Raw genomic sequence first — 115,343 nt, 5'->3', positions numbered from 1 at the left:
GTTTTACCTTTTCTAAAGCTTGGAAATATTGTTTTAAAAAATCTTACAGCCGGATTTTTCACTGGAGATCTCAAAACTCAACACGCCAATTATTTTGCAGCCGATGTGATGCGCAGATTCAACTGGATTTTTGACAAAGACAGAAAGATGGTTTATGTAAAACCGAGTAAATATTTTAATGAACCTTATTATAAAATAAATTAACCCATTCCTGCCATCATCGACATATAATAATTGGCGCAGTGTAAAGATATAAGCAGAAGAATATTTTTTTCCGCAAATGTTTCTAAAATTTCCGAAGTATTTATTTGGTATTCATAATTCAAACTTCGCCACTGAACATGGGGTTTCATCATCAGAAGTTCTGTTCCTTTTACATCACTTAAAACAAAATATTCTTTGAAAAAGCCTTTGTGACTAAGCGTATATTTTTTCTCGATATCATTGAAATAGGTGTTCATTACGATATTTCCGTCCCAATTCATGGCAAATTTGAGAAGAACTATTTTCCCATCAAGAACTTCAACAGTTGTTCCCCAAAAACCTTTCGGCTCAACCTGATATTTTGAGTTTAAAATTTCAATTTCAGCATTGAATTTAAACCAGCTTTTATAATTCAATTGCCCGACTGGGTTTCCGTCTTTTGATACTTTAAAATTGGTATATTTTTCTGCGATAGCTTGATATTCCATTGTGTGTGTTTTTTAAAATTGTAACAAGTTCTAAATTTAATCTTTTTTAAAATACGTCATTTTATTTATTCCAATTTATGATTGTCCGCTTTTACTAATAATGCTGTTTTTAACGCAAAGTCCACAAAGGTTTTTTAAATATTAACTGCTTTTAAGGTTCGCAAAGGCGTTTGATTTCATCGAATCTTCGATTTCACTCAACAAAGGTTTATGGATAATTTTGATTATTATACATTACGGACAATCATTTTCTAATTTTATTAACCTTAAACTTTATCAGATAAATAATTTTTATCTCAAATCTAAATTTCATTAACTTTGATAAAAATAAATAAAATGAATTCTAACACTTTACATATCATTAATCAAAAATTAAAAGATGAACCGGAGGAAATCCTGAAGCAGGTTTTGGGATATTTAGACGGAATTCTTGAAAAAAAATCTCAAAAAGATTGGTATGAACATAATCTAAATTACCAGTTAACAGATGCGCAAAAACGTGAATTGGATGCAATGGAAAATTTGAGGGATGAAGATTTTATGCCTATTGAAGATTTTTTTGCTGAAATGAAAGCTAAGTATGGCGTATAAAATCATAACCAATCCTGAAGCTAATAGAGACATTGTCAATTCTTTCGAATATTACAAAAATGTTGCTGGAAAAAAAGTAGCAAACAGTTTCTTTAAAGACTTTAAATTTACTGTGAACAAACTTAAGAAATTTGTTTACTTTCAAAAAATCCATAATGATTTTCATCGTTTACCCCTGAAAATTTTTCCTTTCATCATTATTTATAAAATTGAAAAAGAAACTATCAAAATTTTCAGAGTTTTTCACACTTCTCAAAATCCTGAAAAATATCCATAAAAACTTACGAAGACTTACATTACTTTGTTCAATACAACAGTGTTTTTAATCAGGTAATTGCATAAAACTTGCTCCGATAATTTTCAATTCGTCATCAAATAGTTTCCAAACTCTAAAATATCTAAACCTTCCTTCTAATGGAGTTCCCATCACTTTTCCTTTCGCTGTCATTGTAACAATAGAAAGCGCAGTGTCATCCATTATTTTAATGTTATCAATTTCTATTGAAGCGTTTTCAATAATCATTGTTTTCGCTTTATGCGAGTTCAAATCCATTTCTTTCGTTATAATTTCTCCCGTCGGTGCTACTGCAAGCAAATCATCGTGCAATAATTGGTCAAGTATTTCCACATTGCTTACAAGTTGAGCCGAAAAAAGTTTGTTTTCTGCTTCAACAACGTTTTCTCTGGTGATTTTTGTTTTGTCCATATTCTGTTATGTTAGGTGGTTGTTGGTTTGTAATATTTTTTTTCTGAATTTGTGATATGACCAATATATTTACTATGTTAGGCAGGAAAACGAAATACAAAAGTTCAATTTAAAATACTGTTAAATTTTATACTTCAGCACTCCTGATACAAAAAAATTGTTTTTTAAGGTCTTAATTTGTTCAACTCTACTTTGTTGATTCTTTTTCTGAACCATAAAAATTGCATTGTCGTCAGGAATAAATAAATTATTGAAAAAATTGCAAGTGTTGTAAGAACGGTTAAATCTGTGGTGCAAATATCTATTAATAGTGTGATTACGACAAAAATAACACAAAATGCTGGTAATCCCAAAAATGTGAAGAGTGACAGATAGAAATTGATCCTAATTTTTTTTATCAAATTTAGAAGAACTGCAAAAGAAGAGATAAGCATAGCAACAAGGTACACCAATGAAAATCCTAAATTTAATATAAGTTCTAAAATCTGCATCCATTTTTCAAATGAACTTCCATCAATCAACTTTGTTTGAGAAATCACAATTCTATAAATAACAAATAATATGATGCTAATCAACAAATTGCTTCCCCAAAATCTAAATACAATTTTATTTATTTCCATTTTGATTGTAGTTTTTGTTTTTTGTCCATTGCAAAAAAATTAAAAGTAGGAATATTTTTTATTTCCGATGCATTCATTTTTCACAAAATCTTCCCACATTACCCTTCAAATCTCGAACTTCTTTCTCCATAGTAGTATTTTATGGTGTCGATAACCCCAAATAATGAATCGTTTTTGTTAAAATATATACTGTCGTTTCTTACATATACAGCGCGTTCTTTCCCAATAACAATCACGTCTGATATTGGATAATCTCCACAATGTTTCCAAAAAGTATTTTCTAAATTGTATTTGTTTTTACAGGATTGCAAATTCAAAATAGAAATGATTATTATAAGTTTTTTCATCTTTTTTTGTCAGCAATTTATGCAGAATGTTGATTTGGCATATTGTATAGCGTTCCGAGACATTGCAATGGTGGATTTTTAGCACAGAAATTCAATCGAATGCAAACTTTGGGTTTTAAAGTTTCGTCTCGCTATTTTTAAGCCTTTGTTTTACAATTGTACTTTTTAGTATTTTTCCATTTCTAATAACTTACCTTCTTTATCATAATACTTCCATTCACCCACGTGTTCCCCATTCACATAGTTTCCTATGCTTATCAACTGTTCATTTTCATAATAAGCCTTCCATTCACCTATTTTTACACCGTTTTCATAGTTTCCAATTTTTGCCAATATTCCATTTTCGTGATATTCTTTCAATTCCCCTGTCTGTTTACCTTCTTTAAAGTTTACTTTTCCTCTTAATTGTCCATTAGGCCAATAATAAGTCCAATAATCTTTTTGCTTTCCATCCTCAAATATTCCAATAATTGATAATTTTCCGTTTTTAAAATATTGTTTCCATTCTCCAATTTGTTTTCCGTTTTGATATTGACCAATCCGTTCCAATTTTCCGTTTGGGTGATAAGCTTTTGCCTCTCCTATTAGTTTTCCATTCTTGTCATATTGAGCGACTTCCTTAATTTGACCAGTTGTATAAAATGTTTTTTTTTCCGTCTGTGCGTACGAAGAAGATAGAAGACTCATTAAAAACAATAGAAAAAGCATGTGTTTTATGGATAATTTATTCATTTTTTGTGTTTCATTTTTATCTTTATTGTTTAGCGTATCGCACAACATTTCAAAGCTTTGCGATGTGGCGGAAATCTAAGTATAAATGTTCTGTTTTACACAATGTTTCAATTGAAGAATTGTCGTTAAGTTTAGCAGAAAACCATCATATTACCAAGCCGATGTTGGCAGAAGTTTTTTCAATTGCCTTTGGTAGGAACAGCATCTGAAGCATCAGATTTGGAACTATTTGCTAAATAATTTAATACTTGACGTTTAAAATTCTCTGTTATAAATATCTGTTGAATTGTATACTTAAAATGTTTATCAATCCCTTTAGAAAAAGTTGAGATAAATTTTTGTTTATTTTTCTTGTCAAAAGAATCAAAAATAAATGTCAATTTTGTTGAATTTTCGTCTGCTTTTTCAATTTTAATCTTCCATTTAAGTATTCCGTTTTTAGAAAAAGATTCGTTGATACTTGGTTTTATTGGATATTTAAGTGTTTCTGCATTGTATTCTCCTTTGAATAGCATTAATATATTAGTTTCAAAAGATTTCTGTTTGATTATTTTCTGATATTTATTCAAATCCGTTAGGATTATAGCGGATTCGTAATTTTTGTTTTCCGTAAGATAAAGTGTGGTAATATTATTATTTTGAGTTATAGAATCTATTTTCGTTTCATTCAACTTATATTCACTCAGATAATGATAGTTAAAATCATTAAAATATTGTAGAATTTTTTTTACAGGCAATTTTATTGTTTCTGTCTGATTGTTATTAATAATTTGCTGCCCGTACAAAAATGAACTTGAGAAAACCAATAAAAAAGCAATTGATAATTTAAAAATAAAATTTGAATTGTTTTTCATTTTTTCACTGTTTAGATAAAATTTCCGCCAAAAACCCAAATCAAAGCAATACTTTAAGCTCGTTTATGATTTTTCTAAAGTAACCAATTTTCAATCAATCAACAAATTATTTAATTGTTCATAAACAAAAAACCTAACAGGTTTTAAAAACCTGTTAGGTTTGACGAAAAGTTTCGTTCAAATTTTATTTAAAAATTACATCGTTTCCATTTTGAAACTCATGCTTTCGATAACTTTCAATATTGCTTCAACTGTATCCATCGATGTTAAACAAGGAACACCGTTTTCCACACTCATTCTTCTGATTTGGAAACCGTCTCTTTCAGACTGTTTTCCTTTCGTCATGGTGTTTACAACGTATTGTACTTTTCCTTTTTGAATCAAATCGATTAAGTTGACGCTTTCCTCTCCTATTTTGTAGCCAATTTTACAAGGAATACCTTGTTCTCCGAAGAATTTTGCAGTTCCTTCCGTTGCCCAGATTCTGAAACCAACTTCATGGAATCTTACAGCTAAATCTGCCGCTTCTTGCTTATGTTTATCAGCTACCGTGAATAAGATTGAACCATGCATCGGAACTTTTCTTCCAGCTGCAACCAATCCTTTATAAAGCGCTTTTTCTAAAGTCGTATCTTTCCCCATAACTTCTCCTGTAGACTTCATTTCTGGGCCTAAAGAGATATCAACTTTCGTTAATTTTGAGAAAGAGAATACAGGAACTTTTACGAAAACACCTTCTTTATTCGGAACTAGTCCGTTTTTGTAACCTAAATCAGTCAGTTTTTGACCTAAAATTGCTTTTGTAGCAAGATTTGCCATCGGAACTTCCGTAATTTTAGATAAGAAAGGAACCGTTCTAGATGAACGTGGATTCACTTCAATTACATATACATTTCCTTCAAAAAGAACGTATTGAATATTCATTAAACCAATTACTTTCAAACCTTTAGCTAACCTTTGAGTATAATCTACCAAAGTATCAACTTCGCTTTGTGAAATATTTTGTGGAGGATACACCGCGATCGAGTCTCCAGAATGAACTCCTGCTCTTTCGATGTGCTCCATAATTCCCGGAATAATTACCGTTTCACCGTCGCAGATTGCATCAACTTCAATTTCTTTTCCGACCATATATCTGTCAACTAAGACAGGGTGTTCAGGACTTGCATCTACCGCAAATTCCATATAATGAGCTAATTCTGATTCGGTATAAACAATTTCCATTGCTCTACCTCCCAAAACGTAACTTGGACGAACCAAAACCGGATAACCGATTTCGTTGGCAATTTTTATTGCTTCTTCTTTTGAAGTGGATGTTTTTCCTAAAGGTTGAGGAATTCCCATTTCCTGAAGAGCTTTTTCGAATTTATCTCTGTTTTCAGCTCTATCTAAATCTTCCAAAGAAGTTCCTAAAATCTGAACTCCGTGAGCTGCTAATTTATCAGCTAAGTTGATGGCTGTTTGTCCACCAAACTGTACCACAACACCTTTTGGTTTTTCTAATTCGATGATATTCATTACATCTTCTTCCGTTAAAGGCTCGAAGTATAATTTATCTGAAATTGAGAAGTCTGTAGAAACTGTTTCAGGATTGTTGTTGATGATAATCGCTTCATACCCCATTTCTTTGATCGCCCAAACCGAGTGAACTGTTGCGTAATCAAACTCAACACCTTGTCCGATTCTGATTGGTCCAGAACCTAAAACAATGATTTTTTCTTTGTCTGAAGCTACACTTTCGTTTTCCTCTTCGTAAGTTCCGTAGAAATATGGTGTTTCAGATTCAAATTCAGCGGCGCAAGTATCTACCATTTTGTAAACCGGCATTACTCCGTTTTCTTTTCTGAAATTGAAGATTTCACGTTCTTTTACATCCCAAAGAACTGCAATATTTATATCTGCGAAACCTAATTTTTTAGCTTCTAATAAAATGTCTTTATTGAATTTATTTTCAGCGATCACCTTTTCGAAATCAATTAATTTCTTGATTTTCCAGATGAAGAATTTATCAATTTTGCTCCATTCTACGATTTGTTCCCAGTCGTATCCTCTTCTTAAAGCATCCCCGATAATGAATAATCTTTCGTCATCACAAACTCTGATTCTTCTTTCGATTTCTTCTGCCGTTAAAGCTGCAGCTTGCTTAGTTTTTAAACCGATATGTTTGATTCCAGTTTCCAAAGAACGGATTGCTTTTTGTAAAGACTCCTCGAAATTTCTTCCGATTGCCATTACTTCACCTGTTGCTTTCATCTGCGTTGATAATCTTCTGTCCGCTGTTTCGAATTTATCGAATGGGAATCTTGGGAATTTAGTTACTACATAATCCAAAGCCGGTTCAAAACAAGCGTAAGACGTTCCGGTAACCGGATTCATAATTTCATCTAAAGTTAATCCTACAGCGATTTTTGCAGCAATTTTCGCAATCGGATAACCTGTTGCTTTTGATGCTAAAGCTGATGAACGCGAAACTCTCGGGTTAACCTCGATGATATAATAATCGAATGAATGTGGGTCTAAAGCCAACTGTACGTTACATCCACCTTCAATTCCTAAAGCTCTGATGATTTTTAATGAAGCATTTCTCAACAACTGATACTCTCTGTCAGAAAGCGTCTGAGAAGGTGCCACAACGATTGAATCTCCTGTGTGAACTCCAACCGGATCTATATTTTCCATGTTACAAACCACAATCGCGTTGTCGTTTGCATCACGCATTACTTCATATTCAATTTCTTTGAAACCTGCAATTGATCTCTCGATAAGACACTGTGTAACAGGACTATATTTTAATCCTAATTCTGCAATTTCTTTCAATTCAGCTTCAGTAGCAGCGATTCCACCACCTGTTCCTCCCATTGTGAAAGCAGGACGAACAATTACCGGATAACCAATTTCGTTAGCAAAATTAATTGCTCCTTCCACCGTATTTACGATATCAGATTCAGGAACCGGTTCGTTTAATTCTCTCATCAATTCACGGAACAAATCTCTGTCTTCCGCTCTGTTGATGGCTGAAAGCGTAGTTCCCAGAACTTCAACTTTACATTCTTCAAGAATTCCTGATTTTTCCAATTCTACCGCCATGTTCAAACCTGTTTGCCCACCAAGAGTTGGTAAAAGTGCATCCGGACGCTCTTTTCTGATGATGTGACTTACAAACTGAAGTGAAATCGGCTCGATATATACTTTATCCGCGATTTCAACATCCGTCATAATCGTTGCAGGATTTGAGTTAATCAAAATTACCTTGTAGCCTTCTTCTCTTAAAGACAGACAAGCCTGCGTTCCTGCGTAATCAAATTCTGCAGCCTGACCAATGATGATAGGTCCTGAACCGATTACTAAAATTGTTTTTATATCTGTACGTTTTGCCATTTTTTTGTTGTTAGATACTAGATGTCAGATTTCAGATTCTAGACTTCCAGTGTTGTGTTTTACTTTTTTAGATTAGATTTAAATGAGTAAATCATTCTTTGAATTTCGTTCAGATTTGATATTAAACTGTTAACTTTTTCTGCATTTAATAAATTTAATTCTCTTGTTAGAATTAATTGTGTCTGTAGCTCAAAAGAAGAAGCATTTGCAATTCCAAGAAAATGATAAAATTCTCTGTCATTATTTCTTCCTGCTCCTTCCGCAATATTTGACGGAATTGAAATTACCGACCTTTTAATCTGAGAAATCAAACCAAATTTTTCATCTTTCGGTAAATCTGCACAAATAATATAAACTTCTTTCGCAAGTTCTATTGATTTCTGCCAGAAAAGTAATTTCTCAAAATTATGCATGTAAAGTCTTTTATCTGATGTCTAATATCTGAAATCTAAATTACTTTTTGAAGTTTTCCATTAATTCAATGAAATCATCAAACAAGTAGTTTGCATCTTCAGGACCTGGACTTGCTTCCGGGTGATACTGAACTGAGAAACAAGGGTGAATTTTGTGTTTCAGACCTTCGTTTGTTCTGTCGTTCAATGCGATGTGCGTTTCAATTAAATCTGTTTCTTTAAGACTTTCCTGGTCTACTGCATAGCCGTGATTTTGAGAAGTAATTGCTACTTTGTTTTTCTCTAAATCCAAAACCGGGTGATTTCCTCCTCTGTGTCCGAATTTTAGCTTGAAAGTTTTTGCTCCGCAAGCCAAACCGATTAATTGGTGCCCTAAACAGATTCCGAAGATTGGGACTTTTCCTAATAATCCACGAATCATTTCTAAAGCTCCCTGATTATCTTCAGGATCTCCAGGACCGTTTGATAACATAATTCCGTCAGGATTCATCAACAAAATTTCTTCTGCTGTTGTATCATGTGAAACTACTGTGATGTCACAATTTCTTTGAGACAATTCTCTGATAATTCCTAATTTAGAACCAAAATCCACAAGTACTACTTTAAGTCCTCTTCCTGGGTTCGCATAAGGTGTTTTTGTAGAGACCTGCTCCACCTGATTGGTTGGGAAAGTCGTTTCTTTTAGCTCTGCAACTACTGTACTTTCGTCAGCATCAGCGTTTACAATTTTTCCTTTCACAACTCCGGAGTTACGAAGAATTCTTGTCAGTCTTCTTGTATCGATTCCTGAAATTCCTGAAAGTTTTTTCTTTTTAAATAATTCATCTAAAGTAATTTGAGTACGGAAATTTGACGGCAAATCACAAAGTTCTTTTACGATAAGCCCTTTGATAGCTGGCTCTATACTCTCATAATCATCTCTATTAATCCCATAGTTTCCGATAAGCGGATAGGTCATACAAACAATCTGACCGCAGTAAGACGGGTCAGAGATCAGTTCTTGGTACCCTGTCATTCCGGTATTGAAAACCACCTCTCCCGCAGTTTCCAATTCTGCTCCGAAACCTTCTCCATGAAACACTTCACCGGACTCCAGTATTAACTTTTTCTTCATTTTTAAATTAGATATTAGATTTTAGAAATTAGAAGTTAGACTTCCGCATTCTGTTATTTTACTTCTTATTTTTTCTTTAATTCTATTGGCTTATTTAAAAGTGTATCCTTGTCCTTCCAAAGCTTCTTTTAAAATTGCCATTCTCGCAAAAACACCGTTTTGCATTTGTTTGAAAATTCTTGAGCGTTCGCATTCTACCAAGTCTGTATCAATTTCTACTCCTCTATTGATTGGAGCTGGATGCATGATAATCGCTTCTTTTTTCATCGCTTTTTCTCTTTCTTTCGTCAAACCATATTTTCTGTGGTAATCAGACGCTGAGAAGCTCATTTTTGCATCATGTCTTTCGTGTTGAATCCTCAATAACATCAAAACATCAACTTCTTTAATTAATTCATCAACAGATAAATAAGTCCCATTAATTAAAGCTCCTTCATCAAACCATTGTTCTGGTCCTGAGAAATAAACTTTAGCGCCTAACCTTCTTAATGCTTCTGCATTTGAATTAGCAACTCGGCTGTGTTTTACATCTCCTACAATTCCTATTTTTAAGCCTTCAAATTTTCCAAATTCCTGATAGATTGTCATCAAGTCTAACATACATTGAGATGGATGATTTCCAGTTCCATCACCTCCGTTAATCACGGGAATTGTAATATTTTTTAATTCATCAAAATATCTGTCTTTCTTGTCTCTGATTACAACCAGATTTACACCAAGACTTTCAATCGTTTTTACCGTATCATAAAGACTTTCCCCTTTGTTTACCGAACTGTTTGCCGCATCAAAAGGAACCACCTGCAAACCTAATTTTCTTTCGGCAATATCAAAACTTGTTTTCGTTCTTGTACTGTCTTCAAAGAAAAGATTTGAGCAAAAAACTTCCCCTTCAATTTTGGCAGTTTTTCCATTAGCAAAAGCCAGTGCTTCTGTTACTATACTGTTGATTCTCTCGGTACTTAGTTCTGTAATCGTAAACATAATATCTTAATTTTTTACAAAAAAAAAGCGAAGAAAATATCTTCGCTTAAAATAAATAAATATCGTAAAGGGCGTCTACGCCCGGTAATTCTAATGATATAAATACTGTGTTATTCATTAGGTGCAAAGATATAACATTTTGGCGAACTGACAAAATCAAAATTCCTATAAAATTAAAAAATCTTAATCTCTCTTTATTTTCATTTTTAAATACTACTTTTGTTAAAACTCAACATCATTTTTATGGATTTAAAAGACAAAATGATTCTCAGCATCATTCAGGAAGACTCTACCTATTCTGTGAAAGAAATTTCAGAAAAGATTGGTCTTACCTTTACTCCGACTTATGAACGTATCAAACAGCTGGAAAAACAGGGAATCATCGAAAAATACGTAGGTCTTTTGAACCGTGAAAAACTGGGCTTAAATATTGTTGTTTATTGCAATGTTCGTTTGAAAGAACAATCTAAAAAAGTGCTTGAAACTTTTGAGAAAAACATTATGCAACACGATGAAGTTCAGGAAATCATCAGCCTTTCAGGCGAATATGATTATATGCTGAAAATTATCGCTAAAGACATCAATTCTTACAATAATTTTACGGTAAATGTAATTTCAAATATTCCTAATATCGGACAATATCATAGTTCTATCGTACTTCACGAAGTTAAAAAATCTACTAAGTTTAAGATTGATCTCGGTTAAAAAATATTTAATTATTTGAAAATGCTTCCGACTTCGCTCAACATGACATTTCTAATACTAAAAGTCATTTTCTAGCGGTTTTATGCTGAGCGGAGTCGAAGCATCTAAGAATAACTTTAGTTTAAAACTATCAACCCAACAATTTGTTTTTCAGTTTATTAAACTGATATTCTATCTTATCTAAACAAAGATTCCCAATACTTCCCTGATGGGTATGATTTAGATTTCCTATTTCAAAATCGAACTCATTGTTTTCGATCTCCTGCCCTACTTTTACATAGGCATCACGGAATGAACTTCCATTTTTTACTTCTTCATTAATTTTCTCTACACTGAAAAGATATTTATACTTTTCGTCTTCAAGAATTCCGTCTTTCACCTGAATATTCGGTAAGGTATAACCCAAAATCTCCAGACATTCTTTCAAAGAATCGATTGCCGGGAAAAGAATTTCCTTCGTCAGCTGCATATCTCGATGATAGCCTGATGGAAGATTAGTTGTTAACAAAATAAACTCATTCGGTAACGACTGAATTCTGTTGCAACGAGCACGAACCAGCTCAAAAATATCCGGATTTTTCTTGTGAGGCATAATGCTGCTTCCCGTTGTAAATTCTTTAGGAAAACTGATAAAATCAAAATTCTGACTTAAATACAGACAAACATCATAAGAAAATTTACCTAACGTTCCTGCCAAATTTGCCATTGCCATAGACAACATTTTCTCTGACTTTCCACGCGTCATTTGAGCATAAACCGAATTATAATTCATCGACTGGAAACCTAAATTATAAGTCGTACTCTCACGGTCAATCGGGAAAGACGAACCATATCCTGCAGCAGAACCCAGTGGATTTTTATTAATGATATTTTTAACCGAAAATAGCATTTCGATATCATCTAACAACGCTTCTGCATACGCTCCAAACCATAATCCAAACGATGAAGGCATCGCAATCTGTAAATGCGTATAACCTGGAAGCAAAATATTTTTATGCTGATCCGCCAGTTTGATTAATATTTGAAAGAATTCGTCTGTCAACGCTGTAATTTCACGAATTTCATCAACCAAATACAATTTAATATCTAATAAAACCTGATCATTTCTAGAACGCGCCGTATGAATTTTCTTTCCTGTATCTTCTAATTTTTCAATTAAGATAGATTCAACCTGCGAGTGAATGTCTTCCGCAGTTTTATCGATTTCAAAAGTTCCATTTTCGATATCTTCTAAAATCTCTCCCAAAACAGATAACATCTGCTTTGATTCTTCACTGGAAATAATTCCCACTTCTGCCAACATTTTACAATGCGCCATCGAACCTTGAACATCGTATTTCGCCAGACGTTCATCAAAGTCAAGATCTTTCCCGACTGTAAATTTGTTGACTAATATATTGGTGGCATTGTCATCTTTTTGCCATATTTTTTTCATAAAATTTCTTTTTTGTTGGAAGATGGAAGCTGGGTGCTGGAAGTTCACTACCAACCGCTTTATCTTCTTTTTTATTTTATTCGCTTTGTCATTCCGACGAAGGAGGAATCTATTTTAAAAATGCAGATTTTTCACTTCGCTTTCTGAATGACAAAACCTACTATTTTTCTTTTGTCTTGAAACAAAAGAAACAAAAATTCAAGACTGGAAACTTCCGCTAAAAAATATTTTTATTCTCTAAAAATCCCAAAACTCGTGCGAATTGAATATTGGTTCTTCAATTCTATATTTGTCTCGCACTCAAACAGTTGGATTTTCTTAACGTTCATAAAACTATTTTTCTTAACGCTCCATTTTCCTAAGTCGTTTTATAAAACTTTTTCAAGGATTTGAATATAAATATCAATCCCTTCTTTTATTTCATTTATATATATGTATTCATCCGCTGTGTGAGAACGCCTACTGTCACCAGGACCGATTTTTACCGATGTACAAGGAATGATTGCCTGATCGGATGAAGTTGGAGAGCCATATGTTGTCCTACCGATTTCCAAACCAGCCTGTACGAATGGATGTTCCATTTCGATTTTTGATGAATTTAACCTGAAAGACCTTACCGTTAAAGTCGATTTCATCTGCGATTGAATGATCTCAAACGCTTCTTTATTCGAATATTCATCCGTAACTCTCACATCCAAAGTAAAAGCGCACGATTCTGGAACGACATTATGCTGAACTCCGGCATGAATTCCTGAAAGTGTAACTTTAACTTCACCTAAATAATCTGAAACTTTTGGAAATTTGAAGTTTAAAATTTGCTGCAAATCTTCCATGCATTTTACAATCGAATTATCATCATTTGGATGAGCAGCGTGAGAAGGAGTGCCTTTCATTTCCCCGTCAATGACTAAAAGTCCTTTTTCCGCAATCGCCAGATTCATCTGCGTTGGCTCTCCTACAATGGCGAGTTCGACATTGGGTAACTGAGGAAATAAGGCTTCAATTCCGTCAAAACCTGAAATCTCCTCCTCTGCCGTCAAAGCAATAACTAAATTATATTTTAAATCTTCTTTATCAAAAAAATGTAAAAAAACCTGCGCCATCGAAACTAGAGAAGCTCCCGCATCGTTGCTTCCCAATCCGAATAACTTTCCATCTTTTTCAATCGGTAAAAAAGGGTCTAAAGTGTAAGCTTTATTCGGTTTTACGGTATCGTGATGCGTATTCAACAAAATTGATGGTTTGAAAACATCAAAATTTTTATTCACTGCCCAGATGTTATTTTTAAAACGTTTTGTCGGAATATTGTTCTTTTTAAAAAAGTTTTCAATTTCCACAGACGTATTAAATTCATCTTTGCTGAATGACGGAATTCCAATCAGTTTTTTCAACAAATCCACTGCATTATTCAGTAATTCTTCTTTATTATAAACAGATTTCAGTTCCTGCATGATGATTTTCTATATGGTTTTTTAGTGCGGTTTCCTTAATCAAGAATACCTTATTAACTTTATTTTTCACTGCTCCAAGAGCATTTTCTAACTTTGGAAGAATCCCTTTGTGTAATTTCCCTTCTTCTTTTAAAGTTGAAAATTCGTCTTCAGAAATATTTTTTATAACAGATTGAGAATTGTTCACATCTTCCAAAACACCTTCTTTATCAAAACAATACAATAATTCAACATCATATTTTATCGATAAAGCCTGCGCAATTACTGAAGCGATAGTATCTGCATTCGTATTGAACAGATTTCCTTTTTTATCGTGAGTAATTGCAGAAAATACCGGAACTAATTCCAGTTTAAGCAATTTTGAAATCAATTTTTTATTAATACTTTTCTCCGTAATATCACCCACAAATCCGAAATCTATTTCCGCATGTTCTCTTTTTTTAGCTTTAATTAAATTGGCATCAGCTCCCGAAAAACCCATTGCTTTGCATTTTTTATGCTGAAGTTTTGCTACAATATTTTTATTGATTCCTCCCGCATAAACCATCGCTACAATATCCAACGTTTCTTTATCCGTGATTCTTCGTCCGTTAATCATTTTTTGTTCAACGCCTAATTTATCAGCTAAAGTTGTTGCTAATTTTCCGCCACCATGAACCAGAATTTTCTTTTCTTGAATTTCAGAAAACTGCTCCAGAAATTCGTTCAATAATTCCTCATCATCAATTAAAGCACCGCCGATTTTTATAATGTATAATTTTTCTTTCATTACAAACCTTTTTTGAGAACCTATGAGGTTTAGTTGTTAAGAATTCAATTCATCCAAAATTTCACTGAAAACAGCTTGTGCGGAGAAAATTCGATTTTTTGCCTGTTGATAAATGATGGAATTTTCACCATCCATCACCTCATCACTCAATTCTACATTACGACGAACGGGAAGACAGTGCATTACTTTTGCCTGATTGGTATTGGCTAATTTTTCGTTCGTCAGCATCCAGTTTTCTTTCACTTCTGGCATTGCTGCATAATCATCAAAAGATGACCAGTTTTTCACATAAATAAAATCTGCATCTTTCAACGCTTCATCCTGATTATGAATTACTTTTACATCTTTTGTGAAATTTTTATCCAAATCATACCCTTCCGGATTCGCAATTACCAACTCAACATCCATTTCCTGCATCCATTCTGCAAAAGAATTTCCCACTGCATGAGCGATTGGTTTGATATGAGGAGCCCAAGTGAGCACTACTTTTGGTTTATGTTCTTTTTTCCAGTTTTCAGTAATCGTGATGCAATCTGCCAAACTTTGTAAAGGGTGACGAGTTGCGGATTCCAATGAAATAACCGGAACTTTTGCATGTTGCAAGAACTGGCTTAAAATACTTTCATTAACATCATCTTCCTTGCTTTTCATTCCTGCAAAACAACGAACCGCGATGATATCACAATATTGATTTAATACTTCAATGGCATCTTTGATATGCTCTACAGTATCGCCGTTCATTACGGCTCCATCCGCAAATTCTAAATTCCATGCTTCCTGAGCCGCGTTTAACGTTAATACATTTAACCCTAAATTTTGCGCTGCAATCTGACTGCTTAAACGTGTTCTCAAACTTGAATTTAAAAAGACAAGTCCGATGGTTTTTCCTTTTCCTTTCTGGGTTTCCGAAAGAGGATTTTCTTTAATTTGTAAAGCTTTTTGTATGATTTCCTGTAAGTTTTCAACATCACTTACAGAGGTGAATTTTTTCATTTTGAATTAATTTTAAAGATTTTTTATCTTACATATTATCTGAGTTTTTAACGCTAGGGTCGCGAAGCTTTTTTAATTAAACTTGAAAATATTTTTCGTTCGCAAGGGCGTTTCACTCAGCAATTGAAAGTTACATTTGTCATTCTGACGAAGGAAGAATCTATTAATATTATGAAAAGAGATTCTTCACTCCACTTTGCTTCGTTCTGAATGACAGACCGTGTAACTTTCACAGATTAAATACTCTCCAATACTTCTTGCAAAGCACTGATGAATAAATCAGTTTCTTCTTTTTTAATGTTAAGCGCCGGAAGAATCCTCAACACAGCCTTATCATTGGAGTTTCCTGTGAAAATATGATGATCGTACAACAGGCTATTCCTTACTTCTGAGCAATCCCTGTCTAGTTCAATCCCAATCATCAAACCTTTCCTTCGGATCGTTTTAATATGTGGAAGATCTTTAATTTCATCCTCAATATACTCACCCATTTTTTGCGCATTCGCAATAAGATTTTCATCTTTCATTACGTCCAGAACTGCAATCGCAGCCACACAAGCCAAATGATTTCCACCAAAAGTTGTTCCCAGCAAGCCGTTACTTGCCTGAAATTTCGGATGAATTAAAACGCCGCCAATCGGGAAACCGTTCCCCATTCCTTTTGCTGTTGTAATAATATCTGCTTCAATTCCAAATTCCTGATGCGCAAAGAAATATCCGCTTCTTCCATATCCTGATTGAACTTCATCTAAAATCAAAATCGCATCATATTTTCCGCACAGCTCTTTGATTTTAGTTAAAAATTCAACCGTTGGAACCATAATTCCTCCGACTCCCTGAATTCCTTCAATAATTACAGATGAAATTTCGCTTCCCTGATTTTCAAAAACGGTTTCAAGCTGTTCGATATTATTCCATTCAGATTTAATAAATCTTTCGTCGTAATTTACCGGAGCTACAATTTTTGGATTATCTGTTACAGAAACAGCTGCTGAAGTTCTTCCATGAAACGAACCTGAAAAATACAGCACTTTGCTTTTTCCATTGTGGAAAGAAGCCAATTTTAAAGCATTTTCGTTTGCTTCAGCTCCTGAATTACATAAAAACAGATTATAATCTTCTAAGCCTGAAAGTTTTCCTAATTTTTCAGCTAATTCAGTCTGCAATTCATTCTGAACCGAATTTGAATAGAAAGAAATTTTATCTAGCTGCTCTTTTAATTGAGTTTGATAATGCGGATGGTTGTGTCCGATAGAAATCACAGCATGACCTCCGTAAAAATCAAGATATTTTTCTCCTTTATCATCCCAAAGAAATGAACCTTGAGCTTTTACTGGATTTATGTTGAATAATGGATATACGTTGAATAAATTCATTTTGTAGTTGATTGTTGTTGGTTGATAGTTGTTGATTCTACAACTTCATCTTTTTTATATTTTTCTTTTGTCTTGAAACAAAAGAAACAAAAGTTCAAGACTGGAAACTTTCGCTAAAAAATATTTTTGTTCTCTAAAAATTCTAAAACTTGTGCGAAATCGATATTTATTCTTCGATTTGATATTTTTCTTGCGCTTCGAACAGTAGAATTTTCTTAACGTTCACAAAATTATTTTTCTTAACGCTTCATTTTCCTAAGTCGTTTTTGAATGGAGTTGTAAAATTCACATTGACTTTTAAAATGCAATCGGCTTTAAGTTTAATCCTGAATTTTCCTCCCAACCCATTGCAAGATTCATGTTTTGAACTGCCTGTCCGGAAGCTCCTTTTAACAAATTGTCAATCGCTGAGTGAATAACGGCAACATTTCCACTCTTTTCTATATGAATCACACAGCGATTGGTATTGACAACTTGTTTTAAATCAATTGCTTTCTCACTTACCTTTACAAAAGGCTCATTCGCATAAAAATCCCTAAACAATTGATTGATATCTGAAAGTTCTAAATCTGTTTTCACCGTGGAACTCGTAAAAATCCCTCTTGCAAAATCTCCTCTCCATGGAACAAAATTTAGACTGATCTCATTTTTATTAAAAGAAACTAATTGCTGTAAGATCTCATCCACATGCTGATGTGTCAAAGTTTTATAGGCTGAAATATTATCATTCCTCCAGGTAAAATGTGTCGTTACCTGTAAAGACTGACCTGCTCCTGTAGAACCTGTAATTCCCGTTGTGTACACTTCATTCAACAAACCTTTTTGAGCTAATGGAAGCAAAGCCAGTTGAATCGCCGTTGCAAAACATCCAGGATTTGCAATACTTTTTGCTCCTGAAAGTTGTTTTTTGTTGATCTCAGGCAGACCGTAGATAAAATCTCTGTTTGCGAAATTTCCATCTAAACGAAAATCATTTCCTAGATCGATTACTAACGTTGAATCTTTTACAGGATTTTGAGTCAGCCAATTCTGACTTTCTTTATGAGGAAGACATAAAAATAAAATATCTACTTCTTCAGGCTTATCCGTTAAAACCATTTCACAAACCGTCGCTAAATCCGGGTACAGATCTGAAATCTTTGTCCCCGAATTTGAACGACTATATAAAAAACTCAAAGTCACATTGGGATGAAAAGCCAACAGACGAACCAGTTCGCTTCCGGTGTAACCGTTGGCTCCGATGATTCCTGCTGTTTTTATTTCTTTTTGATTAATCATTTTTGATAATTTTATTGATAGGATTTTCATCCTATCCTTTGTTAAATCGTCCCTTTGGGACTCTTTTGTTGCAGCGAATTGCACGCAGCCCGACTTGAGCGGAAATCCTTTTATAAGGAGGAACGACGAATAAAAGATTGGGAGTGGAAGGCGGATAAAGCTGCCCAAATCTTATTTATTGATCTGATGATATATATTTAAGGAATTGCTTACAATTTTCGTGTACCCTTTCACATCTTCACCTGTCCAAGCTCTGTTTGCTTCGCCATAGCTTCCGAATTTATCAGACATTAAATCATGTTTAGATTCAATTCCATTTAAGATAAATCTATAGGGATAAAGGCTTACAAATACTTTTCCGCTAACTGTTTTTTGAGAATCATCTAAGAAAGACTCGATATTCCTCATCACAGGATCTAAGAAAAGTGCTTCGTGAAGCCAGTTTCCGTACCAATCAGACAATTGAGATTTCATCATCTGCTGATATTTTGAAAGCGTATGTTTTTCCAATAAATGATGCGCTTTGATAATCACAGACGCCGCCGCTGCTTCAAAACCCACTCTTCCTTTGATTCCGACAATCGTATCTCCAACGTGAATATCACGACCAATTCCGTAAGCCGAAGCTAATTCTTCAATCTTTTGAATAGCATAAACCGAATGTTCAAAATTTTCACCGTTTACCGCTACAACTTCACCATTTTTAAACTCGATTTCCAGTTCTGAAGGCTGAGTTTCTTTAATTTGAGAAGGAAAGGCTTCTTCAGGAAGGTAATTTCTTGAAGTCAAGGTTTCTTTTCCACCAACCGAGGTCCCCCAAAGTCCTTTATTTACAGAATATTGCGCCTTTTGGAATTCCATTTCATAACCGTGGCTTTTCAAAAACTCAATTTCTTCTTCACGGGATAAAGCCATATCACGAATCGGCGTAATGATTTCCACATTCGGGCACATTACCTGAAAAATTAAATCGAAACGAACCTGGTCATTTCCCGCACCTGTACTTCCGTGAGCAATCGCATCTGCACCGATTTCAATCGCATATTTTGCAATTTCCTGCGCCTGAATTGTACGTTCTGCACTTACAGATAATGGATATGTATTGTTTTTCAAGACATTCCCAAAAATCAAATACTTTACGCAAGAATTATAATAATCTTCCTGAGCATCTACGCACCTGTATTCTTTCACCCCAAGATTGAAGGCTTTTTTCTGCAGTTCTTTTTCTTCTTCTTTAGAAAAACCTCCGGTATTTACAGTCACTGCATACACTTCATACCCAAGTGTTTCACTCAGATATTTGGCACAGTAAGAGGTATCTAAACCTCCGCTAAACGCTAAGATTACTTTCTTGCTCATTTTGATATTGATTTTCGGGTTGATTATTTACAACCTCATTTACTTTATTATTATCGGGAACGAAAAGCATTGCTGTACAAAGACAGTTTTTACGTTCCTTTTTCATTAAAATTTCATAATTCACACAGTTCTTGCAACCATTCCAAAATTCCTCATCTTGTGTCAATTCAGAATAAATTACTGGTTTGTACCCTAAATCACTGTTGATTTTCATCACAGCAAGGCCGGTTGTCAAGCCAAATATTTTCGCATTGGGAAATTTCTCTCTTGACAAAGCAAACACTCTATCTTTGATCAAGGTTGCAATACCTCCATGCCTGAATTTTGGAGAAACAATTAATCCTGAGTTAGCCACAAACTGACCATGCGACCAAGTTTCAATATAACAGAAACCCACCCACTCTCCGTTTTCAGTGGCTACAACAGCATTGCCTTCTGAAATCTTTTTACTTAAATACTCTATAGAACGTTTTGCAATTCCCGTCCCTCTTCGCTGTGCAGAATCATACATTTCCTGCTGTATTTCACTCACATACATTAGATGCATGGACGAGGAAATTTCTATTTCCATTTATTTATCTGAATTTTTTGGTAAATTTAAAACATAATAACTTTAAAAACCAAATTAAAAAGATAATTTTATTGAATTAAATTAATATACAGGTAATTTTATCTTTACAGTAAATTAACATTTTGCTAAATTATTATATATTTGCTAAAAAAATATAGTTATGGAAAATAACTGTCCGAAATGTAAGAGTACAAATATTGTAAAAAGCGGAATTATCAATGAAAAACAAAGGTTTCATTGTAAGGATTGCAACTATTATTTTACGGTAAAAAAACTTGGTAAACAGATTAATGATTATTACGTAACAAAAGCTTTGCAACTATATCTTGAAGGATTAAGTTTCCGTGAAATAGAGCGAATTATAGGTGTTTCTCATGTAACAATAAGTTCATGGATCAAGAAATATAATATCACAAGACCCCCTCATTCTGGCTTTCATCCGGTTTATAAAATTTTAAAACAAAATGAGCTGATTGAATATATTGCCAAAGAAGAAAACATTAAAGATTCCGGTTTAATTATTACCCAATTTGCAGATAAATATATGTTGATCAAATGGGAGCGTTTTAAGAAATAATTTTCTGAATGATGAGTTATGAATTATAAGTTATGAGTTTTTTTTAAAAAATCAATTCAATGATTATCAATAGTTTAATTTAAAATAAAAAAGAACTTTCGAACTCATAATTCATCATTTATAATTCATAACTATATACACAGCATAAATATATATTAAATTTTTATAACTAAATTATTAATTACAATTTGGCTTTCACAAAATAACAGCCAAAAAATTAATAATTTATGAAGAAAATATTAAGTTTTATTGGATTAGCTTTAATTAGCAGTTCTGTATACGGTCAAGGTTCTCCTGATTATGGAAATGGTTTAAAAATAAATTTAAATCCTGAAGGAGATAAATATGTTAGATTTATTTTATGGGATCAGTTCTGGATCAGGAACACGGAAATGAATCCCGGAAGTATGGTTGGAGGTGAACCTACTGACAATACCTGGAATTTAGGAAACCGAAGAGCCCGTATTTTGGCTTACGCACAAGTAACCAAACGTTATATGATTTTATTGCATTTCGGAATGAATAATCAGACATTCATTAATGGTGGTGCAACCGGAACAACCGGAACGGGAGGTTACGGAAACGGCAAAAAAACACAACTTTTCTTTCATGATGCCTGGAATGAATATGCCGTAATTATGCCGGGTGAAGCAGGAAAATTCAGCTTAACTTTAGGAGGTGGACTTCATTATTACATGGGACTTTCCCGCATGACAATGGCTTCAACATTAAACTTTCTTACAGTAGATTCTCCTATTTTCAGTTGGCCTTTAATTGATAATTCCGACCAGTTTGCAAGACAAATGGGAGTTTTCGCAAAAGGTAAATATGGAAAGTTTGAATACCGAATGAGTTTAAACAAGCCATTCGCAACAGATTTAACTCCTCCAAATACTTTAATTCCAGGAAATGAAGTTGCAGTTGACAACAACGGAAACCCAAATTGGTCTAAAGCGGGTTATTTTGAATACCAATTTTTAGATACAGAATCTAATCTTCTTCCTTTCAAAGTAGGTTCTTATTTAGGTACAAAAAAAGTTTTCAACGTCGGTGCAGGTTTTTATCATCAAGCCGAAGGAACGAGAACTTCTGTCAATTCAAATATTGAAAAGCACGACATCACTCTACTTTCCGTAGATGCTTTTGCCGACATTCCTTTAGGTGAAGCAAAAAATAAAATGGCAGTTTCGGCTTATGCAGGATATTTCAACTATAATTTCGGACCCAATTACGTTAGGAATTTAGGCACCATGAATATTGCAGCGACCGACCCGAATTTTGTCGGACAAAGAGCTTTGGCTGGTCCTGGAAATCTTCAACCAATGATTGGAACAGGAAATGTAGTTTATGCTCAAGCAGGTTTATTATTACCTAATCAGGCAGAGAAGCCGAAAGTCAGAATTCAGCCTTTTGCAGCTTACACTTACAAAGATTTTGAAGCATTCGACAAACCATCTTCACAGTTTGATGTGGGAGCCAACTGGTTTTTAGACGGTCATCATGCGAAAATCACTACTCAATATTCTACAAGACCAGTGTACACAAGCCCGACCGAGAGCCCGAAATCTAAAGGAGAATTTATTGTACAACTTCAGATCTATTTATAAAAATTAATTTCCATTATAATAATTTAAACAAAAAAATCTAGTGATATGAGCGAACAACACCACGATGCTTACGAGAATATGACAGATAAGCAGAAAAACCGCACCATCTGGAGCGTCATCACTGCATCATCTCTCGGAACTTTGATAGAATGGTATGATTTCTATATTTTCGGAAGTTTAGCCGTCGTTTTAGCAACAAAATTTTTCCCTGCAGATAATCCTACCGCAGCATTTTTATCTACATTGGCAACTTTTGCAGCAGGATTTGTAGTAAGACCTTTCGGAGCGTTATTTTTCGGAAGATTAGGAGATATTATCGGAAGGAAATATACTTTTCTCGTTACTTTATTAATCATGGGATTCTCCACATTTCTGATCGGATGTATTCCGGGATATGAGACCATAGGATATTTGGCGCCTGTTTTAGTTTTAATCTTAAGACTTTTACAAGGTTTAGCTTTAGGAGGAGAATATGGCGGCGCAGCAACCTATGTTGCAGAATATTCACAGCCACACAGAAGAGGTTACTGGACTTCATGGATTCAAACCACCGCAACTGCAGGACTTTTCATTTCTTTAATTGTTATTTTAATTACAAAAAATACACTTTCTGCTGAAGATTTTGATTCTTGGGGATGGAGAGTTCCATTTTGGATCTCGATTTTAATGGTGGGAGTTTCTTATTTCATCAGAAAAAACATGAAGGAGTCTCCGCTTTTTGCAAAGGCTAAAAGCGAGGGGAAAACTTCTAAAAATCCTTTAAAAGAAAGTTTCGGTAATAAATTCAACTTCAAATTTGTTTTATTGGCATTATTCGGAGCTGCGATGGGACAAGGTGTAATTTGGTATACAGGACAATTTTACGCCATGAGTTTCCTCCAAAAAGTAATGAATATCAACTCAATGCAGGTAGACTATTTAATGGCAACAGCTTTATTGATGGGAACTCCTTTCTTCGTATTTTTTGGTTGGCTTTCAGATAAAATCGGTAGAAAAGCAATTATGATGACCGGAATGTTGGTTGCTATTTTAGCCTACAGACCCATTTACGATGCTATGTACAAAAGTGTAAACATTGAAGCGAAAACGATGGCGAGTGACGGCATTAAAGAAACCAGAGTTGCAGCAATTCATAAAGATATCGCAACAGACAGCTTAATTACTTTCCATAAAGAAACTACTTTCACAGACGGAACTTTAATCAAAAAAGACAGTATCGTTCATTGGTCTGCAACAGGTCCGGTAATGAAAGATGGAAAAGCTGAAGAGCCGAAAGTTTCCACAGCTATTACTTTGAACGACGACACAAGATGGTATTTGGTATTCTTGGTGTTTATTCAGGTGATTTTTGTAACGATGGTTTACGGCCCGATTGCAGCATTCTTAGTTGAAATGTTCCCTGTGAGGATCCGTTACACCTCGATGTCTTTACCGTATCACATTGGTAATGGGGTTTTTGGAGGATTACTTCCCGCGGTTGCCACTTATCTCGTAACTTCAGGAAAAGATGCAGGACATCCAACCTGGTATCTGGAAGGACTTTGGTATCCAATCGGGGTTGCCGCAGTCTGTTTAGTCATCGGATTGATTTATCTTAAAAATAAGAATAACAATATCCACGATTAATAGGGATAATCACTTAAAAATTTATTAATTTTAAATCTACTAAAATGAACGGATTAAAAAAAATATTAGGCATTGTCTGGATCTTAGCCGCCTTAATTGTTGCCTACTTCGGAATTACAGTAATGGGTGTTCCTAAAATCACTTCAGGAAAACAGGAAGACCTTGTATTCGGCATCATCATACTTTTTGTATTGGTACCGATTGTAACAGGCGGAATGGCAATCTTCGGATATTATTCTTTAACAGGAGAATATTCGGACGATAAAGTTTAAACTATAAACGATAGATGATAATTGATGAATGATTTTGTTCATCAATTATCTTTTATCATTAATTATTCAATATTCATGAAAAAGCGACACGAACAAAAACTGATTATTCTGAGCGTAGGTTTACTTATCGCTTTCAGCATTCCTGTTTCATTGCTTTTTAACAGTGAAAGAGAAATTTTCGGTTACCCGATGATTCTTGTTTACTTATTCGCAGTCTGGATGATCTCCATCATTATTTCTTTTGTAATCGTAAAAAAATATGATGAGTAGTTTCGCATTATTTATCGTTGTTTTGATTTATCTCGCACTTTTGTTCTTAGTTGCTCATTTAGCAGAAAAGAAGAAGAGCAAGCTTTGGATTAACAACCCATACATTTATGCATTGTCTCTTGCGGTGTATTGCACTGCATGGACGTATTATGGAAGTATCGGCGTAGCAGCGACAAGCGGTCTCAATTATTTACCAATTTACATCGGACCAATAATGGTCATTCCAGCTTGGATCTACATTAATACAAGAATTGTTCGTATTTCAAGAGTTAATAAAATAAGCAGTCTTGCGGATTTCATTTCTTTGCGATACGGAAACAGCAGAAGTTTCAGTGCAATTATTACTTTAGTTTGTCTTTTTGCAATCATTCCTTATATCGGATTGCAGATAAAAGCTATTTCAGAAACATTTCACTTAGTGACAGAAACCAGTGTTTCTAAAAATATTTTTACCGACAGTGGAACCTTTGTAGTTGTTTTGATCGCTGTATTTTCATCTTATTACGGAACGAAATATGTAGACGCTTCCGAAAAACGCTTAGGAATAATTTCGGCAATCGCATTAGAAAGCTTTCTTAAATTATTTTTCATTATTATTTTAGGATTATTTGTCATTTACTATGCTTTTGATGGGTTTTCAGATTTATATCAAAAGGCAAGTAAGTTTTCAGATTTTAAAGCAAAAAACACTTTTAACGGAATTGAAGGTGCTATGAACTGGATGGTTCTCTGCCTGATTTCGGGAACTGCAATCTGTATTTTACCAAGACAATTCCACACTGCAATTGTCGAAAACAGACAGGAAAAACACATCAAAACAGCGATTTGGTTTTTTCCGCTGTATCTTTTAATATTTACCATTTTTATCTTCCCGATCGCTTGGGGTGGAAGATTAATATTTCAAGGTCAAAACGTAAATCCGGAGTTCTACTCTATTCTCATTCCCCAACATTTTGATAATACTTTGATTACAGTTTTGGTATTTTTAGGAGGCTTGAGTTCGTGTATTTCAATGATCATTATTTCAGCAATTACATTATCGATCATGCTTTCTAACAATCTTATCATTCCTTACGGTTTATTAGGAAAATTTAAAGCTGAAAATGAAACTCAAAATACCAGAAACATTACCAACGTACGTAAATTTTCAATTTTTGGATTGATTATCGTAGCGTTTGCTTTTTATAAATATTTCATTTTAAAAACTTCATTAGATTCAGTTGGTTTAATTTCGTTTGTCATTATTGCGCAATTGGCTCCTGCATTTTTCGGAGCTATATTTTGGAGAAGAGGAAGCTACAAAGGCGCAATCATCGGGCTTTTTGCAGGATTAATTATTTGTTATTTCGGATTGATTGTTCCGCAATATTATTTTTCATACAATTCAGAAATTAAAGGAGCTTTACGTGACATGTATGATGTTTTCGACTTCTTCAGCATTCCGTATTTAGGAAGAATTCCTGAAATTTTCTTTTGGTCGATCTTAGTGAATACAGGATTATTCACCATTCTTTCTGTAAGCATGAAAGGAAATTACCGTGAGCGAAATTTTGCCGAATTATATGTTGATATTGATAAGTATATTCAAAATCATGAGAATGCATTTATCTGGAGAGGAACCGCTTATGTTTCTGATATCAAAAATATTCTGGAGCGTTTTTTAGGCAAAAAGAAAACCGAACAGGCAATGCGGATCTTCAATATTAAATACAATATCGATTCGCAAACCGAAACTGCAGATTCAAGATTTATAAAATTTTCCGAAAACCTTTTGGCTGGAAGAATCGGGACAGCTTCTGCGAAAATTTTAATTGAAGGCGTTACCAAAGAAGATAAAATTTCATTAAAAGAAGTTTTAAATATTCTGGAAGAATCTAAAGAAAACATCACTTTAAATAAAAAGCTTACAGAAAAATCTGAAGAACTGAAGCAACTTTCAAATGATCTGAGCGCAGCGAATGAAAATTTAATTGTAAAAGACCGCCAGAAAGATGATTTTCTCGATTCAGTTGCACACGAACTCAGAACTCCAATTACAGCGATTCGTTCTGCAGGAGAAATTTTAACAGACGATGACGATATTCCTTTAGATATTAAAAGAGAATTTTTAAACAATATCATCACAGAATCTGACCGTTTAAGTGAGATCATCAACGATATTCTTTATTTGGATAAACTTCAGCATGGAGAAATTGCTTTAAATATTCAGGAAAACAACATTATTGAAACTTACAAAAAAGCTTTAAACCCTATTCTACATTTGATTCAGCAGAAATTCATTCATGTAAGCGAAGTCGATCTACTTCATAATTATCTGTTTGAATATGATGAAGCGAGAATGATTCAATTATTCCAAAATATCTTAGGAAATGCATTGAAATTTACTGAAGAACAAGGTACAATTCAGACTAAATTTTCAGAAAAAGATAATTTTTTAATCATCAAAATATTCAATACCGGAAAAAACATTCCTGAAGAAGATCTGGAAGTGATTTTCGATAAATTTTACCAGTCTAAAAATCAAAACATTATAAAACCAACAGGAAGCGGTCTCGGTCTTGCCATTTCAAGAAGAATCGTAGAAGCCCACAATGGAACTATAAAAGCAGAAAACAGTGGATTAGGGGTGACTTTTACCGTTACCTTCACCCGAAAAAATATAAAAAGTAATGAAGTTGAACCTTAACGATGTGCAAAAATGAAAAAAATATTGATCGCAGATGACGAACATAAAATATTAATGTCTCTGGAATACAGTTTCCGGAAAATAGGATACGAAGTATACATTGCAAGAGACGGAGCTGAGGTTTTAGAATTCCTGAAAACCCTTGTTCCTGATGTTATTCTATTGGATATTATGATGCCGAATCTTGACGGATACAGCACTTTGGAGGAAATTAAAAAAAATGAAGCTTTAAACAATACAAAAGTGCTTTTCTTAAGCGCTAAAAATAATCCAAAAGATATAGAAAAAGGCTTGGGAATGGGAGCTGATGCGTATGTTACAAAACCTTATTCTATTAAAAAACTGATTCAGCAGATTGAGGAACTTTTAGGATAATTCAAACACAAATATTACAAATGGATTACACAAATAACACAAATCCTTTAGTGTAATTAGTGTTTAAAAAACAAACACAGAAAATATGAACACAGATAATTTATTTAAACAAAGCATAGAAAATAAAGAGCAATTCTGGAAAGAACAGGCTCAGGAAATTTCGTGGTTTGAATTTCCCAAAACGATTATTTCAAAAGATAAAAATGACTACACTCAATGGTTTGAAGATGGAAGACTCAATATGTCTTATTTGTGCATCGACAAACATATTGAAGACGGCTTTGGCGAAGAAATTGCGATTATTTATGATTCTCCGGTAACAGGGCAAAAGAAAAAATATACTTTTAATCAGGCAAAAGAAGAAGTTTCAAAATTAGCCGGTGGATTGGCTTCTTTAGGTTTAAAAAAAAGCGACACCGCTGTAATTTATATGCCGATGATTCCGCAGACGCTTTTTGCAATGTTGGCTTGTGCGAGAATCGGCGTGATTCACAATGTTGTTTTTGGCGGTTTTGCGCCACACGAATTGGTTGTGAGAATTGATGATTGCAAACCAAAAGCTTTAATTACTGCAACCGCAGGAATTGAAATTGCTAAAAGAATTCCTTATCTGCCTTTAGTAGAAAAAGCCATTGAATTGGCGAAGGATAAAGTAGATAACATCATTGTTTTCAATAGAAAGCTGACTGATAATAAGGACGAAATGTTCGAAGGTATTATTGATTACGAAGAACTGGTTTCAGCATCAGATCCTGCAGATTGTGTTTCTGTAGAATCCAATCATCCTTTGTATTTATTATATACTTCAGGAACCACTGGAAAACCAAAAGGGATCACCAGAGATACCGGAGGTTACGCTACCGCGTTGAAGTTTTCTATGAAATATATTTATGGAATTGAGCAAGGCGAAACTTTTTGGGCTGCATCCGATTTCGGTTGGGCAGTTGGTCACAGTTACACAGTTTACGCTCCTTTAATCAACAGAAATACAACGATTATTTTTGAAGGAAAACCAATTATGACTCCCGATGCAGGAACTTTTTGGAGAATTATTTCGGAACATAAAGTTTCGGCAATGTTTACGGCTCCAACTGCAATTAGAGCGATTAAAAAAGAAGACCCGAATGGCGAATTGGTTAAAAAATATGATTTAAGCCATTTCAAAAAACAGTTTTTGGCGGGTGAAAGGTGTGACGTTGCAACTTTAGATTGGTTTGCAGAACACATCCGAGTTCCCGCAATTGATCATTGGTGGCAAACAGAATCTGGTTCACCAATGTTGGGTTTAATGACTTTTAATGATAATTATAAAATTAAAAGAGCAGCTGCAGGAAAGCCGATTCCAGGATATGATATTAAAATTTTTGATGAAAATGGTTACGAATTAGACGAACACAAAGAAGGATATCTAGTCATCAAACTTCCACTTCCTCCGGGCGCTCTTTTAGGGGTTTGGAATGATTATGAACGTTTTGAAAAAAGTTATTTATCACAATATAAAGGTTATTATTTCTCAGGAGACGGCGCGATAAAAGATGAAGACGGCTATGTTTTCATTACTGGAAGAGTGGATGATGTGATCAATGTTGCAGGACACCGACTTTCAACTTCCGAAATGGAAGAAATTGTTTCGTCTCATCCAGATGTTGCTGAATGTGCAGTTGTAGGAATTGATGATGATCTGCGTGGGCAAGTTCCTTTTGCAACCGTCGTTTTGAAAAATGGTTCGGAAATTTCTGAAGAAAATGTAGAAAAAGAAATTATTCTGAAAGTTAGAGAAAAAATAGGCGCTGTTGCTTTTTTAAAAAGCGTGATGGTCGTAAAAAGACTTCCAAAAACAAGATCCGGAAAGACTTTAAGAAAACTCATCAGAACAATTATTGATGGAAAAGAATTTCAAATTCCGTCGACGATCGATGATGAAAACATCATTGATGAAATTCAAGAAAAATTCAAGACTTACAAAGACAAAAAATAATTTAAAATAAATAATTTCTAAAAAAAAGAAAGTATGAGAAATTACGTGATAGAAGATTTACCGCACTACTTTGAAGAGTACAAAAAATCAATCAAAAACCCGAAAAAATTCTGGGATAAAGTTGCCGATCAGAATTTTGTATGGTACCAAAGATGGAGCAAGGTGGTAAAATATGATATGAATGAAGCGAAAATCACTTGGTTTAAAGATGCTAAATTAAATATCACCAAAAACTGCCTCGACAGACATTTATCGGTAAGAGGAGAAAAAACTGCTATCATTTGGGAACCGAATGATCCGAAAGAAGAAGCACAACACATTTCTTACAACGATTTATATACAAGAGTTAACAAAACAGCCAATATCCTGCGTGAAATGGGTATTGAAAAAGGCGACAGAGTTTGCATTTATCTTCCTATGATTCCTGAATTGGCAGTTACTATGTTAGCTTGTGCTAAATTAGGAGCAGTTCATTCTGTAATTTTTGCGGGATTTTCAGCTTCGGCCGTGGTCTCAAGAGTAAATGACTGTGGCGCAAAAATGTTGATTACTTCAGACGGAAGTTACAGAGGAAGCAAAGTTTTAGATTTAAAATCGATTATTGATGAAGCTTTAGAAAAATGCCCGACTGTGGAAAAAACTTTGGTTGTAAAAAGAACCCACAACGAAGTAAAAATGAAGGAAGGCAGAGATTTCTGGATGGATGATCTGTACGAAAAAGCTTCCGCAGATTTCGTTACCGTAATTATGGATGCAGAAGATCCTTTGTTTATTTTATACACTTCAGGATCTACAGGAAAACCAAAAGGAATGCTTCACACTTCTGCAGGTTATATGGTATATTCAGCATATACTTTCAAAAATGTTTTCAATTATCAGGAAAATGATATTTATTGGTGTACTGCAGATATTGGCTGGATTACAGGGCACTCCTACATTCTTTACGGACCATTATTAAATGGTGCAACAACCGTAATTTTCGAAGGAGTTCCAACCTATCCTGAACCAGACAGATTTTGGGATGTCATTGAAAAACATAAAGTAACCCAATTTTACACTGCTCCAACCGCCATTCGTTCTTTAGCAAAAGAAAGCACAGAATGGGTAGACAAGCATGATTTAAGTTCATTACGAGTAATCGGATCTGTTGGTGAACCTATTAATGACGAAGCTTGGCATTGGTTTAATGATCATGTAGGAAGAAAAAAATGTCCGATTGTAGATACTTGGTGGCAAACAGAAACTGGTGGAATCATGATCTCTCCTATTCCATTTGTAACACCTACAAAACCGACTTACGCAACACTTCCATTACCGGGAATCCAGCCCGTTTTAATGGATGATAAACGCAACGAAATTACAGGAAACCAAGTTACAGGAAACCTTTGTATCCGTTTTCCATGGCCGGGAATTGCAAGAACAATTTGGGGTGATCACCAAAGATATAAGGAAACTTATTTTTCGGCATTTCCAGGAAAATATTTTACGGGAGATGGTGCTTTGAGAGATGAGGTTGGATATTACAGAATCACAGGTCGTGTAGATGATGTGGTGATTGTTTCTGGTCATAATTTAGGAACTGCACCTATTGAAGACAGCATCAATGAACATCCGGCTGTAGCAGAATCTGCAATCGTAGGTTTCCCTCACGATATCAAAGGAAGCGCTTTATACGGTTTTGTAATTTTAAAAGATTCCGGTTCCGACAGAAAGCAGGAAAATTTGGTTAAAGAAATTAATCAATTAATTTCCGATCAGATTGGTCCGATTGCAAAACTGGATAAGATTCAGTTTGTTTCAGGGCTTCCAAAAACACGTTCCGGAAAAATTATGCGTAGAATTTTAAGAAAAATTGCAGAAGGAGATTTCAGTAATTTTGGAGATACTTCTACTCTATTGAATCCTGAAATTGTGGAGGAGATTAAGAATGAAAGAATTTAAATTGAAAAATTTTCTATACTAAACGAAACTCTGTATTTATTACAGAGTTTTTTTGTGCTTAAAGTTTTATAAAAACAGTTTGTTCTAAAATAGACAAAATCTTAATTTTTATTAAATTTTTATAGATGAAATAAAATATTATAAATTTTATTAAATTTTTAATAAACATATTGAAAATATTTCTATCTTTAGATAACAAATACAAAACAATATTACTATGTCAAGCATCTTAGCAGGATTATTTGGACCGCACAGTGATTACAAAAAACTCGAGAAGGAAATTGAAGGTTTAGGATTCTTAGATTCCGAGTACATTGTGTACCTTAGTGACGATCATCATAACTCCCAATACTTGGCGAGTGTAGAAATAAAAAACAGAGATTTAACCGAAAAAGTGAGGCATATCTTTGATGAAAACCATGTACATAAAACCTATTTATTTGAAAATATGAGCATCGACCAGGCTTCTTACGTGAAGTTAAAAAGTTTGATTGAGGCACGGAGCAAAGCTGAAATTCACAGCAGTCCGGATGTAAGAATAAAAGTACAACACGACGGAATAAATTCTGAAGTGAAAGCTTAGCATTAAAAACTAAAAACTTATAACCGAATCCGCGGAATTTATTTCTGCGGATTTTTAGTTTTATAAATCGACCAATCATAATATTTTTCGTATTTTCGTTTAAACAAAGCCTTTTACACAGATGAGTTACGATTTGGAACAAGAAAATAAAGAAATCTCTGCGAGGTATAAAGACCTGATTTCTAATACATATAGAACTTTGGATGAAGAAAATAATAAACTCATCCGAAAGGCTTTTGATATTGCTCTTGATGCTCACAAAGATCAAAGAAGAAAATCTGGTGAACCCTACATTTATCATCCTATTGCTGTTGCTAAAATTGTTGCGACAGAAATCGGTTTAGGAGCTTCATCAATTGCCTGTGCGCTTTTACACGATGTTATAGAAGATTCTGAATACACTTACGAAGATCTGAAAAAGATTTTTGGAGAAAGAATCGCCGGTGTTGTCAACGGATTGACGAAGATTTCTATCATGAATCATCAGAATATTTCTGTACAGTCTGAAAACTACAGAAAATTGCTATTGACGCTTTCTGAAGATTTCCGTGTGATTCTTATTAAAATTGCAGACCGACTTCACAATATGCGAACGTTGCAAAGCATGGCGCCCGATAAACAGAAAAAAATTGCTTCTGAAACGGTTTACATTTATGCACCGATGGCTCACAGATTGGGATTGTACAACATCAAATCTGAGCTTGAAGATTTATCTTTAAAATATAATAATCCTGAAGTTTATAATGAAATCACCGAGAAACTGGAATTGGAAAAAGAAAGCCGAATTCGCTACATCGATGAGTTTACCAAAGAAGTTTCTGAAAGATTAAAAGATGAAGGTTTAAATGTAAGTATAAAAGGCCGTGCAAAAGCCATCTCTTCTATTTACAGAAAAATGCTTAAACAGGGCGTTTCTTTTGAAGAGGTTTTTGATAATTATGCAATCCGGATTATTTATAAATCTGATGCAAAGAATGAAAAGTTCCTTGCTTGGAAAATTTATTCTATCGTTACAGACGTTTATCACAGTAATCCATCGAGAATGCGTGACTGGATTACGCAACCCCGTTCTACAGGATATGAAAGTTTACATTTAACTGTTCTGGGTCCTGATCGAAAGTGGATTGAAGTACAGATCCGTTCTGAAAGAATGGATGATATTGCCGAAAAAGGAGTTGCCGCTCATTACAAATACAAAGAAGGTTACAAACAAAGTAACGATGACAGAAATTTTGAAAAATGGGTTACCGAAATACGTGATGTACTCGAGCAACAGCAGAATCTTACAACTTCTGAACTTTTAGATAATATTAAACTCAATTTATATTCTAAAGAAGTTTTTGTATTTACTCCAAAAGGTGAGATTAAAATTCTTCCGACCAATGCAACGGCTTTAGATTTTGCTTTTTCTGTGCACTCGGATTTAGGAATGAAATGTTTAGGAGCGAAAATCAACGGAAAATTGGTTCCTATTTCGTACGTTCTTCAAAACGGTGATCAGGTAGACATTCTTTCATCTCAAAATCAAAAACCAAAGTTTGACTGGCTTGATTTTGTAGTGACTTCAAAGGCAAAATCAAAAATTAAAAGTTATCTTAATTCTGAGAAAAACTCATTCGTAGAAGAAGGAAAAGAGATTTTACAAAGAAAACTTCGTCATGCAAAAATTAATTTTAATGATGAGGAAATCAATAAACTTCAGAAGTTTTTCAACCTTAAATCTTCTCAGGAACTGTTCTTAAAATTCCAAACTAACGAATTGGATGCAAGCAGTTTAAGGAAATATATTGAAAGTAAAAATGTTTTCAATAATCTACTTTCGAGATTTAAGAGAAATACCAATAAAAACCAGCATTACGAAGAGCCGAAAGAAATCAATCTCGATATGATTGTTTTTGGGAAAGATGAAGAAAAGCTCAATTACAGTTATGCAAAATGCTGTACGGTAATTCCTGGAGACAAAATCTTCGGTTTCATTACGATTTCAGACGGAATTAAAGTTCACAGCGACAATTGTCCGAATGCGATTAATCTTCGTGCACAATATGATTATCGTGTAATTCCTGCAAAATGGGTGAATGAAGAAAGCTTTAAAAACCGTATTAAAATTGAGATTGAGGGTCTAGACAGAATGGGAATGATCAACGACATCACCACCGTAATTAGTGGTGCAATGGGAATGGACATGAAAAGTATGTCGATTGAATCTAACAACGGAATTTTCACAGGAAATATCAACTTAGAAGTAAAACATAAAGGTCAGCTTGAAGAAACATTCAAAAAATTAAAGGCAATCGACGGAATTTCAAGAATCAGACGTATTTAAAAATAAAAAAAATGATGCTGACCCAGTATTTTAAAAAATTTTTTCAAAGCAATCAATCATCCGGAGTTTTACTCATCTTATGTGTGGTTTTTGCATTAATTATTGCAAACTCATCCTTAGGAACTGGTTTTCAGCAATTTTTAGATTTTCAATTAGGTTCTGAAGATTTACATTTAAAATATCCTATAAGTATTTGGATAAATGATGGTTTGATGGCAGTTTTCTTTCTTTTAGTGGGATTGGAAATTAAAAGAGAATTGGTAGAAGGCGAACTTTCATCTTTTAAAAATGCTTCGCTACCAATTTTCGCAGCAATCGGTGGAATGTTGGTTCCTGCGGTTATTTATACTGCATTTAATTTCGGAACGGATTACGGCAACGGATGGGGAATTCCGATGGCGACCGATATTGCCTTTTCGTTGGCCATTATTTCAATGTTGGGAAAAAAAGTTCCGGCTTCGCTAAAGATTTTTCTGGCAGCTTTGGCAATTGTAGATGATTTGGGTGCTATTTTGGTGATTGCGATTTTTTATACCGAACAAATTCACTGGATCTATCTTTTGCTTTCTTTCGGTATTGTTGCGGTTTTATTTCTTTTAAATTACCTGAAAGTTACAAAACTGATTTTCTATATCGTTCCGGGAATATTTTTATGGTATTTCCTGCATCATTCAGGAATTCACGCAACGATTGCAGGAGTTTTATTGGCTTTTACGATTCCAACTAATGTTTCTAAAACAAAAATATCACCTTTAGAAAAACTTGAACATTCGCTGCATTTCCCGGTAAGCTTTATTATCATGCCGATTTTCGCATTGACCAATACTAATATTGCCTTTAACAGCAGTATGGTCGATGGATTATTCAACAGTTTAGGATTGGGAATAATTGGCGGACTTGTTTTGGGTAAACTGATAGGAATTAATCTGTTCTCATTAATTGCCATAAAACTAAAAATCAGTTCACTTCCACAACGCTCTTCATGGAATCAGATGATCGGCGTCGGTCTTTTAGCGGGAATAGGCTTCACAATGTCAATATTCATCGCCCTGCTTTCTTTTAAACATGAAATATCTTTTCAGGATGAAGCTAAATTTGCCATTCTGATTGCTTCATTTATCGCTGCAGTTTCCGGATATTTGATTTTAAATTTCAGTGCAAAGAAAAAGAGAGTAAAAAAACACAGGAAGATCAGTTCTTCTTAACGGTCCAATTTCCTTTAAGGCTGCCCATTTCCCAAGTCCCCATCTTCGAATTAAGATTACCAATCAACATAAAACCTGATGGCGCTCTGTTGGTGGTATTGAAAGATGCATTGATAAAACCTGTAAGATAGCTTTCGCTAGAATTCAGGGTGTTTCTTGTTATTTCTATTGTGCCTTTTTCACTAACATTAATGATCAGGTTTCCATTCACATCTCCGGTATAAGTTCCTGTGTAAGTTCCTCGGTATGGTGAAACAGCATTCTGTTCTTGTTTATTTTCATAAATCTGATCGACAACATCTTCACACGATTGTAAAGTCAAAAGAGACATTATCATCAATACTGTTGAAATACATTTCATTCTAGCTTTCTTTTTTCTCATAAGGTCTTTTGTGTTCATCATCACTTTCCAGATTAGGTTCAGAATTTTGAGAATGATAATTTTTCGCCTCTCTTTTTATTTCGTCTGAAAGCAATTTTTCTATTCTTAATTTTCTCAATGCCATGTTCAGTTCGTTCCCGAAAAGCAAAAGATAAACATTTACATTCACCCAAACCATCAATAAAATCATACTTCCGATGGAACCGTAAAGTACGTTATAACGGGCAATATTCTTCACATATAAAGCAAAGAAATACGTGGTAACAACAAACAAAACAGTCGTAAGAATTGCTCCAGGAATCGCCTGTCTGAATCTGATAATCTTTACCGTTCCCAACCAATAAAACATCGCCAAAAGGATAAAATAAAAGAGCGGAAACGATACAAAACCAATGATTTTAGAAAGGTTTCTTACGAGCCAGGAAACGTCATAAGACGGTGTAAACAGTTTGAGTACAACTTCCACATAATAAACCCCGAAAAGCGCTAAAAATATGATACTTACGAAACCAATCGTAATAAAAAAAGAAAGAATAAATTCTTTTACATCAGTCAGTTTTTCTTCTGAGTTTTCATTGAATCCATTAATTAAAGAGAAAGTACCGTTTGTGGCAAAAACAAGAGCTACAAGAATCGTTAAATTACTGATTCCCTTCATGTTTGGGATAATATTATCTTCAATATAATTTCTTACATCTCCTTCGATATTAGACGGGAAAATATTATGCATTAAAACTTCAAAAATATAGAACTGAAGCTTATCATAATGTGGCATATACGGAATTACCGAAAGTAAGAAGAGTAAAAAAGGAAATAAACTTAAGGTAAAACTCCATGAAATACTGGCTGCTTTTCGTCCTATATTACCTTTAAAAATTCCTGAAATATAGATTTGAAACATCTGCCAAAGCGATATTCCGAGTACCGGAAGATGGATGTCGTCTAGAAATTCTTGAAATTTCACGATAAATTTAGGAATTTTTAAAGCCATAAAGTATATTTGCGCTTAGCAAATATAAGAAATGCGAATCAGTTTAGTTTGTATTGGGAAAACAGATGACAAAGAAATTACATCTTTAATCGGTTATTACCTTACCCGCCTTCCAAAACACTGGAATTTTGAGATTACAGAAATTCCGGATGTAAAAAATGCCAAAAATCTTTCTTCGGATCTTCTCAAAAAAGAAGAAGCCAAATTATTTTTAAATCAAATCGATAAAAATGATCTGGTCATTCTTCTTGATGAAAAAGGAAAACAATTTACCAGCCGCGAATTTTCAAACAAAATAGATTTCTGGATGAATTCTTCAGTGAAAAAAGTTCACATTCTGATCGGTGGAGCGTATGGTTTTTCGGATGAGATCTACAGCAGGGCCAACGAAAAAATGTCATTATCTAAAATGACATTTACGCATCAGATGATCCGGCTTTTTATTGTTGAGCAGCTTTACAGAGCCGATCAGATCTTACAAGGAAAACCATATCATAACGATTAACTATTTTGTAGTAACCGAAATAATTTCTTTGATCCCTTTTTCTCTGAACTTTTTCTTTACAGAATCATCTAAAAGTACTTTTACCCCTTTTACATCCTCCCCTTTAAGTTCTTTAAGAGCTTCAAGTGAGCTTTCATTTTTATTAATAAGAATAAGAGTAGTAGTTTTTAATTCAGGAGATGCTTCGTGTCTTTTAACCGTATTTCCTAATAGTGAATTGGTATTGATAGCAAGTTCATTTTTAGTTTCCTGAGCAAAAGCAGTATTCGAAATTGCTAAGGTCATTACAAAAGCTGTTGATAAAATAAGTCTAGAAAGTGTTTTCATAATTTAAATAATTCTTTACTAAGTGATATTTTACAAATATACACAAGGCTTTTAATAAAATTTAAATTTTATTATTATTTAACTATAATTTACAATTTCTAGGTATATCCGTTTTTATTAATGATCCATAACTGAACGCAAAGGCAAACAGAGAAATTGCAGATAAGCATTAAATTTTAGATCCAAAATAAAATTACAACATTTGTAAAACTATTTTTTTAAGGTGATCTGTCTTTTCGCCTCTCCTACTACAAATGCAACCGAATTGGCGATATTAAAGCTTCTTATCAATTTAGACATTGGAATGGTCAAATGATTTTCGAAACGGTCTAAAACATCTTTACTCAAACCTTTACTCTCTTTTCCGAAAACCAACCAATCTCCGTCCTGAAAATCAATTTCCAAATAAGATTTTTCAGCATGTGAACTCATCAGAAACACACGAGACAAGTCGGGAATATTTTTCATCCATTCATCAACATTTTCATATTCTGTAACATCGAGATGAACCCAATAATCTAAACCTGACCGTTTCAGGTTTTTATCATCAATCAAAAATCCAAAAGGATGTATTAAATGTAATCTGCTTTCGGTTCCTACACACAATCTTCCGATATTTCCGGTATTATTAGGGATTTCTGGTTCTACAAGAACAATATTTAACATGAATTTTTTAATTTAATTAGAGCTTAATTTTTTAACGCAAAGCTCGCAAAGATTTTATTTAATTATAAACGTTTTTAAGTTCGCAAAGGCGTTTGACTGCGTCGAATCTTCGATTTCACTCAGCTAAGAAACGAAAAGATATATTTCTTTAAAAAATAAGTCTATTTTTTCGTACATTTTCCTGCAAACTCTGTCAATAAAGCTTTTTCGTGACCCAATGCAGCCGCTTTATCTAGATTGGAGCAAGCTTCTTTATCTTTTGCAGATTCAAACAAAATGGTTGCTTTTGTGACATAAGACTGCGAAAATTTAGGATCAATAGAAATGGCTTTATTGATGTCTGCTAAAGCTTCTTTTGATTTTTTCATTTTCAGATAAACATCTGCTCTTCCATTGTAAAGCAAAGACTCAGGTTTCTCAGTGAGCATTAGGTTGTAATCTTTAAGAGCACCTTCAAGATCTCCGTTATTTTTTTTAAGATTGGCTAATGCTGTTCTTGCCAAAATATTGTCGGGAGCAAAAGTGAGAATTTGTTTTAGATCTGCCATCGCCAAATCTTTTTTACCTAAATTATTGTAAATCTTAGATCGAATTAAATAAATTTCAGCATTTTCAGGTTCAAGCATTACTCCTGTATTGGCGTATTCTAAAGCTTTGGTACGATTTCCTTTTTGATTATGTAAAGATGCCAAATTTTCATAAACAGCAATAGATTTAGGATTTGATTTTAAAGCAGATTCATAAGATTTAAAAGCCAAAGTTGTTTTGCCTAATCTTCTTTGTGAAGTTCCTAAATTAACGTAATAGTCTGACTGATATTTCTGAATATGTTCCGAAAGCACCAATTTTGAATATTGCTCTTCAGCACATTGGTAATCGGCTTTTTTAAAACATTCTTCAGCTATTTTTTTATCCTGAGCAGACAGAAAGTTAAGAGATGTAAGTACTACGCTAAGAACGAGTAAATGTTTTTTCATGGGTTTATAGTTTGTTTATTGATTACTTTTTTTGCGAGCATAGCAAAAAGCCCTCCCAATAAAGTTCCAACAAACGCCCCTACCAAAATATCTACCGGGAAATGTACTCCTAAATATATACGGCTGTACGCTACTACTGCAGCCCAGACAAATATAGCATAAGGAAACCATTTAAGTTTATCTTTCAATAAAAAACTTAAATAGCTTGCTAAAAAGAAAGTATTTGAAGCATGTGCAGAGTAAAAACCATATTGCCCGCCACATTTTACAATACGCATAACGTTTTGAAGTGAAGGGTCATGACAAGGTCTCAATCTTGCAACACCATATTTAAAAATCCCTGAAACCTGATCAGAAACAGTCACTCCAATTGCAATGAAAAGGAGAATATACAGCAGAGATTTTAATTTGAAATTTTTGTACAGAAGATAACAGAGAATCACATACAACGGAACCCAGATCCAGGTTGCAGAAATCATCATCCAAAACTGGTCAAAAGGAGTATCCCCTAAATTGTTAAGATAAAGGAATAGATTTTTATCTTCCTGAATAATTTCTTCCATATTTTAACGGCTTACCGGTCCTTCGTAAGTTTCATCATCTGCAGGTTTTACTTTTGGTAATTCGGTTGCAGAAGGCTGTTCCTTTAAAATATTTTCTTCGATGTTCTTCATCGGGTTAAAATCTTTTGCAGCATCTTTCACTTTTTCGATTTCACGCTTTATTTCAGAAACAGGATTATCTGTCTCTTTCATGATCTCAGTTTTGATGTCTTCTACTGCGCCACGCATTTTTCTCACTCCCGCTCCAAGGTCGCGAGCAATTTGGGGTAGTTTATCCGGACCAAATAAAACTACAATTGCAATGGCAATAAGTGCCATTTCTCCAATGCTTAATTCCATGGTGCTAAATTACAAAAGATTATATATATAAAATATGATATGTTTAATTTTAAATAAATTTTAAGATTTATTTTTCTGAAAAGCATAATAAGTAATCACAACGCTTACAGACATCAATATAAATGCTAAAAAGAAAGGTGCTCCGGAAAACTTAAATGGCGCTTCATCATGGGTGAAAAAGTAAAATAAATTGGTCATTACAGGTGGACCTATAATGGATGTTGCACTCATTAAACTGGTTAAAGCTCCCTGCAATTCTCCCTGTTCGTTTGAAGGAACCGATTTTGTAATCACAGACTGCAAAGCAGGGCCGCAAATTCCACCCAGACAATAAGGAATTAAAAAGACAAACATCATCCAACCTTCAGATGCGAATGAGAACAGCAGCAATCCTATTGCGTATAATATCAATCCGTAATAAATACTTTTTTGCTCGCCCAACTTTGGAGTTGTCCATCGGATTAAAACTCCTTGAACCAAACCTACCAAAAGACCGACGACACCTAAAGAAATACCGACCATTCTTTCTGTCCAGTCAAATTCATACATTGTAAAGAAACTCCAGTTACTTTGTACTGCATGACCAGCAATATAAATTAAAATTAAAGCAAAGATTAAACCTGAAATTTCAGGATGTTTCCCTAAAAACTTGAATGAACCTACAGGATTTGCACGTTTCCAGCTAAACTCGCGCCTTTTATCTTTATCTAAACTTTCAGGAAGGATGAAATAACCATAAAGGAAATTTAAAAGACATAAGCCTGCTGCAGCATAAAACGGAACTCTTGCTCCATAATGACCTAAAACACCTCCTAAAACTGGACCAATAATAAAACCTAAGCCAAATGCGGCACCAATTAAACCGAAGTTTTTAGCTCTGTCTTTATCTGTAGAAATATCGGCAATGTATGCACTTGCTGTAGTAACACTCGCTCCGGTAATTCCTGCAATGATTCTTCCTATAAACAGCCATAAAATAGTTGGAGCCAAAGCAAGCAAAATATAATCAATGGCAAAACCAAAAAGTGAAATCAAAATAATCGGTCTTCGCCCAAATTTGTCACTCAAATTTCCTACAACCGGAGAAAAAACAAACTGAACGAAAGCATAAGCAAAACCGAGCCAGCCTCCATATTTTGCAGCTTCACTGATGTCTGCATGAATCAGTTCTTTGATCAGTTGCGGAACTACAGGAATGATGATTCCCCATCCCGTTATATCTATCAGCAATGTGATAAATATAAAACTCATTGCTGCTTTCTTTTTTGAATTTTCCATTGTTGTTGCAAAAATAAGGAAATCGGGAAAAATATTCGTGTTAAATTAATGAATTGTTGTTGGTTGATAGTTGATGGTTTTTGGTTGATGGAATAACTGTTTTAGTTTTAATTAAAATCAAATTATGCATATCCGTTTTACATCATAATAAAAATTTTAACGCAAAGAGCGCAAAGATTTCTTTAAACAATTCGCTGTTTTTAAGCTCGCAAATGCGTTTGACTTCGTCTAATCTTCGATTTCACTTAGATAAGCACACAAAGATTTTTTTAATATGACAAAAAGCGGATAATCATTAATCAAATTTAAAAGTCATAAAAAAAGAGCCTTTCGTTTGAAAGGCTCTTTAATATATTTAATGTAGTTGATATTACTTTGTAGCAAGCAATTCTTTATCTGAAGAAGATTTACCGTGTACGTCTTCTTCTTTTCCTGTTTTAAGGAAATCGTAAGCAATTGCCGATGCAATGAAGATGGATGAATAAGCTCCAAATCCAATACCGATTAACAATGCAAACATAAATCCTCTCAAGTTGTCTCCACCAAAGATGAAGATCGCAAGAATTACAAGTAAAGTGGTAAATGTAGTGTTGAACGTTCTACCTAAAGTACTAGAAATTGCATCATCAAACAATCCTGATAAAGTAAGCGCTTTCTTCTCTCTCAGGTATTCTCTAATTCTATCGAAGATAATTACGGTATCGTTGATTGAGTAACCCAATACTGTAAGAATTGCCGCGATAAAATCTTGGTTAACCTCCATGTTGAAAGGCATTACCGAATGGAATAACGAGAACGCACCCAAGATAATGATCGCATCATGTAATAGTGCCGCAACAGCACCCAATGAAAACTGCCATTTTCTAAATCTCACCAAAATATAGATGAAAATACCCGCCAAAGCAGCAACAACTGCAAGAGTACCGTGTGTCTGAATATCATCAGCAACAGAAGGTCCTACTTTTTCAGAAGAGATAATACCTGCGTGATCTGTATCTGCAGATTTAAATTCTTCTAAAGTCATGTTTGCAGGAAGGTTTGGTTTTAAACCTTCAAATAGTTTTTGCTCAATAGTCTGGTCAGCTTTCAATGATTCGTCATTGATAAGGTAATCTGTAGAGATTTTAAGCTGATTGTTGTTTCCGAAAGTTTTAGCTTCTACAGAAGAGTTTTTACCATCCTGAGTCGTGAAAACTTTAACCAAACCATTTTCAATATCTTCTGCATTTACTTCTTTATCAAATCTTACAACGTAGTTTCTACCACCCGTAAAATCGATACCAAATTTAAATCCGTTAACGAAAATTGATCCTAAAGAGATTACCGTTAAAATTGCAGAAAGAATATATGAATATTTTCTTTTTCCAATAAAATCGATCCAAGTATTTCTGAATAAGTTTTTCGTTGGAGGAGTCCAAACTGAAAGACTTTTACCTTTATTTAATCTATGGAAGATCATTACTCTTGAAAGTAAGATTGAGGTAAACAATGTCATTACAGCACCAATCAATAACGTCAATGCGAATCCTTTGATAGGACCTGTTCCGAAGAAGAACAATACTACCGCCGTCAAAATCATCGTTAAGTGACCATCAATAATTGCATTCAATGCATGTTTGAAACCATCTTTGTACGCTTCAAGAATATTTTTACCTGCAAATAATTCTTCTTTCGTTCTTTCGTAAATAATTACGTTGGTATCTACCGCCATCGCCATTGAAAGTACAATACCCGCAATACCAGGAAGCGTTAATGTAAAGTCTCCGGAATCCATAATTCCGAAAATGTAGAATAAGTTGATGATCATTGCAATTACTGCATAAACTCCCGCTAAACCGTAGTAGAAAATGATATATGCAATAATGATTAAGAATGCGATAGAGAATGACATCACTCCTGCATCAATAGACTCCTGTCCTAAAGATGGACCTACTTGTGTAGCCTGTACTACTTTTGCACCTGCAGGTAATTTACCCGCTCCTAAAACGTCTACCAATTCTTTAGCTTCTTCCTGAGAGAAGTTACCAGAGATTTGAGTTCTACCGTTAGGAATTGCACCCTGTACATTTGGCGCAGTATATACCCTGTTATCTAAAGTTACAGCAACCGGTTTTCCTACGTTTTTCTCAGTAAGAGTTTTCCAATCTTTAGCACCTTTAGAATCCATTTGCATATCTACCACTACTCTACTCAATTCATCGTAACCGATGTTTGCAGTTTCTACAGCACCGTCTACCGGAGCTTTTTGGTTGATATTACCTCTTACAGCATATAGAACCAAGCTTTTTTCATCTGTAGATTCTGGCTTGTAACCCCACATAAACTGGGTATATTTAATATTTGCAGGACGTAAAGACTGCGCAATTTTACTGTTTAAGATCTTGTTTACTTTTGCAGTATCTGTCAGTTTCACACTTCCTACAGAGCTCATGCTTCCAGATTTCCCTCCTTGCATTAAGTTTAGGAAATTAGTATTTTTAGCAACTCCCATAGAGTCACCTTTTGCAGCAACTGTAGCACTTAAAGTCTGGAAATAAGGTGCAACCTCAGCAAACTGCTGTACTTCCCAAAACTGAAGTTTTGCAGAAGTCTGAAGCATTTTCTTTACCTTATCGATATCTTTCATACCCGGCATTTCTACAGAGATTCTTGCCGTTCCCGGAACTCTCTGTACGTTTGGCTGGATAGCTCCCAATTTATCAATTCTGGTTCTGATTACTTCAAAAGCTGTACCTACAGAAAGATCAATTCTTTTCTTAACGATGCTTTTTACCTGCTCATCAGTGGTGTTGAATTTAATCTCAGAAAGATTAGTGTTTCCGAAGATTTCAGGATCTGCAAGTTTAAGGTTTGCGCCTTTTGCTTTGTTTACGGCATCAAACTCAACAAAGAAATTGTCGATATAAGATTTTGTAGAGTTTTTCTGAGCTTCATCTGTTCTGTTAAGAGCCTCAATAAGAATAGGATTGGTAGAATAATTAGTTAAATCATTCACCAAATCTCTCTGATTGATTTCCAAAAGAACGTTGATCCCCCCTTTCAGGTCAAGACCTAGCTTCATTTCTTTGTCTTTTGCCTTAGCATAAGAAAGTTCTGTAAACCCAAGATTTAAAGTTTCATCCTTTAATCTCTGGATTTCTTTCTCGTTTCCGTTCGCAGCTTCGATTTGCGATTCAATTTTGCCGGCGTACCAGGTTGGTAATAGCTCATTTAAGCAAATTAACCCTAGTACAATAGCAACAATTGTAATAAGTCCTTTTCCTTGCATTTTGTTATAACTACGTTAAATTAAGTCGGCAAATATAATGATTTTATTGATATTTTATGAACTTTTGGCAACAGAAATGGTTTATTTTCAGATATATCGGCAATCTTATTTTAATGATATTTTATGGCTAATTTTATTAAATATTAAAAATAAGTATTGGTACGAAATTTTCATTTGAACTTTACAACACCTTAAATTTCAAAATATTATGAGAAGACTATTACTTTCAATAGCATTATTCTCTTCCTTAACAGTACAATCTCAAAGTTTTGTTCTGGAAGAATTTGCAACCGGGCTTACAAGTCCCGTAGAGATTACCAACGCAAACGACAGCCGTCTTTTCGTAGTACAACAGAATGGAATCATTAAGATCATACAACCCAACGGAACCGTGAATGTTACAGACTTTCTTAATATTAGCAATAAAATAAATTTCGGTGGAGAAAGAGGTCTTTTAGGCTTAGCTTTCCATCCACAATATCTTACTAACGGCTATTTTTTCGTGTATTATAACAACACAGCCGGAAATATTATCGTAGCAAGGTATTCTGTGAATACAACCAATCCGAATACTGCTGATCCTAATTCAGAAAAAATTATTTTAAATATTCCAAAACCTTTTGCCAATCATAATGGTGGAAGCATCCATTTTGCTCCTGACGGAAATTTGTGGGTTGTAACGGGCGACGGCGGAAGTAGTGGTGATCCCAATAATAATGCTCAAAACAAAAATTCATTATTAGGAAAGCTTTTAAGAATTGATATTAATTCTGCAGGAGCTTACAATATTCCTACCGGAAATCCTTTTATTGGTGTAGATGGCTCAGATGAAATTTGGTCTTACGGTTTAAGAAATGCGTGGAAATATTCTTTTGACTTAACCAGCGGAAACGTAATGATTGCTGATGTAGGACAAGGATTATTTGAAGAAATCAACAGAATGCCGATAACGCAGGCTGGAATTAATTATGGATGGAGATGTTATGAAGGAAATAATGATTACAATACAAGCGGTTGTGCAGCTTCTTCAACGATGACGTTTCCAGTAGCTGTTTATGATCATTCCGGAAACAAATGTTCCATTACCGGAGGCTATGTTTATCGTGGAACACAAAATCCTTCTTTACAGGGAAAATACTTTTTTGCAGATTACTGTTCTTCGCAAATCGGTACAATGGATCCTAACAATTCAATTTCTTGGACGACACCTTTTACCGGAAATAATTTTTCAACTTTCGGACAAGACAATCTTAAAGAACTTTATGTAGCTGCTGTAAATAATGGTAAAATTTACAAGATTAAAACAACAACTTTAGGAGTTCAGGATGCTACATTCAGTCAAGTCAGAGTTTATCCAAATCCTGCATCAGAAAGAATTTTTGTGGATGGATTAAAGGGTAATAACAATATTGCTGAAATTTTCAGTACCGAAGGAAGAAAAGTTTTAGACGAAACAAAATTCGATTCTGAAAATAGTATTAACATCTCGGGAATTCCTGCAGGAGTTTACTACATCAATATTAAATCGGGAGATTTTAAATCTTACAGTCAGAAAATAATTATTAAATAGATAAGTTGATTGTTAAAAAATCATCCTTCATTCATTTTTAGTTCCCATTTATTTTTTAAATTAGTTTCAATGAAAAAAGCATCGGTTAAAATTGTTTGAAAATAGGTTTTCCAACAATTTTAACCGATACTGTATCATTTTTTGTAATATTATTGAAAAATTTGAAAAGATGAAATTAAGAGAAAATGAAAAAATTATAGAAGAGATAGAGCATTCTAATAGAATTCCATTTAGATTGGAAGATATGTTAACCATTCCATTTTTTATTGGTTTTTCGTTTGTTGTTACATTTATATTATCCCAATCAATTGAATCAAGAAAAGATGTAATATATTATTTAATCTATCCAATGATGATTTTATTTGCAATTTTCATGACTCTTGGAAGAATATTTATAAGATGGTATAAAACAAAGACAAGTCGATTTTATATTTCAAATCAAAGAATAATTTTTACGGACAAAACAGGTAAGCTCATTGATAAATCATTCAAATTGGAAAACTTAGAGATTAGTTATAGAGAAGACTTATACGGGAGTGGATATATAATAATTGGAAAACCAGAACCCTTGATTCAAGGAAGAGGTATTAATTTTTTTGAAGACCAAGATGTAATGTATAACGTTTATAGAGTAAAAGAAATTTTCAATAAAATAAATTTTGCGAAAATATAAATTCTTTTTGTAAAATGGCAAATTGAAAATCTATTCTTGTCTGTTATTAACCTTATCAAACATAAATGCATAAAAAAGCGATTCAGAAATGAATCGCTTTTTGTTATATAGTCATTGAAAAAATTCTGGTTTCGGGTTTGTTTCTCAACATTCTGAGATCAAAAACCATCGCTACATTTCTTGTGAAAGCTCTTCCTTTTTCCGTTATTTTTATTTGATTGTGGTTAATTTCAACCAATTCATCACGTTCCATTTCCTGAAGCATATCAAAAGCATTCTCAAGCTCTGGAATGGCATCTTTATTTTCAAAAGTAGTTTCCAATTGGCACATTAAATTTAGAATATGTCTTCTGATCGAGAGATCTTCTTCATTCAGAACATGCCCTTTCACTACAGGAATTTCACCCTCTTCAACTATTTTTTGATATTCTTCAACTGTTTTTACATTTTGAGCAAAAGCATACCAAGAATCTGAGATAGAACTCATCCCCAAACCAATCATCAGTTGAGTTTTGCTTGAAGAATATCCCATAAAATTACGATGAATATCTCCTGAAATCATAGATTTATACAGTTCATCTTCTTCAAGAGAAAAATGATCCATCCCGACTTCTCTATATCCTAATTCTTCCAATAATTTTTTGCCATCTTCATATAATCTGCGTTTCTCTTCACCGCTTGGCAAATCGTTTTCATCAAAACCTCTTTGCCCCACTCCTTTTATCCATGGAACATGAGCGTAAGAATAATAAGCAAGACGATCCGGTTTTAGCTCTAAAGTTTTATGAATGGTAAGAGCCATACTTTCCCAATTAGAATGTGGTAAACCATACACTAAATCGTGAGAAATACTTGTATACCCAATTTCTCTAGCCCATTCTGTAACATTTTTTACATTTTCGAAAGGCTGAATTCTGTTAATGGCTTTTTGAACTTTCAAATCATAATCCTGCACCCCAAAACTGGCTCTTCTGAATCCTAAATCAAATAAAGTCTGAAGATGCTCTCTTGTTGTATTATTGGGGTGACCTTCAAAAGAAAATTCAGGATGTTTTGCAATTTCAACCGTATCAAAAATTCCCTGCAATAAGGTTTTTAGATTTTGTGGAGAAAAAAACGTGGGTGTTCCGCCTCCTAAATGCAATTCTTTTAACTTTGGCTTTTCATTAAATAATTGAAGATAAAGCATCCATTCTTTTAAAACACTTTCAAGATAAGGAACTTCTACACTGTGTTGCTTTGTAATACGTTTATGACAAGCGCAAAAAGTACACAATGCTTCACAGAAAGGAAGATGAATGTATATTGAAATTCCCTCTGCCGAATTGCTTTCATTGAAAGATTTTATCACACTTGATTTCCATTTTTCCGGAGAAAAAGTAGATTCGTCCCAATACGGAACAGTGGGATAAGATGTATAGCGCGGACCAGGAATATTATATTTATCGATTAACGAATTCATTTGATACTTTATATTTTTTCTAAACTGATGAAATTGTTGAATTTCATTCTGCAAAATTAACCAATACTTCTGAATTAGAGACCATGAATTATATTAGTCTTTCTTTTCGAAATTTATAATGAGTCTAAATACCTCTTCCGCAAAATTCTTTCCCAAATCGATATAACCCGCACTGTCATAATGCCATGGGTCGTTTCCATAATTGTATTTTTGGGTAGAACGAACAATTGCAGCGTTTTTATCATCGCGAACAAATTTCTCCTGAGCATACTGTACCAACTCTCCCATCGGCCAGACTTTTCCTTTTTCATTTTTCCCGGAATCTGAAATTTTTCCAATCACAACCGGTAGATCATCAGTGCGTAAAGCAGCCCGCATCTGATTCATCAAAGTTTTCAGATGAGCGTAATAATTATTGGCAATTTCTTCGTTGTAGCTTGCATCTCCTTCACCTTGCATCCAAAGAATTCCGGACATTTGTAATTCGTCTGTTTTTCCGTTTCCGTCAATATCTTTTTCGTTTAAAGCATTTTTTACGGTTTTCAGAAAATAGTCATATTGATTCAGTCCGTTTTTCCCGTGATAATCTGAATCCCAACAGCCGAAACTTCCTGTCGCAAGACTGTCTATGGAAGTACCTTCTCTCGCATATTTGATCAACGCAATTTTATCATTCGGAAAAAGTTCTTTCATTCTTTTTACGAAAGTCATTTCCAAACCAAATCGGTCTGAAAGTGTATTGGTTTTTCCATCAGTTTTAAAACCTGTTCCGTTTCCGGCTTTCAAAACATCCCATTTTCCTGTTCCGCCATTCTTTTCTCCGTCAGGAACAGAATTCCCCTGGAAAATATAAACATCTTTAATGGTTTTCAGATCATTTGAAAGGTCTTTATTATATCCGAAACCATTCATATTAGACTGACCCGCCAAAATAAAAACCCTTATTTTTTGAGTATAAAAAAATGCAGGAATTAATAAAAAAAGAAATATTTTAAAGTTTTTCATGTGAAAAATTTAATCAAAATTAAATGTTAGAAAAGTTTTAACTATGATTATATAAGAGAAATGTTCTATGATGAAATTTAAAAATTCAAATTATCTATTATCCAACCAATGAGGTTTGGGAACAGATTCTACAAAAAATTTCCATTCTTCTAAAATCAATAAAAAGTCAGCAATGGAAACAACAACCTCTCTTCCTCCTGTATTAAATATAACAACAGCTGGATTAGGCGGGAAATTTCTTACTTCGATAGATTCTGCATCATGATAACCCCAAATATTGTAATCTTTAAATTCAAAAGAATAATCTAATGAAATTATCTCATCTTTTATGTGATTAATAAGTTTTAATCCGTTTGGTTCTAAAAAGCTTGCAATTTCATGGTTTAAAGGATTTCCGTTAATATTTGAAACTCCAATAGATGGTCTTCTTGTAAAACCCCGCATTTCGGAAACCGAAAAAGTTAAATTATATTTTTTTGCAATATTCATTGTCTAAAATTTCAGTTTCATTAAGGAAATTTTATCTTTCCCGGCAAAAACTACAGTATTTCCATCTACCCATTTGCAAACGTAAAACCCTTTTTCATCGGAAATTTTTTTCCATGTTTTTCCAAAGTCTGAAGAATAACTGATGTGTTGATCGCCTACAGAGATTATTTCTTTACCTTTTGAATTAGGTTTTATTTGTACACAGGTTGTATATCCTGCGTTTTTTCCTGATGCCTGAATTTGCCAGGTTTTTCCGCCGTCATTTGTGGTTGCAATATTATTGACATTGGCTTCCTGTTTTGTGTAATCGCCACCAACAGCAATTCCAAAATTCTGATTGGCAAAATCAATAGAATACATTCCCTGAGCCGATTCTCCCTGAACGAAAGGTGTTTTATAGACGTTTGATTTTAAGGTAGTATAATCTATCTTAATAATTCTTGAGCTTTTCCCTCCAGTTGCGATCCAGATATTAGTTCCCTGCTGAGCAATATTGGTGTTACTTGCAGCAAAAGCTGCTTCACCTTCATTTAATTTTATGATATTAAAGCCTTCTCTTTTGGTGAGTGTATTGAAATCTAAAACAGAATTTAATTTTGGCATTATAAAAGATAATTTCAGATTCAAATCTTTTGCGGGATCGCTGAACGTAACTCCATGCTCATCATTTACAAAAATGAATGCATCATAAAATGCCGTTTTCAAGGTATCTGTATAAATATTTACAACCGAAAGATCTTTTTTATCTATTCTAAAAAAATGAGCCGGGCTTTCAATATTGATCGCATAAAAAGCGTCTTTGTTTTGTGCTAATGTTCTAAACTGTAATTTCTTTTCAGACAGCTTGATCTGTTTTTGAGTTTTATTATTTTTTAAATCAACAAAACCGAATTTAGAATCCGTTCCGCTGTACCAGACTTTATTATCGTACAATTCGATGGATCTGATGCTTATTTTATCATTTAAAATAGTTTCAAAACTTTCGATTTTTTGAGAAAACATCAATAAACCAATCGTAGAAAATAATAAAGTGAAAATCTTTTTCATAATAACAAAAATAAAAAATCCGCAGAAGATTAAACTGCGGATTGTAAAATATATATTTAAAATTTATTTTTCGATAAATTCATCATAACCACCCTTGTTCAGTACACTATTTCGTTTACCATACAGGAAGTAAATTAGAAGTCCTAAAGCCAACCAGCCAATTGCCATGTAAATTGCAGTTGCTTCAAGATTAATGATCAAGTAAATATTGATCAAAATTCCTAAAGATGCTACTACAGGAAGCATTGGTGTTTTGAAACCTCTTTTTAATTCCGGTTTTCTAACTCTTAATAACCACACTGCAAAACAAACCATTGTAAAAGCGAATAAAGTCCCAAAACTACACATATGTACCAAAGTACTGATTGGTGTAAGTGCCGCAACAGTAGCTACAATTAAGCCTAAAAGGATCGTATTTTTATAAGGAGTTTTTCTCACTGGGTGAATTTCTTTGAACATTCCCGGAAGAAGACCATCTTTTGCCATTCCTAAGAAAATCCTAGACTGTCCTAACATCATTACCAACAATACAGAAATCAATCCGATAGTAGCTGCAACAGTGATCAAAATTACAGCCCAATCCATTCCTGTCGCTTTTTCAAAAGCAATCGCAACCGGAGCAGTTAGAGCATCAGGAATAGATCCGAAATCTTTATAATTCATCATTCCAGTTAATACAAGTGACATCAAAATATATAATGCTGTACAAACCAATAATGAAGTAATAATTGCGAAAGGAATATCTTTTCTAGGGTTTTTAGCTTCCGCAGCTTGAGTAGAAACTGCATCAAAACCGATATAAGCAAAAAATACTGCGGCTGCACCGGCAATAATACCGTTGAAACCATAAGCTGGTCCCATTTTTCCATCAGACTGAAGAATCATTTTTTCGTCCGGAATAAATGGTGTAAGATTATCCATATTGATAAACAAAGCTCCAACAACGATTACAAAAACTACAACAGAAGTTTTTAAAATTACAATCATATTGTTTGCACCTGCAGCTTCTTTAGTACCTTTTACCAAAATCGCAGTAACAATCAAAACAATGATAAATGCAGGTAAATTGAATGCGAAATTTGGTTCTGCTAATTTATGAGCTATTGCATATTGCTTTGCCGTAGCGAAATCATTGGTGAGATAATAAGGCAATTCTACATTAATGATTTTCAAAAATTTATTAAAATATCCAGACCAGGAAACCGCCACCGTCATAGAACCCATTGCGTACTCCAATACCAATCCCCAACCGATAAGCCAGGCAAAAACTTCACCTACTGTTCCGTATGCATAAGCATAAGCAGAACCTTCAACAGGCAATAACGCTGCAAACTCTGCATAACAGAGTGCCGCAAATATACAGGCAATCCCTGCAACAACGAATGATAAAGCTAAAGCAGGACCCGCATGATAGTAAGCTCCGGTACCTGTAAGTACAAAAATTCCACCTCCGATAATCGCACCGATACCAATGGCTGTAAGGCTCCATTTCCCAAGAACCCTCTTAAGCTCACTCTTTTTCATATCGGCCTCATAGGCTCCTAATGGTTTTGTTTTCCAAATATTTGACATATTGTTTTCTTTGTTTTAAAGATTTACGAAAATATAAAAAATTTGGAGACCTTAACATTTATTGACAAACTTTCGTCAATTTATTTTAATTCCAGACTATACAAAACTGATTTTCACCTATTTTAATGTATTTTAAAATGCAATGTTTTTTGCTTATTTTTGAAGCCATGAATATCTATGATCTCTTCATAAAACCCTACGAAACATACACTAATCTGCAAATTTTTCTTGAAGGGTTTGCCACTGTTCTAGGAATTATGAGTGTATTTTTTTCGATTAAAAAGAACATTTGGGTTTATCCTACAGGAATTGTTTCTACCATCATCTATGTTTACCTTCTTTTTATCGCAGGTTTACTTGGAGATTGTATGATTAATGTTTATTATTCGGTAATGAGTGTCTATGGATGGATTTTGTGGAATAAAAATTCTGAAGACCAAATTCACGTAGAAGTTTCGTGGGCAAAAAAGAAAGAATGGATGATGGCAGCAATACTTTTCATCCTGAGTATTTTTTTAGTGATGATTATTTATTACTACAAACCTTACATAGATAATCATTTTTCTCTGGAAAATATAGAGTTTGGTTTATATCATCTCGATTGGGCAAATTGGCTGGATGTTTTTACAACTTCTGTATTTTTGGTCGGAATGTGGTTGATGGCGAAAAGACGCATTGAGAGTTGGTTTTTCTGGATTTTGGGTGATCTTATTTCTATCCCGATGTATATTTATAAAGGATACGGAATAACTTCGGTTCAATATTTGGTATTTACGATAATGGCAATCTTAGGATATGTCAGCTGGAAAAAAAGTTTTAAAGAAAAAAATACAGTACAATTATGAAAAATATATTAAAAATAACAGCGGGTCTTCTACTCGGTTTCAGTTTAACTTCATGTGCCGTTTACAGTGACAATTACGGTGCTTACGGAGATCCATATTATGATAACGGATATTATTACGCTCCTTCAGGATATTATGGTTCCGGTGGTTATTATGGTAACGACGGATATTATTATAGAAACGATATGAGATATTATTATGACAACGGAGTACCTTATTATTACGGAAATAACAGAAATAAAGTCTACATACAACGTAATTCAGGAGCTGTAGGAAACGTCACAGGAACTCAGAGACCTAATAATGGAGTTGGTAACGGAAATAATTCTTACCGATACAACAACAATCAGAGAACTTATAATAATAACAACAATAATAATCCGCCAAGAAATAATTCCAATAATGGAGTGAGAAATCAAGGTAACTCAGGTTTCCGTAATCAAAGCCAGGGAAACAGCGGCGTAAGAAATCAGCCGCAACCTTCACAAAACAGTAGCGGAAATTACAGAAACAATACGCAGACAACCCCTCAGAACAATAATAATTCTGATAACAATCCTCAAAGAAGCGGATCAAGAAGATAATCATTCTAAATAATGAAACGGACAGCAATCGCTGTTCGTTTTTTGTTTTAATTATATTAATTTTGCAGGTTGATTTTAGACAAAAAAACTATGAAATTTTATAAATATCAGGGAACAGGAAACGACTTTGTAATGATAGATAATCGTTCAGGAGAATGGGATAACCTTTCAATTACAAACATTCAAAAACTTTGCGACCGTCGCTTTGGAATTGGTGCAGACGGATTGATCAAGATAAACACGGCAGAAGGTGTAGATTTTGAGGTTGATTACTACAATTCTGATGGTTCCAAAAGCTTCTGTGGAAACGGAGCTCGTTGTTCGGTAGCTTTTGCTCACTTTCTTTCTATTTTTAAAAATAACAAAACAGTTTTCACTGCCATCGACGGACTTCACGAAGCCGAGATCGACGGAAATATTGTAAAACTAAAAATGAGTGATGTTACAGAAATTATCAACGACGGAGAAGATTCTGTTTTAGATACAGGTTCACCCCATTATATTAAATATGTAGAAGACATTGCCAATTTCAACGTTTTTGCAGAGGGAAACAGCATCAGAAATTCTGAAAATTATAAAGAAAAAGGCATCAATGTCAATTTTGTTGAAAATATTTCTGATGATGAAATTTTTGTAAGAACCTATGAACGAGGCGTTGAGGATGAAACTTACAGTTGCGGGACAGGAGTTACAGCTTCTGCTTTAACTTTTTTAAAAAAAGGTAATCTAACCTCCATAAAAGTTAAAACGTTGGGCGGTGACCTTAAAGTTTATGCTGAAAAAGATGGAGAAGCATTCCGTCAGATTTGGCTTGAAGGTCCTGCAAAACAAGTTTTCGAAGGAAAAGTAGATCTTCTTTAGAAAAAACATAAAAACTTTTAATCTATTTAATCATAATGAAAAAAGCTATTCTCATTATCGTACTCCTTATTCTTGCAGTAGCAGGATTTTTTGGTTTAAAATTCTACAGTAAATATTACGGAAACAACGTTTCCAAAGACGGATATGTTTTGATACCACATGGTGCGAAATTTAATCAGATCTTAGATTCTATCAGTCCGTATGTTGATAATAAAGAATCATTTGTTGAGGTTGCAAAAGATAAAAACATGGACGAATATTTCAAGCCAGGTCGTTATCATTTTGCAAAAGGAACCAGCAATACAAAATTGGTAAACATGATAAAAGCCGGAAACCAGACTGAAAATTCATTCAGAATTGGTGATTTCGGAGATATTTATCAGATGGTAGGAAAAGTGAGCAAAAAAACAGAGCTAGATTCATTAAAATTTGTCAGCGATCTTGATAAAATAGCTTCTGAAAAAGGATATAAAAATGCTGAAGATTTAAAAAAATATTTCTTCATCGATACGTATAATTTTTTCTGGACGGTTACTCCAAAAGAGTTTTTCAACAAATTTGAAAATCAGTACAACGAATTTTGGACTTCTGAAAGAAAAGCTAAAGAACAAGAATCTGGCTTAACAAGAGATCAAATTTATGCTTTGGCATCTATTGTTTATAAAGAATCAGGCGGAAAACCTGACGAAATGAAAACCATTGCCGGTTTATATTTAAATAGATATAAAAAAGGAATGAAACTACAATCTGATCCAACGGTAATTTATGCAATAAATAAACAGACCAACTTTAAAGAATCTATTAAAAGAGTTTTTTATAAACATCTTTCTACTCCATCGCCTTACAATACTTATGCTAATGCAGGAATTCCTCCGGGACCAATCTGTGTGGTAGATAAAAATTCTGTGGATGCGGTTTTAAGCCCTGAAAAACACGATTATATTTTCATGTGTGCAGATCCTGAAAGATTCGGATTTCACAAATTTACGGCAAGTGCAGAGCAACATGTCATCAATGCAAAAGCGTATCAGGATTGGCTGAACTCGAAAAATATTAAATAATAAACATATTTAACTTTATTTTAACAAATTAATAATTAACATTTAGCTCTCAAAGGCGACATATCTATTAAAAATAATAAACGAATCGTGAAATTGTATTTTTAAAGGCTTTAATAAATTAATAAAATTAAAACCTTTTTATTACAATTTTATCTAAAGAATACCTTATGAATCAGACGGAAATAATCAGTATTTTCACAAAAAAAACCTTAGGACTTACTTTTGTGTTATCTGCAGCAGCTTTTGCTTTTGCTCAGGATAAAGTAGGAGTTTCAGGAACTGTGGTTGATAAAAGTAACCAACCTGTTGCTTACGCTTCTGTAACTTTCAGCAATAAAGCAAGTAAACTGTTGAGTGACGCTACTCTTACAGACGAAAAAGGAAACTATAAACTAGACCTTACTCCGGGTAATTACGATATCACAGTAGAAGCAATCGATTACAAAAAAAGTGTAATCAACAAGCAAATTACAACAGCCGGAAGTATTGGTGCGCTTTCTATAGAACCTGAAGCAACAAGTACCAATCTAAAAACACAGGATATTCAGGGAGTTGTGATTACAGCAACGGCAAAGCCTTATAAAGTTGAGCTGGATAAAAGAACTTATGATCCTTCTCAGGATATTGTAAGTAAAGGTGGAAATCTTCAGGATGTTTTATCAAATGTACCATCGGTTTCTGTTGATACAGACGGAACGGTTTCTATGAGAGGTAGCTCAAACGTTCGTTTCTTAATTAACGGGAAACCTTCTGCCCTTCTTGGGATTGATGACGGAGCCAATGCATTGCAAAGTATTCCTGCCGATCAGATTGAGAGAATTGAAGTAATTACCAACCCTTCTTCAAAATTCGAAGCAAGCGGAACTGCGGGTATTTTAAATATTATTTTAAAGAAATCAAAAAAGACAGGTTTCAACGGTAGTGTTACCGGAACTTTGGGATATTTACCTCAAACCAATTTGAATACGAATTTAAGCTGGAGAAAAGGTAATCTTACCTGGTTTTTAAACGGTGGCGGTGGTTACCGTGAATCTAAAAACACGAATAGAACAGACAATTACTTTACTAATGTAACCAAAATAGGAAGTACTCTTCAAAGTAACCAGGAGAATATTAGTGAGAGTCAAAATAAAAACTACAATGCTTCTGCAGGAATTGTTTATGATTTTTCTGATAAAACTTCTTTTAACTTATCGGGAACTGTAAGAACATTTGATAGCGAAAATTCTGGTAACGTTACTTACAATAACCAACTTTTTAGCGCTCCCGATACTTTCAGAAATAGATTAACTAATAGTGTTAATAATAACCTTGCATTTCAAGGAGATATAGGATTGGATCATAAATTTGATGATAAGGGACAAAACATTGCTTTATCATTGAGTTTACAAAGCAACAGATCATATAACGATACCGATATTGATGAAACAAATAATGGCAACTTTGAGCTTCAAAACATTATTAATCAAACGACGAAGAACAAAACATTAATCGGTAAAGCAGATTATGAGCTACCAATTGGTGAAAATTCTAAAATCGAAGCAGGATACAGAATTGATATTAATCAAAATGATTATGATAATGATGTAAGAGAAAGTACTGTAAATGCCCCTATATTGAATTTCTTAGGAACATATACTTATGAAGCCAGGTATAAAGAAATGTTTAATGCGGGATATTTACAATTTAAAAGTAAAATCGGGAAATTGGGTTATCAGGTAGGAGTAAGAAATGAATACTCAAATATAGACATTGATTATGCAAACCTAAACCCTGCATATGAAGATATCAGAAGCAGAAAAAGTTACAACAATCTTTTCCCAAGTGTTTATTTGAGTTATGAATTAGCGAAAGACAGTCAGTTCTTATTAAATTACACAAGAAGAATAGATAGACCAAGATCTTTCTTTTTGATACCAAATCCTAACTATAATGACAACCAAAATATTTTTGATGGCAATATTGATTTGAATCCTTCTTATGTTGATTCATACGAATTTGGTTACAGCATCTCTAAAAAGAAATTTACAATCAATCCAACTATTTACTACAGACATCAGACAGATGATACAAAAATGTTGGTTTATAATGAGAAAGAAACATTTACAAATAGCCTTGGTCAGCCAGAAGACAGAATTGTTTTCCATACAAAACCTATCAACTTAGGATCTGATGACCGTTTTGGTTTAGATCTAAACTTTAACTGGGATGCGACAAGTTGGTTGAAATTTTTAGGTAATGTTGATTTATTCGGATATAAAACAAAAGGTAGTATACTTTATAATACTTTAGATAATGACGGAAACCCAATTGTGGCAACAGCAGATTTTAACGGTAGCGGTTTCTCTACAAGAGCTAGATTGACTTCTACATTTAAAATTGACAAAACATTCAGTTTCCAGTTACAAGGTTTCTACAGAGGTGGACAGAAAACTGCTTATCAGGATAGAAAAGACATGTATGCTTTGAATCTAGGAGCTTCTAAAACGATTTGGAACGGTAATGGAACATTGTCATTCAATGTACAAGATATTTTCAACACCAGAGCTATGAGATCTACAACTTATGGTGAAAACTTTACCAGAGAATCTTACATGCAATGGCAACCAAGACAGTTTGCGGTATCTTTAACTTACAGATTTAAGCAAGGTGAAAAGATTGAGCAGCCGAAGAGAAAGAAAGATGTAAATTCTAATGCTACAGGTGACGACCAACAAGGCGGACCAATGTAATATTATTTACAATTAGTTATAAAAAATCCCGAAAATTAATTTTTCGGGATTTTTATTTATTTAGATTTTGCCATTTCGGCTTCGTAGATTCTTTTCCTTAAATCGCTTGAAGAAAAGCGGTGATCTCTTTTATTATAAAAAATCTCAATGCCTTTTTCTTCACAATATTGTTTTCCGGTGAAATCACGATCCAGATAATCGTCTCCGATAATCCTTACATCAATTACAAAAGATTTTAAAATATCTTCTAAATCCTGCTCAGTATAGTAGGGAATAATTTCATCAACTGCATTCACAGCTTTCAGCTGAATATATCGCTCAACAATTGTTTGTGTAGGTTTGTTTTTTGTAGGCCGTTCGTGCGACGGATCAATCTGTAAACCAACAATCAGGTAATCACAAACTGTTTTAGCTTCTTCCAACATTTTGATATGACCTGCATGCAGAAGATCAAATGAGGAAAATGTAATGCCTATTCTTTCCGTTTTCATATTTTTTCGTGTCTTATTTTAGTTAAAATTAATTTTTTCTTGATTCTAAATATTTCTGCCATTCCCAAACAGTTTTCAAAGCTTCTTTCAAAGAAGTTTCAGATTTCCAGTTGAGTTCTTTTTCAGCTTTTTCAGCATTGGCATAAGCAATGGTGATATCACCTTCTCTCCTATCGCAAATTTGATAAGGTACAGCTACTTCATTTGCAGATTCGAAAGTTTCTACAACTTCTAAGACCGATGATCCTTTTCCTGTTCCCAGATTATAAATATCAATTACAGTTTCTTCAGAATTGTTATTCATTAAGCTTTTCAGTGCAGCAACGTGCGCTTTCGCCAAGTCTACCACATAAATGTAGTCACGAATTGCAGTTCCATCTTCCGTAGGATAATCATTTCCCCAAACACTTAGTTTCTCACGAATTCCCGCCGCTGTCTGCATCACATAAGGAACTAAATTATTGGGAACTCCAATTGGTAATTCACCTAATAAAGCTGAAGGATGTGCCCCAATAGGATTAAAATATCTCAGTAAACATATTTTACTATTGTAAGATTGAGCAAAATCTTTTAAGATCTCCTCTCCCATTTGCTTTGTCTTTCCGTAAACACTTTCCGGCATCTTCAGCGGGGTATTCTCGTCTATTGGCATTTCATCAGCTTGTCCGTAGACTGTGCAAGATGAACTGAAAATGAAATTTGATATTTGTCTAGCCTTAAATTCCTGAAGAATATTAATCAGCGAAAACAAATTATTTTCGTAATAGTCAATCGGTTTTTCCTGGCTTTCACCAACCGCTTTAAAAGCTGCAAAATTAATGCATCCTTCAATATCATGTGCCTCAAAAACCTGATGAAGAAGTTCTTTTCTTTTCAGATCAAAAGGATAAAATATAGGTCGTTTCCCTGTAATTTCCTCAATATTATGTAAAATAAATTTTTCCGAATTGGATAAATCATCAACGATGATTACTTCAAAGTTGTTATTAATGAGTTCTACAACAGTATGAGAACCAATATATCCAAGTCCGCCTGTGACTAGTATTGCCATTTTTTATTTATGTTTTTAATCGTTTTTTATACCAATTTCATCTATTTCAAGTTCGTTAATATTTTTTCTAAACTTAAAGTAATTAGTAATAAATAAAATACCTAAAATAATCCCATACACCAAAGGTACTGTATAAAAATCTGTAGAATTTTCACCGAAATCTTTAACAATGAATATTGAATAAAAGAGAAAAAAAGATATAATCAGAAGTATTAAAAACAACACTGCTGAAAAAGTTATAATTGAATTTTTATTTTTTATTATAAACATTATAAGAGAAGAGAATGACAAAATACATATCATAATAATAGCAACAAATGAAAATACATCTATCGAATTATCAAAATTATCCGTTTCAATTCTATTAATTAAACCTATCGAAAAAGAAATGAATAAAATAATGTTTAATGAAAGGATTATCCAATAAACAAATTTATATTTAAAAACTCTCTTTTTCATTTATCCCATAAACTCCAAAACAGCATCCGTAATATACTTCAACTGCTCTTCATCCAATTCTGTGTGCATCGGAAGAGAAATTACCTGATCCAAAAGCTTATCTGTGTTTACAAAATCAGCATCATTGCTTTCCTGATAATACGCTTTTTGTTTTCTTAAAGCAACAGGATAATAAATCATCGCCGGAATTTCTTTTTCAGTAAGAAACTTTTGTAATTCATTACGTTTTCCGTTTAAAATTCTCAAAGTATATTGATGAAAAACGTGAGTTGAATTTTCAGACCTTTTCGGAGTAAGAATATTTTCATTTCCTGCAAAAGCGTCATCGTAATAATCAGCAGCTTTTCTTCTTGCATCGTTGTAAGAATCAAGATTCGGAAGTTTTTTTCTTAAAATTGCAGCCTGAATACTGTCTAGTCTTGAGTTAACTCCTACTTCATCATGGTAATATCTTTCGTACATTCCATGGTTTACAATTCCTCTTAAACGGTGAGCAAGCTCATCATTATTCGTAAAAATTGCTCCACCATCGCCGTAACAACCTAAATTTTTAGATGGAAAAAAAGAAGTTGTTCCAACGGTAGACATTGTTCCTGCATGTCTCACTTCTCCACTAGAAAAAGTATATTGAGAACCGATTGCCTGTGCGTTGTCTTCAATCACAAATAAATTATGTTCTTCAGCAATTTTTAAAATCTCCTCCATATTGGCACATTGTCCGAAAATATGAACCGGAATAATTGCCTTTGTTTTAGGAGTAATTGCTTTTTTAATCGCTTCTGTAGAGATGGTAAAAGTATCGTAATCTACATCTACCAATACAGATTTTAGTTTTAATAAATGAATAACTTCAACGGTAGCTGCAAAAGTAAAATCAGCAGTAATCACTTCGTCTCCTTCCTGTAAATCTAAGCCCATCAAAGCAATCTGCAAAGCATCAGTTCCGTTGGCACAAGGAATTACATGTTTTACATCCAGATAAGTTTCCATTTCGTTTTGGAAAGATTTTACTTCCGGTCCGTTAATAAAAGCAGCAGAATCCATTACATTTAAAACCGCATTGTCTACATCATTTTTTATTTTGTAATACTGACTCTGCAAGTCAACCATCTGTATCTTTTTCATATAAATTTTATTTTTTAAGTTTTGTAAAATTGCTTTTAGGTTTTAGATTTTAGATTTTATTTTTCCTAATAAAGTAATTTCTTAAACGAATATTTTCGTAAAAATAAGGATTTTAAAGTGCTATCAAAAATTTTATTGATTTTGTTTTATCTTTATAAAAAATTATTAGATGAAAAAACTTTTACTGTTTTGTTTTTTAGCGGGTTACTCTACATCTTTTGCGCAAACTGAACTTGTTTTTGTTTATTTTACCGGTAAACCCAACAAAGCTGCATTTTATGCCAATCCACTTTCTGAGCTGAGTCAAAAATCGCTCAACAGGCGTACTGCATTGGGAATTGCATTAAATGATCAGGACGCTCCCATCGAGCAATCTTATATTCAAAATCTACAAAATTTAGGATTTACGATCACCGATTATTCAAAATGGCTGAATGGTGTTGCCGTAAATGCCAATCAGGCGCAGGTCAATTTAATTAAAACACAACCTTTTGTACAATCAGTAGAAAGTTTTGCTAAAAATTCTTCTTTAGTTTTAAAAACTCAAAATACCAATAAATGGTCAGATTTTGAATCAACTCAGAAAAACCAGACCATATTCGATTATGGTTCAGGATCTGAACAGATTGATCAAATCAATTTAAGACCACTCCATCTTGCCGGATTTACCGGAACCGGAGTAACCATTGCCGTTATTGATACCGGATTTCCGACCGTAAATACAGGTTCTGCATTTTCCAGATTATGGACCAATAACAAAATAAAAGGCGGTTACGATTTTGTATCAAAAGGCACAGACATCTATAATCCTTCGCTCAATAACCACGGAACAGTAGTTTTAGGAGCAATTGGAGGTTACATTGCCGATGCTTTTGTGGGTTCTGCTCCTGATGCTGATTTTTATCTTTACCGCAGTGAAAATTCAGCAGTTGAAGTTCCCGAAGAAGAATTATATTGGATTGAAGCCGCGGAAGAAGCCGACAGGAAAGGGGTAGATATTATCACAACTTCTTTAGGATACAATAATTTTGATGACCCAAAATACAGCTATACTTACAATGACATGAACGGTACAAAATCTTTCATTGGAAGAGCCAGTGAAATTGCTGTAAATAAAGGAATTTTTGTTTTAATTGCAGCCGGAAATTCTGGTGAAGTTTCTTGGCATTATATTACAACTCCGGCAGACAATGTTAAAGTTTTCAGTATTGGTTCTGTCGATTCTGCAGGAAATGCTTCTGGATTTTCATCTTACGGTCCCAATTCTTTAGGAATGATAAAACCAGATGCAAGTACAAGAGGAACTTCATCTGCGACAGTAGACAATAATACGATCATCTCAGTTTCGGGAACATCCATTGCAACGCCCATTGCAGCAGGCGGAGTTGCTTGCTTAATTCAGGCTTTTCCGGGAATGAACAGAGATTTGATGAGAACAAACTTAAGACAGAATGCTTCATTATTTCCTGCACACAACGATCAAATGGGATATGGAATTCTGAATTTTGGAAGTTTTTATAATTCTACATTAAATACTTCAGAACTCGTAAAAAAGAATACGATAGCAATCTTCCCAAACCCCGTAAAAAACATCCTGAATATTGCGACCGAAGCACAAATTATTTCAACCGAAGTTTACGATAATCTGGGAAGAATGATTTTAAAATCTGCTCAAAAATCTATCAAAGTAGAAGATTTCGCAAAAGGAACTTATTATTTAAAAATCCAAACCAAGGATAAAGTCTATTATGAAAAGTTTTTGAAACAATAACCTGATTATTGTTTCAAAAATTCTAAAATATCCTGATTAAGCTGATCTGCATTTTCAAAAGGAATCATGTGAGTAGCATCTTTATAGATTTTCAGTTCAGAGTTAGGTATTTGTTTAGCCAAAAACTCGGTATGACTTTGTTTGATGACATCTTTTTCACCGGCAATCACCAACACTTTATTCTGAATTTTATTTAATTGTTTTTCACTGATATTCGGTTCTTTCAGCATCAGTTTCAACAGTCTTCTTTCATTCAGTTTTTCAGGGTTATTTTGCAGCTGTAACACTTTATATTTAATATTAAAATTATTGAGTAATTCCTGATCAACACCATCCGGAAAAGCATTTGCGCCAATTGTAATCAATAGATTTAAATTCTTTGGATATTTTAAAGCAAATTCCAATCCTGTATTTCCGCCGTCACTCCACCCTGCAATATTGATTTTTTGCAATCCCAAATGATCAGCCAAAGCTTTTACATCATCTGCAAAAATCTTATAATCAAGATCATTTTTAGTTTTATCAATGCTTTTTCCCTGCGCTCTTGTATCCATTACAATCACTTTATATTGTTTTGAAAGTACAGGAATCTGCTGATAAAAATCTTTTATGCTTCCTGAATTTCCGTGAAGTAAAAAAAGAGGTTCACCTTCACCATACACTTCATAATAAAGATTTGCGTTTTTAAGATTCAGCATCTTTCCAACTTCCTGATTTTTTCCGTACACACTTTCTTCAGAAGCGATCTGATAAGTACTTACATCCGGAAAAAAAGAAGCAATACTTTCCTCACTCAACTCTTCGTGCTTATTTTGATCTTTTGCATTTTTATCCACTTTTACATCAATATTTATAGCCGGAGCGGCAATGGTCATTTTCTTCCATTCGTCATAAAATTTTCTTATATATCCTGTTCTGAAAAGTGCAGCACTGATATTTACCCTACCTTCAAACTCTCTCAAAAACTGAATTCCTACAAAAAATTTTCCCTGAACCCAAATATTTTTGTCATTCACATCCAAAGTAAAAGTTCCGTCAACAATTTTATCTTTTGTTAATTCAACCGTGATTTCTTCATCCAGAATACTTTCATTTGGCAAACCATTCTTTTCATTATAAATCGTATACCGCATAATTACAGGTCGATCTGCTGTAATACTTGCAATATTAAGATTAATGTTTTTGATTTTAGATTTTTTACTAGCTTTAAATTCCAATGCAGTTTCTCCTAAAAAATCTTCTTTTTTGAATGCCGGATTTACCGAATACATCACACTTTTAGTTTTCGTATTCACTCCCCAATTTTTATCGACTAATTTTTTAGTTTTTAAAACAACTTCCTGAATATTTTTCACTTTCTCTTTCAGATAGATCTTCTGTTGATCTTGCTTCACAAAATTGGCAACAGTTTCAGTAAATGGTTCATATCCCGCAACTTCGACTTTAATTTTATTGGACGTGTTTGCTTTAGAAAGGTCGATTGTAAAATTCCCGTTTTCATCAGTAATGACACCAATATTTTCTTTATCTATACCAATTTTGGCATAAGAAACCGGTTGATTTTCATTTTTAGAAATTACAGTTCCAGAAATGGTTTGTGAATAATAAAAACCCGCGGTAAAAAGAAGTAACGTAAAGTTGAGCTTTTTCATGATAATAATTTTGAAGCAAAAATCTCAAATCCACCTGTCAATCACTCATAAAATCCTATTAAATTTGAGCTTTGTTTAGTTAAAAATAATATAAATAATCACGTTAAAGTGAACAGAATTCTTAATTTATTTAAAAGGCTTTCTCTGAATCCACTCTACTTTTGGATTTAATGATGTGAAAATCTTTTCCATAAAAGAGTTGATTGCTTTGTTGTTATGTTTAATTAAACCAAAAATCTCTACGGGTTCGGCACCAATTGTAGATTTTATTTCGAGCGCAGTCCTGCCGAAAACAATACGTTTAAACTGATTTGAAATTCCAAATTCGGTCATATCAAAAAGCATATTCAGATAAATCTGTTTTTCTTTCTGAATCTCTTTATCATAGCCTAAAAAATAGGTATCAATATCGTTGTTATTAAGAATTAAAGTATAAAAGCCAATCAGTTTTTCATTAAAAAAATATCCGAAGACTTTGAAATTCTCCTTCAAATTTTGTTTCATGCTTTCAAAATGATTTTCTGTGAGAAAAAAGGTATTAAAAGGAGCGTTTTCTGCAACATTTTGATACAGAATATTCATTTCATTCTGATACTTTTTGATCAACTGAATATCCAATTCCAATTTTTGAATTCCATCTATCTTTTTCTTTGCAGATTTCAGTCTTGCACGGTATTTTTTAGATAAATCATTGCTGTAATCTTCAAAACAATTCCATTCCGGTTTTATATTTAAAATCATATTGGGTTGAACTGAAAACCTATAAAATGATTTAAATTTTTTCTCTTCAAAGTTTTTCAAAAACGATTTCTGATAGTCTTTATAAATCATCAAAGATGTTTTTCCTAATATTGCTTGAATATTTTGTGAAGCTTCATTCAACAAAAGAATCGCTTTTTCAGTTGGAATTTTTGAAGTGTCGAAATAAAAACCGTTTTGCCCGGTCAACATATTATTCCCTAAAATCATCACATCTTTACTCAACTGTCTGGTCAGAAAATTTCTTATACTACACAAAACTTCGCCTTTCTGAAAACTTTTATGTTCAATAAAATTTAAATATTGAAATAATGCGCCACCAATTAAATTTTCATCCGAAAAAAAACCGACAAAACAATATTTCATATTCATCGGTTTTGATTCTTCCAAAACACGAAAATATTCTTCAGACAACATAATATTTTGCTGTCCGATGACGATATTCCAATTAATTGGAAGCTCAGTAGTTGAATTAAAGATTTTAAAAGTATAAGACATAAAAAAAGCCACAAATGCAGCCTTAAAATTTATATTTAAAATTATTTTTGAGTCACCCAGTTAAATCCGTCCATTGCGTACCATCCACAAATAATTCCGCCCATTAAAGTAATAGTGATCGTCCAGAATCCGGTGTTGATGAAAACATATTTCCAAGATTTTCTTTCAAACATTGCATTGATGGCAAGTAAAGGAAAAACAAAGAAAATTCCCGTCATAAAAGAATGCAAAGCGCCGTGACCAAATGAGCGATATGCTTTACCGTAATCATTCATAAAAGCAGCGTAAGAAGGTTTTGCCAAAGTTTCGTCACCACCAATCATTCCCAAAGCTCCAAACTGATGAATCGTTACAAACTGAAGAAACATTCCGATTAAAAAAGATAAAATAATCGACAAAATAAAGACGACGCCCATATTTGCGCCTTTCATTTTCTCTTCAGTTAATCCACATTCTCTCATCCATACTTTCCCGAAAAGTTTAGGATTATACCAAATAAATTCCATCACCAAAGGAATCAATGAGGCAAGAAGTATTGCCAGAAAGTTAATTTGTATCATAGTTTTTAGATATAGTTTAGTTTCTCAAATCTACATTAAAAATGATTACAAAAAACATAGCATAGAAAAATGTATGGATTATTGAAAAAGAATTTGAATAAGTTTAAAGCTTTCAGAAATTCTTTCAGGATTGGTCATATAATAATAAAGAGCGTAAGGAATACCCGGTAAAATCTCTAGAATTATTGCAAATAAAGGCAACAGCAGATAAAGAAATATCGGAAATTTTCTTTTCATCGAAAACTTTTTTATCATTGCATTCCAAATGATTTTTATTCTGTCTTTATCATTCCATAAAATTAGAAAACATAAAACAAAGTAATATGTAAAACGCCTTGTAAAAGCCTGTCCCATTCCTTCATCCATAAAACTGATATCCATTAAAACAATATTGGCAGCAATGGGAATGAAGAAGATAACTCCTAAAATCGCGGTAGATTCAAACAGCAGTAAAATTCCTGCGATGATCTGAAGTATTCCTACAGTTGTTTTTAAAGGTTCGTGATCAAATAAAAACCACATTACTTTAAACATAGGCAAATCTTTCAACGGAACCAGCAAATCACTGGAAGAAACTCCAAACTGACCATCTACAAGTTTACTATAACCATAATTGATAAAAGTAAAAGCAAGTAAAAATCTTGCTGCTAAAATGAAATAATCCCAATATCTTTTTTTAGGAATCGAACGTAATTTTGCAATCATATTTTTAAGGTTTAATTTTCGTATTTTTGCGCCTCAATCGAAATTTCAAATAAAACTTTCACTCTATAATGAATTACGTTTCAGTCGAAAATCTTACCAAATCATATGGCATCAAAACTTTGTTTAAAAATGTCTCATTTCACGTTAATGAAGGTGACAAAATTGCCATAGTTGCCAAAAACGGCAGCGGAAAATCTACCCTTTTGAAAATTTTGATGGGAAAAGAGATTGCAGACAGCGGTTCTGTAGTTATTAATAAAGATATTCAGGTTGTTTTGTTTGATCAGGAAATCGATTTTGAGTCTGATCTTACCATTGACGAGTTTATGATGACTTTAGATTCTGCGCCTATTTTAGCTTTAAAAAAATACCATCATGCTTTAGTTTCAGGTAATCCGGATGAGATGGAAACTGCACTTGCAGAAATGGAAATTCACAAAGCATGGGATTTGGAAAATGAAATGAGCCAGATTCTTTCTCAGTTGAAAATTACAGATTTAACAGCGAAAATGGGAATGCTTTCAGGTGGACAGATTAAACGTGTTGCTTTGGCAAAACTTTTAACAGAAACCAGAGCAGAACACCGTCACACTCTTTTGATTATGGATGAGCCAACCAACCACCTTGATGTGGAAATGGTAGAATGGCTTGAAAATTATTTAAATAAAGCAAAAATCACTTTAATTCTTGTTACTCACGACCGTTATTTCCTTGATGCGGTTTGTGGGATTATCTGGGAAATGGAAGATCAGAATATGTACTTCCATAATGGTTCTTACGCAACTTATCTTGAAAACAAAATGATTCGTGAGGATAATATGAATTCTACGATTGATAAAGCGCAAAACCTTTACAGAAAGGAATTGGAATGGATGCGAAGACAACCTAAAGCAAGAACTACCAAATCAAAATCTAGACAAGATGATTTTTACGAAACTGAAAAAGTAGCAAAAACAGATACCCGTAAAGAAAAATTGGAGCTTGATTTTGAAATGAAAAGATTGGGTAACAAAATCCTTGAACTTAAAGATATTTCTAAAAGTTATGGTGATAAATTGTTGCTGAAAGATTTCAGTTATTCTTTCCAAAGAGGAGAAAAAGTAGGGATTGTAGGAAAAAACGGTGCCGGAAAATCTACTTTACTTAACATTATTCAAGGTTTTGAATCAAAAGATTCGGGAGAAATTGAAACAGGAGAAACCATTAAGTTCGGATATTTTTCTCAAAAAGGACTTCAGTATAAAGAAGAGGAAAGAGTGATCGATTTCATTAAAGAAATTTCTGAAAATTTCCCTTTGGCTAACGGAAGAACGATTACAGCATCTCAGTTTTTAAGATTATTCTTATTTGATGATCAAACGCAATATTCACCAATCTCTAAACTTTCGGGAGGTGAAAAAAGAAGACTGCATTTGATGTATATTTTATATCAAAACCCAAACTTTTTGATTTTTGATGAGCCAACGAACGATCTTGACCTTCCTACTTTGACGGTTTTGGAAAATTTCCTTTTAAATTTCCAGGGAAGTTTGATTATCGTTTCTCACGACAGATATTTTATGGATAGAATTGTTGATCATATTTTAGCATTTGAAGGTGAAGGAAAAATCAAAGATTTCATCGGAAACTTTTCAGAATATAGAGAAAATAAAAAACTGGAAGACGAAAGCCAGAAAAATGAAGATAAAAAAGCAAAAACGGTAGCTGAAAAGGTGGTTGAAAAACCAGTTGTTGCAGATGTTCCGAAAGCTCAAACTCCAAAAAAAAAGCTTTCTTTCAAAGAACAACGTGAGCTGGAAACCATTGAAAAAGAGATTCCGGAATTTGAAGGTAAAAGAGCCGCAATTCTGGAACAACTGAATAATGAAACTGATTACGAGAAAATATCTAAACTTTCTGCAGAACTGGAAAGCCTTGCCGAAAAGCTGGAAAACCATGAGATGAGATGGCTTGAGCTTCAGGACTAAATAAAACAAAAAAAATAGCTGTTCAGTAATTGAACAGCTATTTTTTTATGATATCTAAAATTACTTTTTTCTGATCAGTGTAAAAATACTGTAAAAAAGAAATGCGGTTCCTACAATAAGAAACCCATATTTTAGATATATATTATCCTGAACTAAAGTCATTGCAATCCCTACAAACAGCAAACCGATGACAGTAAAACTTGAACTTCTTTTTTGCATAATTTACTTTATAAATAGGTGTGTTATTGGCTATATTTGTTACAAAAATCTATTATAATTCAACAACTTTTCCTTTTTTAGAACTTTCAAGAGCGGCTTCAATAATTTTCATATTTTGTACGACTTCGTTTCCTAGAGACGGTAAAGCATATCCAAAAACAATGTGTTCGTAGATTTGCTGATAATAATTCATATAATTTCCGAATTCACTTGAAGTTAAAACTCTTTCAGTTTCTGAATTTCCATTAAAATAAGTAAGAATTCCATCGGCTTCTTTCAAAGGTTGCATCCATTCTTTTCCATAAGTTGGAACCGCTCCTGCAACTAATTCATTTTCCTGATTATCGGTACGCTCTTGCAAAAAACTTCCTTTATCACCATGAATTTTATAGGCATAATGTTCTTCCTTGGTAAAAACAGAAGATTTTAATCTCACCCGCAAATCATTTTTATAATACAAAAGAATTTCAAAATAATCGTTGGCAAAACTCTCCCCTTTCATTGAAAAAACATCAGCAAAAAGTTTTTCAGGAAAGCCAAAAAGCTGGACCGCCTGATCAACTAAATGCGAACCTAAATCGTGCATTGATCCTGAACCGTTTTGTTCAGGGTTTTCTTTATGTTCTTTTCCGCTTGGCTCGGTTCTGAATCTGTCGAAACGAATTTCAGTTTCTCTTACATTTCCTAATTTTCCTTCTGCCAAAACTTTTTGTACCTGAAGATAATCTCGGTCGAATCTTCTGTTTTGATAAACACTTAAAAAAAGATTTTTATTTTCAGCCAAATTAACCAGTTCTTCTGCTTCTGAAACAGTAACTGTAAAAGGTTTTTCTACAATTACATTTTTTCCAGCTTCCAGAGCCATTTTTACATATTCAAAATGAGTCTGAACCGGAGTATTCACAACAACTACTTCAATATCTGCATTTTTCAGCATCTCTTCTACCGAACGGTAAATTTCTGCATCGGGATATTTTTCTTTAGAATCTTCCTTTGATCTTTCAACTACGGCAGACATAAAAAAACCGGGATGTTCTTTTAAAAATGGAGCGTGAAAAACTTTACCGCTCATTCCGAATGCACAAAGACCTACTTTTACCAATTGCATAGATATATTTTTTAACAAAGATATTTAAATTTAGAAACATCAGAATTGGAAAAATAACTCACGAAAATAGCATGATAAAAATCAGAAAATAATTTTTAATTATTCTAAACAACAATGTTACATTTGCGCATTATTTAAAACCTCTCTAAATAATCTAAATGAAAAAACAAATTATCTCTTTAGGCTTACTGATTATTTCTGTTACAGTTAGTGCTCAACTAAAAAATGCAGAAGCTGATACGATTAGAATCGGAACCATCGAAGATGTGAATATCCGTAAGACAGGAAACCCTAACAAGGCAACCCCGATGTCTACAAAATCGAATCTTACCGTAATGGAAACTCCACAACCCATTGCAATTGTTACTCATGATATTATTGAGCAACAACAGGCAAAACAACTTAGTGATGTGTTGCAAAATGTAAACGGAATGTACATTACCTCTTCAAGAGGAAATTCTCAGGATAGTTTCGGAGGACGTGGTTTCGCATTAGGTAATGACAATATTTTTAAAAACGGATCAAGAGTTAATAGTGGTGTTTTCCCGGAAGTAAGCGGATTGGAGAGAGTTGAGGTTTTAAAAGGAGCCAATGCAATGCTTTATGGAAATACAGCTGCAGGAGGTGTTATCAATATGATCACTAAAAAACCTAGGTTTGATTTTGGAGGAAGCGTTGGTTTGAACGCAGGTAGCTGGAATTCTTATAAACCAACAGTTGATATTTATGGTCCTTTAACAAAAAATATTGCATTCAGAGTAAACGGAGCTTATGAATATGCTGAAAGTTTCAGGGATGTGGTACAATCGGAGAAATACTACTTCAACCCTTCATTCTTATTTAATCTGAGCCCTAAATCTCAATTAATCGTTGAAGCAGATTATCTTAAAAATGATTTCACTCCGGATTTTGGAATTGGAGGTATTACAGCTAATGACGGTAGTTACTCTTTAAATACAAACACAGATAGAAGTACATTTTTTGGTACCAAATGGCAATATCAAAATGTAGAACAGGTTTCCACAAACGTTACTTTCAATCATCAAATAAATGATAAATGGTCGTTAAATGCTACTACATCTTACCAAAACTATACAAGAGATTACTTCTCAACAGAAAGAGTAGCTTGGACGTATGCAAAAACAAGTCCTACTAGACTTTCTTGGACGGTTCCTTACAACAAAACAAATGGTGAACAAAATTACGGTTCTGCACAAGTAAACTTAAATGGTGAATTTAATACAGGAAGTATTGGTCACAAAGTATTAATTGGTGCTGATGCAGATTATGGACAAACAGATGCTTATACTTATACTTTAACCAATTCTCCGTCTAAAGTTGTTTATCTAGATGACCCTTCAACTTGGGACAACACAAATCTTGCAATGCCAGATTCTAAACTTAATATTAATAATAGAACAAGAACAAGAAGAGTTGGAGCTTATGCACAAGATTTTATTAGTTTAACAAAAGAATTTAAAGTAATTGCTGGTTTACGTTGGTCTTATATCGAAAATATGGCGACAATCAATACCAATTTCAATACCGGCATCAAAACCTTAACCCCTAATTCATCATCATCAGATCAAGCTTTATCACCAAAACTTGGTTTAGTGTATATGCCAAATGATAATTTATCTGTTTTTGCAACATATACCAATTCATTCTCTACAAATACTGGAAAAGATATTAACCAAAACGCTCTAAACCCAACTACAATAGACCAATATGAAGTTGGGATGAAGAAAAACCTTTTTGGAAATGCATTATCTTTCAATGTTTCATTATACCAAATATTATATAATAAATATTATGGAACTGCGCAGTTCGATATTAATGGAGCTGCCAATAGTGATACTACTATTAAAGAATATATTGGTAAAATGAGCAGTAGAGGTTTTGAAGTAGATATTACAGGAAATCCTACAAAATATTTATCAATTATCGGAGGTTTCTCTTACAATCATGCAGTTTATAAAGATACTCCAGATTTGCCTTCTTCGTACGTGGAAGATCAGAGATTGGTAAGAACTCCTGCTACTACAGCAAATTTATCTGTTTTTTATAAATTTGGAGAAAAACTTCAAGGTCTAAAAGTAGGCGCAGGTGTTTACTATGTAGGTAGTAGATTTGCTGGCTGGAACGATACAAAAGCTACATTAGTATCAAGAAATAATGTAACAAGAATGTTTGAAGTAGATCCTTTTACAACCGCATCATTCAGCGTGGGGTATGATTGGAAAAAATTCTCAATACAAGGAAAACTTAATAATATTTTTGATACTAAAAGTTTCAACGTTCACGAAAATTATTCTGTAAATCCTATTACACCAAGAAACTTTTATTTTACGCTTACTTATAAGCTTTAAATAATTGATCAATCATTATATAAAGTGGAAGTTGCAATATTGTAACTTCCATTTTTTATTTTAAAATCTAAAAGAAAGTCTTACTAATATTTTTTTATTACTTCATTAGTAAAAGCGTTATGAATCACTTTTGTTTTCTTATTTATGTTAAAATATTTCGCAAATTCAATTACAATATTCTTAATTTATAACAACAAAAAAAAGTTAATTTTTAGTTAACAAAACTCTTGAAAATATTTAAATCCTTTTCACAATAAGCATTTTGGCACATTAATTGAATTTTAACTTTTAACAAAATAATAAACATTAATATTAAAATTATAAATATGAAAAAGTTAATTTTTACAGGAATATTAGCTATCGCAGGTTTAGCTACTACCGCAAATGCACAAATTCAAAAAGGTAACTGGATGGTAGGAAGTAGTTTACTTTCAAGTAACTTCGGACTAAACACTGGTGGAGGTTATAGCATTGCATTACAACCTAAAGGAGCATACTTTGTAGAAGACAATGTTGCTGTCGGTGGTTACGTAAATTTAGGGATTTCTAAAGTAACAAACGGAAGCCCTACAAGATTTGATTATGGAGTTGGAGCTTTAGGGCGTTATTTCCTTTCACCAGGAGAAAAAGGAGTTGACAATTTATTGAATCACGGTAGATGGTTTTTTGAAGGTAACGTAGGTATTGGTGGATCTTCTGTTGAAAGTGGTAACTCTACAACTGGTCTAGATTTCGGAGTTGGTCCTGGTTACTCATATTTCATTACTCCAAATATTGGACTTGAAGGATTAGTAAAATATCAAGGACAAGCAGGATTTGGTAATGAAGGATTAAACTCAAACATTACATTTAATGTTGGTTTCAGTATTTATTTACCAACTTCAAAAGCTAAAAGCATTGCTAACGACGTAAGATAATAAAACACAGTTTTATCATAATAAACGAAAGCGGCTTGGGAGAAATTCCAAGCCGCTTTCTTCAAATTAAAACTAAACTATATATAATAAATAAAAAATCTAAGCCTATTTATTGGGTTGCGGCGTGTATCGTAAATAAGGTTTTATTTCGGTAACACCTTTAGGAAAAATATTTCGAGCATCTTCTGTAGAAATAGACGGTGGAATAATTACATCGTCACCATCATTCCAGTTGACAGGCGTTGCAATTTTATGAGAATCTACGAGCTGAAGAGAATCTAAAACTCTGTTGATTTCATTAAAATTTCTTCCTGTAGAAGCAGGATACGTAATAATCAATCTCACTTTCTTGTCAGGATCAATAATTAATAATGAACGAACTGTTGCAGTTGCAGAAGCATTCGGATGAATAAAATCATATTGTTCCGAAACTTTTCTGTCTTTATCTGCAATAATCGGAAACCTCACTTCTGTATTTTGAGTTTCATTAATATCATCAATCCATTTTTTGTGATCTTCTACTCCATCTACACTTAATGCAATCACCTTTGTATTTTTTTTCTCAAAATCTGACTGCAGTTTCGAAGTAAAACCTAATTCTGTCGTACAAACCGGAGTAAAATCAGCAGGGTGAGAAAATAAAATCCCCCAAGAATTTCCTAAGTATTCGTAAAAATCAATATTTCCTAATGATGAATCTGCCTGAAAGTTGGGTGCGGTATCTCCTAGTTTGATTGACATAATATTTTGTTTTATTAGTCTACAAATTTAATAGACTTTTTATAACTGGCAAAATTTTTGCTTAAAAAATATTTTAAAATTTAAAAGATTATTATGGATTATGGCTTAAGCTACGTAGATACAGTATATAAAGTTTTAGAGAATTGGTATATCGCATTTGCCAAGCTCACGCCGAAGCTTGTAGTGGGTATTTTAGTTTTTTTGTTTTTTCTTTTCACCAGTAAATATCTTAGTAAGCTTGCCGTAAAAATCATGCACAAGGTTTTTCCAAATAGTAAAAAGGAAGGATCTGTAGTGACAATTATCGGAATTTTCAGATTTATTATCATGATGATGGGGTCATTTATTGCTCTTGAAATCATGGGATTCAGTGGCTTTTTATGGAAGTTTATCGGTAGTTTAGGTGTTGCCGGTGTAATTGCCGGTGTTGCTCTGAAAGATTTGGTTTCAAGTATTTTCTCAGGAATGCTGATCGGGATTGATAAAGCTTTCAAAGTGGGAGATTATATCACGATAGGAAATCATTCGGGAACTGTACAGGAAATAGGTTTTTTAACGACAAAAATGATTACCGATGACGGAAAAAAAGCATACATTCCGAATCAGGTCATTTTTAATGCGCCGTTTTATAACATTACAGCATCACCGCAGAGAAGAATTATTTTAGATTTTGAAATTCCTGCCGATGAAGATGTCAGCAAAGCACAGCAAGGGATTTTGGATGTTATCAAAAATTTAGAAAACATCGATAAGCTTGAAACCGCTGAAGTGAATTTTACAAGCTTAAAGCAGGGAATTTTCAATCTTCAGGCTAAATTCTGGATTGCAGTTGGTTCTAATATGCTTCACATCAAAAGTGAGGCTTTAGAAAAAATAAAAAAACGTCTCGATGCAGACAATATCCCTTTGGTTACGCCGACAAGCATCAATTTGATTAATCAGGCCAGTGAACAGGCAAATCCTAATGACAAATTAGGCTTATAAAAAAAGAGACTGTCTTTATGGCAGTCTCTTTTAATTTATTTCTAAAAATTCTTTACGCTGAATTTCTACTTGCATTAATATTTCCAAATAAAGAACGTGTTACCAATTTTTCGTAAGCTTCTTTATTACCTTCACCTTTCTGAATTTTCATTAAAGCATATTGCTGAATGCTCAACAAAGGAAGTACAATTCTTTCTCTTATTTTCACCGACTTTCTTGATAACGGATCTTCTTGCTGAAGTTGTTTAAACCCTGTCAATTCAAGCATAATATCTTTTGAAAGGTTGTATTCAGAAAATAAAACATTCCAGAATTCACCAAATTTCGGATTGTTTTTAATGTAATACGTTAACGGGAAATAAGATTTGTTCATACTCATCATCGAGTTTAAAACTAAAGTTTTAAAGAAATCTGAACCTTTATACAAATCGATTACTTCCTCAAACCTACCCTGCTCTTTCATTTGCTGCATCGCAAAACCAAACCCGAAAAATCCGGGAACATTCTGCTTCAGTTGAGACCAAGATCCCACAAAAGGAATTGCTCTTAAATCTTCAAATTTAAGTTCGCTATCGCCACCACGTTTTGAAGGACGGCTTCCAATATTGGTTTTCCCGTAATATTCCAACGTACTCATTTCCTGCAAATACGGAACGAACATAGGATGTGCCTTTAAATCTGAATATTTTTGATAACTGATATCCGCCAATTCGATAATTAAAGCTCTTTCTTTTTCGGTTAAATCTTTTTTTGAATTTTTGAAAACGTCATTCTCAACTCCGGCTGTTAAAAGCTGTTCAAAGTTATATTTTGCCTGTTCTTTATTCCCGAAAATACTTGTAATCGTTTGTCCTTGAATGGTTAATTCAATTTTATTATTGGCAATTGTTTTTCCTTGTGATGCATAAAAATCGTGGGTTTTTCCGCCACCTCTTGCAGGAGGTCCGCCTCTTCCGTCGAAGAAAATTACTTTAATTCCGTTTTCTTCTGAAAGTTTGGTGAGAACTTCTTTTGCTTTATAAATTTCCCAGTTTGCCTTAAGATAACCACCATCTTTTGTACCATCTGAAAAGCCAAGCATAATCGTTTGTTGATTTCCTCTTCTTTTCAAATGTTTCTGATAAACCGGATTTTGGTACAATTCATTCATCACATTTTCAGCATTGGCAAGACCTTCCATTGTTTCGAAAAGCGGAACAATATCCATATCAATTTCTTCATCTTTATAACCTGAGATTTTGAAAAATGCATACACATTCATCACATCTTTCACAGCATCGGAATTTGAAATAATATATCGGTTCATTCCACGAAGCCCGTTTAACTCTTGAATTTCTTTGATTTGAGCAACATTTACGAGTGTATCTGAAACAATTTCATCAAAAGATTCCGTCTCAATTTTTTCTGAAACTTCAATCAGTTTATTGAATTTTTCAACATAATCAGCGTCTGAATTTTCAAAGAGTTTTGTATAAACATCATCAATTACTTTCTGGTGAATTCTGCTATCCTGACGAATGTCTAAAGTTGCAAAGTGAGTTCCGAAAATTTTCACACGATCTCTGAAATTCTGAAGCAAATCTAAAAACAGAGAATTGTGCTCGTTGATTAAGATTTTTTCTACATCGTTCAGTCTTTTTAAAATATCTTCTGTAGTAATTTTTTCATTTCTAAAAATCGCAGTGTATAGTTCATTACTTAGCTGCGTTAAAATTTCAGATACCCCTCTAAAGCTCAACCTTCTTCTTACATCCTTCAGATTCCCGTAATAAGATTTCAGAATTGCGGTACGAAGCTCTTCCGAAACTCTTTTCGTAACAGGTGCCGTCACAAAAGGATTTCCATCGCGGTCACCTCCCGGCCAAAAACCAAGCTGAATGATATCTTCATGCAGGTTAAAATGTCCGTTATCAAAAGTTTTTCTGATTTTCGTAAATAATTCTCCAATCGTATCATAATACACATATCGCAAATAATGAATGATACTCAACGCTTCATCAATCGGAGTTGGCTTTTCTTTATTCACAAAAGGTGTTTTTCCTAGTTGCTGCAAAAGTGTATCAATATTGGTAATAGAATCATCCGTAATTGCCTTTCTTAAATCATGAATGATACGTTGAACCGAACTCGGATAAAACTGAGTCGGGTGCGCTGTAAAAACAACTTTAACCGTGAAATCTTTCAGTTTTTCACGTACTTTTTCTAATTTATGATCGTGAAAAGATCTTTCATAAAGATTGGTAACCGTTCCGTTGTCGCTTTCAGAATGCAATCCGGGAAATGCGGCATCCTCAATACTATCAAACAAAACCACCTGTCTTTCAATATATTGTATAATTTTAAAAAGCAGTTCCAGTTTTTGCTCTTCAGTTTCTAAATCGGTATGATTTTTAAAGAATTCTTCAACGATTTCTACAGGAGTTTTCCCTTCATCATAACCATTTTTACTTTCTTCACAAAGAAACGGAAGCAACATCCCGATATTGGTCATTTTATCATAAGGCAGGCTCATAAATAATGAATTGTAGATTTGGAACTTATTTTCCACAATCTGCCTGAATTTTTCTGCGCGCTGGTCGTGTATCATATAACAAATGTAGGAGATTTTAAATTTATTTGCGAGTAAATCGGTTTAAAATAATATGAAATTTCATGAATATTTTTATTTGACTCTTTCAAAATTATGTTTAAAATGTATCTTCGCTAAAAACTTAAAAAAACATGATTAAACAAAAATATGGAACGTTGTTATTCTCCTTTCTAACAGTAATTTCTGCAGTACTCTCTGTTTATTTTTTTGAAAAAGAATTTTTATTTAGTCTTTCTTTTGCTATAGGTTCTATAATATGTGCTTTGTGCGCTTACACAGAATATTTGTATCAAAAGGAAAAAGATTTTCAAATTGAAAAATCTGATTTTTCTACAGAAATGGTTATTAATTATTCAAACCTATCGTTAGCTATTACTTTTTTAGGCTATCTGATTTTTATTATTGTTGGAATATATTTTATAAGTCTTGCAGGAACTGATTATCAAAATTATAAAGGATTTGAATATGTAATGATTGCGATTGCGTCTTATTTTATTGTCGTTTATCTTTTTAAAATATTTAAATTATTGAAAAAAGTTTCACAGAAAGATATTTTAATAATTAATAATCAAGGTATTATCTTAAATTCTGAAAAAATGCTTTGGAGTAATATTAAAAACGAAAGATTAATCAAAAAACAAGAGCATAGAGAACATTCAAAATATGAAGTAGATGTACAATATCTTACTTTAAATTATAAAAATAAGAAAGTTGAATTTCAGATTGATGATCTTGACCAGCAAGATTATAAAATTGAAAAATGTTTAAAATTTTTCAGATCTAAATTTCAGAAATCAGATTTTAGAAACCCGGAAAATCAAGAAATAAAAACCGACATTTCCATTTTTGAAAACATTTTAAAATTCAACGATTTATTTTCTTTATCTGAAAAAGAACTTCAGAAAAACCTTGAAGACATAAGGTTTCAAGCCAAAAAACATCCCAGTGAGTTAAAAGCATATTGCGAAAGCTTCACAAAATTTGAAGAAACAAACCTTGATTCTATTTATTACGCTCTTTCTGAAGATACCGATATGTGGAAAGAATTTCTTGCCAATGAATTTATCAGACTTTTTGAAATTGCTAAAAAAAGTAATGATTCGAAAACAATTTTTAAGATTCTTGATGAAATTCTTTATGATTCTGAACCATCATCTGCTTCGCGAAAAGTAATAGATTATCTCTACCAAGAATTGAGTGATAATGATGATAAAATTAGGCTAAAAGCACTTACCTTCATAGATTCTTGGCTTGATGAAGAAGATTTTTCTAAAGGAAATATTATTATTCAAAAAATGCAAAAAATGACCAAAGACAATAATTGGAAAATCAGATGGTGTGCTAATGATATTCTTTCATCTTACAATATTTTTACTGATGATGAAATTGCAATTCCTTTTCAGGATAAATTGAATGCAAAGTTGAACAATCAATATGAAATAGATTAATAAAATAAACATGAAATTCGGAATTATTTTTTACGCCATACTTGGTATTTTAGCTTTTACAATAGGAGTTTATCTTCTTCAGTATAATTTTATTATTTCTATTATATTTTTTATTGGTGCATTTATCAATGGTGTTTTTATTCATAAAGAATACAATATTCATAAGCATGATAAAATTGGATATGATGAAGATACCATTTCAGATGAAATAGTTATTAAATATTCACGTTCTGGCAGAATTATAGCAATTTCTACGTACAGTATTTTTGTGATGGTCGGAACTCTTTTTCTTTTATCAATTATCATTAAACCAAATTTCGCTTCAATATTTATATTGATTTTATTAATAGGATTTACAGGTTATTTCATCGTAAAAATAATTTTAGAAATTAAGAAAATATCTAAAGTAATGATTTCTATAAACAGAAAAGGAATTCAGATAAAAGACCAACCAATATATGTTTGGGATGAAATTCAGCTTGAAAAAATTACATCAAAACATTTAGTTAGCCGAGAGTCTAAACATGATTACAAGCCTGAAATTAATTATCTATATTTCTTCCATAATAATGAGAAAATTGAAATTAAGATTGATGATTTTGACATTAGCAATTATCAATTTGCACAGGTTTTAAAAATATTCAGATCTCGTCACAATAATTCCATATTATAAATAATTTTGAATACTTCAGTTTAATGATTAATTTTACTTTCGCATCAATTACCAAATCAAATGAAAAATATATTCCTATTCCTTTTAATGGCTTTTGTTTTCACAGCTTGTGGTGAAGAGTGCTATAATGCTCCACAACCTATTGTCTTTGAATTCGTAAATTCTGATGATGAAAATTTGATTACTAACGGAACACTTAGTAATTATTCGATTCAGGATGAAAATCATGTTAGTTTACAACTCACTAAAACTGATGATAATAAAGTCATTTTAGAAAATGTGGGTGCTTATAATGGAACAAAAAATTATACTTTTTATTCTAATGTAAAAGTTTTTGATTTTTCAATACAATCTTCAGAATTTAAGGGAGGTTGCGATGGTTACCAAATCAATAAACTAACATTTACCGGAATCGCCATTGACGTAACTGACGAAAAGGGATACTATAAAATTACTTTGGAGTAATTTTCAACATACATTTATAAAAAAAACACAACTAAAAGATAAAAAAAAGAATTATAAAAATTTATAAACAAGCAATTTACACCACATTTTTTTTCAATTTAAAGTGAATTCAAATTAAATTTTCTCATATTTTTTTGTAATTTCGTGAAGTTCAAATCTAAAATTTCTTCTTGCAATCAAGAAATGTGTTACTATTGAGTTTTTTCACTCTTTATAGTTTCTTTTAAAAAGATCATTACATCTCTTCTAGAATTGATATAGAAAGTACAGATTTGTATTAATCCCCAAATTATGAAAGCAAATAAATTATCTGAACTGAGTATAGAAGAATTAGAATCAAAGAAAAAAACGATTTTAAGTGCTACAATAGGATTGGGAATTGTAATGATTATTGCGTGTTGTACTCTTTTTTATTTTGCGATAACATCCAAAAATTTTGCTTTAATTGCTGTTGCAATCGGCAGCTCATTGACATTAATGCCTTGTTTTATTAGTATTGGTCAGATCAATGCTGAAATAAAATCAAGAAAATCTAAATATTTGTAATTTCTAAATGTAATTGATCCATCAACAATAGATTCAAACCGTCGACTCAAGCAGAAAAAGTAATTTCAACGATATTATTGTTGCCTTTCAATTTTTTTTATTCTCGCTGATTCAGCAAATTTAGCAGATAAAAATTTACTGAATTGATCTGCTCAATTAGCACAATCTGCGAGTATAGTTTTTTTTGCCTAATTGTAAACAGATTCTAATAGTTTACATAAAACATTATCATACAAATTTTAAAACTTTCTTAACTCAGATTTCGTGTTTCTATTCTTACATTTGATGTAAATAATTTACAACAATGCTTAATTTCGAGTTTAAAAATCCCACAAAAATACTTTTCGGAAAAGGTGAAATCGCAAAAATTTCAAATGAAATCCCTAAAGATGCCAAAATCTTAATGATTTACGGTGGCGGAAGCATCAAGAAAAACGGTGTTTACGATCAGGTAAAAGAAGCTTTAAAAGATCATGATTTACATGAATTTGGGGGTGTTCCTGCCAATCCTGAATATGAAGTTCTGGTAAATGCTTTAAATTTCATCAAAGAAAACAAAATCAATTATCTTCTTGCTGTTGGTGGCGGATCGGTGATTGACGGCGTTAAATTCCTTTCTGCAGCTGCCAATTACGAAGGTGAGCCTTGGGAAATTCTTAAAAAACCGGTTCGTACTTTTGAAGGTGAAGGAATGCCTTTCGGAACTATTCTTACGTTGCCTGCTACAGGATCTGAAATGAATTCAGGATATGTAATTTCAAGAAGAGAAACCAATGAAAAATTGTCTTCAGGCGGACCAGGATTGTTTCCGCAATTTTCAGTTTTAGATCCGGAAGTAATCAGATCGATTCCTAAAAATCAGATTGCAAACGGAATTGCAGATGCTTATACACACGTTTTAGAACAATATATGACGGCTCCCTCTTCTGCTGATCTTCAGGAAAGAATTGCCGAAAGTATTTTGATAAGTCTTCAGAATGCCGCTCCAAAAGTGATGTCTGATGAGTTTGATTATGATGCTGCAGGAAATTTTATGTGGTGTTGTACGATGGCTCTAAACGGTTTAATCCAAAAAGGAGTGATTACCGATTGGGCAGTTCATGCAATGGGACACGAATTAACCGCGTATTATGGAATTGATCATGCAAGAACTTTGGCTGTAGTTGCACCTTCGCATTACCGTTATAATTTTGATGCTAAAAAAGGAAAACTGGCACAATACGCAGAGCGAGTTTGGGGAATTACTGAAGGAAGTACCGAAGAAAAAGCTGAACAAGCGATTGTAAAACTGGAAGAGTTTTTCCACAGTCTTCAAATTCAGACTAAATTATCAGATTACACGCAAGATTTTGCCGGAACTGCAGAAAGAGTTGAAAAAGCTTTTACTGAAAGAAATTGGTTAGGTTTGGGTGAAAATAAGAATCTTACTCCTCAAGATGCTTTCAAAATCGTTGAGATGAGTTATTAAAATTAGGGAATAGATATTAGGGTTTAGGATTTAGTAGAAAATAAGCTGATATATTTTTCAGGCAAATGAGAAATTATGATATTTCAAAAATTTTTCTAAAACCTAAATCCTAAAACCTGCTACCTGGATTATATTTTCTACAAACATTTGTTTAAAAAACCTTAATTTCATTATATATATTACAAATTTATTTATATTTTAGCATATTCTTAAATTTGTGAAAATGAAAAAACACTTACTCTTATTTGCCTTTTCTGCATTAGCATTAACATCTTGTGAAGATGATGACGTTCAGGGTTATGAAATGGACATGCTGAAAGGCGAATGGAAAACTGTAAAAACTGAAGTAATATCAGGAAAAGACAATACCACTGTATTAAATACATTCACTCCTACAGGTTGTGACACTAAAAGTATCACAGAGTTCAGAACTGATTATTACGCTTCTTATACTGGTTTTTCAGGAGTTGGTGCAAACTGTACCAGTCAAAAAACAGAAGGAACTTACACTTACGATAACGAATCTAAAGAGTTGGTTACAAAATACATCAATGATAACGAAAGAAAATATAAAGTTGTTATTTTAAGCAATACTGAGCTTAGAATGATGCAGATGTTTGATAATATTGACGTAAATGGCGATATGGTGATAGACGTTACATATATTACTTACAAAAGATAAAAACAATAATACAAGATATCGGCTCCCGTTTTTACGGGAGTTTTTTTTATATTTACTTTCGTTAAAAATTTAGAAACAATGAAGAAGATTTTTTCAGTAGTATTGCTACTGACTTTCGCCCTGATTTTCTCTCAGGAAAAACAACCAATGTTCTGGCAGGACATTCAGAATTTCAAAAAATTAGATCAGGAAAACGCACCTCCAAAAAATTCTATTCTTTTAGTAGGGAGCTCATCATTCACAAAATGGCAGGATGTTTCAGATTATTTTCCAGGTAAAACTATTATCAACAGGGGTTTCGGAGGATCAAGATTGACCGATTTAAACTATTTTTCTGAAGATTTATTGAGCCCTTATCAACCTAAACAGATTATTATTTATTGCGGAGAAAATGATTTTGCAGATAATGCACAATTAAAAGCCGATGTTGTAGTTGACCGATACAAAACGTTTTACAAAAAAATACGTGAGAAATTCCCAAATATTCAGGTTGATTATATTTCAATAAAATATTCGCCGAGTCGCGAAAATCTGTGGCCTCAAATGAAAGTAGCCAACAAAAAAATTGCGAAGTTTATGAAAAAAGAAAAAAATGCTGATTTCATAGACATTACAAAAGTGATGAATGATGCTAACGGAAACATCAGAAAAGATCTTTTTATAGAAGACATGCTTCATATTACGCCAGAAGGTTACAGACTTTGGACCAATGTGATGAATCCTTATATGAAATAAGATTATATATTAAATACATTCGATTATTCGAAAAATAAGAGCGATTTCAGTTGAAGTCGCTTTTTTTTCAATTATTTCATTGTCAGTGTTTTAAAAAAACATAGTTTTGTAATAATAAAAACACAAACATCGATGAAAAACAACATTTTATTGGCATTTGCCACACTGCTTCTATTTTCCTCCTGTGGAAATGATGACAACGAAAATAATCAAAATGTTATAAAACCCATTGTGGGAACTTGGAAAATGAGTAAAACAATGATGATCTCAGGTTCTAATAATGCCATTCTACAGTCAACTCCTGTTAGAGGTTGCGAAGCTCTAAACACTTTCGAATTCGGGCAAAATCAAAGCTTCAGCATAAAATATTACACTAAAAATAATATTGAATGTATTGCTGACGGATTCGATACCGGAACGTATCAATATAGCGAAAATTCAAAAATGCTGACTTTTACCTACTCAGATTCTGTGGTAGAATCTGCAGTTGTTCATTCGCTCAGTACTACTGAAATAATGACGGTTGATCATATTGAAGATTACAATGATGATGGCGTAAATGATACCTCAGTGATTGTATTTAAAAAGCAACAATAAAATTTATTTGGTTTAAAAATCAAATTCTACAGAAAACAATATCAACATTAAATAAAAAATGCGCCTCGCTTGAGACGCATTTTTTTTATTTTTTTCTCTTAGACTTAGAAATTGCTTTCTGTTGTGCTCTGTTTGCTCCAAATTTCTTGGGCGTTTTTCTTTTGGACGGTCCACCCCAGTTTTCTTTTTTATTCTTATCTTTTTTCTCATGGAAGGCTCCTCCACCGTCAAAAAGTTTTGCATGAGCCGGATTTTTCATCACAATCTGATCTTCTTCAGATGCAATTTTCTTAGGATTGATTTTCACCTCTTCAGGGAAGTCGATGTATGCCAATTCTTTATCCATCAACAACTCGATATCTAAAGCCCAATCATCTTCTTTTTTCGTTACGAAAGTAACCGCCTTACCATCTTTATCTGCTCTACCCGTTCTACCAATTCTGTGAATATATTGTTCAGGAACTTCTGGAGTTTCAAAATTCACAACATGGGTAATATCTGAAATATCAAGACCTCTCGCCATAACGTCAGTTGTAATCAAACCTCTGATTTCTTCATTTTCAAAGCGCTTCATCGCTTTTAGTCTGTAGTTCTGAGATTTATTGGAGTGAATTACATCAAAATCTTCCGGGAAAAGCTCATTAATTTGGGTGAAAAGTAAATCTGCATGCTTTTTATTGTTCGCAAAGATCAATACTTTAGACATATCTTCATTGCTTTTCAACAAATGTTCTAATAAATTGATCTTCGTATTGAAGTTTTCAACTTTATAAGCAGTCTGCTCGATTTTTTCAAGCGGAGTTCCAGATTTTGCTAAAGAAATCTCGATCGGACCTGCAAAATATTCATCCAACATATCATCAACGGCTTCAGTCATGGTTGCTGAGAAAAGAATATTCTGTCTTTTCTCACGCATCATTTCAAAGATATGGGTTAACTGTGGTCTGAAACCTAAATTCAACATTTCATCAAATTCATCAATGATCAATTTTTGAACTTCTTTTAATGAAATGGCGTTATCAATCGCTAAATCCATGATTCTACCGGGAGTTCCTACCAAGATATCACAACCATCGTTGAACAATAGCTTCTGTGTATTGATATTTTTCCCACCATAAATCCCGATTACTCTTGCAGTAAGATTCTCTGTCAGTTTTTCTACGATTTCTGTTACCTGAACAACCAATTCTCTTGTAGGAACCAAAACAACCACGGTAGGATTTCCGTTTTTATTATATTTCCATGTTTTTAAAACCGGTAATAAATAAGCTAACGTTTTTCCTGTTCCCGTTTGTGCAATTCCCATCACATCTCTTCCCGAAAGAATCGGACCGATACTTTTTTCCTGAATTGGAGTGGGCTCAAATAAATTTAAATCTGCTAAAACATCAAGAACTTTAACCGGAAGGTCAAAGTCTGCAAAAGTGAGTTTTTCCATTTTGCAAAGATAGGTAATTAATTTGGTTGTAAATCTATGCTGAAAGAAGTGAGATTAATGTTCTGTTTTTAGATTAGTGATTACATTTACAAAATATCTAAATCCGCATAAATCTCAGCAAATAAATTAATTCATTTTAACGCTTTTACTAATAATTTTGATGTCATCATCCTTCCAGACACTTATTGTAATGATTACATATCCTTTCTTTTTCGGATCTTTTTTAATCGGAAACTTCTCATCTTCCCACTGCGAACAATGTGTAGAAATTGGAGACACCAAAGGTTCCCAACCATTTTTCTTATAGGTATAAACATAAAATGGGTGCCAACAACTTGTACACCAATCAGGATAAAAACCGATATCGTCTTTTCCGTCGTTATTTAAATCTTTTAGATTGTATAAAGTTCCATTTCTCGATGGAGCAATTATAAATGGTTTGATTTTTTTATCACTAAAATAAATAATTGTCTCACACTTTCCGTCACAGTCGTCATTACAATCATTTATCTTTGTGTAAGCATATTCTTTTGTTCCATTTCCGTCAAAATCGCCTAAAACTCCTTCTTTTTCTTGAGCAGAAAGCGATAAACTACAAAATGTAAAAACGTATAAGATAAATGTTTTCATTTAGTTTAAATGTATTTGTTTATATCAAGTTTTTATTTCCTAAAAATATCAACTTTATTTTCTCGTAATTCTAAGCAAAAGTATGATAACAAGTAAAACTGAAAAACAAAATCCTAAAACTGCCACCAAAGACATCTCTCCAATTCTCGGTCCCGATTCTGAAACAAAAACAATGGCTGTTGCAATAATATTTGCACCTAAAATCATCGCTAAAATAAGATTGATAATGCTAGATTTTATTAACTGATTCGTTTTGTCAATATTTTTAATCTCACTCGAAATTGTAAAACTGTTATCATCTAATTTTTGTAATACAGATCGCAGTTCTTTAGGAATCTCATCTACATTATCGGTGAAAGTCATCACCTTTTCCATTCCTGTTTTCAGAAGTTTTTTGGGACTGATTTTCTTGGTGAATATTTTTTTTGTGTACGGATGAAGGCTTTTTACAATATCCAGATCAGGATTAATCGTTCTTCCCACACCTTCTATCAAACCGATTCCTTTAAATAAAAGATAAAAATAATCGGGCATGTACAACCTGTTATCTTTCAAAACATCTTTCATTTTATTGATAATAATATGCGGATCAATATCTTTTAAAGAAGTACTATGAACGAAATTCAATACTTCTTCAACATCGTTTTCAAATCTTCTTTCATCAGGAATTTCATAACTCACCGCCATTTTTTTCAGGTGACGAACAATTTTATGAGAATTTTTAGCAACAAAAGCTACAATTAAACTTTCCAAGATCTCTTTATCATTCGGCTGAATTTTCCCGACTGCACCAAAATCGATGAAAACAACTTTTCCATCTTTTTTCACCAGAATATTTCCTGCATGTGGATCAGCATGGAAAAATCCGTAATCTAAGATCTGCGAAACAAAAAGCCTTAAACCAACTTCAGAAACAACAACCGGATCGATATTATGTTTTAGCAATTCATCTTTATCGGTCACCTTTATTCCGTCGATAAATTCCATACACAATACATTGTTGTTGGAAAATTCATCGTAGACTTTAGGAACGTAAGTTTCTTTATTACCTTTAAAATTTAGAGCGAACTGTTGGATATTATTTCTTTCATTCACCAAAGAAACTTCTTCAAGCAAAGATTTTTCAAAAGTGGAAATTGCCTGTTTTAAATTGAGTTTAGAACCGATTTCAGAGTAGGTAGAAATTAGTTTTACCAGATCTTTTATCAATAATAAATCATCTTCAATAACCGATAAAACGTCCGGTTTTTTGATTTTCAAGATGACGTCTTCACCAGAAATTAAAGTCGCTTTGTAAACCTGAGCAATAGAAGCGGTTGCCAAAGGTTTTGCAATAATTTCCGCGAAATGTTCTTTGGGAATAATATTAAATTCATTTTCAAGAATTTCTTCTACATTCATTTCCACCACTTCTACCCTGTCCTGAAGCTTTTGAAGCTCCTGAATCAATTCCGGCGGAAGCAAATCTTCACGGTTGCTAAAAGTTTGCCCAAGCTTTACAAAAGTGGGACCCAACTCTTCCAAAGCGAGACGAATTCTTTCGTAAACTGTTCCTTTAGAAATGACTTCATCAGATTGCGCAAAATTCTCTTCCGGTTTTTTGCCCATTCTTGCAATCATATCTTTGAACCCGTATTTGCTTAAAACGGAAATCAGTTTTGCCGATCTTTTGAGTTTTCGTTGTTGCTTATCAAACATATTGTAGTGAGAATAAATTGAATTGCAAGTTACGTTCAAAAATTATTCCTTTTGAAAATAACTTTAATATTAAAACTTCAAATTTAAGTTTTGCAAATATTAAATCACCTTAAAAACGGTCAACAACAAAATCAAAGTCTGCCATCCTAAAATTAAATAGAAAAACAGTCGGCTTGGCTCTGAAATATCTTTAAGCTTATCGATAATTTTACCTTTTAAAATCTCGGTAAAGCTTACATTTTCATCTTTAAAATCTATTTCGTCAAGTTCAACTTTTTTGAAACCATAAATGATGATTTTCTTGAACCATTTATTTTCTTTCGAATCTCTTATTTCCTGTAAAATTTTTAACTGAAGTTTGGCTTTATCTGTTCCTTTTTGAAATAATTGAGGCTGATTGGCTTTTACTTTATTTAAAATCCTGTCGATCATCGGGAAAAGTATTTGTTCGCCTTTATCAGCAATCAATCTGTTGATCGTTCGAGCTATCACATATTTATTTCCTAATGTGAAAAGTAAAAATGGAGCTCCAAAAGCAGTTAGAATAGTTAATCCAAAAGAAATTGGTCTTGCTGCAAACAATACTAAAATGGCAGCTTGTCCATTGGTATGAACCGGGCCACCTCCATTATTAAAAGTTTGAGCAATAATTAAAATGATTGTAATGATGCATGAAATAGCAATAGAAATTTGCCCGATAAGATTGATTTTGAGGAAGCTAAATGTCGCACGGCTTATAAGTTTGGTAACATATTTAAATTCATCATTAATACTGTTTTTAGATTTTAATTTATCTATCATCTGTGAAAATTTTGGAAATGTAAATTACAGAAATTTTGGCAATTATTGTTTACCTAAATTTCTGCAATTCAATATTTTCATTTATTCAGATTCAAAAAAAATCTTAATTTAAAGAAAAGAGTTTCAAATTATATGAATTAATCCTCTCTAACAGACGAATTTATTTCACCTAAATATTAAGTTGTAGAATTAATTAACATTCAAATTAAGAATTTAAAAAATGCTATTCTTCAAAAACATATTCATTATAATGTCCTAAAAATTTCACATTAGAACCTAATGAAATAATTTCATCGATTGCATTTTGAGACAGAACATTGTGCCATTCACTTGCTACATTGATGAAGAAAAAATAATTTCCCAAACCTGTTTTCAGTGTTCTGCTTTCGATTTTAGAGAGATTCATTTTTCGCCAAGCAAAAACAGAAAGCACCTGATGAAGACCTCCTGCATGATCTTCGGGAAGCGTAATGATTAAAGACGTTTTTTCTGAAGTTCTGGGTAAAGGAATATCTAAAGCAGATTTTGTTTTTGAGATCACAATAAACTTGGTATGATTTTGTTCAAAATCCTGAATATTTTCATGAATTATTTTTAAGCCATACAATTTTGCAGAATATCGGTTGGCAACTGCTGCCCATTTTTCCTGAGGGTTTTCAGAAACCAGCTTTGCTGAAGCCGCTGTAGAACTGAAATCCTGCGACGGAATATCTTTAAAATTTTCGTATCTGAAATGAAAAGTCTGCGCCAAAGCTTGAGGATGAGAAATCACTTTTTCAAAAGTTTCGTTATTGGGATGGATCATCAAATGATGTGCAATTGGCATTACCAATTCGGTTTCAATAAAAACCTCAAAATCATAGAGATAATCGAGGGTCATCGAAACTGTTCCTTCAATAGAGTTTTCTAATGGAACAACAGCTTTATCTACTTCATTATTTTTCACCGCATTAAAGCAATCTAAAATACTCGACTGAGGAACTAATTCTTCATTCGGGAAAATCTGAGACGCTGCTAATTGCGTGAAACTGGCTTGTGGACCGAGGTATGCTATTTTCATAGGACAAATGTAGAAAATATTGGGCAAGTCATTTTAATTCTCATCAATTTTCTTCCTATATTTGCTCATCATTCGATAATTTCATGAACAGAAAAAGCTGTCTTCCGCCTCCTGCACCTTAATAAATATTTATTTTGAAGCACATTTGTTACCAAATATTTCTTTGTGCCTTCATCACATTCAATTTATTTATTAACAGGCAAAGACCTTTTTCATGAAAAAATCATATCTAATACTGCATACTGCAGTTCTTTTAGCTGGATTCACAGGTGTATTCGGCAAACTCATCTCTCTTAGCGAAATTCCATTGGTTTGGTACCGGGTTTTATTTTCAGCTATATTTTTATTTTTAAGTTTAAAAATTTTCAAAATTAAAAAACTAAAGTCTTCGAAAGAAGCTTTTAACATTGGAAAAATCGGGCTTATCATTACCATACACTGGATATTCTTTTATGCGAGTATAAAATATTCCAACATTTCAATCGGCGTTGTATGTTATTGTCTGACCAGTTTTTTCACTGCGATATTCGAACCATTACTTAACAAAACGAAGTATAAATTTATTCAGCTTTTTCTTAGTGCGCTTACTTTATTTGGAATCAGTCTGATCTTTCATTTTGATGCATCGTATCAAATCGGAATTATTCTAGGTATAATTTCCTCAGCTTTTGCCGCATTGTACACTATTTATAATGAAAGATTGGTTCAGAAATATGACAGCCAAGTCATCAATTATTATCAGATGTTGGCCGGAGCTTTAGGATTGACCGTTTTATTGCCTTTTTACTATTACTTCTTTCCAAATGAGCAATTTATTCCTAATTTAAAAGACACTTTTTATCTGATATTACTGGCCTTACTTTGCACGGTAGGTTTGTATGTCCTTTTTGCTGAATCGCTTAAAAAGCTTTCCGCTTTTACAGTAAATTTAAGTTTCAATTTAGAACCTATTTATGCAATTATTATTGCTTTTCTATTTTTTGATGAAGGAAGAGAAGTGAATACTTCATTTTATTTCGGATTGACTTTTGTGATAATATCTGTGATATTACAATCTATTATTTCAAGGAAGAAAAAGAAATAATTTAATAATATTTAAATTAAGAAATCCTGTCTTCTGAGACAGGATTTCTTTGTATACAATTAAATTCCGTAGAATTAACAGTCTTTATTCAACTTTCAACTCTATCGGATTATTTGTTCTTTTCACAGCATTTTCAAGTTCTTTTTCTACATTTTTTGTACTTTTATCAAGTTGAATTACATTTCCATCTTTCATTACAATTCCAACTGAATTTTGCTGAACAAACATTTCGCCAATATTTGAATTTATATTTTTAGCTCGATCGTCAAATAATTGATTAAGTTGTTTTTGAGTGATTTCTTTCTCATTTTTATAATCATTACTTAATTTTAAATTTTTTATATTTTTAATTTCAGTAAGTTCAAATGAATGATTTTTATCTGTGTCTTCAATTTTCACAATTAAACCAGGAAGATTATTAAATTTATACGGACCATCTTGAATGGCGATTTCAGGACTAAACCATGCAATCCATTTTCTACCGTACAAATCTGTTGTTGCTTTCTGACACTTTAAATTATTGATGGTTTTCGTTTCTTTTAAAATCTTCCAATTAATTGGTTTTATTTCAGTTAATTTAAATTTCACTCCACTATCTTTGATGTGATAGGCAACAGAATTTTTAGAATAGTTTTTTGTGATGGTGTAAATTAAATTAGGATTGTAGTAGGGTAAATTTGCTTTTATAGATTTATTACTTGCCATTTCTTGTCTTAAAGAATCAGAAACATTTTTAAACGAACTGTAAAAAACCGAATTTTTCATATCGGAATCCAAATTCATATAATCTGTAAGCACAGAATCTTTTTTTGAAACATCCGGAACGAATTTGTATTCGTAAACAAATCTTTTCTGGGAATAATTTTTAATAAAAACAAGAAAAACTAATAGAACAATAATTTTATTTTTCATAGAATCGTGATAAAATATATCTTAGAAATATACGAAAAAATCCCGCCAAAAGGCAGGATTTATATTTAAAATTCAAGTCAAAACTATTCCCACTCGATGGTTGCAGGTGGTTTGCTTGAAATATCGTAAGCTACTCTGTTGATTCCTCTTACTTCGTTGATGATTCTGCTTGAAACAGTATCTAAAAACTCGTAAGGAAGTCTGCTCCACGTTGCCGTCATAAAGTCGATCGTGTTGGCTGAACGAACCACCGCAGTGTATTCGTAAGTTCTTTCGTCACCCATTACTCCTACAGATTTTACAGGAAGAAGTACCACGAAAGCCTGAGAAACTTTCTCATACAAATCGTTTTTGTATAATTCTTCGATGAAAATATCATCTGCTTCCTGAAGGATTTTCACTTTTTCAGCGTCAACTGCGCCCAAAATTCTGATTCCTAAACCAGGACCAGGGAAAGGATGTCTGTGTACCAAATGATGAGGAATACCTAATTCCTCACCTACTTTTCTTACTTCGTCTTTGAATAATTCTCTTAAAGGCTCCAATAATTCAAATTCCATATCTTCTGGAAGTCCACCAACGTTGTGGTGAGATTTGATTACTGCAGAAGGACCGTTTACAGACTGACTTTCAATTACGTCAGGATAAATTGTTCCCTGAGCTAAGAATTTAGCCCCTTCAATTTTATGAGATTCTTCATCAAAAACGTGAATAAATTCGTTCCCGATGATTTTTCTTTTAGCTTCAGGATCATCAACTCCAGCTAATTTAGATAAGAATCTTTCTTTAGCATCAACAAGCTTAATGTTCATATGAAAATGCTCACCGTAATTCTGCATTACTTTTACATCTTCATCTTTTCTCAACAACCCTGTATCTACAAAGATACAAGTCAATTGATCACCAATCGCTTTATGAATTAAAACTGCTGCAACAGAAGAATCTACTCCACCTGAAAGACCAAGAATTACTTTCTGATCTCCTACTCTTTCTTTAATTTCTGCAACTGTTTTGTCGATATAATTGGTCAGTTTCCAGTTTTTCTCTGCATTACAGATTGAGAAAACGAAATTTTCTAACATTTTTCCACCTTCTTCTGTGTGAGAAACTTCCGGGTGAAACTGTACACAATAGATTTTTTTATCTTCATTAGAAATTGAAGCAATTACACCAGATTTTGCATTTAATTCAAAACCTGCAGGTAATTCTCCCACTTCGTCAAAGTGGCTCATCCAAACAATAGAATCGTTGGTAACCCCTTTCAATAAAGAAGATTCTTTTACAATTTCCAAATGTGCTTTTCCGTACTCACCTTTTACACCTTTATGTACTTTACCGCCTAAAAGATGTGCTGTTAACTGCATTCCGTAGCAAATTCCCAAAACAGGAATTCCTTGTTCGTACAGTTCTTTTTCAACTAAATGTGCATTTTCTGCATTTACAGAACTTGGACCTCCCGAAAGGATAATTCCTCTCGGTTGCTTTTCTAAAATTGTTTCTAATGGTGTATTGAAAGGTAAAATTTCGGAATAAACACCCATCTCACGGATTCTTCTTCCGATAAGCTGGTTGTACTGAGATCCGAAATCTAATATGATAATACCGTTGTTCATTTTTATAATTGATAAATGATGATTGATAAATGATGAAAAGTTTAGGCTAAACTGTAAAATAAAACTAATTTCTAAGCTCTAATTTCTAACTTCTCAATATAAATTGTTTTACAAAAAAAGACTTGGAATAGCTCCAAATCTTTTTTCATGATTTTATTAAAACTTTCCGATGTCTTCTCTGTAGAAGCCGTAATCGAAATGTACATGACTTGCGTCTTCGTAAACTTTTTTGCGGGCATCTTCGTAAGTAGCGCCTGTTGCAACGATATTTAAAACTCTACCGCCGTTAGAAACTACTTTATCTCCTTTTTTGATTGCTCCTGCGTATAAAAGCTGACTGTGTCTTACTTTTTCTTCACCAGTGATTTCAAAACCGGTTTCGATATTTCTAGGATAACCTCCTGAACACATTACAAGACAAACTGCTTTTTCGTCTTTAAATTTAAGTTCAATTTCTTTTCCTTCCATACAGTCGTTGATAACATCCAACAGATTATTTTCCATTAATGCCATCAAAACCTGAGTTTCAGGATCACCAAATCTCATGTTGTATTCTAATAAGTAAGTTCCGTTTTTAGTAATCATCAATCCAAAGAAAATCATTCCTTTGAAAGTGAAACCTTCAGCTTTAAGACCTTTTACGGTTGGGTTCAAAATATTATTTTCGAAATCAACGTAATGTACTTCAGTGAATTCAGGGCTTGGAGCCACAGAACCCATTCCTCCTGTATTTGGACCAGTATCACCATTTCCTACTTTTTTGTAATCTTTAGCAGCAATACATGGATATATTTTTTCACCATTTGAGAATGCAATAATTGACGCTTCAAAACCTACTAAATATTCTTCGATAACCAAACGAATTCCTGCATCGCCATAGATTCTTCTGATCATAAAATCGTGAATTGTAGCTTCTGCTTCTTCTAAAGTTTCGCAGATTACAACTCCTTTTCCACCAGCAAGACCACTTGCTTTTACCACTAAAGGATATTCCTGATTCTGAACATATTCTTTAGCTTCAGGATAAGAATCAAACACTACCGCTTTTGCAGTTTTGATATCATAGGTCTGCATAAATTTCTTAGAGAAAGCCTTACTTCCTTCAAGACTTGCTACTTTCTGATTCGGACCGAAAACTTTAAGACCATGCTTCTTAAATTCATCCTTCAAACCAGCTACTAAAGGAGCTTCTGGTCCTACAATCGTAAGATCTACTTTCTCTTTAATTGCAAAATCTCTAAGTTCTTTAATCTCTGATAAATGAACATTTTTTCCTATCGCACCAGTAGTTGCATTTCCGTTGGCGAAAAACATATGACTCACTCTAGAATCCTTCTGAAGTTTTGCTGCCAAAGCAGATTCTCTTCCACCTTCACCTATGATTAATATTCTCATACTTTATTTATTATCTAGTCTATTGTACAAATATATAATTTTGAATGCTATAAATACAATCTCAAATTATTTTTTAATTCTATTTTAATTAATGGAAAAAATGTCTAATTCCAGTAAACATCATCGGAATCTTGTGCTCATTTGCCGCTTCGATGCTGTCTTGGTCTTTAACACTTCCACCCGGCTGAATAATTGCAGTAATACCTTCCTGAGCGCAGAAATCTACCACATCACGGAAAGGGAAAAACGCATCAGAAGCTAAAACTAAATCTCCTGAGAATTTTTCTTTTGCTCTTTCAATTGCTTGTTGAGTTGCCCAGATTCTGTTCACTTGTCCGCCTCCGATTCCGAAAGCCTGAATTCCGTTAGAAACTACAATCGCGTTAGATTTCACATATTTTACCACTCTCTGAGAGAATAATAATGCTTTTTTCTGTTCTTCTGTAGGCTGGGTTTCAGTAACTACTTTAATATCATCAGAGAAAATACTGTCGTTGTCCTGAACTAAAATTCCACCATCAACCTTCACCCAAGTTTGTTTGTCAGAAACAGGGTTTACGATTTTTATAATTCTTAAATTTTTCTTTTTTCTTAAAACTTCCAAAGCTTCTTCATCAAAATCCGGAGCCATTACAATCTCAAGGAATGTTTTGTTTAATTCTTCAGCTGTTGCTGCGTCGATTTTGTAGTTCATTGCAACAATTCCGCCAAAGATAGAAACAGGATCACATTCGAAAGTTTTTGCATAAGTTTCTAAAGCCGAAGTTCCGATCGCAACTCCACAAGGTGTAGAATGCTTTACAGCACAACAAGCCATTTCTTCTTTGAACTCTGTAACTACTTTCCAGCAAAGATCCATATCACGAAGATTGTTGAAAGACAATTCTTTACCTCCCAATTGTTCGAAATCTTTCATTGCTCCATTTTCGAAAGTAGAAGCATAATAAGCAGCAGTTTGATGAGGGTTTTCACCATATCTAAGGTCAGCAACTTTTTTATAAGAAGCGCTTAAATAAGTTGGATATTCTTCATCTAAAAGCATTCTTGAAATTGCTGCATCATAAGCTGAAGTCAAATTGAATACTTTTCCTGCTAATTTTTTACGAGTTTCAATATACGTATCACCGTTTTGTTCCATCTCGATTCTTACTTTTGCGTAATCTTCAACGTCAGTAAGTACTGTTACAGAATCAAAATTTTTAGCTGCAGAACGAAGCATTGAAGGACCTCCGATGTCGATAAATTCTACTTTTTCGTGAAGAGCAATGTCTTTATTTACATTCTCAAAGAAAGGGTAAAGATTCACGATTACCATGTCGATCAAGCCAATTCCGTGCTCTTGAACGGTTTTCATGTGTTCTTCGTTTGAACGAACCGCCAATAAACCACCGTGAACTTTTGGGTGTAAAGTTTTCACTCTTCCATCCAACATTTCAGGAAAATCGGTTACTTCATCAATCTGAATTGGATTTAAACCAGCCTCTTTCAAATGTTTGAATGTCCCGCCAGTAGAAATCAATTCATAATTTTGGGATTCCAAAAACTGTGCGAATTCTGTTAATCCGCTTTTGTCAGAAACACTGATCAAAACTCTCTTGCTCATAGATTTTTCATTTTTGCAAGCGAAAACCGCAAGACTGCGATTTTCACTCATTTTTACTTTCATTTTTAGCACAGGATTTTGTCCTATACTTGGTTAAATCATCCTTTTCGGGACTTTTCAATTTTTACTTTTTACAGTTATTTCAAACTGTAGACCGGTTCTTTCACCTCCGATCTTACTTTTACTTAGATTTTTTACTTTTTCGAAATATTTTTTTATCAATCTAAGTGTGTCTTTTATATTTAATATAACAATGTATCAGTTTAGCAATGTAACAATTCCTTTTAATTGGTAAATTGGTAGATTATTAGATTGGTACATTATTTAGTACTTTGTTTATTGCTTTGGGGAAAATTTCATATTCAATAATATGTACTTTCTCAGCAACGGTTTCCGGAGTATCATTTTCTGTGACTTCGAATGATTTTTGAAGAATAGCTTCTCCTTCATCGATTCCTGAGGTAACAAAATGAACGGTTGCTCCGCTTTCTTTTTCTTTAGCTTCAATCACCGCATTATGAACATGATGTCCCCACATTCCTTTTCCTCCAAATTTTGGAAGCAAAGCAGGATGAATATTGATTATCTTACCGCTCCAATTTTCACAAAACTCTGGTTTTAAAATTGATAAAAACCCAGCCAATACAATAAGATCTGTATTTTCCGGAATGATTTTACTCAATTCGCTGCTGAAGTTTTTTCCTCTCGGAATCAGAACGTTTTCTATGTTATGATTTTTTGCCCTTTCCAATCCAAAACATTCTCTGTCGGCAACTACTAAAGATACTTTTGCATTTTGGATTTCTCCGCTATCAATAGTGTCGATAATTCGCTGAAGATTGGTTCCTGAACCTGAAACGAGTATAACTAAGTTTTTCATAAATTAATGTAACAATGTATCAGTTAACAATGTAACAATGTCTTCAAATTGGTAAATTGTTACGTTGTTATATTGGTACATTAAAATGATAGATTTATCTTTTCGCTTCCTGCAGTAATTTCTCCGATTTCGTAAGCGTCATCAAGAAGGTGTAAAACTTTCTCAGCATGGTCTGCATCAACAACGATAATCATCCCAACTCCCATGTTGAAAGTTCCGAACATTTCTTCGCGAGCTACACCACCTCTTTTTTCTAATTCCAACATAACGCTTGGAATCTGAATTTTTGAAGCATCGATAGAAGCACACAAACCATCACCAATAATTCTTGGGATATTTTCGTACAAACCACCACCTGTAATATGAGCGATACCTGCAACTTTTACTTCTTCGATTACCTTGTGAATGTCTTTATAATACAGTCTTGTAGGAACCAAAAGTGTTTCGTACAAAGGTTTTCCTTCGAATTCTTCATTGAAATCCGGGAAAACTTTTCTTACCAAAGAAAATCCGTTTGAATGGAAACCTGAACTTGGCAAAGCAATGATTTTGTCACCAGTTTTGATTTTTGAACCGTCAATAATCTGGTCTTTTTCAACAATTCCTACGCAAAATCCTGCAACATCGTAGTCTCCCGGCTTGTACATTCCCGGCATTTCAGCAGTTTCACCACCGATAAGCGCACAGTTGTTGTCTTTACACGCTTCTACCATTCCTAAAACGATCTCTGCAGCGATTTCGGAATCTAATTTTCCGCAAGCTAAATAATCAAGGAAAAACAATGGTTTTGCACCGTGACAAAGAATATCATTGGCACACATTGCGAAACAGTCAACCCCGATAGAATCGTATTTTTTTGAGTCTAAAGCCACTTTAAGCTTCGTTCCTACTCCATCTGTTCCAGAAACCAACACAGGATTTTTGTAACCTCCGATTTCGTAGAAAGCTCCAAAACTTCCCAAATGATTCAAAACATTGGAATTGTGAGTTTCACCCACCGCTTTTTTGATCTTGTCAACGGTTTTGTAACCTTCTTCTTTGTCTACTCCTGCAGATTTGTACGTGTTGCTCATGTTTAATAATTTAGCAATGTATCAATGTAATAATGTAACAATGGTTTAAAATTGGTAAACTGTTACATTGATAAATTGGTACATTTTATTTTTACTTTTTATTCAAATTTAGAAAACAAAAAAGCCGACAATCTTGGTAGATTATCGGCCGTTATTTTATCTCAGAATTTCAGAGTCCACAATTTTCCCTTTTTCGGAGAAACATTCTTTAAAAGTGGTCTGAATTTTCATTACTTTTTCTTTTTGCAAAGATATTAATTTTATATTAATTTTCAAATGCTATTTTTCTAAGATTATTTCAACAGCAGAAATCTTATTTAATTTCTCTTGTAACTCACTGTTTTTATCGATGTTAGAAACTTTTTTATTTTCTTTATCGAAGTTATCATTAAAGAATGGAAGTGTAAAAGTATCAATAATATTCCCTCCATGTAACGGAAAACGCTTTTCTGCAGCTTCCAAAACTCCCAAACCACCTCTTCCTCCAGGAGCTGTAGCCATTAACAACATTGGTTTTTCGTTCCAAACCGCTCTGTCTTTAATTCTTGAAGTCCAATCGAAAACATTTTTAAATGCAGTGGAATATGTTCCGTTGTGCTCCGACAAAGAAACTAAAAGAATATCTGCAGCATCAATTTTTTCTGCAAAGTTTTTTGCTTCCTGAGGAACTCCACTTTCTACTTCACGTTGATGTTTGTAGATCGGCATTTCAAAATCATTCATATCTACGATTTCCACTTCTGCATTTTCGATTAATGAAGCTGCGTAAGAAACTAATAATTTATTGATTGATGTTTCGGAATTACTTCCTGCTACTGCTAAGATTTTCATTGTATATTTAAATTTGTCTAAGTTTTAATGTATTATTGTTGAAGTAGTACTTAAACCACCCCGTCAAAAATTCTTTCGAATTTTCGCCACCCCTCCAAGGGAGGGGAGTTTTTATTTGGCAAAAATATTTTAATTATTTTAAATAAGAAGGTAATTCCATAGGAACTTCCATTAAAAGGATTTCAGTGTCTTCTGTTGCTTCGATGTTGAAACTTTGGGTATCCCAAATTCCCAATCCGTCTCTTTCACCTAAAACTCTATCGCCCACTTTCGCACTTCCTTTTAAAACAAAAGCGTAAACACCATTTCCTTTTTTATTGAGCATATAGTTTTTACCGTTTCCTTTGGAAAACTTAGCCAAATTGAACCATGCATCCTGGTGAATCCAAACTCCGGCATCGTTTTTATTCGGTGATAAAATCTGTTGGAATCCGTTATTTTTTTCTCCGTCTGCAATACTTATCTGATCGTATCTTGGCTCAACACCAACTTCTCTGGGGAAAATCCAAATCTGTAAAAATTTTACGGCCTCGTCTTTATTTTTGTTGTATTCGCTGTGTTGAACTCCCGTTCCTGCGCTCATTACCTGAATTTCTCCTTTTTTGATCACTGCAGTTGTTCCCATAGAATCTTTATGTTCCAAATCTCCTTCCAAAGGAATAGAAATAATTTCCATGTCTTTGTGTGGATGTGTTCCGAAACCCATTCCCTGAGAAACGGTGTCGTCATTCAACACTCTTAAAACTCCGAAATGGGTTCTTTCAGGATTTTGATAACCTGCGAAACTGAATGTGTGATAAGAATTTAACCATCCATGATTGGCGTGACCTCTTGAATCTGCTTTGTGATAAACTGTTTTCATATTTTTATTATTTATTTGTTACTCTATAATAAAGCTGCTTTTCAGCAATCTTTTTCATTGTTTAATGATGATACAAATGTACAGCGTGTGAATTGGGAAAATATTGATGTAAGGTAAGAAAGGATTTTTTTGTTGTGAATGATGAATTGTAAATTTTCTTCAAAGTGAATTTTACTGCTACACATTTATCATAAGTTTTGGCTAAAGCCATTTTTAAAAAACATAAAAAGCGGACTAAAGTCCGCTCCTATTGATGTAATTATTGATTTTATATCTTCAAATAATTTATTTTTTATTGTTTTTTAGTTCCGTTAAAATATCGTCTTCCATTGCAGATTTTTCAGCAACCACTTTATCAACAACATCGTTAGGAACTGTCATTGAAAGCACGTATTGTTTTACTTTCCAGGCTCCGTTTATTTTTTCTAAAACTCCGGAACCGCGGCAGATTTTCATTTGAGTATCTAATAATTCGTCAAACCAAGCCAACTTTCCGTCTTTACTGAAATAGATATTTCTTTTAACGGAAGTGAAATTCCATGTTTTTTTCTTTTCGAAATGGGGTTTTGCCCAAGTTTTAAATTCTTGCTTATTCCAGATTTCTGTTGCGTCGGTTCCGATAAATGTAGATTCATCAGCAAAAAAACTGAAGTATTTTTCAAATTCTGCATTAGCTGCAGCAACGTTGAAATCATCAAGCATTCTTGAAATTTCAGTTTTTTCTTTTTCAAATTTCGCATCTTTAGATTGCGCTGAAAAGCCTGAAAAAGCAAATAGGAAGATTGCTAAAGCAAAGAAAAGTTTTGTTTTTTTCATTATAATAGATTTAATATTTTATTCATTATATCCGATACAAAAAAGAGTTTCGCCTTTATTGACGGGCGGAGTTCCTACTTTGTACAAAATAATTCCGGTGGTTTGCGAAACGATATCGTGTCTTTTATTTCCAAATTTGTCTGTAATATAGCCTAAAATCTGATTCTTTTTTACCTTATCTCCACTTTTCAGTTCGCTATAAAAAATTCCATCTTCCGGAACTCTTATATAATCTTGCTGGTTTAAAATAACGGTTGATTTTTGATTGACAATTTTTGATTTTCTCATTACATAATTTCCAGAATTTTCAAGCATGTTGTAAACTGCAGTTTTAATCAAATCAACATTATCTTTCTGTACAGTTCCCAGCTTTCCGGCTTCAATACTCAAAGCTGTAATTCCCTGCTGTGTAGCTTCTTTGAAAGCATATTTCGCAGGTTCAGTCGCAGTTAAAGTGTAAGGATAAGAAACAATATATTGAATTTCTGATCTCACCGATAATTCATGAGCTTTTTTGGTGTTTTCTGGCGTATCTTTTCTGTCGTAATAGCAAACAAAAGGCAATAGATCTTCATTAGCATCACCACCATGAATATCTAAAAAAATTGTTGAATTCGGAATAATTTCTTTCGTAATTAAATAAGCGATCTGGTCGGTCGGAGTACCGTTTAACAAGCCCGGAAAAGCGGTGTTCAAATTTTTACCATCAAATGGATTTACAAAAGGAGTTCTTTTTTGAAAAGATTCAACATTGGCAATCGGGATAATAATTAAACTTCCTTTTATATTTTCGGGTTTTATTTCGTTTAATAATTCCTGAACGGCAATAATTGGTGGATATTCGTAACCATGAATTCCTGCAACAATAGTGAAAACCGGACCTTTTTCTTTTCCTTTAATAATCGTAACCGGTAAATAAGTTTCTTTTGAATCACTTTTAACAGAAAATATTGTGTCTTTTCTGAAAGAACCATTTTGCTTTAAAATTTCCTTTACTGATTGAGATTTCAACATTGTAAAAGAAACAAAAGCTGATAACACAATCGTTTTGAAGATCAATTTTATCATTTTTAAATATCATTAAATTTAAGATGCTGTAATTTCCATTCGTTTTGCAATTCTATTGGCCAACCAACTTACGTAGAACAACTGAAAACTGTGATAAACCATTACAGGAAGTAAAAATAAAACTTTTTGCTCATCCGGAATTCCCAAAACAAGCAGGAACAAACTTCCGTGAACCAAAGATTTTTTTGATCCGCAAAAAGTTGTGGTGATAATTTCTTTAGGTTTAAAATTCATTTTTTTAGCTAAAAATTTAAGAATCTCATATACTGAAAAGAATAGAAAAACCACGCTCAAAGCCAAAATCACAAACACCAGTGAAGGAACTGAAGCAAAAATATTTTCAATAAATGCACTCGAAAAACTTTCATACACGATCAATAAAATAATCAGTCGGTCAAATTCTGCAATGATACTTGAATATTTTGTCATCCACTTTTTGAAAACAGGATTCAGTAAAATCCCTAAAATAATCGGTAACAAGACTTTCAGTAATAACTGTTCGATAATTTCAATTTGATTTCCACCTTCTCCATTCGAAGTCAGGAAAAAACTCATCAAAAGCGGAGTCATCACAATCCCGATAATTCCTGAGATAGAAGCATTAAAAATCGCTGAAGTAACGTTCCCTTTTGCAATAGAAACCATCACAACCGATGAAGAAACCGTTGAAGGTAAACTTGCAAGAAAAAATACGGAAAGCCAAATGTTATAATATTCAGAATCTTTTACGAGTGGATAAAAAATTAAGACCAATAAAGGAAAAATAATAAAAGTTCCTGACTGAATCAGCAAATGTAATTTCCAATTGGAAACGTCTTTTTACGACTTCTTTCAGATTTAATTTTAAACCATACAAAAGAAAAATTCCGGCAATTCCCCAATCGATAAATCCTGAAAGATTAAAAAACTGGTTGTAAGATTCTTTAAAGGGAATCAGTTTCGCCATTAAAACCATCGCAACCAATAAAAAAAGAAAAGTATTTTGCTTGGTAAAAATTTTAGTAATCAGCTTCATTCAATATCATTTAAAATAAAAATCCTTAAAGCCAAAAACTTTAAGGACTCTAAAATTACAAATTATTTATTTTACAGGCTTTATGGAAACAGCAAAACCACCGCTTCGAGCCATTTTAAAATTTATTTTAGATTTACTCGTAATCTGCTTTTTGTAGATGTTATAACTTTGAGGATTATCAATATAATCAGCGTCTTTTCCATCTTCATAAATGGTTGCTTCGTATTTTTTTCCTTTATCTAAAAATGAAAAATCTACGGTATATTCTCTTTTATTTTCGTCAGTAATTCCACCAACAAACCAGTTTTCTGTGCCTTTTGCTTTTCTCGCGGTGATTACATAATCTCCGGGTTCTGCTGAAAGAATTTTTGTATCATCCCAATCTGCTGCAACATCTTTGATAAACTGGAAAGCATCCATGTGTTTTGCGTAATTTTCCGGCAAATCTGCAGCCATTTGCAAAGGCATATACATCGTTACATACAGCCCCAATTGTTTTGCTAAAGTAGTTTTCACAAAACGTTTATCTCCGGGAAAATAATAGTCTAATTTGGTTTGGAAAATTCCCGGTGTGTAATCCATCGAACCACCCATCCATCGTGTAAACGGAAGAATTGTCTGATGGTCGGGATTGTTTCCTGCAAAAGCTTCATATTCTGTTCCACGAGCGGCTTCTGCTGAAATATAATTCGGATAGGTACGGCTTTCTCCACCCGGACGAACTGATTCGTGAGAATTCACCATGATTTTATAGTCATTCGCTTTTTCTACAATTCTGTAATAATGATTGATCGTCCATTGTGAATAATGATGTTCTCCTCTCGGGATTATATCGCCTACATAGCCCGTTTTCACAGACGTATAACCATATTTATTCATTAATTGAAAAGCCTGATCTGCCCATCTTTCGTAATTCGTTGCCGAACCAGAAGTTTCGTGATGCATAATCAGTTTAATACCTTTTGAATGTGCGTATTCATTCAGTATTTTAATATCAAAATCCGGATAAGGAGTCAAAAAATCAAAAACATATTCTTTGGAATGACCGAACCAGTCTTCCCAACCGATATTCCAACCTTCGATCAACAAACCGTCGAAACCGTTTGCAGCGGCAAAATCAATATATTCTTTAACTCTTGTAGTATTTGCTGCGTGTTTTCCGTTAGGTGTTAATTTAGAAAAATCGGTTACTCCAAGATGAACGTTATCTGCTGTAGAATACGCCCATTGTGCTTTTCCGATAATCATTTCCCACCAAACTCCCATGTATTTTGTGGGTTTTATGTAAGAAGTATCGGTATATTTTGTCGGTTCGTTTAGATTAAATAACATTTTTGAGTCCATTAAATCTTCCGCTTTTGGCGAAACAATAATCGTTCTCCAAGGCGTTACAGAAGGAGTCTGAATGTAACCTTTTGCACCTTGTCGGTCAGCTGTAAGATGCGTTTTAAATTTAAAATTTTGAGCATCAACCTCAAGATGTGAAGCTGCATAATTCAAAACTGCTGCTTCTGCAATATTGATATATAATGGTTCTTTTCCGTTCTTTTTTAGCATCAACGGCGACTGAACTGCATTTTTAATTAATTTCTGCGAAGCATTAGAATCAAAAGCTTTGTCCCATCTTGCCGGAATTTCAGAGATATTGGTTTCCTGATATCTGTATTCCTGAGAATCGTAATCGGCAACCATCCACCAAGCTTTCATATCGGTTGGAAAATCAAACTCTGTATCTTCTTCTTTGATGATAAAATAATTCAAATTTTTCTGTTGTGGAAATTCATATCTAAAACCTAAACCATCATTGAACAGCCTAAACTTTACGACAATACTTCTGTCTGTAGAATTTTGGTTCAGCGTAACCGCTAATTCATTATAATGATTGATGTAATTTTTCTTTTCCCCTAAAACAGGTTGCCAGGTTTCGTTTTTTGAATCCCTTTTCTCAGAAACTTTAACGAAATCATTATTCAAATCAAATTTTGCATCTTCAGTTTTTGTAATTTCTGAGGCAAATGTTACCGAAGTATCTTTAAAAAGCCTTAAACCTAATTTTGAATCTTCAACAACAGTAGATCCGTTGTATTTTAAATTGTAAAAAGGAACTCCGTTTTTCAGTTGGAAATTCATTTCAAATTTTCCGTCCGGAGATCTCAGAGATTGTGCATTTGCACCTGCAAACATCATCGATAATAAAACCGCAGCAACTGTAATTTTCATTTTATTGAATATTTATAAACTTTAAAAATAAAAAATTAGAACCAACAATTGATATTAATTCAGATAAAGATTCTTTTCAAATCGAGTTTACTCCATAGTTTTTTTAGTAAATGATATGTTTCAACCGCAAAAGGATCAAAAGATTTTACGAGTAAATAAGTTATTCAAAAGCTAGCAAAATAAACTATTAAATGAAAAATTTACATTTTGAAAACTTTTGAATTTCTCTTTTTTCAATCATTTCTTTTGATCCTTTTGCGGTTAAGAAGATATTTTAAGTTTTTTGTTATCTACTAAAATTTTATTTTAAATTGCTCTTGATGACTATCGCAAGGTGAAACAAAGAGTTGACTATGCTTTAAATTTTTTAGATAAACAAAGCCACTTCGTTTAATAAAGAAATACAAAGGCTTTAGTTGTAAATAAAATATATTAAAAAACATATTAAAGACATTATACTAAGGTTATTCGGGAATTTTGGCAGATTATCTTTATCTTTGCAGACTTAAAACTATACTATAAATGTCAAACAGAAAGATGATTACGGCGGCTTTGCCATATGCAAACGGACCGGTTCATATTGGGCATTTGGCTGGAGTTTACATTCCTGCAGATGTTTATGCTAGATTTCAGAGAAGATCAGGAAAAGATGTTGCTTTTATCTGCGGAAGCGATGAGCACGGAATTCCTATCACCATAAGAGCTAAGAAAGAAGGTGTTACGCCACAAGATATTGTTGATAAATATCACGAGATCATCAAAAAATCGTTCTCAGACTTGGGAATTTCTTTTGATGAATATTCTAGAACAACATCAGCTAATCATCGTGAAACAAGCCAAGATTTCTTTAAAGTTCTTTATGAAAAAGGGAAATTTTCGGAAGAAATGTCTGAGCAATATTTCGACGAACAAGCTAATGAATTTTTAGCTGACCGATATATCGTTGGAACTTGCCCGAACTGTGGTAACGAAAACGCTTACGGAGATCAGTGTGAGAAGTGTGGTTCTACCCTTTCGCCATCAGAATTGATTAATCCAAAATCGATGTTGAGCGGAAACGTTCCTATTTTAAAAGAGACAAAAAACTGGTATTTACCATTAAATGAATACGAAGACTTCCTGAACGAATGGATTATCGAAGGTCATAAAGACGACTGGAAACCAAACGTTTACGGACAGGTGAAATCTTGGTTGAATGATGGTTTAAAACCTCGTGCGATGACCAGAGATCTGAACTGGGGTGTCCCGGTTCCACTTCCCGGAGCAGACGGAAAAGTATTGTATGTTTGGTTTGATGCACCGATCGGATATATTTCTTTCACCAAAGAATGGGCTGCAAAAAACGGAAAAGACTGGAAAGATTACTGGCAAAGTGAAGAAAGCGATTTAGTTCACTTTATCGGAAAAGATAATATTGTATTCCACTGTATTATTTTCCCTGCAATGATGAAGGCTCATGGAGATTACAAAATGCCGAAAAACGTTCCTGCGTTTGAGTTTTTAAATCTTGAAAACGATAAAATTTCAACTTCAAGAAACTGGGCAGTTTGGGCACACGAATATGTTGAAGACTTCCCTGGACAGCAAGATGTTTTGCGTTATGCATTGCTTTCTTCAGCTCCGGAAACGAAAGATAATAACTTTACGTGGAAAGATTTCCAGACAAAAAATAATTCTGAATTAGTTGGAATTTTTGGAAATTTCATTAACAGAGTTGCGGTTTTAATTCATAAATATTATGATGGAATCGTTCCTCAAGGTGATGTAAATGCTCCTGAACTAGCGGAAATCAATAAATCAGCGAAAGAAATTTCAGGATTCTTGGAAAATTACGAATTCAGAAATTCTTTAACAGCTTTAATGAATTTGGCTCGTTTCGGAAACCAATATCTTCAAGCTGAAGAGCCTTGGAAAACCATTAAAGATAATCCTGAAAAGGCGGCACACTCATTATTTGTCGGAGCTCAGATTGCAGTTGCTTTAGCGCAATTGTGTGAACCGTTTATGCCTTTCAGTTCTGAGAAATTATTGAATATGTTTAACGTTCAAAAATCAGATTGGAATACTGTTGAAACAAAAACTGTTTTAATTGAAACGGGTCATCAAATCAACGAAACATCTCTTCTTTTCTCGAAAATTGAAGACGATGTTATCGAAGCTCAGATCCAGAAATTAGAAAATACAAAACAAAGTAATAAAAAAACAAATCCTAACGCCAACCCAATGAAAGAGGAAATACAGTTTGATGATTTTACAAAGATCGACTTGAGAACAGCAACGATCATTGAAGCTGAAAAAGTAGAAAAAGCAGATAAATTATTAAAACTAACTGTTGATACAGGAGTTGATGTAAGAACTGTAGTTTCAGGGATTGCAGAAAGCTTTACCGCAGAAGAAGTGATTGGAAAACAGGTTATGATTCTATTAAATCTTGCTCCAAGAAAGATCAGAGGAATTGAATCTCAGGGAATGTTGCTATTAACGACAAAACCAGACGGAAAATTATCTTTTGTAACACCGGACGACAGCAATGTTGAGAACGGTATTGAGATTGGATAATTCGTTTTCTAAATAATTTAAAATAGCTCCCTGAATTTACAAGGAGCTATTTTTTTTGTTTAAAGTTACAATCTCAAAGTATAACTGTAATTAATAAATATTTATATAACTGAAGATTGTTCCACCAGATGTAATTGTAAACCACTCGGTTTCTGATACCGTCCCGATACCATTTGTGGGATAAGTAGCTGCACATGGTGCAACACCTATATCATAATGATCATAAACCGTATTGATACTTGCAGGATCTCTTACATCGAATGCAAAGAAAGACCAATCTGTGGTAGGAGAAATTGCATACATATTGGGATCATTATAAGCAAGCACAGTTGCAGGTGATGTATAAGATAGTCTAACCAGAAAATCATTTACAGGTATTGGTGCTGTATTGGCAGTATAATATTTGGGATAATCTGTAGTTGTAGTTGGCGGAATTGTAAAATTACCGCTCGCCAAAGTATTTCCCATATAAATCTCAGGAACGCAATTCGTTAAATCTGTAGCGCGAAGTCTCCCTGTAAGCGTATAAGCCGAATAATTGTTGATGACCAATGTACTTACCTGAGAAAATGCAACCGCACTTAAAGATAAGCTTAAGAGCAAAAGTATTTTTTTCATGTTATCAGTTTAAAAAATTTGGATATAAGTATATTGTGTTCCGCCTGATGAAATCGTAAACCATTCAGCATCTCCATATATAGTAGAAATATTACTTGGTCCAGAAAAACAACTATTCGTTCCATCTCCAAGATTTGCATTAAAATAAGTTTCAGGTACGCTTGTTCCGCCTGATGACACCGGTGTATTCGTTCCTGCAAAATACATCTGGAATTTTGTATGTCTCCAATTAGTATTTAGAGAAATAACTCCAGTTGGTGATAATGTAGGATGACTTGGAATTCTTGGCATAGCAGTATTAGTTCCTGAAGTCTGCACCAAAAAAGTACTAATACCATTCGCTAACCCATCAGAATAAGATGGAAGTTCATAATCGGATAATGCCGGTACAATAAGCTGATTAGGAACTGCAGGATACCCAATACTCACCATCGGATAACACGATCCTAAAGGTGTTGCCATCAATTGACCATGATAATCGTATGATGAATAATTATTGATAATAAGAGTACTTTGTTGTGCAGAGATCATTCCTCCTAAAGCGCAACATAATATTAAAAGTTGTTTTTTCATAATAATATCTCTTATAGTTTTGCATTACTTCTTATTTGTGCCACTTTTTCCTGATTGATCTGAATTGCCCAAACCAAAATTGCAGACATATCGCCATTCGTCTTTTGCTGAATCTGAGTATCTGTAACTCCCGTTGATTTAATAAGATCCATCGCAGAAGGAAGAAGTACTCTTTTTCTTCTGTCGCTTAGTTCTGTACTCCCGCTTTTTCTTTCTTCTTCGGTTGGTCTATTGCCGGGATCACCTAAACTTTTCATTGCTCTATCAAACTTTTCCATTTCTGGGCTTTTCATAGATTCTACATTGTTGACTGCCATGTTTTCGTTAGAACATGAACTTAGCACCAAAATTGAAAAGCTAAGTGTAAAAAGAATTTTTTTCATAGTAAATAATTTTTTGTTGTTAAAAACCTGTTGTTATATTATAATTGATAGGTTTAGATTGGGTAAATAATAATTTTATTTCAAAAATGAATGATTTAAAAATGTCAGCAATTTAAAAATAAAAATAAACACATTGAATTATTACAAATAAATATTTAAAATAAGCAGGAATTATTTATAAATTTATACATATTTAAATATTTAACTTATTCATAATCAATTATTTTTAAAAATACTAAAACTACAAATTCAAAACAGCATTAATAATTATCATAACAAGGTGAAATCAGGCAAATCACAACTGTATATAATTCACACTATAGTTAAAATATTTTTTTTTGAAAAAACTTTGAAAAATGCTTTAAACACAATAATTCCTGACTTTTGTTTAGAGTATTAATTGATAAATTGCTACATCTACTGTTTGCACATCAGATTTTCTATGATTAGTTTGGTCAAAAATTTAATAACTCAAACAAACATGAAAAAACCAATCTTATGTCTATTATTGGCATCGTTAGCAATCTTTAACTCATGTACTTCTGAAAATGCAGTAGTAACAAATCCGGAAACATTTAAATCCCCGGAAATGGAAAATTTCGCAAAAGCTTTTAAAAACTTAAACAATCCGGAAAACAAACCTAATGAAGAGGAACGAAAAAATGGAAGTACAGAACTAAGTGACAGAAGAAAGAAAACACTTATTCCGGCATCATTAGAATTAATAAAATCTACAGGTGTAACAGATCAGGAAATAGCACAGAAAACAAGAGGCGATATGAGTGCAATTATTGTATGGGCTATTCAGATCAACAACAATAAAACCAGTGAGATTAAAAACAAAGTACAGTCAGAAAATTAAAACTTTTAGCCTAACAAAAAACTAATATTAAATAGATTATGAAAAAAAGTATCTTAACTATATTCACAGTACTATTATTTGGAATTTATGCCAATGCTCAACAGTCAACATTAATGGTTTATAATTATTCGCCTTATTTCTTGGAGGCAAGAATAGAAGCTAATGGTCTTAACGGAAGCTGCTATCCAAGAATTTCGAGTAATGATTACAGCAATTACAACATAACATTTCCCCCTGCAAGTGGTGGAAGTCCTTTCATTGCTAAATATCCAAAATACAATCAGGGACCCGCTTCTAATCCGGCAATTAATCAGTGGCTTGTACAAACCTCGGCAACTAATCCTGCAATATGGAGGCTTGCTGGTCATGCTCAACTCTCCAATACAAGTGTTGTTACAACCAGTACAGATTGGACAGACTGTTTAATGGTAACAAGAGATGCAAACTTCGTTTATGGAGCTGAACTTGAATTAGGAGATCCTTCTTATGATGCTTGTAACAGCGTTTCTGAGACCTATCAAGATAGAAATTATGTAATAGGAGAATGGTTTACCATCACTTCAGGTTCTGAAAAATTTACAATCGTACAGGTATTTTAAACAAAAAAAGAGGGGTTAAATATTTTATTAGCCTCTCTTTTTTTTATTTTAAATGTAAGAAAATCATCTTACTTTCTTCGCCATATAATCGCTTTCATTTCCTAAACGGTCAATTGCTTTTATTGCAATGGCATTCAAATTTTTGCCGTCTTTAAACTTAGGAATTTCTTTTGAAAGATTCTCTAATGTAAGAATTTCGGTTTCCCAAACTCCGTTGTATTGTGTAAAAAGAACCCATTGAAAAACATTTCCTATATTTTTAGAACTCCAGCTTGTTTGTATAGAGTTTCCATTATCATTGATGAATAAAGTTGGTTTTTCTAAAGGAATGGCTTTTAACCAAGGACTTTTCGGAGTTAAAGCTTTTTCTTTATAGGGACCGTTTTTTAAAGTAGGAAGCATGTTTGAACTTTTCGTTAAACCGGCAATACTCCAATGTACTTCTCCTGCATCATCTTTCAAAATCTGTCTTGACAATTCCACCTGATTTTTAATTTCGCCCGGTCTGTCGGAAACTTTTATTTCAACCGTATTTAAGCCTGGCCAAAGATGACGGTTCATGGTATTTTCAGATTTCCACCAATTTAACAGAGAAGCAAAAGCTTGTCCTTTTGAATCGATCGGCCAATACAATTGTGGCGAAAAATAATCTACCCAACCTTTATTCAACCATAATTTAGCATCTGCAAACAGTTCATCATATTGCGAAGAACCAACAATTCCTTCCGGATAACCTGGTTTCCAGATTCCAAACGGACTGATTCCAAATTTTACGTAATTTTTCTCAGCGTGAATTTCTTTGTAAATCCTTTCTACAAATTGATTCACCTGATCTCTTCTCCAATCTGGTCTGGAAAGTGTTCCTCCAGAACTTTGATAGGCTCTCCAGCTTTCATGATCCGGAAAATCAATCCCTCTGTTGTAGGTTGCATACGGATAAAAATAATCGTCGAAATGTATCGCATCGAGATCATATCTTTTCACCAAATCTTTCACAACATTAGAAACATGTCCCTGAGTTTTCGGATTTGCGGGGTCAAACCAATACATTCCGTTTTTCAGTTTAATGGTAATATCTGAAAGTTTATTCACCATCGACTGGTTGGAAACCGCTCCCCCATTCGAATGATGTGCTCTGTAAGGATTCAGCCAAACATGAAGTTCCATTCCTCTTTTATGAGCTTCTTCAATCCAAAACTGTAAAGGATCATAATTTGGATATGGTGGCTCTCCAGTTTTTCCAGTCAAAAAATAAGACCATGGCTCTAATTCGCTTGTGTATAAAGCATCTGCAGACGGACGTGCCTGAAAAATCACTGCATTAAAATTATTTTCCTGAAGCATATTCAACATATTGATGGCTTCAGCTTTTTGTTGATCTACAGAAAGATTATTTCTTGAAGGCCAGTTAATATTAGCTACACTTGCAATCCATACGCCACGGAATTCTCTTTTTATTGCAGGAAGATTCACTCTAAATTCTTCATTAACAGGAATCGCTACGATTGGCGGAACTAATTTAGGATTTGGAGTTTTAGTAGTATTACTGGAGACTTTATTTTTTACTTTCGGAGTATTTTCTCTTACAGCACATGAAGTACTGAAAGAAGCAAACATACCTAATATGCAGACTAATTTTATTTTAGAGATTTTCATATATGATTCCAAGAAAGGATTTCTGAATTGTTAAAAACACAAAACTAATGATATAAAGATAATTTGAGAAATCTCAGACTGTAAAATTTAGTTAAAACAGAAAAGAATAAAAAACTCTTTACTATGATTTCATTAATGAAATAAAAGAAGCCCCGAAAAATCGAGGCTTTAAATATATTTGAGAATTTAGGGTTATGCTTTCGCTCCTCTTTCAATTCTTTTTCTTTCTTCTTCAGAAAGGATTTTCTTTCTCATACGGATGAAGTTAGGAGTTACCTCGATTGCTTCATCAGCTTGGATATATTCCATACATTCTTCAAGAGAGAATAAGATTTTTGGTGCAACACCAGTATCTTTATCTTTTCCAGAAGCACGCATGTTGTTCAATTGTTTTGCTTCAACGATGTTTACAACTAAGTCACCCGGCTTGTTTTGCTCACCGATAACCATACCTGCATAAATCTCCTCACCCGGATCAACATAGAACTTACCTCTATCCTGAAGTTTAGCAATAGAATATTCAGTTGCAGGACCTTGAGTTTTAGAAATCAATACACCATTACTTCTTCCAGGAATAGCTCCTTTGAAAGGCTTGTATTCTGTGAAACGGTGTGCCATAATAGCTTCACCTGCAGTAGCTGTCAACATTTGAGAACGTAATCCGATCAAACCTCTTGAAGGAATTTCGAATTCCATGTGCTGCATTTCACCTTTAGTTTCCATAATGTGAAGGTCACCTTTTCTCTGAGTCGCTAAGTCGATTACTCTTGAAGCAAATTCTTCAGGAACGTCTACTACCAAAGATTCATAAGGCTCCAATTTCTCACCATTTTCACCTTCTCTCAAGATTACCTGTGGCTGACCAATCGTCATTTCGTAACCTTCTCTTCTCATTGTTTCAATTAAAACTGATAAGTGAAGAATACCTCTACCGAATACCAAGAATGTGTTTGCATCATCAGTCTGCTGAACTCTTAACGCAAGGTTTTTCTCTAATTCTTTAGTTAATCTTTCTTTTAAGTGATTAGAAGTTACATATTTACCATCTTTACCGAAGAAAGGTGAATTGTTGATTGAGAACGTCATGTTCAATGTAGGCTCATCAATTGCAGTTCTTGGCAATGGTTCAGGGTTTTCAAGATCTACGAAAGAATCTCCAATCTGGAAAGCGTCGAAACCTACTACAGCACAGATATCTCCAGCTTTTACTTCAGTTACTTTTTTCTTTCCAAGACCTTCGAAAACGTAAAGTTCTTTTACTTTTCCTTTTACAACTTTTCCGTCAGCTTGCGCTAAACCAATCCATTGAGATTCTTTAATTTCTCCTCTGATTACTTTTCCGATTGCAATTCTTCCTAAGAAAGAAGAGAAATCTAGAGAAACAATCTGCATTTGCAAGGTACCTTCCTCTACTTTAGGCTCAGGAACATATTGCAAAATACCATCTAGTAATGGGAAAATATTGTCAGTTTGCTCTAATGAAGTGTTGAACCATCCTTGTTTAGA

The 115,343-nt window shown here is 33.4% G+C and carries 106 protein-coding genes and 1 pseudogene (2 of these 107 only partly in view); 41 read left to right on the top strand and 66 right to left on the bottom strand.

What is annotated here, in order from left to right; all coding sequences use genetic code 11:
• Positions 1-204: the end of a hypothetical protein gene (locus tag BUR17_RS01470; protein WP_074228233.1), read on the top strand. It extends 645 nt beyond the left edge of the window; the window shows 204 of its 849 coding nt (coding positions 646-849); the start codon falls outside the window, past its left edge; it ends in the stop codon at positions 202-204.
• Here the strand turns inward: BUR17_RS01470 and BUR17_RS01465 are convergent.
• Positions 201-692, bottom strand: coding sequence for a hypothetical protein (locus BUR17_RS01465; protein WP_074228232.1), 492 nt, complete (start codon positions 690-692; stop codon positions 201-203). The genes BUR17_RS01470 and BUR17_RS01465 overlap by 4 nt on opposite strands.
• A 336-nt stretch (positions 693-1,028) precedes the next feature.
• Here BUR17_RS01465 and BUR17_RS01460 point away from each other — a divergent pair, with 336 nt between their 5' ends.
• Positions 1,029-1,283: a hypothetical protein gene (locus tag BUR17_RS01460; protein WP_074228231.1), complete on the top strand. Its 255-nt coding sequence runs from the start codon at positions 1,029-1,031 to the stop codon at positions 1,281-1,283.
• Positions 1,273-1,560: a type II toxin-antitoxin system RelE/ParE family toxin gene (locus BUR17_RS01455; protein ID WP_074228230.1), complete on the top strand. Its 288-nt coding sequence runs from the start codon at positions 1,273-1,275 to the stop codon at positions 1,558-1,560. The genes BUR17_RS01460 and BUR17_RS01455 overlap by 11 nt, the downstream gene beginning before the upstream one ends.
• Positions 1,561-1,605: 45 nt before the next feature.
• Here the strand turns inward: BUR17_RS01455 and BUR17_RS01450 are convergent, their stop codons facing one another.
• From BUR17_RS01450 to BUR17_RS01410, 9 genes are all read right to left on the bottom strand, one after another.
• Positions 1,606-1,989: a nuclear transport factor 2 family protein gene (locus BUR17_RS01450; protein WP_074228229.1), complete on the bottom strand. Its 384-nt coding sequence runs from the start codon at positions 1,987-1,989 to the stop codon at positions 1,606-1,608.
• 164 nt (positions 1,990-2,153) lie between these two features.
• A complete protein-coding gene (locus BUR17_RS01445) occupies positions 2,154-2,609 on the bottom strand; it encodes a hypothetical protein (protein ID WP_084550342.1) in 456 nt (151 codons plus the stop codon).
• A 98-nt stretch (positions 2,610-2,707) separates the two neighbouring features.
• Entirely contained in the window at positions 2,708-2,956 is a 249-nt protein-coding gene (locus BUR17_RS01440) for a hypothetical protein (protein ID WP_074228228.1), read from the bottom strand.
• Between the two features lie 165 nt (positions 2,957-3,121).
• A complete protein-coding gene (locus tag BUR17_RS01435; protein WP_159437578.1) occupies positions 3,122-3,688 on the bottom strand; it encodes a toxin-antitoxin system YwqK family antitoxin in 567 nt (188 codons plus the stop codon).
• 179 nt (positions 3,689-3,867) lie between these two features.
• The gene (locus tag BUR17_RS01430; protein ID WP_143747505.1) at positions 3,868-4,425 is read right to left on the bottom strand and encodes a hypothetical protein; all 558 of its coding nucleotides are present in this window, start codon (positions 4,423-4,425) and stop codon (positions 3,868-3,870) included.
• Positions 4,426-4,737: 312 nt separating this feature from the next.
• Positions 4,738-7,920: a carbamoyl-phosphate synthase large subunit gene (carB, locus tag BUR17_RS01425; protein ID WP_074228225.1), complete on the bottom strand. Its 3,183-nt coding sequence runs from the start codon at positions 7,918-7,920 to the stop codon at positions 4,738-4,740.
• A gap of 59 nt (positions 7,921-7,979) precedes the next feature.
• Positions 7,980-8,333, bottom strand: a complete 354-nt coding sequence (locus tag BUR17_RS01420) for a four helix bundle protein (protein ID WP_074228224.1) — start codon at positions 8,331-8,333, stop codon at positions 7,980-7,982.
• Between the two features lie 40 nt (positions 8,334-8,373).
• Positions 8,374-9,447 (bottom strand): carbamoyl phosphate synthase small subunit, encoded by a 1,074-nt coding sequence (locus tag BUR17_RS01415; RefSeq protein ID WP_074228223.1) that lies wholly within the window; start codon positions 9,445-9,447, stop codon positions 8,374-8,376.
• Positions 9,448-9,537: 90 nt separating this feature from the next.
• Positions 9,538-10,428 (bottom strand): aspartate carbamoyltransferase catalytic subunit, encoded by an 891-nt coding sequence (locus tag BUR17_RS01410; RefSeq protein WP_074228222.1) that lies wholly within the window; start codon positions 10,426-10,428, stop codon positions 9,538-9,540.
• Positions 10,429-10,671: 243 nt separating this feature from the next.
• Between BUR17_RS01410 and BUR17_RS01405 the strand changes: the two genes are divergently transcribed.
• The gene (locus BUR17_RS01405; protein ID WP_074228221.1) at positions 10,672-11,133 is read left to right on the top strand and encodes an Lrp/AsnC family transcriptional regulator; all 462 of its coding nucleotides are present in this window, start codon (positions 10,672-10,674) and stop codon (positions 11,131-11,133) included.
• Between the two features lie 130 nt (positions 11,134-11,263).
• On the opposite strand, the gene argH is transcribed toward BUR17_RS01405, so the two are convergent.
• From argH to BUR17_RS01365, 8 genes are all read right to left on the bottom strand, one after another.
• Positions 11,264-12,568: an argininosuccinate lyase gene (argH, locus tag BUR17_RS01400; RefSeq protein ID WP_074228220.1), complete on the bottom strand. Its 1,305-nt coding sequence runs from the start codon at positions 12,566-12,568 to the stop codon at positions 11,264-11,266.
• Between the two features lie 368 nt (positions 12,569-12,936).
• The gene (locus BUR17_RS01395; RefSeq protein WP_074228219.1) at positions 12,937-14,019 is read right to left on the bottom strand and encodes a M20 family metallo-hydrolase; all 1,083 of its coding nucleotides are present in this window, start codon (positions 14,017-14,019) and stop codon (positions 12,937-12,939) included.
• The gene (gene argB, locus BUR17_RS01390) at positions 13,994-14,788 is read right to left on the bottom strand and encodes an acetylglutamate kinase (protein ID WP_074228218.1); all 795 of its coding nucleotides are present in this window, start codon (positions 14,786-14,788) and stop codon (positions 13,994-13,996) included. The genes BUR17_RS01395 and argB overlap by 26 nt, the downstream gene beginning before the upstream one ends.
• Positions 14,789-14,824: 36 nt before the next feature.
• Positions 14,825-15,781: an N-acetylornithine carbamoyltransferase gene (locus BUR17_RS01385; protein WP_074228217.1), complete on the bottom strand. Its 957-nt coding sequence runs from the start codon at positions 15,779-15,781 to the stop codon at positions 14,825-14,827.
• Positions 15,782-16,017: 236 nt separating this feature from the next.
• Positions 16,018-17,157 (bottom strand): aspartate aminotransferase family protein, encoded by a 1,140-nt coding sequence (locus BUR17_RS01380; protein ID WP_074228216.1) that lies wholly within the window; start codon positions 17,155-17,157, stop codon positions 16,018-16,020.
• Positions 17,158-17,454: 297 nt separating this feature from the next.
• Positions 17,455-18,435: an N-acetyl-gamma-glutamyl-phosphate reductase gene (gene argC / locus BUR17_RS01375; RefSeq protein ID WP_074228215.1), complete on the bottom strand. Its 981-nt coding sequence runs from the start codon at positions 18,433-18,435 to the stop codon at positions 17,455-17,457.
• Between the two features lie 171 nt (positions 18,436-18,606).
• Complete coding sequence (argG, locus tag BUR17_RS01370; RefSeq protein WP_074228214.1) at positions 18,607-19,794, bottom strand: argininosuccinate synthase; 1,188 nt, start codon at positions 19,792-19,794, stop codon at positions 18,607-18,609.
• Positions 19,766-20,365, bottom strand: a complete 600-nt coding sequence (locus BUR17_RS01365) for a GNAT family N-acetyltransferase (RefSeq protein WP_084550338.1) — start codon at positions 20,363-20,365, stop codon at positions 19,766-19,768. Before BUR17_RS01365 ends, argG begins: the two co-directional genes overlap by 29 nt.
• A 160-nt stretch (positions 20,366-20,525) precedes the next feature.
• On the opposite strand from BUR17_RS01365, the gene BUR17_RS01360 reads away from it, so the two are divergent.
• The 12 genes from BUR17_RS01360 (at position 20,526) to nhaA (ending at position 35,811) form a co-directional block, all read left to right on the top strand.
• Positions 20,526-20,942, top strand: coding sequence for an IS1/IS1595 family N-terminal zinc-binding domain-containing protein (locus BUR17_RS01360; RefSeq protein ID WP_074228213.1), 417 nt, complete (start codon positions 20,526-20,528; stop codon positions 20,940-20,942).
• Positions 20,943-21,169: 227 nt separating this feature from the next.
• Positions 21,170-22,549 carry a porin gene (locus tag BUR17_RS01355; protein ID WP_074228212.1) on the top strand — a complete coding sequence of 460 codons (1,380 nt, stop codon included), beginning with the start codon at positions 21,170-21,172 and terminating at the stop codon, positions 22,547-22,549.
• A 45-nt stretch (positions 22,550-22,594) separates the two neighbouring features.
• Complete coding sequence (locus tag BUR17_RS01350; RefSeq protein WP_074228211.1) at positions 22,595-24,175, top strand: MFS transporter; 1,581 nt, start codon at positions 22,595-22,597, stop codon at positions 24,173-24,175.
• A gap of 44 nt (positions 24,176-24,219) precedes the next feature.
• Positions 24,220-24,447 carry a DUF6814 family protein gene (locus BUR17_RS01345; protein WP_074228210.1) on the top strand — a complete coding sequence of 76 codons (228 nt, stop codon included), beginning with the start codon at positions 24,220-24,222 and terminating at the stop codon, positions 24,445-24,447.
• Between the two features lie 75 nt (positions 24,448-24,522).
• Positions 24,523-24,717, top strand: coding sequence for a hypothetical protein (locus tag BUR17_RS01340; protein ID WP_074230182.1), 195 nt, complete (start codon positions 24,523-24,525; stop codon positions 24,715-24,717).
• Positions 24,710-27,403: an ATP-binding protein gene (locus BUR17_RS01335; protein WP_074228209.1), complete on the top strand. Its 2,694-nt coding sequence runs from the start codon at positions 24,710-24,712 to the stop codon at positions 27,401-27,403. The genes BUR17_RS01340 and BUR17_RS01335 overlap by 8 nt, the downstream gene beginning before the upstream one ends.
• A 12-nt stretch (positions 27,404-27,415) precedes the next feature.
• Positions 27,416-27,778 carry a response regulator transcription factor gene (locus tag BUR17_RS01330; protein WP_074228208.1) on the top strand — a complete coding sequence of 121 codons (363 nt, stop codon included), beginning with the start codon at positions 27,416-27,418 and terminating at the stop codon, positions 27,776-27,778.
• 85 nt (positions 27,779-27,863) lie between these two features.
• A complete protein-coding gene (locus BUR17_RS01325) occupies positions 27,864-29,756 on the top strand; it encodes an AMP-binding protein (protein ID WP_074228207.1) in 1,893 nt (630 codons plus the stop codon).
• 33 nt (positions 29,757-29,789) lie between these two features.
• Positions 29,790-31,697 (top strand): acetate--CoA ligase, encoded by a 1,908-nt coding sequence (gene acs / locus BUR17_RS01320; RefSeq protein WP_074228206.1) that lies wholly within the window; start codon positions 29,790-29,792, stop codon positions 31,695-31,697.
• A gap of 217 nt (positions 31,698-31,914) precedes the next feature.
• Entirely contained in the window at positions 31,915-32,280 is a 366-nt protein-coding gene (locus BUR17_RS01315) for a hypothetical protein (protein ID WP_074228205.1), read from the top strand.
• Between the two features lie 121 nt (positions 32,281-32,401).
• Entirely contained in the window at positions 32,402-34,606 is a 2,205-nt protein-coding gene (locus tag BUR17_RS01310; protein WP_074228204.1) for a RelA/SpoT family protein, read from the top strand.
• Between the two features lie 11 nt (positions 34,607-34,617).
• Positions 34,618-35,811 carry a Na+/H+ antiporter NhaA gene (gene nhaA / locus BUR17_RS01305; protein ID WP_074228203.1) on the top strand — a complete coding sequence of 398 codons (1,194 nt, stop codon included), beginning with the start codon at positions 34,618-34,620 and terminating at the stop codon, positions 35,809-35,811.
• On the opposite strand, the gene BUR17_RS01300 is transcribed toward nhaA, so the two are convergent.
• Positions 35,798-36,172: a hypothetical protein gene (locus tag BUR17_RS01300; protein WP_143747504.1), complete on the bottom strand. Its 375-nt coding sequence runs from the start codon at positions 36,170-36,172 to the stop codon at positions 35,798-35,800. The two genes, nhaA and BUR17_RS01300, sit on opposite strands and share 14 nt — an antisense overlap.
• A 1-nt stretch (position 36,173) precedes the next feature.
• A complete protein-coding gene (locus BUR17_RS01295) occupies positions 36,174-37,184 on the bottom strand; it encodes a YihY/virulence factor BrkB family protein (protein WP_084550335.1) in 1,011 nt (336 codons plus the stop codon).
• Positions 37,185-37,215: 31 nt separating this feature from the next.
• On the opposite strand from BUR17_RS01295, the gene BUR17_RS01290 reads away from it, so the two are divergent.
• Entirely contained in the window at positions 37,216-37,689 is a 474-nt protein-coding gene (locus tag BUR17_RS01290) for a 23S rRNA (pseudouridine(1915)-N(3))-methyltransferase RlmH (protein WP_074228201.1), read from the top strand.
• On the opposite strand, the gene BUR17_RS01285 is transcribed toward BUR17_RS01290, so the two are convergent.
• The 7 genes from BUR17_RS01285 to secD all read right to left on the bottom strand — a co-directional run bounded on the left by BUR17_RS01285 (position 37,690) and on the right by secD (position 45,107).
• Entirely contained in the window at positions 37,690-38,016 is a 327-nt protein-coding gene (locus tag BUR17_RS01285) for a hypothetical protein (RefSeq protein ID WP_074228200.1), read from the bottom strand.
• 210 nt (positions 38,017-38,226) lie between these two features.
• On the bottom strand, positions 38,227-38,682 hold the full coding sequence (locus tag BUR17_RS01280; RefSeq protein ID WP_074228199.1) for a tRNA (cytidine(34)-2'-O)-methyltransferase: 456 nt from the start codon (positions 38,680-38,682) through the stop codon (positions 38,227-38,229).
• 161 nt (positions 38,683-38,843) lie between these two features.
• Entirely contained in the window at positions 38,844-39,659 is an 816-nt protein-coding gene (locus BUR17_RS01275) for a tetratricopeptide repeat protein (protein ID WP_074228198.1), read from the bottom strand.
• Complete coding sequence (locus BUR17_RS01270) at positions 39,656-40,222, bottom strand: phosphatase PAP2 family protein (RefSeq protein WP_074228197.1); 567 nt, start codon at positions 40,220-40,222, stop codon at positions 39,656-39,658. Before BUR17_RS01270 ends, BUR17_RS01275 begins: the two co-directional genes overlap by 4 nt.
• A gap of 3 nt (positions 40,223-40,225) precedes the next feature.
• Positions 40,226-40,561, bottom strand: a complete 336-nt coding sequence (locus BUR17_RS01265; RefSeq protein WP_074228196.1) for a Sec-independent protein translocase subunit TatA/TatB — start codon at positions 40,559-40,561, stop codon at positions 40,226-40,228.
• 60 nt (positions 40,562-40,621) lie between these two features.
• Positions 40,622-41,839: a TCR/Tet family MFS transporter gene (locus BUR17_RS01260; RefSeq protein ID WP_074228195.1), complete on the bottom strand. Its 1,218-nt coding sequence runs from the start codon at positions 41,837-41,839 to the stop codon at positions 40,622-40,624.
• A gap of 370 nt (positions 41,840-42,209) precedes the next feature.
• Positions 42,210-45,107, bottom strand: a complete 2,898-nt coding sequence (gene secD, locus BUR17_RS01255) for a protein translocase subunit SecD (protein WP_074228194.1) — start codon at positions 45,105-45,107, stop codon at positions 42,210-42,212.
• A gap of 208 nt (positions 45,108-45,315) precedes the next feature.
• Here secD and BUR17_RS01250 point away from each other — a divergent pair, with 208 nt between their 5' ends.
• Positions 45,316-46,677 (top strand): PQQ-dependent sugar dehydrogenase, encoded by a 1,362-nt coding sequence (locus tag BUR17_RS01250; RefSeq protein ID WP_074228193.1) that lies wholly within the window; start codon positions 45,316-45,318, stop codon positions 46,675-46,677.
• A 169-nt stretch (positions 46,678-46,846) separates the two neighbouring features.
• Complete coding sequence (locus BUR17_RS01245) at positions 46,847-47,350, top strand: hypothetical protein (RefSeq protein WP_074228192.1); 504 nt, start codon at positions 46,847-46,849, stop codon at positions 47,348-47,350.
• A 103-nt stretch (positions 47,351-47,453) separates the two neighbouring features.
• Here the strand turns inward: BUR17_RS01245 and hemN are convergent, their stop codons facing one another.
• From hemN to BUR17_RS01220, 5 genes are all read right to left on the bottom strand, one after another.
• A complete protein-coding gene (hemN, locus tag BUR17_RS01240; RefSeq protein WP_074228191.1) occupies positions 47,454-48,812 on the bottom strand; it encodes an oxygen-independent coproporphyrinogen III oxidase in 1,359 nt (452 codons plus the stop codon).
• A gap of 93 nt (positions 48,813-48,905) precedes the next feature.
• Positions 48,906-49,817: a sialate O-acetylesterase gene (locus tag BUR17_RS01235; protein ID WP_074228190.1), complete on the bottom strand. Its 912-nt coding sequence runs from the start codon at positions 49,815-49,817 to the stop codon at positions 48,906-48,908.
• Positions 49,818-49,907: 90 nt separating this feature from the next.
• The gene (locus BUR17_RS01230; protein WP_074228189.1) at positions 49,908-50,306 is read right to left on the bottom strand and encodes a hypothetical protein; all 399 of its coding nucleotides are present in this window, start codon (positions 50,304-50,306) and stop codon (positions 49,908-49,910) included.
• 3 nt (positions 50,307-50,309) lie between these two features.
• Positions 50,310-51,353, bottom strand: a complete 1,044-nt coding sequence (locus BUR17_RS01225) for a WD40/YVTN/BNR-like repeat-containing protein (protein WP_074228188.1) — start codon at positions 51,351-51,353, stop codon at positions 50,310-50,312.
• 63 nt (positions 51,354-51,416) lie between these two features.
• The gene (locus BUR17_RS01220) at positions 51,417-52,925 is read right to left on the bottom strand and encodes an APC family permease (protein ID WP_074228187.1); all 1,509 of its coding nucleotides are present in this window, start codon (positions 52,923-52,925) and stop codon (positions 51,417-51,419) included.
• Positions 52,926-53,092: 167 nt separating this feature from the next.
• Here BUR17_RS01220 and pnuC point away from each other — a divergent pair, with 167 nt between their 5' ends.
• The 5 genes from pnuC (at position 53,093) to BUR17_RS01195 (ending at position 59,008) form a co-directional block, all read left to right on the top strand.
• The gene (pnuC, locus tag BUR17_RS01215) at positions 53,093-53,770 is read left to right on the top strand and encodes a nicotinamide riboside transporter PnuC (RefSeq protein ID WP_074230180.1); all 678 of its coding nucleotides are present in this window, start codon (positions 53,093-53,095) and stop codon (positions 53,768-53,770) included.
• The gene (locus BUR17_RS01210) at positions 53,767-54,354 is read left to right on the top strand and encodes a hypothetical protein (protein ID WP_074228186.1); all 588 of its coding nucleotides are present in this window, start codon (positions 53,767-53,769) and stop codon (positions 54,352-54,354) included. Before pnuC ends, BUR17_RS01210 begins: the two co-directional genes overlap by 4 nt.
• A gap of 90 nt (positions 54,355-54,444) precedes the next feature.
• A complete protein-coding gene (dapF, locus tag BUR17_RS01205; protein WP_074228185.1) occupies positions 54,445-55,215 on the top strand; it encodes a diaminopimelate epimerase in 771 nt (256 codons plus the stop codon).
• 35 nt (positions 55,216-55,250) lie between these two features.
• The gene (mltG, locus tag BUR17_RS01200; protein ID WP_074228184.1) at positions 55,251-56,276 is read left to right on the top strand and encodes an endolytic transglycosylase MltG; all 1,026 of its coding nucleotides are present in this window, start codon (positions 55,251-55,253) and stop codon (positions 56,274-56,276) included.
• Positions 56,277-56,443: 167 nt separating this feature from the next.
• A complete protein-coding gene (locus tag BUR17_RS01195; RefSeq protein ID WP_074228183.1) occupies positions 56,444-59,008 on the top strand; it encodes a TonB-dependent receptor domain-containing protein in 2,565 nt (854 codons plus the stop codon).
• A 56-nt stretch (positions 59,009-59,064) separates the two neighbouring features.
• Here the strand turns inward: BUR17_RS01195 and BUR17_RS01190 are convergent, their stop codons facing one another.
• From BUR17_RS01190 to BUR17_RS01175, 4 genes are read right to left on the bottom strand one after another with little or no spacing between them, the layout of a single operon-like run.
• Positions 59,065-59,499, bottom strand: coding sequence for an adenylyltransferase/cytidyltransferase family protein (locus BUR17_RS01190; protein WP_074228182.1), 435 nt, complete (start codon positions 59,497-59,499; stop codon positions 59,065-59,067).
• A 28-nt stretch (positions 59,500-59,527) separates the two neighbouring features.
• A complete protein-coding gene (galE, locus tag BUR17_RS01185; protein WP_074228181.1) occupies positions 59,528-60,550 on the bottom strand; it encodes a UDP-glucose 4-epimerase GalE in 1,023 nt (340 codons plus the stop codon).
• A gap of 15 nt (positions 60,551-60,565) precedes the next feature.
• Positions 60,566-61,009 (bottom strand): hypothetical protein, encoded by a 444-nt coding sequence (locus tag BUR17_RS01180; protein ID WP_074228180.1) that lies wholly within the window; start codon positions 61,007-61,009, stop codon positions 60,566-60,568.
• A complete protein-coding gene (locus BUR17_RS01175) occupies positions 61,010-62,134 on the bottom strand; it encodes a DegT/DnrJ/EryC1/StrS family aminotransferase (protein WP_074228179.1) in 1,125 nt (374 codons plus the stop codon).
• A 169-nt stretch (positions 62,135-62,303) separates the two neighbouring features.
• Here BUR17_RS01175 and BUR17_RS01170 point away from each other — a divergent pair, with 169 nt between their 5' ends.
• Positions 62,304-63,905 carry a S8/S53 family peptidase gene (locus tag BUR17_RS01170; RefSeq protein WP_074228178.1) on the top strand — a complete coding sequence of 534 codons (1,602 nt, stop codon included), beginning with the start codon at positions 62,304-62,306 and terminating at the stop codon, positions 63,903-63,905.
• A 5-nt stretch (positions 63,906-63,910) separates the two neighbouring features.
• Here BUR17_RS01170 and BUR17_RS20545 read toward each other — a convergent pair whose 3' ends face one another.
• From BUR17_RS20545 to BUR17_RS01145, 4 genes are all read right to left on the bottom strand, one after another.
• Positions 63,911-65,557 carry an alpha/beta fold hydrolase gene (locus tag BUR17_RS20545; protein ID WP_084550332.1) on the bottom strand — a complete coding sequence of 549 codons (1,647 nt, stop codon included), beginning with the start codon at positions 65,555-65,557 and terminating at the stop codon, positions 63,911-63,913.
• 126 nt (positions 65,558-65,683) lie between these two features.
• Positions 65,684-66,814 (bottom strand): hypothetical protein, encoded by a 1,131-nt coding sequence (locus BUR17_RS01155; RefSeq protein ID WP_074228177.1) that lies wholly within the window; start codon positions 66,812-66,814, stop codon positions 65,684-65,686.
• Positions 66,815-66,855: 41 nt separating this feature from the next.
• Positions 66,856-67,374 carry a DUF1761 domain-containing protein gene (locus BUR17_RS01150; RefSeq protein WP_317043301.1) on the bottom strand — a complete coding sequence of 173 codons (519 nt, stop codon included), beginning with the start codon at positions 67,372-67,374 and terminating at the stop codon, positions 66,856-66,858.
• Between the two features lie 78 nt (positions 67,375-67,452).
• Positions 67,453-68,079: a hypothetical protein gene (locus tag BUR17_RS01145; protein WP_074228176.1), complete on the bottom strand. Its 627-nt coding sequence runs from the start codon at positions 68,077-68,079 to the stop codon at positions 67,453-67,455.
• 68 nt (positions 68,080-68,147) lie between these two features.
• Between BUR17_RS01145 and BUR17_RS01140 the strand changes: the two genes are divergently transcribed.
• Positions 68,148-70,046 carry an ABC-F family ATP-binding cassette domain-containing protein gene (locus tag BUR17_RS01140; protein WP_074228175.1) on the top strand — a complete coding sequence of 633 codons (1,899 nt, stop codon included), beginning with the start codon at positions 68,148-68,150 and terminating at the stop codon, positions 70,044-70,046.
• 60 nt (positions 70,047-70,106) lie between these two features.
• Here BUR17_RS01140 and BUR17_RS20705 read toward each other — a convergent pair whose 3' ends face one another.
• Both BUR17_RS20705 and BUR17_RS01135 read right to left on the bottom strand, forming a co-directional pair.
• Positions 70,107-70,265, bottom strand: a complete 159-nt coding sequence (locus BUR17_RS20705; RefSeq protein WP_157969169.1) for a hypothetical protein — start codon at positions 70,263-70,265, stop codon at positions 70,107-70,109.
• 52 nt (positions 70,266-70,317) lie between these two features.
• Positions 70,318-71,373 (bottom strand): Gfo/Idh/MocA family oxidoreductase, encoded by a 1,056-nt coding sequence (locus BUR17_RS01135; protein WP_074228174.1) that lies wholly within the window; start codon positions 71,371-71,373, stop codon positions 70,318-70,320.
• A gap of 158 nt (positions 71,374-71,531) precedes the next feature.
• Between BUR17_RS01135 and BUR17_RS01130 the strand changes: the two genes are divergently transcribed.
• The gene (locus BUR17_RS01130) at positions 71,532-73,742 is read left to right on the top strand and encodes a TonB-dependent siderophore receptor (protein WP_074228173.1); all 2,211 of its coding nucleotides are present in this window, start codon (positions 71,532-71,534) and stop codon (positions 73,740-73,742) included.
• A 326-nt stretch (positions 73,743-74,068) separates the two neighbouring features.
• The gene (locus BUR17_RS01125) at positions 74,069-74,659 is read left to right on the top strand and encodes a hypothetical protein (protein WP_074228172.1); all 591 of its coding nucleotides are present in this window, start codon (positions 74,069-74,071) and stop codon (positions 74,657-74,659) included.
• A gap of 105 nt (positions 74,660-74,764) precedes the next feature.
• Here BUR17_RS01125 and BUR17_RS01120 read toward each other — a convergent pair whose 3' ends face one another.
• The gene (locus tag BUR17_RS01120; protein WP_074228171.1) at positions 74,765-75,400 is read right to left on the bottom strand and encodes a peroxiredoxin; all 636 of its coding nucleotides are present in this window, start codon (positions 75,398-75,400) and stop codon (positions 74,765-74,767) included.
• Between the two features lie 93 nt (positions 75,401-75,493).
• Between BUR17_RS01120 and BUR17_RS01115 the strand changes: the two genes are divergently transcribed.
• Positions 75,494-76,384 carry a mechanosensitive ion channel family protein gene (locus tag BUR17_RS01115; protein ID WP_074228170.1) on the top strand — a complete coding sequence of 297 codons (891 nt, stop codon included), beginning with the start codon at positions 75,494-75,496 and terminating at the stop codon, positions 76,382-76,384.
• Between the two features lie 52 nt (positions 76,385-76,436).
• Here the strand turns inward: BUR17_RS01115 and BUR17_RS01110 are convergent, their stop codons facing one another.
• Positions 76,437-78,971, bottom strand: coding sequence for a phosphoenolpyruvate carboxylase (locus tag BUR17_RS01110; protein ID WP_074228169.1), 2,535 nt, complete (start codon positions 78,969-78,971; stop codon positions 76,437-76,439).
• A 134-nt stretch (positions 78,972-79,105) separates the two neighbouring features.
• Between BUR17_RS01110 and BUR17_RS01105 the strand changes: the two genes are divergently transcribed.
• The 8 genes from BUR17_RS01105 to BUR17_RS01070 all read left to right on the top strand — a co-directional run bounded on the left by BUR17_RS01105 (position 79,106) and on the right by BUR17_RS01070 (position 85,588).
• Positions 79,106-80,422: a hypothetical protein gene (locus BUR17_RS01105; protein WP_074228168.1), complete on the top strand. Its 1,317-nt coding sequence runs from the start codon at positions 79,106-79,108 to the stop codon at positions 80,420-80,422.
• A 10-nt stretch (positions 80,423-80,432) separates the two neighbouring features.
• A complete protein-coding gene (locus BUR17_RS01100; RefSeq protein WP_074228167.1) occupies positions 80,433-81,095 on the top strand; it encodes a hypothetical protein in 663 nt (220 codons plus the stop codon).
• Positions 81,096-81,155: 60 nt separating this feature from the next.
• A complete protein-coding gene (locus BUR17_RS01095; protein WP_143747503.1) occupies positions 81,156-81,560 on the top strand; it encodes a hypothetical protein in 405 nt (134 codons plus the stop codon).
• A 291-nt stretch (positions 81,561-81,851) separates the two neighbouring features.
• A complete protein-coding gene (locus tag BUR17_RS01090; RefSeq protein WP_074228165.1) occupies positions 81,852-82,106 on the top strand; it encodes a hypothetical protein in 255 nt (84 codons plus the stop codon).
• A gap of 304 nt (positions 82,107-82,410) precedes the next feature.
• Positions 82,411-83,574, top strand: a complete 1,164-nt coding sequence (locus BUR17_RS01085) for an iron-containing alcohol dehydrogenase (protein WP_074228164.1) — start codon at positions 82,411-82,413, stop codon at positions 83,572-83,574.
• A 223-nt stretch (positions 83,575-83,797) separates the two neighbouring features.
• Positions 83,798-84,256, top strand: coding sequence for a lipocalin-like domain-containing protein (locus BUR17_RS01080; RefSeq protein WP_074228163.1), 459 nt, complete (start codon positions 83,798-83,800; stop codon positions 84,254-84,256).
• A gap of 78 nt (positions 84,257-84,334) precedes the next feature.
• Positions 84,335-84,991 (top strand): GDSL-type esterase/lipase family protein, encoded by a 657-nt coding sequence (locus tag BUR17_RS01075; RefSeq protein ID WP_074228162.1) that lies wholly within the window; start codon positions 84,335-84,337, stop codon positions 84,989-84,991.
• Between the two features lie 132 nt (positions 84,992-85,123).
• Positions 85,124-85,588, top strand: a complete 465-nt coding sequence (locus BUR17_RS01070; RefSeq protein WP_074228161.1) for a lipocalin-like domain-containing protein — start codon at positions 85,124-85,126, stop codon at positions 85,586-85,588.
• Between the two features lie 85 nt (positions 85,589-85,673).
• Here BUR17_RS01070 and BUR17_RS01065 read toward each other — a convergent pair whose 3' ends face one another.
• The 5 genes from BUR17_RS01065 to pheA form a co-directional block, all read right to left on the bottom strand.
• Positions 85,674-87,026 (bottom strand): DEAD/DEAH box helicase, encoded by a 1,353-nt coding sequence (locus tag BUR17_RS01065; protein ID WP_074228160.1) that lies wholly within the window; start codon positions 87,024-87,026, stop codon positions 85,674-85,676.
• A 126-nt stretch (positions 87,027-87,152) separates the two neighbouring features.
• Positions 87,153-87,656, bottom strand: a complete 504-nt coding sequence (locus BUR17_RS01060; protein WP_074228159.1) for a hypothetical protein — start codon at positions 87,654-87,656, stop codon at positions 87,153-87,155.
• 54 nt (positions 87,657-87,710) lie between these two features.
• Entirely contained in the window at positions 87,711-89,393 is a 1,683-nt protein-coding gene (locus BUR17_RS01055; RefSeq protein ID WP_228418569.1) for an ABC1 kinase family protein, read from the bottom strand.
• A 60-nt stretch (positions 89,394-89,453) separates the two neighbouring features.
• Positions 89,454-90,155, bottom strand: a complete 702-nt coding sequence (locus BUR17_RS01050) for a hypothetical protein (protein ID WP_074228157.1) — start codon at positions 90,153-90,155, stop codon at positions 89,454-89,456.
• Positions 90,156-90,378: 223 nt separating this feature from the next.
• On the bottom strand, positions 90,379-91,215 hold the full coding sequence (gene pheA / locus BUR17_RS01045) for a prephenate dehydratase (RefSeq protein ID WP_074228156.1): 837 nt from the start codon (positions 91,213-91,215) through the stop codon (positions 90,379-90,381).
• Between the two features lie 214 nt (positions 91,216-91,429).
• Here pheA and BUR17_RS01040 point away from each other — a divergent pair, with 214 nt between their 5' ends.
• Positions 91,430-92,299 (top strand): DMT family transporter, encoded by an 870-nt coding sequence (locus BUR17_RS01040; protein ID WP_074228155.1) that lies wholly within the window; start codon positions 91,430-91,432, stop codon positions 92,297-92,299.
• A gap of 84 nt (positions 92,300-92,383) precedes the next feature.
• Here BUR17_RS01040 and BUR17_RS01035 read toward each other — a convergent pair whose 3' ends face one another.
• From BUR17_RS01035 to BUR17_RS00980, 12 genes and pseudogenes are all read right to left on the bottom strand, one after another.
• Complete coding sequence (locus tag BUR17_RS01035) at positions 92,384-93,211, bottom strand: GLPGLI family protein (protein ID WP_074228154.1); 828 nt, start codon at positions 93,209-93,211, stop codon at positions 92,384-92,386.
• Between the two features lie 83 nt (positions 93,212-93,294).
• Positions 93,295-94,824, bottom strand: a complete 1,530-nt coding sequence (gene guaA, locus BUR17_RS01030; protein ID WP_074228153.1) for a glutamine-hydrolyzing GMP synthase — start codon at positions 94,822-94,824, stop codon at positions 93,295-93,297.
• A 156-nt stretch (positions 94,825-94,980) separates the two neighbouring features.
• Entirely contained in the window at positions 94,981-96,219 is a 1,239-nt protein-coding gene (gene purD / locus BUR17_RS01025; protein ID WP_074228152.1) for a phosphoribosylamine--glycine ligase, read from the bottom strand.
• Positions 96,220-96,307: 88 nt separating this feature from the next.
• On the bottom strand, positions 96,308-97,822 hold the full coding sequence (gene purH / locus BUR17_RS01020; RefSeq protein WP_074230177.1) for a bifunctional phosphoribosylaminoimidazolecarboxamide formyltransferase/IMP cyclohydrolase: 1,515 nt from the start codon (positions 97,820-97,822) through the stop codon (positions 96,308-96,310).
• Positions 97,823-98,129: 307 nt separating this feature from the next.
• Positions 98,130-98,702 carry a phosphoribosylglycinamide formyltransferase gene (purN, locus tag BUR17_RS01015; RefSeq protein ID WP_074228151.1) on the bottom strand — a complete coding sequence of 191 codons (573 nt, stop codon included), beginning with the start codon at positions 98,700-98,702 and terminating at the stop codon, positions 98,130-98,132.
• Positions 98,703-98,782: 80 nt separating this feature from the next.
• Positions 98,783-99,775 carry a phosphoribosylformylglycinamidine cyclo-ligase gene (gene purM, locus BUR17_RS01010; RefSeq protein ID WP_074228150.1) on the bottom strand — a complete coding sequence of 331 codons (993 nt, stop codon included), beginning with the start codon at positions 99,773-99,775 and terminating at the stop codon, positions 98,783-98,785.
• Between the two features lie 279 nt (positions 99,776-100,054).
• The gene (locus BUR17_RS01005) at positions 100,055-100,606 is read right to left on the bottom strand and encodes an NADPH-dependent FMN reductase (protein ID WP_074228149.1); all 552 of its coding nucleotides are present in this window, start codon (positions 100,604-100,606) and stop codon (positions 100,055-100,057) included.
• 133 nt (positions 100,607-100,739) lie between these two features.
• Positions 100,740-101,468, bottom strand: a complete 729-nt coding sequence (locus BUR17_RS01000; protein WP_074228148.1) for a pirin family protein — start codon at positions 101,466-101,468, stop codon at positions 100,740-100,742.
• 285 nt (positions 101,469-101,753) lie between these two features.
• Complete coding sequence (locus BUR17_RS00995; RefSeq protein ID WP_084550329.1) at positions 101,754-102,284, bottom strand: nuclear transport factor 2 family protein; 531 nt, start codon at positions 102,282-102,284, stop codon at positions 101,754-101,756.
• Between the two features lie 18 nt (positions 102,285-102,302).
• Positions 102,303-103,352 (bottom strand): succinylglutamate desuccinylase/aspartoacylase family protein, encoded by a 1,050-nt coding sequence (locus BUR17_RS00990; protein WP_074228147.1) that lies wholly within the window; start codon positions 103,350-103,352, stop codon positions 102,303-102,305.
• 18 nt (positions 103,353-103,370) lie between these two features.
• Positions 103,371-104,367: pseudogene (locus tag BUR17_RS00985) on the bottom strand (bile acid:sodium symporter).
• Between the two features lie 66 nt (positions 104,368-104,433).
• Entirely contained in the window at positions 104,434-106,587 is a 2,154-nt protein-coding gene (locus BUR17_RS00980; RefSeq protein ID WP_074228146.1) for a glycoside hydrolase family 97 protein, read from the bottom strand.
• Between the two features lie 522 nt (positions 106,588-107,109).
• Here BUR17_RS00980 and metG point away from each other — a divergent pair.
• Positions 107,110-109,146, top strand: coding sequence for a methionine--tRNA ligase (gene metG / locus BUR17_RS00975; protein WP_074228145.1), 2,037 nt, complete (start codon positions 107,110-107,112; stop codon positions 109,144-109,146).
• Positions 109,147-109,236: 90 nt separating this feature from the next.
• On the opposite strand, the gene BUR17_RS00970 is transcribed toward metG, so the two are convergent.
• Genes BUR17_RS00970 through BUR17_RS00960 form a run of 3 tightly spaced genes read right to left on the bottom strand, consistent with a single transcriptional unit; the run spans position 109,237 to position 110,720 of the window.
• Positions 109,237-109,764, bottom strand: a complete 528-nt coding sequence (locus tag BUR17_RS00970) for a hypothetical protein (protein WP_074228144.1) — start codon at positions 109,762-109,764, stop codon at positions 109,237-109,239.
• A gap of 9 nt (positions 109,765-109,773) precedes the next feature.
• Positions 109,774-110,337, bottom strand: coding sequence for a hypothetical protein (locus BUR17_RS00965; protein WP_143747502.1), 564 nt, complete (start codon positions 110,335-110,337; stop codon positions 109,774-109,776).
• Between the two features lie 11 nt (positions 110,338-110,348).
• Positions 110,349-110,720 carry a hypothetical protein gene (locus BUR17_RS00960; RefSeq protein WP_074228142.1) on the bottom strand — a complete coding sequence of 124 codons (372 nt, stop codon included), beginning with the start codon at positions 110,718-110,720 and terminating at the stop codon, positions 110,349-110,351.
• Positions 110,721-111,201: 481 nt separating this feature from the next.
• Here BUR17_RS00960 and BUR17_RS00955 point away from each other — a divergent pair, with 481 nt between their 5' ends.
• On the top strand, positions 111,202-111,582 hold the full coding sequence (locus BUR17_RS00955; protein ID WP_143747501.1) for a hypothetical protein: 381 nt from the start codon (positions 111,202-111,204) through the stop codon (positions 111,580-111,582).
• Positions 111,583-111,620: 38 nt separating this feature from the next.
• The gene (locus tag BUR17_RS00950; RefSeq protein WP_074228140.1) at positions 111,621-112,181 is read left to right on the top strand and encodes a hypothetical protein; all 561 of its coding nucleotides are present in this window, start codon (positions 111,621-111,623) and stop codon (positions 112,179-112,181) included.
• 63 nt (positions 112,182-112,244) lie between these two features.
• Here BUR17_RS00950 and BUR17_RS00945 read toward each other — a convergent pair whose 3' ends face one another.
• Together BUR17_RS00945 and typA are read right to left on the bottom strand one after the other, a co-directional pair.
• Positions 112,245-113,837, bottom strand: coding sequence for a glycoside hydrolase family 10 protein (locus tag BUR17_RS00945; RefSeq protein ID WP_074228139.1), 1,593 nt, complete (start codon positions 113,835-113,837; stop codon positions 112,245-112,247).
• 192 nt (positions 113,838-114,029) lie between these two features.
• Positions 114,030-115,343, bottom strand: the 3' portion of a protein-coding gene (gene typA, locus BUR17_RS00940) for a translational GTPase TypA (RefSeq protein ID WP_074228138.1). The gene runs 495 nt beyond the window's last position; 1,314 of the gene's 1,809 nt are visible here — the last part of the coding sequence; its start codon lies off the right edge, out of view; it ends in the stop codon at positions 114,030-114,032.

Origin of the sequence: Chryseobacterium scophthalmum (assembly GCF_900143185.1) — a bacterium.
Taxonomy (GTDB): domain Bacteria; phylum Bacteroidota; class Bacteroidia; order Flavobacteriales; family Weeksellaceae; genus Chryseobacterium; species Chryseobacterium scophthalmum.
This window is presented reverse-complemented; position numbering and strand designations above follow the sequence as displayed.

Excerpts from the sequence above, each read along its gene's own strand:
- BUR17_RS01465 (WP_074228232.1), bottom strand. The coding sequence starts at position 692 with ATGGAATATCAAGCTATCGCAGAAAAATATACCAATTTTAAAGTATCA.
- BUR17_RS01460 (WP_074228231.1), top strand. The coding sequence starts at position 1,029 with ATGAATTCTAACACTTTACATATCATTAATCAAAAATTAAAAGATGAA.
- BUR17_RS01455 (WP_074228230.1), top strand. The coding sequence starts at position 1,273 with ATGGCGTATAAAATCATAACCAATCCTGAAGCTAATAGAGACATTGTC.
- BUR17_RS01450 (WP_074228229.1), bottom strand. The coding sequence starts at position 1,989 with ATGGACAAAACAAAAATCACCAGAGAAAACGTTGTTGAAGCAGAAAAC.
- BUR17_RS01445 (WP_084550342.1), bottom strand. The coding sequence starts at position 2,609 with ATGGAAATAAATAAAATTGTATTTAGATTTTGGGGAAGCAATTTGTTG.
- BUR17_RS01440 (WP_074228228.1), bottom strand. The coding sequence starts at position 2,956 with ATGAAAAAACTTATAATAATCATTTCTATTTTGAATTTGCAATCCTGT.
- BUR17_RS01435 (WP_159437578.1), bottom strand. The coding sequence starts at position 3,688 with ATGAATAAATTATCCATAAAACACATGCTTTTTCTATTGTTTTTAATG.
- carB (WP_074228225.1), bottom strand. The coding sequence starts at position 7,920 with ATGGCAAAACGTACAGATATAAAAACAATTTTAGTAATCGGTTCAGGA.
- BUR17_RS01420 (WP_074228224.1), bottom strand. The coding sequence starts at position 8,333 with ATGCATAATTTTGAGAAATTACTTTTCTGGCAGAAATCAATAGAACTT.
- BUR17_RS01415 (WP_074228223.1), bottom strand. The coding sequence starts at position 9,447 with ATGAAGAAAAAGTTAATACTGGAGTCCGGTGAAGTGTTTCATGGAGAA.
- BUR17_RS01410 (WP_074228222.1), bottom strand. The coding sequence starts at position 10,428 with ATGTTTACGATTACAGAACTAAGTACCGAGAGAATCAACAGTATAGTA.
- BUR17_RS01405 (WP_074228221.1), top strand. The coding sequence starts at position 10,672 with ATGGATTTAAAAGACAAAATGATTCTCAGCATCATTCAGGAAGACTCT.
- argH (WP_074228220.1), bottom strand. The coding sequence starts at position 12,568 with ATGAAAAAAATATGGCAAAAAGATGACAATGCCACCAATATATTAGTC.
- BUR17_RS01395 (WP_074228219.1), bottom strand. The coding sequence starts at position 14,019 with ATGCAGGAACTGAAATCTGTTTATAATAAAGAAGAATTACTGAATAAT.
- argB (WP_074228218.1), bottom strand. The coding sequence starts at position 14,788 with ATGAAAGAAAAATTATACATTATAAAAATCGGCGGTGCTTTAATTGAT.
- BUR17_RS01385 (WP_074228217.1), bottom strand. The coding sequence starts at position 15,781 with ATGAAAAAATTCACCTCTGTAAGTGATGTTGAAAACTTACAGGAAATC.
- BUR17_RS01380 (WP_074228216.1), bottom strand. The coding sequence starts at position 17,157 with ATGAATTTATTCAACGTATATCCATTATTCAACATAAATCCAGTAAAA.
- argC (WP_074228215.1), bottom strand. The coding sequence starts at position 18,435 with ATGATTAATCAAAAAGAAATAAAAACAGCAGGAATCATCGGAGCCAAC.
- argG (WP_074228214.1), bottom strand. The coding sequence starts at position 19,794 with ATGAGCAAGAAAGTAATCTTAGCGTTTAGCGGAGGTTTAGATACCTCT.
- BUR17_RS01365 (WP_084550338.1), bottom strand. The coding sequence starts at position 20,365 with ATGGAAATAGAAATTTCCTCGTCCATGCATCTAATGTATGTGAGTGAA.
- BUR17_RS01360 (WP_074228213.1), top strand. The coding sequence starts at position 20,526 with ATGGAAAATAACTGTCCGAAATGTAAGAGTACAAATATTGTAAAAAGC.
- BUR17_RS01355 (WP_074228212.1), top strand. The coding sequence starts at position 21,170 with ATGAAGAAAATATTAAGTTTTATTGGATTAGCTTTAATTAGCAGTTCT.
- BUR17_RS01350 (WP_074228211.1), top strand. The coding sequence starts at position 22,595 with ATGAGCGAACAACACCACGATGCTTACGAGAATATGACAGATAAGCAG.
- BUR17_RS01345 (WP_074228210.1), top strand. The coding sequence starts at position 24,220 with ATGAACGGATTAAAAAAAATATTAGGCATTGTCTGGATCTTAGCCGCC.
- BUR17_RS01340 (WP_074230182.1), top strand. The coding sequence starts at position 24,523 with ATGAAAAAGCGACACGAACAAAAACTGATTATTCTGAGCGTAGGTTTA.
- BUR17_RS01335 (WP_074228209.1), top strand. The coding sequence starts at position 24,710 with ATGAGTAGTTTCGCATTATTTATCGTTGTTTTGATTTATCTCGCACTT.
- BUR17_RS01330 (WP_074228208.1), top strand. The coding sequence starts at position 27,416 with ATGAAAAAAATATTGATCGCAGATGACGAACATAAAATATTAATGTCT.
- BUR17_RS01325 (WP_074228207.1), top strand. The coding sequence starts at position 27,864 with ATGAACACAGATAATTTATTTAAACAAAGCATAGAAAATAAAGAGCAA.
- acs (WP_074228206.1), top strand. The coding sequence starts at position 29,790 with ATGAGAAATTACGTGATAGAAGATTTACCGCACTACTTTGAAGAGTAC.
- BUR17_RS01315 (WP_074228205.1), top strand. The coding sequence starts at position 31,915 with ATGTCAAGCATCTTAGCAGGATTATTTGGACCGCACAGTGATTACAAA.
- BUR17_RS01310 (WP_074228204.1), top strand. The coding sequence starts at position 32,402 with ATGAGTTACGATTTGGAACAAGAAAATAAAGAAATCTCTGCGAGGTAT.
- nhaA (WP_074228203.1), top strand. The coding sequence starts at position 34,618 with ATGATGCTGACCCAGTATTTTAAAAAATTTTTTCAAAGCAATCAATCA.
- BUR17_RS01300 (WP_143747504.1), bottom strand. The coding sequence starts at position 36,172 with ATGAAATGTATTTCAACAGTATTGATGATAATGTCTCTTTTGACTTTA.
- BUR17_RS01295 (WP_084550335.1), bottom strand. The coding sequence starts at position 37,184 with ATGGCTTTAAAAATTCCTAAATTTATCGTGAAATTTCAAGAATTTCTA.
- BUR17_RS01290 (WP_074228201.1), top strand. The coding sequence starts at position 37,216 with ATGCGAATCAGTTTAGTTTGTATTGGGAAAACAGATGACAAAGAAATT.
- BUR17_RS01285 (WP_074228200.1), bottom strand. The coding sequence starts at position 38,016 with ATGAAAACACTTTCTAGACTTATTTTATCAACAGCTTTTGTAATGACC.
- BUR17_RS01280 (WP_074228199.1), bottom strand. The coding sequence starts at position 38,682 with ATGTTAAATATTGTTCTTGTAGAACCAGAAATCCCTAATAATACCGGA.
- BUR17_RS01275 (WP_074228198.1), bottom strand. The coding sequence starts at position 39,659 with ATGAAAAAACATTTACTCGTTCTTAGCGTAGTACTTACATCTCTTAAC.
- BUR17_RS01270 (WP_074228197.1), bottom strand. The coding sequence starts at position 40,222 with ATGGAAGAAATTATTCAGGAAGATAAAAATCTATTCCTTTATCTTAAC.
- BUR17_RS01265 (WP_074228196.1), bottom strand. The coding sequence starts at position 40,561 with ATGGAATTAAGCATTGGAGAAATGGCACTTATTGCCATTGCAATTGTA.
- BUR17_RS01260 (WP_074228195.1), bottom strand. The coding sequence starts at position 41,839 with ATGGAAAATTCAAAAAAGAAAGCAGCAATGAGTTTTATATTTATCACA.
- secD (WP_074228194.1), bottom strand. The coding sequence starts at position 45,107 with ATGCAAGGAAAAGGACTTATTACAATTGTTGCTATTGTACTAGGGTTA.
- BUR17_RS01250 (WP_074228193.1), top strand. The coding sequence starts at position 45,316 with ATGAGAAGACTATTACTTTCAATAGCATTATTCTCTTCCTTAACAGTA.
- BUR17_RS01245 (WP_074228192.1), top strand. The coding sequence starts at position 46,847 with ATGAAATTAAGAGAAAATGAAAAAATTATAGAAGAGATAGAGCATTCT.
- hemN (WP_074228191.1), bottom strand. The coding sequence starts at position 48,812 with ATGAATTCGTTAATCGATAAATATAATATTCCTGGTCCGCGCTATACA.
- BUR17_RS01235 (WP_074228190.1), bottom strand. The coding sequence starts at position 49,817 with ATGAAAAACTTTAAAATATTTCTTTTTTTATTAATTCCTGCATTTTTT.
- BUR17_RS01230 (WP_074228189.1), bottom strand. The coding sequence starts at position 50,306 with ATGAATATTGCAAAAAAATATAATTTAACTTTTTCGGTTTCCGAAATG.
- BUR17_RS01225 (WP_074228188.1), bottom strand. The coding sequence starts at position 51,353 with ATGAAAAAGATTTTCACTTTATTATTTTCTACGATTGGTTTATTGATG.
- BUR17_RS01220 (WP_074228187.1), bottom strand. The coding sequence starts at position 52,925 with ATGTCAAATATTTGGAAAACAAAACCATTAGGAGCCTATGAGGCCGAT.
- pnuC (WP_074230180.1), top strand. The coding sequence starts at position 53,093 with ATGAATATCTATGATCTCTTCATAAAACCCTACGAAACATACACTAAT.
- BUR17_RS01210 (WP_074228186.1), top strand. The coding sequence starts at position 53,767 with ATGAAAAATATATTAAAAATAACAGCGGGTCTTCTACTCGGTTTCAGT.
- dapF (WP_074228185.1), top strand. The coding sequence starts at position 54,445 with ATGAAATTTTATAAATATCAGGGAACAGGAAACGACTTTGTAATGATA.
- mltG (WP_074228184.1), top strand. The coding sequence starts at position 55,251 with ATGAAAAAAGCTATTCTCATTATCGTACTCCTTATTCTTGCAGTAGCA.
- BUR17_RS01195 (WP_074228183.1), top strand. The coding sequence starts at position 56,444 with ATGAATCAGACGGAAATAATCAGTATTTTCACAAAAAAAACCTTAGGA.
- BUR17_RS01190 (WP_074228182.1), bottom strand. The coding sequence starts at position 59,499 with ATGAAAACGGAAAGAATAGGCATTACATTTTCCTCATTTGATCTTCTG.
- galE (WP_074228181.1), bottom strand. The coding sequence starts at position 60,550 with ATGGCAATACTAGTCACAGGCGGACTTGGATATATTGGTTCTCATACT.
- BUR17_RS01180 (WP_074228180.1), bottom strand. The coding sequence starts at position 61,009 with ATGAAAAAGAGAGTTTTTAAATATAAATTTGTTTATTGGATAATCCTT.
- BUR17_RS01175 (WP_074228179.1), bottom strand. The coding sequence starts at position 62,134 with ATGAAAAAGATACAGATGGTTGACTTGCAGAGTCAGTATTACAAAATA.
- BUR17_RS01170 (WP_074228178.1), top strand. The coding sequence starts at position 62,304 with ATGAAAAAACTTTTACTGTTTTGTTTTTTAGCGGGTTACTCTACATCT.
- BUR17_RS20545 (WP_084550332.1), bottom strand. The coding sequence starts at position 65,557 with ATGAAAAAGCTCAACTTTACGTTACTTCTTTTTACCGCGGGTTTTTAT.
- BUR17_RS01155 (WP_074228177.1), bottom strand. The coding sequence starts at position 66,814 with ATGTCTTATACTTTTAAAATCTTTAATTCAACTACTGAGCTTCCAATT.
- BUR17_RS01150 (WP_317043301.1), bottom strand. The coding sequence starts at position 67,374 with ATGATACAAATTAACTTTCTGGCAATACTTCTTGCCTCATTGATTCCT.
- BUR17_RS01145 (WP_074228176.1), bottom strand. The coding sequence starts at position 68,079 with ATGATTGCAAAATTACGTTCGATTCCTAAAAAAAGATATTGGGATTAT.
- BUR17_RS01140 (WP_074228175.1), top strand. The coding sequence starts at position 68,148 with ATGAATTACGTTTCAGTCGAAAATCTTACCAAATCATATGGCATCAAA.
- BUR17_RS20705 (WP_157969169.1), bottom strand. The coding sequence starts at position 70,265 with ATGCAAAAAAGAAGTTCAAGTTTTACTGTCATCGGTTTGCTGTTTGTA.
- BUR17_RS01135 (WP_074228174.1), bottom strand. The coding sequence starts at position 71,373 with ATGCAATTGGTAAAAGTAGGTCTTTGTGCATTCGGAATGAGCGGTAAA.
- BUR17_RS01130 (WP_074228173.1), top strand. The coding sequence starts at position 71,532 with ATGAAAAAACAAATTATCTCTTTAGGCTTACTGATTATTTCTGTTACA.
- BUR17_RS01125 (WP_074228172.1), top strand. The coding sequence starts at position 74,069 with ATGAAAAAGTTAATTTTTACAGGAATATTAGCTATCGCAGGTTTAGCT.
- BUR17_RS01120 (WP_074228171.1), bottom strand. The coding sequence starts at position 75,400 with ATGTCAATCAAACTAGGAGATACCGCACCCAACTTTCAGGCAGATTCA.
- BUR17_RS01115 (WP_074228170.1), top strand. The coding sequence starts at position 75,494 with ATGGATTATGGCTTAAGCTACGTAGATACAGTATATAAAGTTTTAGAG.
- BUR17_RS01110 (WP_074228169.1), bottom strand. The coding sequence starts at position 78,971 with ATGATACACGACCAGCGCGCAGAAAAATTCAGGCAGATTGTGGAAAAT.
- BUR17_RS01105 (WP_074228168.1), top strand. The coding sequence starts at position 79,106 with ATGATTAAACAAAAATATGGAACGTTGTTATTCTCCTTTCTAACAGTA.
- BUR17_RS01100 (WP_074228167.1), top strand. The coding sequence starts at position 80,433 with ATGAAATTCGGAATTATTTTTTACGCCATACTTGGTATTTTAGCTTTT.
- BUR17_RS01095 (WP_143747503.1), top strand. The coding sequence starts at position 81,156 with ATGAAAAATATATTCCTATTCCTTTTAATGGCTTTTGTTTTCACAGCT.
- BUR17_RS01090 (WP_074228165.1), top strand. The coding sequence starts at position 81,852 with ATGAAAGCAAATAAATTATCTGAACTGAGTATAGAAGAATTAGAATCA.
- BUR17_RS01085 (WP_074228164.1), top strand. The coding sequence starts at position 82,411 with ATGCTTAATTTCGAGTTTAAAAATCCCACAAAAATACTTTTCGGAAAA.
- BUR17_RS01080 (WP_074228163.1), top strand. The coding sequence starts at position 83,798 with ATGAAAAAACACTTACTCTTATTTGCCTTTTCTGCATTAGCATTAACA.
- BUR17_RS01075 (WP_074228162.1), top strand. The coding sequence starts at position 84,335 with ATGAAGAAGATTTTTTCAGTAGTATTGCTACTGACTTTCGCCCTGATT.
- BUR17_RS01070 (WP_074228161.1), top strand. The coding sequence starts at position 85,124 with ATGAAAAACAACATTTTATTGGCATTTGCCACACTGCTTCTATTTTCC.
- BUR17_RS01065 (WP_074228160.1), bottom strand. The coding sequence starts at position 87,026 with ATGGAAAAACTCACTTTTGCAGACTTTGACCTTCCGGTTAAAGTTCTT.
- BUR17_RS01060 (WP_074228159.1), bottom strand. The coding sequence starts at position 87,656 with ATGAAAACATTTATCTTATACGTTTTTACATTTTGTAGTTTATCGCTT.
- BUR17_RS01050 (WP_074228157.1), bottom strand. The coding sequence starts at position 90,155 with ATGATAGATAAATTAAAATCTAAAAACAGTATTAATGATGAATTTAAA.
- pheA (WP_074228156.1), bottom strand. The coding sequence starts at position 91,215 with ATGAAAATAGCATACCTCGGTCCACAAGCCAGTTTCACGCAATTAGCA.
- BUR17_RS01040 (WP_074228155.1), top strand. The coding sequence starts at position 91,430 with ATGAAAAAATCATATCTAATACTGCATACTGCAGTTCTTTTAGCTGGA.
- BUR17_RS01035 (WP_074228154.1), bottom strand. The coding sequence starts at position 93,211 with ATGAAAAATAAAATTATTGTTCTATTAGTTTTTCTTGTTTTTATTAAA.
- guaA (WP_074228153.1), bottom strand. The coding sequence starts at position 94,824 with ATGAACAACGGTATTATCATATTAGATTTCGGATCTCAGTACAACCAG.
- purD (WP_074228152.1), bottom strand. The coding sequence starts at position 96,219 with ATGAGAATATTAATCATAGGTGAAGGTGGAAGAGAATCTGCTTTGGCA.
- purH (WP_074230177.1), bottom strand. The coding sequence starts at position 97,822 with ATGAGCAAGAGAGTTTTGATCAGTGTTTCTGACAAAAGCGGATTAACA.
- purN (WP_074228151.1), bottom strand. The coding sequence starts at position 98,702 with ATGAAAAACTTAGTTATACTCGTTTCAGGTTCAGGAACCAATCTTCAG.
- purM (WP_074228150.1), bottom strand. The coding sequence starts at position 99,775 with ATGAGCAACACGTACAAATCTGCAGGAGTAGACAAAGAAGAAGGTTAC.
- BUR17_RS01005 (WP_074228149.1), bottom strand. The coding sequence starts at position 100,606 with ATGAAAATCTTAGCAGTAGCAGGAAGTAATTCCGAAACATCAATCAAT.
- BUR17_RS01000 (WP_074228148.1), bottom strand. The coding sequence starts at position 101,468 with ATGAAAACAGTTTATCACAAAGCAGATTCAAGAGGTCACGCCAATCAT.
- BUR17_RS00995 (WP_084550329.1), bottom strand. The coding sequence starts at position 102,284 with ATGAAAAAAACAAAACTTTTCTTTGCTTTAGCAATCTTCCTATTTGCT.
- BUR17_RS00990 (WP_074228147.1), bottom strand. The coding sequence starts at position 103,352 with ATGATAAAATTGATCTTCAAAACGATTGTGTTATCAGCTTTTGTTTCT.
- BUR17_RS00980 (WP_074228146.1), bottom strand. The coding sequence starts at position 106,587 with ATGAAAATTACAGTTGCTGCGGTTTTATTATCGATGATGTTTGCAGGT.
- metG (WP_074228145.1), top strand. The coding sequence starts at position 107,110 with ATGTCAAACAGAAAGATGATTACGGCGGCTTTGCCATATGCAAACGGA.
- BUR17_RS00970 (WP_074228144.1), bottom strand. The coding sequence starts at position 109,764 with ATGAAAAAAATACTTTTGCTCTTAAGCTTATCTTTAAGTGCGGTTGCA.
- BUR17_RS00965 (WP_143747502.1), bottom strand. The coding sequence starts at position 110,337 with ATGAAAAAACAACTTTTAATATTATGTTGCGCTTTAGGAGGAATGATC.
- BUR17_RS00960 (WP_074228142.1), bottom strand. The coding sequence starts at position 110,720 with ATGAAAAAAATTCTTTTTACACTTAGCTTTTCAATTTTGGTGCTAAGT.
- BUR17_RS00955 (WP_143747501.1), top strand. The coding sequence starts at position 111,202 with ATGAAAAAACCAATCTTATGTCTATTATTGGCATCGTTAGCAATCTTT.
- BUR17_RS00950 (WP_074228140.1), top strand. The coding sequence starts at position 111,621 with ATGAAAAAAAGTATCTTAACTATATTCACAGTACTATTATTTGGAATT.
- BUR17_RS00945 (WP_074228139.1), bottom strand. The coding sequence starts at position 113,837 with ATGAAAATCTCTAAAATAAAATTAGTCTGCATATTAGGTATGTTTGCT.